A 115,343-nucleotide genomic window follows, 5' to 3' on the forward strand; every position below is an offset into this window, starting at 1 on the left:
CGATATCGTATTGTTTTTCCTTTGTCTGCTGCTGCTCGTACCATATTTTCATACTTTGTCATCATGGGGGTGTTAACGGGGTTTTGATAAATGGTAACTAAATTTTTATACTCATCACCACTTCCACCTAATTGACGCCCAATGATATGCCCACGTGAATGATTGTATGGATCTAAACCAGAAATAAAACCTGGTGGTCGCACATCTGGATTTGCTTTAGTCCCTGTATTGATCATTTTTGGAGTAATAAGAGCATCAGCCCCAGTTGGACGATCATATTGGTCTACTGAATGATACTCAATCCATCCTTTTGAACTGTTCTTTAACTCATCAGCTGTAAAAGTTGCGTTGCCATTTTCGATAATTCCAGGGTTTTGACCTTCTTTTGGAATAGGTGCCTCTTTTTTTGATGAGTTATTATTTTTTGGACGATATTTTTGACTTTGCTTTGGCTGATCGACTTCAAAGATGTCTTTTACAAAATCTGGTGTTTGAACACCGAATGCACCTAAGATTAGAATAACAACCGTCCCAATTGCTATAATAGTTGGACTTAACTTAGGTGTATTGTTTCTTTTTTTTGCCATGCTATCCCTCTTTTCTATCAATGGTATTATACGCAATTTTTAGGAATAACTCAAAGAGTATTTCATGAGAAATATCGATAGTAATCAGTTATAATAAAACTTATTAAGTTGTTTTTATAATAGGTTCTTTAAAAACAACGCCAAAAGGAGTGAATCATGTGAGTTACGTAGAGATATCAAATGTTTACAAACGTTATGAAATGGGAGAAACAACGATTGTCGCTAATAATGATATTAATTTTTCAATTGATAAAGGTGAATTTGTCGTCATCTTAGGTCCCAGCGGTGCCGGAAAATCTACTGTTTTAAATATTTTAGGTGGGATGGATAGTTGTGATGAGGGAAATATACTAGTTGATGGCGTGGATATTGCTAAATTTAATGAACGGAAACTAACGACTTATCGTCGGATTGATGTGGGGTTTGTTTTTCAATTTTATAATTTAGTCCCAAATTTAACAGCTAAAGAAAATGTTGAGTTAGCGTCACAAGTCTCACCTAAGGCTCTAGATGTGGATGCCGTGTTAGAGCAAGTAGGTCTTGTTAATAGAAAAAGTAATTTTCCTGCTCAACTTTCAGGAGGAGAGCAACAAAGAGTGGCGATTGCACGTGCCTTGGCTAAAAATCCCAAGTTATTACTATGTGATGAACCAACAGGTGCGCTTGATTATGAAACAGGTAAACAAATTTTAAAGTTACTTCAAGATAGTTGTCGCAAGACCGGAACGACTGTCATTGTTATCACCCATAACTCTGCTATTTCCCCAATGGCAGATCGGGTGATTAGAATTAATGATGCTAAAGTTCGAAGTATTGAAGTGAACGAAAATCCAACACCTGTTGAAAAGATTGAATGGTAGGGGAAAATGATGAAGAAAACATCATTATATAAATCAATTTGGCGTGAAATATTTGCTTCTAAAGCACGCTTCTTTTCAATCATGGGGATTATTTTATTAGGGGTCTGTTTTTATGCAGGCATTAAAGCCACAGGACCCAATATGCTTAAAAGTGCTGATCACTATTTTTCAGAAAAAAAATTAATGGATCAACAAGTAATCTCAACAATGGGAATAACGGATGAAGATGTCACTCTTTTGGAACAGGCAAATTTTATTAAAGAAGTAGTCCCAGGGTATAGTGTTGATTTAAATATGTCTGAGACAAATCGTGTGGTTCGTTTTTTCTCACTTCCTCAGCTGCAGTCAGATGACTTAAACCAGTATGAAGTTGTGTCAGGTAGATTGCCTAACAAGCCTAATGAAATTGCTTTAGATAATTTGGCTTTCTTATTAGGGGAGTATAAATTAGGTGAATCATTTGAAATAAATAAAAAATCGGACACGAAAGAAATTTTTGAAGTAGGACAGTATAAAGTTGTAGGCTTTGTAAACTCACCACTTTATGTGGAAAATATGTCTCGAGGCAATACCCAAGTAGGCAAAGGTTCCATCGATTATTTTGCAGTTTTACCAGAAACTGAATTTAACATAGAGACTTATACAAGTGTATCTATGAGATTTAAAGAAACAGATAAGGCAACAGCTTATTCGAAACAATATGATCACGCTTTAACAAACTCTACAAAGGAAGTGGAGAAACTATTTAGTAAGCGTGGAAAAGAACGATTAGCTAGTATTAAGGAAGAGGCTAAAAAACCGCTAGATAAAGCGAAGTTAGAGCTAACTGATGGTCAAATTAAATTAGCAAAAGCGAAAAAAGAGCTAAGGGAAGGTGAAAAAGCTTTAGGTGTGGCTGAAAAACAAGGAATACCTGACGTTGCTTTAACCGAGATGACTAAAAAGATAGCGATAGGTAAAAGTCAAATTGAAAAAGAAGAGAGGACGTTACGAACAGCTGAGGTCAGTTTATCTGAAAAAGAACAAGAATTAACCAAGCTAAAAGCGCCAAAGTATTTTTATTTAACTCGGGATGATAATCCAGGCTATACGGAGTATCAAGAAAATGCGAAAAGGATTTCTTCAATAGCCACTGTTTTTCCAGTATTTTTCTTTATGATTGCTGCTTTAGTTAGTCTAACAACCATGACACGTATGGTTGAAGAAAAAAGAAGTGAAATCGGGACACTAAAAGCGCTAGGATATCGCAACTGGGAGATTTCACTAAAATACATTATCTATGCGACGATGGCTAGCTTATTAGGTGCTATTTTAGGTTTAGTCATTGGCTTCAATGTGTTTCCTAAAGTTATTATCGATGCTTATGGGGCTTTGTACAATCTGCCACAGATAGGAACTATTTATTATTGGAATTACTCAATGCAGTCAGTAAGTGTTGCTTTGATGTGTACGTTATTATCTGCTTTGGTGGTATTACGTTATGATTTATTTAGCACCCCAGCTAGTTTGATGCGCCCTAAAGCACCTAAGGCCGGAAAGCGTATTTTATTAGAGCGAGTCACTTTTATATGGCGCCGTTTTGATTTTAATCAGAAAGTCACAGCGCGTAACTTATTCAGGTATAAGCAAAGAATGTTTATGACAATTTTTGGTATTGCCGGTTGTATGGCACTGATTATTACTGGTTTTGGTTTACGTGATTCTATTTCAGATGTTGTTGAACTTCAGTTTAATAAATTATGGCACTATCAAGGAGTGGTCACTTATAATGAAAACTCTTCTAAAACTGAAGAAGATGAGTACCAAAAATTAGTAAAGACGATACCTGAAATTAAGCAACGTTTAATCTTATCGCAACAAGCAATGGAAGTGAAGAAAGAAAATGTTGCCACACAAAAAGTCACGGTCAATGTTCCTAATGATACGAGTAAGTTACCTGATTTTATGTTATTTAATAACCGACAGACAGGTGAGGTTTATCAGTTAGATGAGACAGGTGCCATCGTGAATGAAAAGTTAGCCAAACTATTTAAAGTTAAAGCAGGGGATTATTTACAAGTGAGTGGTAGTGATAATCAACTTTATGACATAAAAATTGCTCATGTTGTTGAAAACTATGCCATGCATTTTATATATATGACACCAGCTTATTATCAAAAAGTGATGAAAGAAGCGCCAACATTTAATTCTGAATTGTTATTATTGAAAGAACAACCAACACAAAAACGTGAAGATGATTTATCAGAAAAATTAATGGCAGCAGGTAAAATAGCTAATGTTACTTTTTTAAGCCAAACAAGCAGTGCGATGGATGATACGATTTCAAGTTTGAATGTGGTAGTCTGGGTACTGATAACCTCAGCTGCAGCTCTAGCCTTTATTGTGTTGTATAATTTAACAAATATTAACATATCAGAAAGAATACGCGAGTTATCAACGATTAAGGTTTTGGGATTTTATAATAAAGAAGTCACGATGTATGTTTATCGAGAGAACAATATTCTAACAGTTCTTGGTATTTTAGTAGGGTGTGGCGTAGGGAAGTTATTACATGGTTTTGTTTTAGAAACGGCAGAAGTTGATATGTTGATGTTCTCACCTACCATACATGGAGTGAGCTATCTTTATTCAGCATTATTAACTGCCTTATTTTCATTATTAGTCATGATAGCCATGCATCAAAAATTAAAAAAAGTTGATATGATTGAAGCTTTAAAATCAAATGAATAAGAAAATAGCCAATAGTGATATTGGCTGTTTTTTTTTATTACTTGCTATTAAATTAAAAAAAGACTAGTATACGATTAAGAAGCTTTTAATTATATGATAGGTTTAAATCAGTTAGAAATAGGAGGTGTCGTTTATGAGTAGCGCTGTTGAGATGACAACAATTTACTTTTATGTCTTAATAGTCTGTGCAAGCTTGTCCGTTTTATTAGTTTTTTTCGGTGATATATTGGAAGTTGACGGCCCTATTGCCCCAATTTTAGTGATCCCGTGGCTAGCTTTTTCTTCGTTAGGCGGTTATTTAGGAGAGCACTTTAGTGGCTTGAATAGCTTTTTAATTTTATTTATATCCGCTTTAATAGCGACAGTGATAGTATTTTTTCTAAACTTTTATGTGATTGTTCCCATAAAAAATGCTGATGCCACACTATCGTCGTCTGAAAAAGACTGGGAAGGTCGAATTGGGCAAGTAGTCACACCGATACCTCAAAAGGGTATGGGAGAAATTTTGTTAAAAAATGTGACAGGAGCAACGACGCGTCCTGCCAAGTGGTATGAAGTCCCACAAAAAAATGTCAGTAAACAAGGTGAAAAAGTCCTAATCATTGAGATAAAAGATCGAGTTTGTTATGTAATCCCTTATGATGAGACTGTTAATTTTAATTAAACAAAAAATTGGAGGTAATTAAATGATTATTGTAATAGGTTTATTTATTTTTATAGTGGTAATGTTAGCTGTGGTATTTGTAGCAAAATATCAAACGGCTAAGCCAGATGAGGCTTTAATTATTAGTGGTAGTTACTTAGGAAGTAAAAATGTTCATAGTGATGAAGCGGGGAATAAAATAAAAATAGTACGTGGTGGTGGGACGTTTGTTTTGCCAGTCTTTCAGAGAGCCAATCGTTTGAGTTTACTCTCAAGTAAATTGGATGTGTCAACACCTGAGGTTTATACAGAACAAGGTGTTCCTGTTATGGCAGATGGGACATCGATTATTAAGATTGGGTCATCAGTAGAAGAGATTGCTACAGCCGCTGAACAATTTCTTAGTAAGACAAGTGATGAACTAGAAAATGAAGCACGAGAGGTATTAGAAGGTCATTTACGTTCAATCTTAGGTTCTATGACTGTAGAAGAAATTTATCAAAATAGAGATAAGTTTAGTCAAAGTGTCCAAGAGGTAGCCAGTGTTGATTTAGCCAAAATGGGGTTAATTATTGTCTCATTTACTATTAAAGAAGTAAAAGATAAAAATGGTTATTTAGATTCACTAGGAAAACCAAGAATTGCTCAAGTTAAACGAGATGCCAATATTGCAGAAGCAGAGGCTGACAAAGAGACAAGAATTAAACGTGCCCAAGCTGAAAAAGAGTCACAAAAATCAGAATTAGAAAGACAAACAGAAATTGCAGAGGCTTCGAAAGAAAAAGAATTGAAATTAGCAATGTATAAAGAAGAACAGGATATTGCTAAGGCCAAGGCCGATCAAGCTTATAATCTTCAAAGTGCTAGGGCTCAACAAGAAGTTATTGCCCAAGAGATGGAAGTTAAAGTCATCGAACGTCAAAAACAAATTGAATTAGAAGAAAAAGAAATCATTCGTCGTGAGAAACAATATGATTCAGAAGTCAAGAAAAAAGCGGATGCTGATCGGTATGCTAAAGAACAAGAAGCTTTATCTGTTAAGGCTTTAGAAGTAGCTACAGCCGAGGCAGAAAAATTCAGAGTTGAAGCGATGGCTGAAGCCAACGCTTCACAGCTTCGTTTGGAAGGGGAAGCGATGGCGCAAGCGACGCTTGCTAAGGGGCGTGCTGAGGCAGAAGCGAAAGAAAAACTAGCTATAGCCTTTAAAGAGTACGGTGAGGCAGCTGTCTTGAGCATGGTTATTGAAATGCTTCCAAGTCTTGTGAAGGAAGCGGCTCAGCCACTAGGAAATATTGAAAAAATTTCAGTAGTAGATACAGGTCAAGGGGGAGAGCAAAGTGGAGCCAATCGTGTGACCAATTATGCGACTAATTTATTGGCGAGTTCTCAAGAAACCTTAAAGGAAACGACAGGCTTAGATTTAAAAGAGATGCTAAATAACTTAACTCAATCTAAACAAGCAGATTATTCTTCGAAAGAAGATTAAAAAAGAAGTAGCAGATTAATCTCTGCTACTTCTTTTTTTTATCTAGTTTAGTTTGTCTAATTAAGTTAGCTTCCTTGATAATAAAAAGAGGTCTTTTTTTTGTTTCTAAAAACATTTTGCCAATATATTGTCCGATGACTCCCATACAAAATAATTGGATGCCACCTAAAAATAGAATAATACTGACCAGTGAGGGCCAACCAGCTACTGGATCTCCGAAGATAAGGGCGCGTATTATAATTATAATTAAGAAAGTAATAGCGCTTAAAAAGGTGACAATCCCTAAAAATGAAGCAATTAGTAAGGGCATCGTTGAAAAGGATAGGATGCCTTCAATTGAATACTTAAAAAGTCTCCAAAAAGACCAAGATGTTTCTCCAGCACTACGTTCTTTGTTCTCAAATTCTATATAATAAGTATCAAAGCCTACCCAACTAAAAATCCCTTTCGAAAAACGATTGTACTCTTCCAAAGAAAGGATAGCATTGACCATTTGACGTGTCATTAAACGAAAATCTCTAACACCATCGACGAATTCAGTATCTGAAATTTTATTGATAAGTGAATAAAAACGTCGGGCGAAAAATGACCTTATAGGTGGTTCATCTTTGCGGTCCACTCGTCTTGCTCCAATACAATCGTAGTTAGTCGTTTCTAAAAGTTTGGTCATTTCAATTAATAATTCAGGTGGATCTTGCAGGTCGACATCCATAACGGCAACATAATCACCTATGGCATGTTGTAGTCCAGCTGCCATTGCTGCTTCTTTTCCAAAATTACGAGAAAAGGAAAGGTAACTAACTGTTTCCGGATGGTTTGTAGCAAGTTCCTTTAAAATCGCTAGTGTAGTGTCCGTTGACCCATCGTTGATAAAAAGATACTCCCAGTCGTAGTGATTAAGTTTTTGTTCAATCGTTTGGATGGCGTCATGAAACAACATGATAGTTTCTTCTTCATTATAACAAGGGACTATCAAGCTGATTTTTTTCTTTAACAAATTACTTCTTCCTTTCTAATACTAACAATCATCTTGCCGACTTAACTAGTTCTTAAGTTCTTTTTCTTTATAATAGGCGACTTCTTTTTTTAGTGCTAATAGTTGCTGTTCTTGTTTACGAGAAGTTTCTTCTAACAGTTTGAGTTGTTGCGCTAAATCAGGCTGTGGTGGGAGACTATCTTTCGATTTAGGTGGTGCAATGAGCCGGTTGATTAGTAAGGCCACAACTGTTCCAATAGTCGTATCCATAATTCGAGCTAGAGCGTATAAAAAAGTTTCAGTTTCTGGAACAGTTAAAACAATGATAAATAAAGTAGCACAAGCTCCAATAATTCCTGCATTTAAATTTAGCCTATCAGATAACATAATAATAAAAGTGACCAGTAATGGCAGAATTAAAAGTTCTACCCAAAAAGCATGGTTGAAAAACAAATAGATGTAAAAATAAACCAAAGCTAAGGCGCCACCCAGCAAGTTACTCAAAATCCGATGCAAGCCAAATGACACTGTTGAAGGCATATCTTCACGCATAGAGAAGACCGATGCCAAACAGGCAATCATAGGAGATGAGGGGCGGTCAAAGAGATGAAATAATAAAATACAAGTCATCACTGCTAAGGCAGTTTTAATTGTTCTAAATCCTAATTTAAATGGGCCAATTGTCATGGGTGTTTCGCCTTACTTTTAACCGCTTCTTTTTCAAATTGTTTTAGAAGACTTTGAGAATAGCTAATATTAGCTTGTGCCTCTTGACAAACCAAGTCTAGTGCACCGTATGTTTGTTCAATAATAAAAAGCTGTTCTTCGAGATCATCTTTTGGAAAGTCTTTGTAAAAAGCTTTTTCTTGCTTTTCAATAGTCTCCTGATAAATTCCAAGAGAATCAAAATTACTCATAACAATATCTAAACTATTACTTAATCGTTTTAGTTGTTTATTATCAACATCAGCAGCGTTCCGTTTGATGATAGTATTGAGAGCCCGCTGTTTCTTTTTTATTTCTGCTTGTTCCGTTGTCATTTTAGGTTTTAATTCTTGTCGCAAGGTGACGTTTCGATAGACCGCCCCCTCTTGGTTAGTCAAGAGATTTTCTTCCGTTATGTTCTTTAAATCATTATCAAATTCGGTAGGTAGTAGTTCAATTAATTGCGATAAGGTTTGATAATGGTTTTTTTGATTTTCAAGATTAGTATTTAATGCTTGAACCTCATTTTTTGCTTGTTCTAGTTCCTCAGTTAACCCACAACTAGTTAAAAGTAATAAGCTAAAGAGGAAGAAAAGTAGTTTGAGTCCTTTCTTCATAAGGGGTCCTCCTATCTTGATATAGTTTCTATCATATCATAAAACGGTGCAATTAGTTGTGTTAGTCTAGCTAAAAATAGTCGGTTTTTTGATTGTTTCATGTTATTCTTAATAAGAATGGGAGTGAGTGGAAAATGAAAGTCACAATAGGTATGAGAACAATAAAAACAGCGGTTTGTGCAGCTGTGGCAATATTAATTGCTCAGTATTTCCATTTGGAAAACCCCACTGCAGCAGGGATTATTGCTCTTTTGAGCGTGACCAATACAAAACGATCATCTTTTGAAACAGCTTTTTTTCGAATCGCATCTTTGATTTTAGCCACACTAATCGCTTATGGGTGTTTTAATTTGCTGGGGTATCATGCCATCGCTTTTGGCTGTTACTTATTATTATTTATTCCATTAGCAGTTAGAGGGAAGATGACGGATGGCATTCCTGTCAGCTCAGTCTTAGTGACGCATTATTTAGTAGCCGGTGACTTATCATTTGCGCTGGTAAAAAATGCTTTTTTACTATTATTTATTGGCGCGGGAGTGGCTTTAATCGCAAATCTTTTTATGCCTGATTTCACTAAAAAATTACAAAAAAAACAGTCATTAGTAGATGAAACAATTAAACAGTTGTTATTAGGAATGAGTTTATATTTAGGGGGAAAAGGTGATGGGAGACAGTGTGATCGTTTGCTAGATAATGTTGTCTTGTCTTTGAAAAATGCTGAGATTGCTGCACGCCAACAAGATGAGAATCGTTTATTTTCAGAAGAGTCTTATTATTTAGATTATTTTACAATGCGTCGTCTTCAAGTTGATATTTTAAAAAAAATGAATCAATTAGTCAAAGAAACACATGACAAAGAAAATCGTGTAGTAGTTACAGATATTGAAGAACTTTTACAGCTATCTTCTTTAAGTTTCTCAGAACATAACGATGGATTAGCTTTGCAAGATGCTTTTGCTAAGGTGATGAAAGATTATCGGCTAGCAGCACTTCCACAAACCCGTGAAGAGTTTGAACAACGAGCAAAACTGTATCAACTAATTAGTGAGTTTGATCATTTTATAACATTGAAAATTGAATTTCATAAAAAATATCAAGCAAATGTTGGTAAAAAAAAGCCTGAATAAGGGCTTTTTTTACCATTGTTTTCTCATAGCATCTAAAATAGTCATAACATCATAGGATAGAGCTAATGTTTGATTTTTTTTAGTTTGATTGACATAATGGGTCATATTTTCGACTTCATAATTTAGAGCTAATTCTGTTTTACCAATCGTTAAATGTTCCGTATGTCCATCTAAATAAGTGATAGTGGCGGTACTGGCTCGTGGATAGTCAGTGACTGTAATAAAAGCTTTCTCTAAGGCAATGACACATTGCTTAGGCATCTTAGCTTGAAAGGTTAGGGTGACAGTTGCGAGTTCATTTTGGCTATTTTGAAGGATAGTCACAGATTGTTCATCAACCTTAGTTGAAAAAGGAGACATAAGTGATTTGATTTCTGTCGGTTGACTTGATAAAAAATAGCGGACAAATGATACAGCATAAGTACCAATATCAAGTAAAGCCCCACCAGCTAAGTCAGGATTAAAGAAGCGATTACTAGGATCATTTTCTTTAAAGCTACCAAACGAAGCTTGAATCGTTTTTAAGGTACCAAATTCTTGAGCCTCAATTCGTTTTTTGAGTTCTTGAAAGAGTGGCATGTGATAGATTGTCATAGCTTCTGCTAAAATAAGTTTTTTCTCTTCAGCAAGTTCGATCATCTCGGTAAGTTCTTTGGCATTAAGTGTAATAGCTTTTTCACACAAGACATGTTTATTATTGGTTAAAGCAGACTTGATGGATGCGTAATGATGGTTGTGCGGTGTGGCAATATAAATAATATCTACCTCAGGATCTGCAAATAAATCTTGATAAGAACCATGAGCCTTAGGGATAGCGTATGTCTCACAAAAAGTCGTCGCTTTATCTAAAGAACGAGAGGCAGCTGCTACCAGTGTTCCTAAAGTGGGATCAAAATGTTTTGCAAATTCTGTAGCCATTCCTCCTAAACCTAAAATAGCCCAACGGTATGTTGTCATAATAGTCTCCTTTCATTAAAAAAAAGTAATTTTTATGTCACTAAATTTAATTTACTAAGTCTAGTTTACTATATTACTTAAATAAATTCAGAAAATATGTTTTATTAGATGATTTTTTAGAACATCCGTTGTAAAATGGTAAGAAAGAGGTGAATAAAAATGCATCAAGCAATGGTAAAAATTATTATGGATCGAGTATTAAGCCAGTTTGGGACAGAGACAAATTTTTGTCAGGTGTATTTAGGTATATCTCAAGAAGAGTGGGTAAATTGGAAAAAAGGCACCCAAGTATTAGAAAGCGAAATTATGCAGAAAATCAAAGGATTATTTTCAGATTATGAATGGATGCTTTTGCAAAAAATTATCCGTCAAACTGTACTATTCCCTGAAAAACGGCATTATGTGGTTGAAGAATACAAACGTGTAAAATCAGTGATTGCTAAACAGTGGTTACATACAGGTGAGGCAGTTGTCGAATTGATTAGTCAAAAAGAATCATATGCAACACAATCAGCTAGAGAGATAGGTAAAGAAGTAATTAATTTAAAAGTGTCAATGAATTATGGTATTTGGGGATATGATGATATTTTAGAATTTTGTTTGCCGGCTAAAATTCAGCAACAAATTGAAGATGCCCCTGTGGACTTATTAGAATGGGTTAATGAAAATTTGACAGATACTTACATTGGTAACTAAGAATAGGAATGAGCGAGAATAATATGCACAACTTTAATGAAAAAATCAAAGAATTATTTAACAACATGCTTCATAAAAGAACGTTTAAACGGAATCTAATTGGCGTATCCTCAGTCATTTTTGTTGGGTTTATGATTTCATCATTTATTTTTTTCCCAATGGATTCAGAAGGAAATAATAGAAAATATACCCAAGATGAAAAAGTAGAAAAAAAAGCGAATGATAAAAAAGATGAGTCGCAAAAGAAGAAAAAAACCGAGTCTTTGCCGGATATTAAAGCAGATGATTGGAAGCTCGTTCTAGTTAATGCTACTCACGCCATTGATCATGAAAACGAGCAATTGGAAGTGATGCCAAACGGTTTTGAATTAGATGAACGCATTACTAAAGAGTATCTAGAGATGGAAAAAGCTGCTGCTGCAGATGGGATTAATCTAAAAGTTGTGTCGAGTTATCGATCAATTGCACAACAAGAAGAAGTTTTTGCTACTAATTTAAATCAACATATTGCTGAGGGAGATACACCAGAAGTTGCAGAAAGTAAGACGCGTGCCTATATTACTGAACCTGGAACAAGTGAACATCATACTGGTTTAGCAATTGATGTGGTAGAACAAAGTTGGTTTGATCAAGGTTTAGGTTTAGAAGAAAGTTTCTATGATACTGAAGCGGGAAAATGGTTAGAAAAGAATGTCCCAAATTATGGTTTTGTGATTCGTTATCCCAAAGGAAAAGAAGAGATAACCAATATTAATTATGAACCTTGGCATTTGCGCTATGTGGGCAAAGAAAGTGCTAAGTATATGACAAAAAATAAATTAGTATTAGAAGAATATCTTAAGAAACTAGAAAAAGCAGAAAATCCTAAAGTAAAAGAAAAAAAGGCAGAGTAAGAAAGGATAATATTTAAAGGCATGACATGGCAAAAGTTAATAACAACTATTTAAGGTCTAAGCTGAATTTAATATTATTGTTACTGATAGGAGTCATCCTAGTAGGCGGAGTTTTTATAGCTAGCCTTAAACTGTTAAGCATATCAGAAAAAGGATCCAGCGATGAAGATATTGAGTATTTTGTGACTAGTTTGGTTCCCCAAGCGCAAAAAATTTACCAGGAAAAAGGGATTTTACCTAGTATTATTATTGCTCAAGCAGCTTTGGAGTCTGATTGGGGACGGAGTGAACTTAGCCAAACTTATTATAATTTATATGGCATAAAGGCCTCTCAAGCAGATCGCGATCATGTGCGTCTTAACACCGATGAATTCTTGGTAGGCAGTTGGTCAAAATCGAAAGAAAGATTTAAAGTTTATGATAGTTGGACGAGTTCAATGGAAGATTACGCGGGTTTACTGACCTTAGGAACGGTGAACAATCCGACTTTATATCACGCTGTTCTTCAAGCTACAAATTACCAGGAAGCTGCTGAGGCTTTACAACTAGCGGGGTATGCAACAGATCCAAAATACTCGGAGAAGTTAATCAATCTAATCGAAGCCAATCAATTATTTATTTATGATAATTAAAGAAAAAGAGATTTCTCTAGTGGAGAGGAGTCTCTTTTTGCTTTATTTTGAGAATGTTTTCTGAAAACAAAGAGAAATTGATAGATATTCGCTTGAAATTGTTGGAAATATGATGGATAATGAATGCACTTATAGAACATAGTTTGTATATAATCATAATAGGATGATTGTCTCTACCTGATACCGCAAATATCGGACTACAAGCAACTGTTAAACTTTTATTGTGTCGGTAACAGTCCCTTGTTACCTAATATTCAAAGTATTTTCTATAGAGAATTATTATTCTTGAGGGGGATTATTGTGAAAGCATTAGAAAATAGAATTGAGACAGATGGTACTGTCTTACAAGAAGGCGTCTTAAAGGTTGATAAATTTTTAACCCACCAAGTTGATCCAGTATTGATGGAACAAGTTGGGGCAGAGTTTGCAAAATTATTCGAAAAAGAAAAAATAACTAAGGTTGTTACAATTGAAGCATCAGGTATTGCACCGGCTATTTTTACCGGTTTACATTTAAATGTACCTGTTATTTTTGCACGTAAAAGTAAAAGTTTAACTATGAATGAAGAGTTACTAACAGCTGAGGTTTATTCTTTTACAAAACAAATTACTAGCACAATTTCTATTTCACGGAAATTTTTAAGTGAAGAAGATAATGTCTTAGTGATTGATGATTTCTTAGCTAATGGTCAGGCAGCATTAGGTTTAGTCGATCTATGTCGTCAAGCTGGCGCAAAAGTTGAAGGAATTGGAATCGTGATTGAAAAATCATTCCAAACAGGTCGTGAGTTATTGATTGAAAAAGGGTTACGTGTTGAATCACTAGCGCGCATTGGTTCTTTAGAAAATCAAACTGTCACGTTTTTAGAGGCAGATGCTTAACAAAAAAAGACAACCTTTTTAAAGGGGGTCTTTTTTTGTTAAGTAAAAGGGACGTAATTAGGTGATTTTTTAAGAAATTAAAAGTTAAAAAAAGGCTAAAATTTAATTGATTATTGATAAAAAATTTTGACACAAGGCATTGTGATTGTTAAACTAAATTAGATAGTGTAAAAATGAATTCTGTATATAGAGTAAGGACATAACAGAGTGAGAAAGAAGGGGTATTTTTGTCGGATTTGTTTATACCAGGGCAAACGATTGGAATTATAGGCGGGGGACATCAGGCACGTCTTTTAACGTTATCAGCGAAGTCAATGGGCTTTCATGTAGGAATACTAGACCCAGATGAATGGTGCTCAGCATCCGAGATAGCTGACTGGCACATCGTAGCAGACACAAACCGCCAATCAGCGTTAATGAATATGGCAGCTAAATGTGATTTATTGACATTTTCGAACGAAAATATTAATACAGAGTTTATTAGTAACATTTCAGATTTCGTCACAATCTCTCAAAGTTTAGAGTTAATTGAAATTTCACAAAATCGGGTGTTTGCACGCTCATTTTTAGAAAATAGTAATATTAATATTGCACCTTATGTATTGATATCAGAGTTTGGAGATATTGAAGATTCAGTAGACGCCATTGGTTTTCCATGTGTATTAAAATCATCCCGTTATATGTGGGAGGGGAGTGCACAACAGTATGTCTTAAACAATATGTCGGATATTCGTAATTGTTTACCACTACTACAGGAAGATACTTGTATCCTTGAAGCGCAAATAACTGATAAAATCGATATTTCAGTTACGATTGTTGGTAATGGGAACGGTGATTATGTCAAATTCCCAGTAGTTGAAACAGTTTATAAAGATGATGGCTCATTTGTAAGAGCGACGGTTCCTGCAAGTATTCCTTCAGAAGTAAGTGAAGAAGCACAGAGAATTGCTGAAGAGTTGGCGATGATTTTAAGTGTTCAAGGGTTACTAACGGTTAATTTGTTTGTTACTTCAAATGGATTGATCTATGTTAACTCGATCTCTAGTGGTCCTCATTGTTCAGGTTATTATTCAATGGAGGCAAGTAACTTATCACAATTTGATGCGCATATTCGGGGCATTGCTGGCTGGAAGCTACCAGATATTTCTTTATACACACCAGCTATTACATTAAATATTGCTGGAAATCAGTCAACTGAAACAATTAGTTGTATTCCTTTTAATAGTAATTGGTATCATCATTATTATGGTAATACAGCAAAAGAACAAGCAGACTCTGTTGGACACGTCACTGTGTTAACTGAGGATGTAGGTGAAGAATTACAAAAAATTAAAAAAACAAGAATATGGGATGACTCATTTTAAAAGGAGAAATTTAAATGATAGAACGTTATACACGACCAGAGATGCAAGCGATTTGGACAGATGACAATCGTTATGATGCTTGGTTAGAAGTTGAAATTTTAGCATCGGAAGCTTGGGCTGAAATGGGGGAAATCCCAGTAGAAGATGTTAAAAAAATTCGTCAAAATGCTTCTTTTGATGTAGCAAGAATTTTAGAGATTGAACAAGAAACACGTCACGATGTTGTCGCTTTTACACGAACTGTCTCAGAGTCATTGGGGAATGAAAGTAAATGGATTCATTATGGTTTAACAAGTACGGATGTTGTTGATACAGCTTACGGTTACTTATTAAAACAAGCAAATGATATTTTACGCAAAGATTTACAACGGTTTACAGATATTATTGGTCAAAAAGCCAAAGAACATAAAAATACAGTTATGATGGGACGAACTCACGGAGTTCATGCAGAGCCAACAACGTTTGGTTTAAAATTAGCTTTGTGGTATTCTGAAATGACACGTAATATTGAGCGTTTTGAACATGCTGCTAAAGGTGTTGAAGCTGGTAAAATTAGTGGCGCAGTTGGAACATTTGCTAATACGCCACCAACAGTGGAGGCTTATGTGTGTGACAAATTAGGAATTCGTGCACAAGATATTTCGACACAAGTTTTACCACGTGATTTACATGCTGAGTATATTTCCGCAATGGCCATTATTGCGACAAGTATTGAAAAATTTGCAACAGAAATTCGCGGGTTACAAAAATCAGAGACACGTGAAGTAGAAGAATTTTTTGCCAAAGGTCAAAAAGGATCATCGGCAATGCCACACAAACGTAATCCGATTGGCTCTGAAAATATGACTGGGTTAGCACGTGTTATTCGCGGTCATGTCTTGACCGCTATGGACAATATGGTACTTTGGCATGAACGTGATATTTCACATTCATCAGCAGAACGAATTATTATTCCAGATACGACTATCTTATTAAATTATATGTTAAATCGTTTTGGCAATCTTATTAAAAACTTAACGGTTTTCCCTGATAACATGAAGCGTAATATGGATGCAACATATGGCTTGATCTATAGCCAACGTGTGTTGTTAAAATTAATTGATAAAGGTATGACAAGAGAAGAAGCTTATGATTTAGTCCAACCTAAGACAGCCTATGCTTGGGATAATCAGACACAATTTCGTCCTCTTCTGGAAGCAGATGAGTCTATTAAAGCTGTCCTAACAGAAGCTGATTTAGATGAAGCTTTTGATTATAATTGGCATATGAAAAATGTTGATACGTTATTTGAACGTGTTGGTTTAGCTTAATTAAAAAGCATCGTTTTCGATGCTTTTTTTCTATAGTTGAATCTGGTGATGATAAAACTCAAGGGGGAGAGTATCAGGATGAAACAAAAAAAAATTGAGAATAGCGTGTATGAGTATTTAAAAAAACAATTAGTAGAAAGACAATTACCAGCACAGTCAAGAGTATTAGAAGAAAAAATCGCTCATGATTTATCTGTGAGCCGTTCGCCTGTTAGAGGAGCTTTTCAGCGTCTAATTGAAGAAGGGTATTTGAAAAAAGAAGCCAATCGAGGAGTCGTTGTCCAACCTATTCCAATGACTAGAAAAGAGTATGTTGATCAGTTAGCTGTTTTTGAATTGTTATTAACGCATTACTTTTTTCAAATGGAAAAAGTGAAACCAAATTTGCCATGGAAAAGTTTAGATAAACATTTAAAAGAGTTAAAAAAAGTCTTGTCTTTAAATCAAACAGATAAAGGATTATTATTAAGTGAAATTATATTTAGAGAATTCTTAGCTGAGCAGACCAATACTTATTATCAAAAAATATTATTAGATATTTTAAATCAAATTATGTTACCAGGTTGTAAAGAAGCTATCACAACAGATTTCAATCCGTTGTCTGTTTTTAAACAATCATTTACTAAAGTTTATGAGTATTTATTGACTGAGGATTACCCGAAAGCACGTCGAGAAATTAGAATATTTGTGAACAGTGTGATGTTAAATGTTGTAGACAAACAAGAGTTATTTGGACTTAAAAAGTATGAAAGTGAGTAGATTAAGTTTATAATAAACCAGTAAGATTAAATAAAGGAGGAATACAAATGAATTATCTTGATTTAGGTGGCAATGATGAATTAAAAGTATCACAAATTGCCTTAGGTTGTATGCGTATGACTAGTTTGTCGGTACCAGAAGCTGCCTCTTTATTAGAAACAGCAGTAATGGAAGGGATTAATTTCTTTGATCATGCGGATATCTATGGAGCTGGAGAATGCGAAAGGATTTTTGGTGAAGCCTTAGTTGAAAGTGGTTTGAAGCGTCAAGATATTTTTATCCAGAGTAAGTGTGGTATTCGTGATGGTTCATTTGATTTTTCTAAAGAACATATTATAGCTTCTGTTGATGGAAGTTTAAAACGTCTAGGAGTTGATTATTTAGATGTTCTAGCTCTGCATCGACCGGATACTCTAGTTGAGCCAGAAGAAGTAGCTGAAGCTTTTGATTTATTAGAGCAAACCGGTAAAGTCCGTCATTTTGGTGTTAGTAATCAAAAACCAATGCAAATTGAGTTATTACAACGCTCTGTCTCACAAAAATTATTAGTTAATCAATTACAATTTGGGGTTATGGCAAGCGGCTTAGTCGATCAGGGGTTTCATGTCAATATGAAAGATACAGCTAGTATCGAACATGACGGCAGTGTCTTAGATTATTCTCGTTTGAATAATATGACAATCCAAGCATGGTCACCGTATCAATATGGTTTCTTTGATGGCGTATTTTTAGGAAATGAAAAATTTCCAGAATTAAATAAAGTAATTGATAGAATTGCTGACAAGTATCAAGTTACGAATACTGGGATTGCCACAGCTTGGATTTCAAGACATCCAGCTAAAATGCAAACGATTTTAGGTACAATGAAAGAAAGTCGCATCAAAGAAGTTAGCCAGGCTTCCGATATTGTCTTAACTCGTGAAGAATGGTATGAAATATACCGTGCAGCAGGTAATATTTTACCGTAGAGTGCTACTGATTTTATTTAATATTTGATTAAAGCTTGACCTGATACGGGTTCCACACTCTATACTAGATAAAAAGCATTAGGGGTGAGTATCATGGAAGGCATAATCTACAGAAATGAGCCCTGGTCAGAAGTGACTGGGGCTTATCGTGTTTTGGTGATTGAACTTGACAATAAAGTGTTGTTATATCATATATTAGATTATGAGTTCATGGTAAGTGTAGCTCTGGAATCATTAAGTCAAGTAGCGTATACCACAAAGTTTATTCAATTCCATTATCAGGGGTATATCTATAGTTTGAGTAGTGAGGATAATGTTTTATTTGATATTTTCTATCACTATCTGAATAGGAATAGAAGTAAGTAAAGGGAGGAAATGTTTGGTGAATATTCGTGATATTGCAAAGTTGACAGGTTGTTCTGTTTCGACAGTTTCAAGAGTGTTGAATAAACATCCTTATGTCTCACCAGAAAAACGTGAAAAAATTTTAAATGTGATTAACGAAGTCAATTATATTCCAAATAGAACAGCTCGAAATTTGAGTTATGGTAAATCCTTAAATATCGGTGTGTTGTTGCCCCAACCGAACAATGATTGTGCTGATGCAATTATTAAAGGTGTGATTAAGGAGGCGTCAAAGGTTGGTTATTTAGTTACTATTTTACCAACTAATTTTGAAAAAGAACAAGAGCAATTTTATTTAGAAGAATTGCTTGCTAAAAATTATGATGGTCTAATTGTTACCTCTAGGGTGCTACCACTTGATTATTTTGAGGAAGTAGCTAAACAAGCTCCCCTTGTTTGTTGTGAAAATACGGGGACGTATGATATTTCGTGTGTTTTTACAGAACGCGAAAAAAGTTATCTAGACTTATTTTCTGAGGCAAAAAAAAAGCAACTATGGCCAATTGGTTTAATATTAAGTCGTGATGAAAAAAGAAGCCCTAGTATGAAAACGGTTTTAAAAGCTTACGTTTCTGTGTTTGGAGAACTTGATGAGGCTTATCTCTATCGTGATGCAGTAACTTATGAAGATGGGCGGTTAGCAGCTACCAAATTTATGACAGCATCTGACCAACCTAAATTAATTTTAGCCAATGACGATACAGTTGCAGCAGGCAGCTATGAGGTCTTTCGAGAGAAACAAAAAGCTATCACAATTGTAGGTCAAGGAAATGAATTAATTAGTAAAGTATTAAACTTTTCAACGATTGATCATTCCTATAAAAAAATAGGACAAGAAGCTTTTAAACACTTATTTCAAGAAGGTCGAAAACAAATAATGTTGGGAAGTAAGTTTATTGAAAGATGAAAAATCATCGGGAGATGATTTTTTTATTTAGGGTAAGTGACCGATACACTAGGGTAACTCAGCCTGAAATCAACTTAAAATCAAGTTTTTTAAGGTATAATATAAAAGAGTGAGGAAGTGGGTAAGGAGGAAGTTTGATGGCAATGATCAATTTATTTATCATGATGATGGAAAGAGTAGGGCTAATTATTTTACTAGCTTTTCTTTTGGTCAATGTTAATTATTTTAAAAAAGTTTTGTTGAGTCGAAATGAATTGAATTCACGTTTACAATTAATTGGTGTTTTTGGTTTGTTTGCAGTTATCTCTAATTTAACGGGGATTGAAATTACAGACAATGAAGTAATATCGACTAGTTTTTTGACAGTTCTATCAGCAGATGCGTCTGTTGCTAACACCAGAACGTTAGCGATTGGTGTTTCAGGTTTGACTGGAGGTCCTTTGGTAGGTCTTGGTGTAGGATTGATTGGCGGACTCCATCGATCGATTCAAGGTGGAACAAGTGGTAGTTTTTATATAATCTCCTCTGTTTTAGTAGGTTACTTATCAGGGTTAGTAGGTGCAAAATTTTCCAAAAAAGCTAGTTTTCCCTCTCCTTTTGAAGCCGCCGGTGTTGGGGCATTGATGGAAGCAACTCAAATGTTATTTGTCTTGTTATTTACAGGTAATGGAATTGAGGAAGGTTGGCGTTTGGTTCAATTTATTTCTTTCCCTATGATTTTACTAAATAGTATTGGAACGTTTATCTTTTTATCTATTATTACAACTACTCTTCAAAGAGAAGAGCAAACTAAGGCAGTACAAACCCATGATGTTTTAGAACTAGCAGCAAAAACATTACCTTATTTTAGAGCAGGCCTTAATGAAGCATCATGCCGTGAGGTGGCGGTGATTATTAAGCGATATACAAAAGTTGCTGCTATTAGTATGACGGATACACATCAAATATTGGCTCATGTTGGTGCGGGTAGTGATCATCATATCCCAGAATTAGAAGTCATTACAGAATTATCAAAAGAAGTGTTAAAAACAGGAAAGTTAAAAATTGCCAGATCCCAAAAGGAGATTGGCTGTAATAATCCTAGTTGTAGTTTGCGTGCAGCGATTGTCATTCCTTTAATGTCCCATGATAAGATGGCGGGGACTTTAAAGATGTATTTTACAGATGCTAATAAACTAACGCACGTTGAAGAACAATTAGCTGAAGGTCTAGGGAATATTTTTTCGAGTCAATTAGAATTAGGTGAAGCTGAGCAACAATCAAGTTTATTAAAAGATGCTGAAATCAAGTCACTACAAGCGCAAGTCAATCCTCACTTTTTCTTTAATGCGATTAATACTATCTCAGCTTTGATGCGTTTAGATGTCGATAAAGCACGAGAATTACTAATCCAACTGAGTACATATTTTAGATCTAATCTACAAGGTGCGAGACACGTTGTCATTACTTTAGAAAAAGAGTTAGAGCACGTTGCGGCATATTTATCTTTAGAGCAAGCTAGATTCCCAGATAAATATGAGGTAGAGTTAGTTATGGTTGAGCCTTTAGAAGAAGCAATGTTGCCACCGTTTGCTTTGCAAATATTGGTAGAAAATGCTATTAAACATGCTTTTGGTTCTCGAAAAACCGCAAACAAAATCATTATGAGTGTTTCTACGCAATTGGATATGTTAGTCATTCAAGTGGCGGATAATGGCCAAGGGATCTCTGAAGAATTATTAGCAAAAGTAGGAAAGGAGTCTGTTATTTCTAAAAAAGGAACGGGTACGGCGTTGGAAAATTTGAATCGTCGTATTCTAAATTTATATGGAAGTAAAGGCTCACTTATTTTTAAAAACAATAGCTCAGGTGGGGCAACCATTACAATTAAAATCCCATTAAGTTTTGACGAAGGAGTAAGGTAAATGAAAGTATTAGTAGTCGATGATGAACCGTTAGCGAGAGCTGAACTTATTTATTTATTAGAAAAGATTGACAGTGTCAGTCAGATACAAGAGGCAGACTCCGTTATTGACGCCATGGAGCGTATTATGGATGATAAACCAGATATTGTCTTTTTAGATATTCACTTAACAGATGAGAGTGGCTTTGATCTAGCTGAAAAATTTACTCAAATGAAAAAACCACCGAAAGTTATCTTTGCCACAGCGTATGATGATTATGCACTTAAGGCTTTTGAAGTCAATGCAGTAGACTATGTCTTAAAGCCGTTTGAAGAAAAAAGAATTAAGCAAGCGCTGGCTAAAATATCTGAAGATCCAGAGTCTGAGAAAGAAGAGTCCAAGATGAAAGGGGAAGGTCTTTCAGTAGCGAGTTTAGCCTTACAAGTGAATGATCGAATTGTTGTGATTAATCCAAAAGAAATTTTATATGCAAGCGTTGATAACGGTGAGTTGACGATTGTTTTAAATAATCAATGTTATGAAATAACGGAAACCCTAAGTTGGTTAGAAAAAAAATTAGCAAGTAATCTATTTTTTAAAACTCATCGTAGCTATTTAGTTAATCTTTTAGCGATAAAAGAAGTGCAACCTTGGTTCAATCACACTTATCAGATTACCTTGCTAAATGGACAGAAAATTCCAGTTAGTCGTTCCTATGTGAAAGAATTGAAGGAGCGTATTGGTCTATAAAGAAGGCAGTCACTTTAAAAAAAGTGACTGCCTTTTTTTGAAGGTATTTCGGCATAGTAAAAGGGCAACTTAGCTGAAATTTTCAACCACTGGAAGAGAAAAGACTCACAACTGAGCGTATCAGACCTATAATAGGTTTATCAAATAACAACACATAAAAAGGAGAGAGTTAACATGTCTAAACAAAAATATTATTCATTTTTAGAGCAAGCATTTGTCTTTGCGGCTATCATGCTATTATCAAATATCATAATCAAATTCTTACCATTTCCAATGCCAGCTTCGGTTATGGGACTTATCTTGTTGTTCATCGCTTTATGTACGAAAGTTGTTAAATTAGAGCAAGTTGAAGGCTTGGGAACAAGTTTAACTGGCTTAATTAGTTTCTTGTTTGTACCATCTGGTATCTCAGTTATTAATTCTCTTGGAATTATGGGTGAGTATGGTGTTCAAATCGTCGCTATCATTATTATTGCAACCGTAATCTTATTAGCTGTTACTGGTTGGAGTGCTAGTGCATTACTTAAATTACGTGACAAACATAGTGGTTCATTAAATAATGTTAAAGAAGCTGTTAAAACATCGACTGTGATGCCTAATAAACAATTAGAAGAGGTGAAATAACATGACTCCATATTTCGGTATTATGATTTCTTTAGTAGCATTTGGAATAGGTTCATTTTTATTCAAAAAGAGTAAAGGGTTCTTCTTATTCACACCTTTGTTTGTGGCAATGGTTTTAGGCGTTGCCTTCTTGAAAGTTGGTAATTTTTCATATGAGGATTATAGTAGTGGTGGAAAAATAATTAGTTTTTTCTTGGAACCAGCAACGATAGCCTTTGCGATTCCTTTATATAAACAACGTGATGTATTGAAAAAATATTGGTTAGAGGTTTTATTAGCAATTGGTGTTGGCTCAGTTGGGTCTGTTGTAGTAGTTTATGGCTTAGCTAAAGTATTTGGTGTTGATCAAGCAATTATGGCTTCACTTTTACCAGAAGCCTCAACTACAGCGATTGCTTTACCTTTATCAGAATCAATTGGTGGTATAACTGCTATTACATCATTTGCTGTTATCTTTAATGCGGTGATTGTTTATGCGCTAGGAAAATTTTTAGTCGAGAAATTCAGAATCAATCATCCAATTGCTAGAGGGTTAGCACTTGGTACCAGCGGACATGCCCTTGGTGTTTCAGTAAGCATTGAAATGGGTGAAGTCGAAGCAGCTATGGCAAGTATTGCGGTTGTAGTTGTGGGTGTCATCACTGTCGTGGTTGTCCCAATTTTTGCAACATTTGTTGGTTTATAAAAGTCGGTAACAGGTTTACTAGTCAACTCCGTATTGAGTTGGCTAGTTTTTTTCTCAGCAATGACAGAAAAAGAGCCACCCTTAGGGGTTGGCTCTTTTATTGATAATCATGAATGGATGAAAAAGAAACGATGAGACGTTTATTTAACTCAGCCACACGTTCACTATCGATAGTTTCGGTCTGGGTTACACTTATTAATGCAGAAGAATCATATGTTTTTTCAACAGTTCCTTGAAAGGGAGCTTGTAAAAGAGGGCTCGAGCATTCATAAGTTTCACCTATTGAGATTAAATCAGCTTTCATTTGATCACACCTACTATTTCTTTTATGACATATTATTTCCTTTTGTATATTTTATAGTCTCATCTTACGCTATTTGTGGGATAATTTCAATCTGATTTTTTAATAAAGTAACATTAAAAGGACAAAAAAAGCAAAAATGGCATTTTTTGACGCCGTTTTCACAAAAAAACGTTCGCGTTTTGGTTATGATACAAAAAAATAATTAATTGAACTTAAAATCCTTTTGAGTCTATTTTTATGGTTAAAAGTCAAACGTTTTATAATAAAAGCTATTAATTGATAGTTGTTCTAAAGAAGGAACTAAAATAAAATTATGAGAATATTACTTAAGACTTGATTTATCTACTCAAAAGAGGTAAATTAGTTCTGTAAGCAAACAAAAAACTTTAAAATCGCTTTTAATGTTCGTGTTTTAGCGTGAAGGAGACTTATTTTGAAAATTTTTGATTATGAAGACATCCAATTAATACCAAACAAGTGTATTGTATCAAGTCGTTCAGAGTGTGATACTAGAGTAACTCTGGGAAATCATCAGTTTAAAATGCCTGTAGTACCAGCAAATATGCAAACAATCGTTGATGAGAAACTTGCTATCTGGTTAGCAGAACAAGGTTACTTTTATATCATGCATCGTTTTGAACCGAATAGACGCGCAACTTTTATTAAAGAGATGAGTGACAAGAATTTAATATCATCGATCAGTGTCGGTGTCAAAAAAGAAGAATATTGCTTTGTAACGGAGTTGGCTGCAAATGATTTGGTGCCAGATTATGTCACGATTGATATTGCTCATGGGCACGCCAATTCTGTTATTGAAATGATTCAACATATCAAAAAAGAACTACCGACAACTTTTGTCATTGCAGGAAACGTCGGGACACCAGAAGCGGTACGAGAGTTAGAAAATGCTGGTGCAGATGCTACAAAGGTTGGAATAGGCCCGGGTAAAGTTTGTATTACCAAATTGAAGACTGGTTTTGGAACAGGCGGTTGGCAATTAGCAGCAGTTCATCATTGTAGTAAAGCAGCTCGTAAACCGTTGATTGCAGATGGCGGTATTAGAACACATGGCGATATTGCCAAATCATTACGATTTGGTGCAACGATGGTAATGATAGGCTCATTATTTGCAGGACATGATGAATCGCCAGGTGAGTTGATTGAAGAAGATGGCGTGAAAATGAAAGAATATTTTGGAAGTGCTTCAGAGTATCAAAAAGGCGAACGTAAAAATGTTGAAGGTAAGAAGATGTTGTTACCTTATAAAGGTTCTTTAGCCGATACTTTAAAAGAAATGGAGCAAGATTTACAATCTGCTATTTCATACGCCGGCGGTACAGACATTGAAGCCATACGAAAAGTTGACTATGTCATTGTCAAAAATTCTATTTTTAATGGTGACCGTATATAGCAAAAAGCCTCCATTTGGAGGCTTTTTAATTTGGTTTGTGGTAGAAATTATGAACCAATTTTTTCAAGGGATAGTAGGCTAAGCTTACGATAATAATCGTTGAAATAACATTGACTACTGTAGCCGGTAAAGACATGATCGCACTTGGAATAGCTAGTTTAAAATCTGTTCCAAGAAACAGTAGTTGAACGGTATTTTTTAAGAAAGTCATGACAAGTTTAGTGATACCAGCAGCAAGGGCCACAATAATTATTTTATAGGAATGATCGTCTTTTTTATTAAATAAACTAAAAGTTATACTAGCGATGCCTCCAACGATAAAACTTTCTAAAATAAAATAAGGAGCTTCAATAGCAAAACCATTCAGTATGTCAAAAATGGCAAAGCCCATACCGCCAGCCAAGGCGCCCTTTTTAAAGCCAATTAAGAGGACAGCTAAAAGTAACATAGCATTGCCTAAATGAATAAAAGGAGCACCTAAAGGACTTGGTACAGGTATTCGAATCATGGTTCCAATGAAAGTCATGGTTGCAAAAAGAGCTGTGATGATAATATCAGCAGTCGTTAGTTTTTTTTGGGACATAAGGACCTCTTTCTACTAAACTAAAGGCATGCGTTTATCAGCTTGGTTATAAGCACCATGCCAAACATGCCCTAAATAAGGATTTATTTCTAAACCATGCTTAATGCTAGCAGCTACAAATTTTTTCGCTAAGATTACGGCATCTTTAACAGAGTAACCTTTTGCTAAACCAGCTGTAATAGCAGCAGCGAAAGTGCATCCAGCTCCATGGTTAAAATCAGTATCGTATTTTTCATTGTTCAAGTAGGTAAATGCTTGTCCGTCATAAAATAAATCAAGAGCATCTTGACCAGCTAAGCGTTTGCCTCCTTTGATGACAACATTTTTAACTCCTAAGTTCATGATTTTTTTAGCGGCTGCTTCCATATCAGAGACCGACTTTAATTCTCCAAGACCAGATAGGATGCCGGCTTCTATTAAGTTTGGTGTAGTGATAGTAGCAACTGGTAAAAGTAATTCTGTCATTAAGGCGACATTTTCAGGTTGTAATAAATCGCTCGTTCCTTTGCAGGCCATTACTGGGTCGATGACGACATTTTGTTGCTTGAATGCTTCAATATAGCGACGGGTAAGACGAATTGTTTCTAACTCACCAAGCATCCCGGTTTTTAGAGCAGCTAAAGGTGCTCCGGCGTAAATTGTTTTTAATTCAGCTTCGACAATGTCAGCCTGAAGAGAAGTGACCGTGTGTGACCAACCTTCATCTGGATTCATTGTTACTAAACTCGTGATGGCAGAAAAACCAAAGACGCCATATTCTTGAAATGTTTTTAGATCAGCTTGGATGCCAGCCCCACCGCTAGAATCTGAACCTGCAATTGTTATTACTTTTGGAATCATGTAAATCCCCTCCAGTTATTAGTTTTGTTAAGACTATCATACATGCTAGTTATTTTGACAAAAAGAGCCAATTGGGTTATTTTTAACTCATCCAATTTACAGAAAGGGCAAAGTGATATGTGGCAATTACCGAAAAGCAAAACAAAACCGATTTATCAAGAAATTGTGAATTTGATTTTAAGTGAAATTGAAAAAGGGAACTTATCGCCAGGTGATCGGCTCCCTGCTGAAAGAAGATTAGCAGAATTATTAAAAGTAAATCGTTCAACTGTCGTTCATGCCCTTGATGAACTAGTCGCAATGGGGATGGTCATTAGAAAAAGAGGAAGCGGCACGATTATCAATGACGGAAAATGGGGGATTTACATGGGTGGACCAACTAACTGGCGTAGTTACTTATCTGGTAGCCCATTTGAAAAAGAAGATTCATATGTCACTTTAGTGCGAGAAAAATTAGTGAAACAAGAAGAAGTCATCAATGCTTATAGTGGAGAATTGCCTTTATCCTTGGTTCCAGATTTAGATTTACCTATGACTTCTTGGAATGACTTTTTAATTCAAGATAGACAGCAAGATAGTTTGGGATACATTCCTTTACGCCAGAGGATTTGTCAGCAGTTGGCAGAAGAACATCATCTTATTATTTCTTCAGATGAACTGCTTTTAACTTCAGGAGCACAACAAGCTTTATTTTTATTAATCCAAGTTCTGTTACAATCAGGCGATGCGATTGCGATAGAAATGCCTTCAACGTTTTATTCATTATCGATATTTCAAGCCGCTGGTGTGAGATTATATGGTGTCCCCATGGATAAAGAAGGCTTGAGAGTTGATTTATTAGAGGAAGTTATTTTAAAGCATAAAATTAAAATGATAGTGGTCAATCCTAATTTTCAAAATCCTACAGGAACGACCTTATCAGAAAAGCGAAGGCGTCAATTAGTTGTTCTTGCCCGACGTTATCAATTACCGATTGTAGAAGATGATGTGTTTGGAGAGCTTTATTTTTCGGAAGATAAGCAAGTGCCCTTATTAAAAGAATTAGATCCAGATAATGTTATTTATATAGGATCGCTTTCTAAAATATTGGGTTCTACGACTAAGATTGGCTGGTTGAGTGCACCTAAAAAAGTGTTAGAAAATATTGTAACAGTTCGTCAAGAATTAGATTTAAGCTTGAGTATTTTCCCGCAAGTCTTAGCTAGTTACGCCATAGATAATCCAGACTATTCCAACCATTTAACTGAGCTAAGAAAGACTTTGAAAAAACGTTGTGAAGCATTGATGTTCTATATCGATCAAGAGTTAAAAGATTCAGTAAGTTATTATACACCGAGTGGGGGATACTATTTATGGTTAACTTGTCAGACTAAGCCGCTTACAAGAAGAGATTTTTTACTATTGTTAGAACAAGATGTTATTGTCACACCAGGCTTTATACTAGGAACAGAAGGGACGAGTATGCGGATTAATTTTGCCAGATTAACGCCACAAGAATCTGAAAAATTAGTAGCTAAGTTAAAGGGGATTATGTTATTAAATTAACACCGCTTAGGGATTCTGTTTGACAGGAAGTGGCTTAAGGTTTACAATGGGTTCGAATCAAAAACAATAAATACCAATCTGTTAGGTGAGGCTCCTATATTGGAAATACGCTGCTGCTCAAAAATGTCGAGAGACGCCAATGAGTCAACTGGAATTGTCGAAGAAGGCTTTTCCTAATGTAGCTGACAAATTTTTTGTCTAAGCCATATAGTGCTAAAACTCGACGATGAGATTAAGTATGATGCTATCAAAAAAGTCAACGTTTAGACGTTTATTTGTGTGCACTTCTCATAGTCGAGAAGTGCTTTTTTGTTACCTGAAGGTAGATAAGTATGACGTGATTGTTTAGTCTGATGAGTAGAAAGGGTGAGGAAGATGGAAATTAGTAAGGTAAATGAAAAAAGCGAACCAGGAAGTAGTCGACAGCGAAGAATCATCGCCAACCTATTTCACGTACCCTCACAGTTACTCCTATTAGATGTAAAGATTGTTCATTAGGATTGGTTGTTCTGGTTGAGGTGTTTCTTCGCAACTAAGAAAAGCGAGGAGAATTTGATGATGAAACAAACTAAAAAAACACTTAATACTACTATGAGTCGGCAAGAAATAAAAGACTCTGAATTAAAAAAATTAGCAGCCTTATCAGAAAGAGAGTTGATGAGTGAATTTAGAACATCACCCCAAGGGCTGTCTAAACGAGATGCCGCGGAACGTTTAGAGGAGTATGGGCCAAATGAGATTGCGGCAGAAAGTCCAATACCAGCGTGGCGGTTATTATTAAAAGCATTTCAAGATCCTTTTGTCTATGTTTTGACCCTTTTATTGATTGTCTCAGCCATTACTGGGGATTATGAAGCAGCAATTATTATGGGAATTATGATTTTATGTAGTGCACTTATTCAATTTATTCAAAGTTATCGGTCGCAAAAAGCTAGCTTTGCTTTAAAAGAAATGATAGAAAATACCTGTGCTATCATGCGTGATGGAGTTACCGAAGAACTGCCAATGGATGAAGTTGTACCAGGGGATATCGTCTCACTCTCAACAGGAGACATGATACCAGCTGATGCTGTTTTGATTTGGACAAATGATTTATTTGTAAACCAATCTTCTTTGACTGGAGAATCTATGCCAGTTGAAAAATTTATTGATGCAGGAATTGATCAAAAGCAAGCAAAGAGCGACAATATTACAGCTCTTGATATGGAAGACTTAGTCTTTATGGGGACGGATGTTTTAAGCGGTCAAGGAAAAGCGATTATTTTAAGAACTGGAGAAGCGACCTTTTTCGGTGATATAGCTAAAAAAGCGACCACTCAAAGGGGAGATACGGCTTTTGAAATAGGTATGACGAAGGTAAGTAAATTACTACTTAGAATGGTCGCTATTTTGTTCCCTGTCGTATTATTATTGAATGGCTTTACTAAAGGCGATTGGAGTCAAGCGTTCTTTTTTGCAATTGCTGTAGCTGTGGGGTTAACCCCTGAAATGTTACCGATGATTGTGACAAGTAACTTGGCTAAAGGTGCACTGGCGCTTTCAAAGAAAAAAGTGATTGTCAAAGAACTAGGCGCTATCCAGAATCTAGGAAGTATGGATATTCTATGTACGGATAAAACAGGGACTATTACGGAAGATGAAGTGGTATTAGTCGAACACGTCAACCCACTAGGGATTAAGGATGATTTGGTTCTTAATATGGCCTACTTGAATTCTAAATATCAAACTGGTTGGAAGAATTTAATTGATCATGCGGTTATTAATTATTATAACGAAACACAAGGAAACGCGGAACAAGTGATTAACAAAATTGATGAAATTCCTTTTGATTTTACACGACGTCGTTTAACGGTAGCGGTTGAAGTTGATCAACATCATTTAATGGTAACAAAAGGTGCGGTTGAAGAAATGGCTGATATTTGCACGCATGCTGAAATTGCAGGTGAGATAGTCGCTTTGACACCTGACTTACAAGCTAAAATGGCGCAAGTTAACCGTAAAATGAATGAAGACGGTATGCGAGTAATCGCTGTTGCTTATCGCCGAGATGTTTATACGGAACCTGTTTATAGTATTGAAGACGAAAAAGAAATGATTTTAATAGGGTTTGTTGGATTTTTAGATCCGGCAAAAGTGTCGGCTATTCCAGCAATTGCTTCCTTACATGAACACGGGGTTAATGTTAAAGTGCTAACAGGTGATAATGAGATTGTTGCTAAAAAAGTTTGTCAAGATGTTGGTATTACAGTAGCTGATATTTTGGTAGGACATGAGATTGAAAAGATGACAGACGAGATGTTAAGAAAGCAAGTGTTATCTGTTAATTTATTTGCTAAATTATCTCCAATTCAAAAATCACGAATCATCAGTTTATTACAAATGGAGGGTCATACTGTTGGTTTTATGGGAGATGGAATTAATGATGCGCCAGCTTTAAGAAAAGCGGATGTGGGTATTTCTGTTGACACAGCAGCTGATATTACAAAAGATGCCAGTTCGATTATTTTATTAGAAAAAAGTTTAACTGTATTAGAGGACGGTATAATAGAAGGAAGAAAAGTTTTTTGTAATATGATGAAGTACATAAAAATTACTATCAGTTCTAATTTTGGGAATGTTTTTTCAGTATTAGTCGCAAGTGCCTTCCTACCATTTTTACCAATGTTATCCTTGCAACTTTTAGTTCAAAATCTAGTTTATGATATTTCTCAACTTACGACACCTTGGGATAATGTCGATGAAGAAGATATTGAAAAACCAGTTAAATGGGGGACAGAGGGGCTTTTGAAGTTTACTTTATGTATTGGACCTGTCAGTAGTATTTTTGATATTTTAACGTATTGTCTAATGTGGTTTGTTTTTGGTGCCAATACAGTAGCTGATCAAGGTATTTTCCAAGCAGGGTGGTTCTTAGTAGGATTAACAACACAAACATTAGTTGTTCATATTGTAAGAACTAAAAAAATACCGTTTATCCAAAGTCAAGCAAGTGTGGCTTTAACATTATCGAGTATTGTTGTTGTTTTGATTGGACTTGGAATTATTTTAACGCCAGCACGGAATGTTTTTGGCTTTGAAAGCTTGCCTAATGCTTATTGGCCATGGTTTGTAGTCATCATTGTTAGTTATATGGTAGCAACTCAATTGGCAAAAAGAATATATATCAAAATAAACAAAGAATGGATATAAAAAAAATTTTTTTTAAGCAAGTCTTAAGTAAAAAATTCACTAATTAATACAGTGTTTTTAATATATCTGATAAAAAGAACCGCTTCCTTTTGTTAAAATAAAGGGAAGTGGTTCTTTTTTTTTTTGAGAATAACCTATCAATAGCAATATTTATCTCATGATTAGCTGCTAAAAAGTTGCTAAAAAGCGGTTTAGTCCTCTATAATAAAAGTGTTATATAACACTTTTTTGTATTAAGTATGACAGAGTAGGACAGGGAGCGTAAGAGGATAAAAGTTTAAAAAGTAACCGTTTAACCATTAGTGATTTTATTCACTATCTATAACAGAAAAGCAATCTGTAACAGTTTCTGTTCTGTCAAAAGAGTAAGCCTATTACTTGCAATAGTCTTAATAGCATGGTAAATTAAGAATGTAAACACAGACAAAACTAATACAGTTTTTCAGTTCTGTTTAAAACAAAACATTAATCAATGTAAAAGAGAGGATTGTGTAACAATGGCGACTAAAAAAAATAGCGCAGTTGATTTTGAAGCATTTTTAGAAAACATTCATGCTGACTTTCCAACGTATCAAGTTTTAGATGAGGATGGAAATGTTACAAACCCAGATTTAATGCCTGATTTATCTGATGAGGAATTAGTTGAACTTATGAGTAATATGGTTTGGGCTCGTGTCCTAGATCAACGTTCAACAGCATTAAACCGTCAAGGACGTTTAGGTTTCTATGCGCCAACTGCTGGACAAGAAGCTAGTCAATTAGGTTCACAATTTGCAATGGATAAAGAAGATTACTTATTACCAGGTTACCGTGATGTGCCTCAATTAATTAAACAAGGTTTGCCATTAAAAGAAGCTTTCTTATGGTCACGTGGTCACGTAGCTGGTAACTACTACCCAGATACATTAAACGCTCTTCCACCACAAATTATTATCGGAGCACAATATGTTCAAGCTGCCGGTGTATCATTAGGCCTTAAAAAACGTGGAAAAGACAATGTTGTCTTCACTTATACTGGTGATGGTGGTTCTTCACAAGGAGATTTCTATGAAGGTATTAACTTTGCAGGAGCTTACAAAGGAAACGCTGTATTCTTCATTCAAAATAATGGTTTCGCGATTTCTACACCACGTGAAAAACAAACAGCTGCTACTACATTAGCTCAAAAAGCTGTTGCTGCCGGAATTCCAGGTATTCAAGTAGATGGTATGGATGCTTTAGCTGTTTATGCTATTACTAAAAAAGCAAGAGAATGGTCAATTGCAGGAAATGGTCCTGTTTTAATTGAAACATTAACTTACCGTTATGGTCCACATACATTATCAGGTGATGATCCAACTCGTTACCGTTCTAAAGAAGAAGATACTATTTGGGAAAAACGTGATCCATTAAAACGTTTACGTATCTACTTAACAAACAAAGGGTTATGGTCAGAAGAAAAAGAAGAGGCTGTAATCGAAGCAACTAAAGAAGAAATCAAAACAGCTATTAAAGAAGCTGATGCAGCTCCTAAACAAAAAGTTTCTGATTTCTTGAAAAATATGTTTGAAGTTTCTCCACAAAGCATTAAAGAACAAATCGAAATCTATGAAGCAAAGGAGTCTAAATAATCATGGCACAAAAAACAATGATCCAAGCCATTACAGATGCGCTTGCTGTTGAATTAGAAAAAGATCCTAATGTCCTAATCTTTGGTGAAGATGTTGGTAATAATGGTGGGGTATTCCGTGCAACTGAAGGCTTACAAGCTAAGTTCGGTGAAGACCGTGTAATGGATGCACCGCTTGCTGAATCAGGTATCGGTGGTATGGCTTTCGGTTTAGCTTTAGAAGGTTACCGTCCTGTTCCTGAAATCCAATTCTTCGGATTTATCTTCGAAGTAATGGATGAAGTTGTAGCTCAAATGGCTCGTACTCGTTACCGTATGGGTGGCACTCGTCATATGCCAATTACAATTCGCGCACCTTTCGGTGGTGGTGTTCATACACCAGAATTACATGCTGATAACTTGGAAGGACTTATTGCTCAATCACCAGGTATTCGTGTAGTTATTCCATCAAACCCATATGATGCTAAAGGGTTACTAATTTCTGCTATTCGTGACAACGATCCAGTTGTTTTCTTAGAACACATGAAATTATACCGTTCATTCCGTGAAGAAGTTCCAGAAGGTGAATACACTGTTCCTTTAGATAAAGCGGCAGTTACGCGCGAAGGTAAAGACGTTTCAGTGATTACTTATGGTGCTATGGTTCGTGAAGCAATCAAAGCAGCTGAAAAATTAGAAGCTGAAGGAATCTCAGTTGAAATTATCGACTTACGTACAGTAGCGCCTCTAGATGTTGAAACAATTATCGCTTCAGTTGAAAAAACTGGTCGCGTTGTGGTTGTTCAAGAAGCTCAAAGACAAGCTGGTGTTGCAGCACAAGTCGTTTCAGAAATTTCAGAACGTGCAGTTCTTTCATTAGAAGCTCCTATCGGACGTGTATCTGCTCCAGATACTATTTTCCCATTCGGTCAAGCTGAAAACGTTTGGTTACCAAATGCGTCAGATATCGAAGCTAAAGTTAAAGAAGTATACGAATTCTAAGACATCCTTAGATCAAGCATAGCAAGACATTAGGGAGTGGACTTTCGAGTTTACTCCCTTAACATTAAAAATTATGGGTAAAAAGAAGGGAAGAGTGCGATCATGGCATTTAAATTTAAATTACCAGATATCGGTGAAGGTATCGCAGAAGGCGAAATCGTAAAATGGTTTGTAGCAGTAGGCGATACGATTAACGAAGATGATACATTATTAGAAGTACAAAATGATAAATCAGTGGAGGAAATTCCATCTCCAGTAACAGGTAAAGTTTTAAACATCGTTGTTTCAGAAGGAACAGTAGCAAATGTTGGTGACGTCTTAATCGAGATTGATGCGCCGGGACATGAAGATACTGATGCACCAGCTGAAGCGGCAGCACCTGCACCAGCAGCGACTCCAGCAGCAGCACCAGCAGGCGGTGTTTTCCAATTTAAATTACCAGATATCGGTGAAGGTATTGCAGAAGGCGAAATCGTAAAATGGTTTGTAGCGGCAGGCGATACAATTAATGAAGATGATACTTTATTAGAAGTACAAAATGATAAATCTGTTGAAGAGATCCCATCTCCAGTAACAGGTAAAGTTGTCAACATTGTGGTTTCAGAAGGAACAGTAGCAAATGTTGGGGATGTTTTAATCGAGATCGATGCACCAGGACATAATGATGCACCAGCATCAGCTCCAGCAGCGGCATCAGCATCTACTGAAACGGCATCAGCTCCAGCAGCAGTCGTTCCAGTAGCAGCAGACCCATCAAAACGTGTTTTAGCAATGCCTTCAGTCCGTCAATATGCACGTGAAAAAGGAATTGATATTACAACTGTACCTGCAACAGGTAAAGGTGGACGTGTTCTTAAATCTGATATTGATGCAGTAGCAGCAGGTGGCGCTCCAGTGGTTGCTTCAGCTCCAGCGGCAACAACAGAAGCTCCAGTTTCAGCTCCTAAAGCGGCAGCTACACCAGTAGCAGCACCAATTGCTCCAGCAGCAAACGGCGAAGCTCAAACTCGTGAAAAACTTACACCAATGCGTAAAGCAATTTCTAAAGCGATGGTTAACAGCAAACATACAGCACCTCATGTTACATTATTTGATGATGTTGAAGTTTCTAAAATGTGGGATCACCGTAAGAAATTTAAAGATACAGCAGCTAAGCAAGATGTTAAATTAACATTCTTACCTTATGTTGTTAAAGCGTTAGTTGCGACAATGCGCGACTTCCCAATCTTAAATGCTTCTATTGATGACACAACAGAAGAAATTGTTTACAAAAACTACTATAATATCGGTATTGCTACAGATACTCCAAACGGATTATTTGTACCAAACATTAAAAATGCTGATTCAAAAGGTATGTTTGCGATTGCTAGCGAAATTACATCTAATGCTCAAAAAGCAATGGAAGGTAAATTAGCAGCAACTGAAATGCGTGATGGTACTGTTACAATTAGTAACATTGGTTCAGCTCGTGGTGGCTGGTTCACACCAGTTATTAACTACCCTGAAGTAGCTATCTTAGGTGTAGGTACTATCGATCAACAACCAATCGTAAACGAAGATGGCGAATTAGCTGTTGGACGCGTTATGAAATTATCATTAAGCTTCGACCACCGTATTGTTGATGGCGCGACAGCTCAAAATGCTATGAACAACATTAAACGTTTATTAGCAGATCCAGAATTATTATTAATGGAAGGGTAAGGTGACTGACACATGGTAGTAGGAGATTTCGCTTTAGAATTAGATACAGTAGTAATCGGAGCTGGCCCTGGTGGGTATGTAGCAGCAATCCGTGCAGCACAAATGGGACAAAAAGTAGCAATTATTGAGCGTGAATACATTGGCGGCGTTTGTTTAAACGTCGGCTGTATCCCTTCAAAAGCCCTAATTAGTGCGGGTCATAAATATCAAGAAGCATTAGATTCAGAAATATTTGGTGTTAAAACATCAGGTGTTGAATTAGATTTTGCTAAAACTCAAGATTGGAAAGATAACCAAGTTGTTAATAAATTAACATCAGGTGTTGAATTCCTTCTTAAGAAAAATAAAGTTGAAGTTATCACAGGCGAAGCTTTCTTTGTAGATGAGCACACTTTACGTGTTATCAATGATGAATCAGCTCAAACTTATGAATTCAACAATGCGATTGTGGCAACTGGTAGTCGCCCAATCGAAATCCCAGGATTCAAATTCGCAGGTCGCGTTTTAGATTCAACTGGTGGTTTAAACTTAAAAGAAGTTCCTAAGAAAATGGTTATTGTTGGGGGCGGAGTTATCGGTGCTGAATTAGGTGGCGCTTATGCCAACCTTGGTGCTGAAGTAACAATTCTTGAAGGATCACCACAAATTTTACCAACCTTTGAAAAAGATATGGTTAAATTAGTTGAAAAATCATTCAAAGATAAAGGAATCAAAGTTGTCACTAAAGCAATGGCGAAAGAAGCTGTTGACAATGGTGATAGCGTAACAGTTAAATATGAAGTTGACGGTAAAGCAGAAGAAGTAACAGCTGACTACGTAATGGTAACAGTTGGACGTCGTCCAAATACTGATGAATTAGGTTTAGAAGTAGCGGGTGTTGAAATGACTGAACGTGGTTTAGTTAAAGTAGATAACCAAGGACGTACAAATGTATCTTCAATCTTTGCGATTGGTGATATCACTCCTGGTGCTGCACTTGCTCATAAAGCAAGTTACGAAGCTAAAATCGCTGCAGAAGCTATCTCAGGTAAAGCAGTTGCAATTGACTACTCAGCAATGCCTGCAGTAGCCTTTACTGACCCTGAATTAGCGACTGTTGGTTTAACTGAAAAAGAAGCTAAGGAACAAGGGTTAGATGTTAAAGCCTCTAAATTCTCATTAGGTGGAAATGGTCGTGCTATTTCACTTAACCAAATGGAAGGTTTCGTTCGTTTAGTAACAACTAAAGAAGATAACGTAATCGTTGGGGCACAAGTTGCTGGTGTATCTGCAAGTGACGTGATTGCCGAATTAGGTTTAGCAATCGAAGCTGGCATGAATGCTGAAGACATTGCTTTAACAATCCATTCTCATCCATCATTAGCGGAAGCTGTTATGGATACGGCAGAACTTGCTTTAGGTATGCCAATTCATATGTAAGCAAAACAAATTACTACTAGACATTATGTTTAGTAGTAATTTTTTTATTTTTCTGAAAGTCTAAAAATTGTCACCTAAAGGATTGGTGAATATGGTATAGTATTTATAGTGGATTTATTGTTCTATTAAATATTTTTTTAACAGAGTAAAAAATTTTAGTTAGTGGATTACTAGACCTATATTAGTGTGCTATAATTTTTTCGGGAGGAATGACAAGTATGAATATTCAAAGACAACCAGAGTTTGTAGAGGCATTTCATTATGATGCTCGCAATAAAGAACAAGAAATTGAGACAGAGATTAGAGTAGAGATTAGTCCGGTAGATATGAGTGAGTTACCAGATTTTCCTCACGGGAAAAGCTCAGTTTTAGGCTTGCGTATTGCCTATCAAATCGTTTTTGAAGAGTTTGTTTTAACAGGAGCCGTTAAACAAATGGTAACTTTATTGGACCGTTTTGTTGAAACTGCAGAAGAGTTATCACAGCCTGAATTAGACGAATTAATGCGCCCCTTATTCTCAATGATTGAGCGTATGACGTATGAAGTGACGGAGATCGCTCTAGATCGCCCAGGTGTTCAGTTGAATTTTACGAACAATAATTAATCTAGACAAGAAGTTAGGTTGGTCTGAGACAGTCTGTCTCAGGCTTATTTTTATAAAACTATTTGTGTGAAGTAATTGAATGGATAGGAGCGGTAAGTAGATGGAAATGATTAGAGAAAAAGAGACATTAAACCTAGTGCAACAAGAGTTAAATGAGTTTACGCCAAAACAAATTAAAATGGTCTTGTCGTTATTAAATGATGGCAATACAGTTCCTTTTATTGCAAGATATCGTAAAGAAATGACCGGTAGTTTAGATGAAGTTCAAATTAGAAAGATATTTGAACGTTATACTTATATTGAAAATTTAGAAAAGCGTAAAGCAGAAGTGTTAAGAGTTATTCAAGAACAAGAGCAACTGACTCCTGAATTAGAATACAAGCTGAAAAAAGCTGAGAAAATGCAGCAAGTGGAAGATTTATATCGTCCGTATAAACAAAAAAGAAGAACTAAAGCAACCATTGCCAAAGAAAAAGGATTAGAACCTTTTGCCAATTATTTGCTATCTCTCCCTTTGTCAGGTGATATAACAATGGAAGCTAAGACATATCTCTGTGCTGAAAAAGAGGTACTAAGTGTCGAAGAAGTGTTCGAAGGCGCACATGAAATTATGGCAGAAAAAATTGGCGAGGAAGCTAAATTTAGAGCATGGACACGTGAATTTTTTGAACAAACAGGTTCATTGGTAAGTGAAGTTAAAGCAGCTGATAAAGATGAAAAAAGTGTGTATGAAATGTACTATGATTATTCCGAACCTTTAAAAAAAATCGTATCTCATCGTATCTTAGCAGCCAATCGTGGTGAAAAAGAAGGAATTTTAAAAGTAACTATCCAATGTGAAGAGCGAGCGATTTATGATTACTTTGACAGTCAATTAATTGGAAACGACCAACACGCTCTGACGGTTCAATTTGTTAGAGAAGCTTATGAAGATGCTTATAAACGTTTTATAGCTCCAGCGATAACGCGTGAAGTAAGAAATCAATTGACTGAAAAAGCGGATGAACAAGCAATTTCAATCTTTGGTGAAAATTTACATAATTTATTATTACAATCACCACTTAAAGGTAAAGTAGTATTAGGGTTTGACCCAGCGTACCGAACAGGGTGCAAAATGGCTGTAGTAGATGCGACGGGTAAAGTTTTAGCAATCAAAGTAATTTATCCACATAAACCAGCGAACGAGGTTAAACGTCAAGCCGCTAAAGTAGAATTTTTAAACCTCGTGGAGCAATATCAAGTTGAGATGGTTGCTATCGGTAATGGGACGGCAAGTCGTGAATCCGAGCTTTTTGTTTCGGAACAATTAAAAGAATTAAAACGTGACGTTTTTTATGTAATTGTCAATGAGGCAGGGGCATCAGTTTACTCTGCAAGTGATGTTGCGCGTCAAGAGTTTCCTGATTTGCCAGTTGAGGAACGTAGTGCAATTAGTATTGCAAGACGCTTGCAAGACCCTCTCGCTGAATTGGTTAAAATTGATCCGCAAGCAGTTGGGGTAGGTCAGTATCAGCACGATGTTTCGCAAAAAATGCTAGTAGGTCAGTTGGACTTTGTAGTAGAAACAGCGGTGAACCAAGTTGGGGTAACTGTTAATACCGCCAGTCCTCAACTTTTACAACATGTATCGGGTCTAACGAAAACAACGGCACATAATATTGTCACTTATCGAGAGGAAAATGGTGCCTTTACGAGTCGACCTCAATTGAAAAAAGTACCACGTTTAGGACCTAAAGCTTATGAACAAGCTGTGGGCTTCTTAAGGATTCCTGAGGCTAAAAATATTTTAGATAATACAGGTATCCATCCAGAAAGTTATGGGATTGCTAAAGAACTTTTAAGTCGAGCAGGGGTAGTTTCTCAAGAGTTAGGTACTAAGGAAGCAAAAGAAAAGTTACTAACGTTAAAAACAAGTAGGTTATCAGAAGAATTAGGGATTGGTATGGAAACCTTAACTGATATTATTGAGGGGTTAGGGCAACCCGGCCGTGATCTACGTGATGAAATGGCAGCTCCTTTATTAAGGCAAGATGTTTTGTCAATGGACGATTTAAAAGCTGGAATGGAGTTGCAAGGGACGGTGCGCAATGTTGTTGATTTTGGCGCTTTTGTGGATATTGGAGTTAAACAAGATGGTATGGTTCACATTTCAAAATTAAGTCGAAAATTTGTGAAGCATCCAACCGATATTGTAGCAGTAGGTGATGTGGTAACTGTTTGGGTAGATGAGGTTGATCTGAAAAAAGGTCGAGTCGCTTTAACTATGTTAGCTCCTAATGTGTAAGACGGAAAAATTAAAACAAAATGCTCTAAAACTTCAGCGGTTATATGATGATTTATCAAAAAGTAATGATATAACCAATAAGGACCTGCAGCGGTTAGTCGAACTGCTTTCTGTTCAGCATTTTGGAGAGAGTTTCAAGCATTATGCTTACTTTAACCCACGACTGAAAACAACAGGTGGACGCTATCATTTAAATTCTCATGACCTAGACTTTAATAAACTTATTTTTGAATGTCATGGTTTGGAAGAGTTTAAAAAAGTTATTTTACATGAATTATGTCACTATCACTTGCATATTAAAGGAGCCGGTTATCGTCATTGCGATAATGACTTTAAGGTATTATTGAAGCAAACAGGGGGAAGTCGTTTCGCTCCGACTTTACCTTTGAAAAAAGAGGTAAGACTTAAACTCTATACTTGTCAACAATGCGGTCAACTTTATAAGCGGCAACGATACTTAAATGTTAAAAAATTTGGCTGTCAGTGTGGGGGTCGCTTGGACTTGCAGAATTAAGCTAAAAACATGAAGGTTGCGAAAATATATTTTTTTCGTTATTCTATAGATTGTGATGAACTTTTAATGGTATTTTATGAGACGAGTAAATTTCCAATGGTGGATAAGGTTAAATTTGATTTAGAAAATAACTTTTATTCGGGAAAAAGTCCTGAATTATCCTAGTGATAATAGCAGTTACACATTTTTTTCACAAAGTATTAGGTGATAGAGTGGCAGTTATAGGGCTCTTAAACTTAGTCCCATAAAAAATTTGAAAGTAAGGTAAAAATCGGCTATAATTAATAAGGTCGAAAAGAACGATGAACTTAAGTATGGAGGGTGTTTTATGGCTCAGAAAGAATTTTCTGAAAAAAAAATGGCGAATGTTATTAGTCAAGCCAATGAATGGTTTGCAGCATTCCAAGAGAGTAGTTTATATACAAAATTAAATACGTCAGCTCAAGCGAATAGCGAATTAGTTATTATTTCATTTTCAGAATTGATGTATAAAGAAGAATTACGTTCGGGTAAAGAATGGACAGCAACAACTTTAGAAAATATTTTAGTTAATATTTTCCCTAAAGAAGTATCAGAATATGGCAATATTTCTAGCGATATTATTGCTATTTTAACGGCTTATTTTGAATTCTTAAAAGAAGATGGAAAAATTAGCAATGCAGATACTTTAAGCCGTAAATTGGCTAAATTATCATTTGGTGAGGCGACAGAAGTTCCGACACCAACCGTTGAAAAAACTGTTACTAAAAAAGTAGCGCCAGCTACTAAGAAAGCAACAAAAACAACTTATAGTGAAGAAGATGTGCAACGTTTCAATCGTTTTGCGATGGGAAATTCAATTAATACAGGCTCAGTTGCAGCAACACCAAAAGTAGCAACAACTTCTACTAAAACAGTTGGCCGTAATGAACCATGTCCTTGTGGTAGTGGTAAAAAATTCAAAAAATGTCACGGTAAATAAAAAAAAGACTATCGAAAATTCGATAGTCTTTTTTATTAGGAATTTATTCTCATTTAGATCAATGGATTCTCAATTAAAGTCAGTTTGACTAGCAATATAATAACGGGAAAAAATCTTTTTTTGAGTACTATAAATAAAAAAATCAAGTATTTATCCTTATAAATAAAGACTTTATCTTTGTTCTTGTTAGATAATAATATTCTTTGACTAATAAGTTTTTATTTGTTATTATGATAAAGTGATATAAATAACTAAGAGAAAAAGGGGACTATTAATTATGAGTAACTTAATTAACACTAAATTATTTGATTTTGAAGCAGATGCTTATCGCCAAGGAGAGTTTATTAAAGTCAAAACAGAAGATATTTTAGGAAAATGGAGTATTTTCTTCTTCTATCCAGCGGATTTTTCATTTGTATGTCCAACCGAATTAGGTGACTTACAAGATTATTATAAAGAGTTACAAGCAGCGGGTTGTGAAGTTTATTCAGTTTCTACAGATAGTCACTTTGTACATAAAGCATGGGCAGATGCAACTGATACAATTGGTAAATTAGAATATACAATGCTAGCTGATTCAAATGGCCAAATCTCTCGTTTCTTCGAAGTGATGGATGAAGAAGCTGGACAAGCTTTCCGTGGGTCATTTGTAGTAAACCCTCGTGGTGAAATCAAAGCGTATGAAATCCATGATATGGGCATTGGTCGTAATGCTGAGGAATTAGTTCGTAAAGTTGAAGCAGCAATGTTTGTTGAAGAACATGGTGATCAAGTATGTCCAGCTAACTGGAAACCAGGGGCTGATACGATCGCACCAAGTTTAGATTTAGTAGGTAAAATCTAACTATTATCTCGATAAAAAATAGAAAAGGCTCTACCTTACTAAAGGCTAGGGTCTTTTTTTACTAAGACTAAGGGAGTGTAAGTTAAAATGACTAAACATATTTATGATTTAATCGTAGTAGGTGGTGGCTCTGCTGCACTATCAGCAGGTATTTATGCGGGACGTTCAATGATGGACACCTTGATTATTGAAAAAGACAAAATTGGTGGACAGGCAACGACGACATCTAGTGTGGTAAACTATCCGGGTATTCGTAATGGGCAAGGACCTGCCATGATGAACGAAATGCGTTTGCAAGCGGAAGAGTTTGGGACTGAGTTTAAGACAGACGAAATTATCTCAGCAGATGTTAAAGGCGACGTAAAAGAACTAACTGGCAAAAGTGGGGTAGTTTATCAAGCTCGTTCTATCATGATAGCAACAGGGGCTTCACCAAATAAAATTGGATTCCCAGGTGAACAAGAGTTTACAGGACGTGGTATTGGTTATTGTTCGACTTGTGATGGTGAGTTCTTTACAGGATTAGATATTTTTGTTCTAGGCGGGGGGTATGCTGCAGCAGAGGAAGCAGTTTTCTTAACTCGTTTTGGTAAAAAAGTTCATATGATTATTCGCGAACCTGATTTTACCTGTGCTGAGATGACGGCTAATTTAGCCAAGAATCACCCGAAAATTGATATTGTTTACAATACTGAAGTGAAAGAAATTAGTGGCGAGGGGTTGTTGCAAAAAGCAATTTTTGTTAATAATCAAACTGGGGAGGAAACTGTCTTTGAGGCAGATCCAGAAGATGGCTCATTTGGAATGTTTGTTTTTGCAGGAAGTAAACCAAATACAGAAATTTTCAAAGACCAAGTAGAGATGGATCCTCGTGGTTTTATTCCAACAAATGATTTGATGGAAACTAACGTATCAGGTGTTTATGCAATTGGTGATTTACGCGTGAAAGAATTGCGTCAAATCGTCACAGCCGTAGCAGATGGTGCGATTGCAGCGACTAAGGCTGAAAGCTATGTTAAAGAACAAAAAACACGTTTAGGTATCTCAATAGAACCTAAAGAAATTAAAAAAACAAAAGTGACGGAAGAAAAAGCAACCCCAGTGGCAAGTTCAGCAACAGAAACTGTCAAAACGGGTACTTGGTTCCCTCAAGACATGCAAACACAGTTAAAAGGAATTTTTAGTAAATTAACAAAAACAGTGACAATTAAAACAATTTTAGATGCTAGCAATCCTAAAACAATGGAGTTGTCTAGTTTCTTAGATGAATTTGGGGGATTGAGCGATAAAATTATCGTAAAAAATATTTCTCGTGGAGATGATTCAGAGCTAGAAGGGTCAATTAATTTGGAACATTTACCTTCAGCAGTTTTATTTGATGAAACTGATACTTATACAGGTATTAAATTTAGTGGGATTCCAAGTGGTCATGAACTTAACTCTCTTGTTTTAGCGGTTTATAATACAGGAAGTGAAGGACAAGCGATTGAGGCAGCACAATTAGATAAAATCAAAACTTTACCAAAAGCCAAGATTCAAATTTGTGTGTCATTATCATGCCACTATTGTCCAGATGTTGTGGCAGCGTGTCAACGAATTGCATCATTAAATCCTGGTATTGAGGCTGAGATGATTGATACGGCTTTATTCCCAGAACTTAAAAAAGAGAAGAAAATCATGAGTGTTCCAGCTATGATTATTAATGATCAAGAGGTTATTTTTGGTGCTAAATCAATGGATGATATTATTTCAGAGTTAGCAAAATAGTAAAAAAGAGTATCTCAATTAATTGAGATACTCTTTTTTAAACTCTAAACTTTCTCAATCATAAAATCATCAAGTTCTTGTTTACTTAGATTTGCATTTAGGGCGACTAATAGCTTAATCCGGGCTTTTTGACTGTTTAAACCGTTGCAGAATAAGACACCTTTTTTCTCAAGTTGTGCCCCCCCACCTTCATAGCCGTACACACCTTCAGCCACACCATTGAAACAGCGTGAAACTAGTACCACAGGGATATTATTGGCAATTAAATTATCAATAGCAGGTAAGGTTTGTGGAGGTAAATTACCTGCACCTAAGGCCTCGATTACTAAGCCGTCGATTTTACTAGTAGTCAAGAGATCTAAAATGTCTGACCCCATACCAGCATAGGCAGTCACAATAGGTATTTGACCATTAATGCTAGTGACATCGATAGTATGATTAGTAATTAGTTGTTGATAAAAACTAACAATATGTTTATTGACCAAACCGATTGGGCCAAAGGTAGGTGTTCTAAAAGTAGCAACATTTGTTGTATGGGTTTTGGTAACATAACGAGCCGTATGAATTTCATCATTCATCACAACAAGAGCACCTTTATCAACAGATTCTTCATTAGCTGCAACACGAATGGCTGTTAAGAAATTATATAAACCATCTGAACCAATTTCGTTACTTGAACGCATCGCACCAGTTACGACAATTGGTAAAAGATGACCGACAGTAATATCTAAGAAATAAGCTGTTTCTTCTAAGGTATCAGTCCCATGTGTGATCACGACACCATCAATGCCTTCCAAAACACCTTCTTGAATTCTTTTTTTTAAAGCTAACATATGTCCCGGTGTAATATGAGGCGATGGAACATAAAAAAAGTCTTCCACAATTAACTCGATATCCTGCTCGAAGTTGTTAACAACATCTAATAGTGGATTGCTCTGTTTAGTTGACACCGCTCCAGTCTCGCTATCTTCTGCCATAGCGATAGTCCCGCCTGTGTGTAAAACAAGTATTTTTTTCATATCAGCCCAACTTTCTATATAATTAATTCTTGGCAAAAAGCCACTCTTTGTAGTATAGCAAAAAAATCTGATTTCTTGCTGAATTTTGCGAAAATTATTAAGATTGTGTAAAATATACATGAGAGGTGAGTATGTGATAAAAATAGGTTTAACAGGTTGGTCAGAACATGTGGATTTATTAAATAAAAATAACATAAGTTTAGGTGAGTACTCCTCAGTATTACCAATTGTGGAGATTGATACTTTCTTCTACGGTATTCCTAGGGTTAGTACGGTGGCAGAATGGGTAAAAATAACACCACCGACTTTTAAATGTGTAATTAAAGCTCACCAGAGTATGACAACCCATCGACCATGGCAAGATTTTTATGACTCTGAAAAGGAGTTATATCAAAAATATCTCGAATCAATTCAGCCTTTAGTTTCCAGTGACAAACTCTCAGCTATTCTATGTCAATTTCCAGCGTCTTTTCATTGCACAACTGAAAATATTCTTTATTTAAAACGTTTAAGAAAGATTTTTTCGACCTTGCCTTTGGCAATTGAATTTCGCCATATTAGTTGGTATCTACCTGAAAATAAACAAGGAATGGTTGAGTTTATGATGCAGGAGCAACTAAGTTTACTAGTGGTTGATGAACCGCAAGTCCTAGGAAAATCAATTCCATTTGAGCCAATTCTAACAACTTCGCCATTAATTTTCCGCTTACACGGTCGCAATTTAGAAGGGTGGAAGACCCAAGGAGATGATTGGCGGAAAAAACGAACTCTGTATTGTTACAATCGGGATGAATTAAATGAGCTAGCCTTAATAGTCAAAGCTCAGTTGCAACAAACAACTGATATTATCGTTATATTTAATAACAATTCAGGTGGCGATGCAGCGGCTAATGCTTTAACTTTTAAGAGCCTGTTAAATTTGGAGTATAAGGGCTTAAATCCGCAACAGTTAAATTTATTTTAAGAGGAAAATAAATGACTATTTCTGCAGTGTTTTTTGATATAGATGGTACGCTAATTGACTCAAAAGGTAAGGTGTTAGACTCAACTAAGCATGCCGTTAAAGCTATGAAAGAAGCCGGTATAATTTGTGGAATAGCTACAGGTCGAGGTCCGCTGGCTATTTTACCTGAAATTAGAGCGTTAGGATTTGATGTTTATGTAACCTACAACGGTCAATTTGTCTATACAGAAGAAGAAATCCTAAGAGCAGAGTCAATTACTGATGAGATGTTACGCAAGTTAGCTCGTGTAGGTGAGAAACAACAAAGACAGTTATTATTTTGTAGTGATAATATGGTTATGGGACATTGGTTATTAGAACTGGGTCAAAAATCATGGGTTCAAAATTTACGGCGTGTGTTACCTAAATCTTGGCATTTGAAAAGATCAAACTTCGAGAAAAAGATTCATCAACAGGTGAGGCAGCCTAATTTAGTACCTGTACACTATACGAAGTTACGGATTTTAGAAAAACCAATCTATCAATGTCTGTTAGCTAGTCCAGAATCGGAACAAAAAAAATTAATCCAACTTTTTCCGGAGTGTACAATTACGCGTTCCAATCCTTATATGGTAGATATTATTGCTAAAGGGGGATCAAAATGGGAAGGTATCCAATCAGCAGCTAGTTATTTTTCCTTTGATTTATCTCAAACAATGGCTTTTGGTGATAGTTTTAACGATCAAGAGATGTTGGAGTCAGTCGGAGTTGGTATAGCCATGGGAAATGCTGAAAGTCTGATTAAAGATATTGCTGATGAGGTAACCCTTGATCATAATGAAGATGGCATTTTAGAAAGTTTGCAAAAATATGGTGTGCTAGCGAAAGAAAAGGAGCAGTAAGTCGATGACACAGTTTGAAGAGGTTAAAGCATTTCATAAAAAGTTTGATGATCGTCAGCCTGAAGCTCCCACAGCCTTAAGTCAGGAAGAGGCACTGAGGCGAGCTAATTTTATTATGGAAGAAGTAGTGGAGTTATTGCATGCCAGTAGTCATAACAAGCCGACTTGTTTTTATGAATTAGTGGAGCAATTAAAAAAAGGAATGGACGAAACGGTTGTCAAGATAGAGAATCAGGCTAAAAAAATTGATAATCCTTTAGTCTCTCAGGCGGACGCACTAATTGATACACTTTATTTTACTTATGGAACATTTGTATTAATGGGAGTCCAACCGGCTCCTTTGTTTTCGATTGTCCACCAAGCTAATATGGGAAAATTATTTCCGGATGGACAACCACATTACCATCCTCTTACTGGAAAAGTACTAAAGCCCCAAAATTGGGAACATGATTTTGCCCCAGAAAAGAAGTTAGAACAAGAAATGACACGTCAGAGTCAAGTAGGAAAAACCTTAAAATAATATCTATTTTATAAAGGATAATACAAGGAGATATGTCTAAAAAAAGTTTGGTTCTCATTAGAATTAGTTAGTGATAGAAAGAACTAGCTATGTTATACTTGTAAGGAGATACTAAAATTGGCGACCTACAGTGCGTCGTTTAGCGTTGATAAAATAAAATAGCTTAGTTTATTCAATAAGCATGCAGATAATTGAATAGAAACTGGAGGTACTTTCATGAAATTAAGTCCAATTATATGGGGATTAATAGCAGTACTATTTTTAGTGGTAGGGTTATATCTGATCGCTTTGTTTACTAAAGGTAAAAATAAAGAGCAATTAGATGAACTGGAGACACGAAAGAAGGTATTGTTTGATTTATCAATTGGCTCAAAAGTTGAACGGATTAAAAAAATGACTTTGGCAGGTCAAAGTCAGGCTGCCTTCCAAGCCTTAGAAAAACGTTGGATAGCCATTTCTACTAATGATTATGCCACATTAGAACGTCAACTTTTTGAAGCAGAAAGCTTAAATAGTAAATTTAAATTTGGGAAAGTTAAAGTCTTACTAGCAGCAGCAACTAGTAAGATTAGCCAAATGGAAACTGAAGCAGCAAGTGTCAATGAAGGGTTAAAAGACTTAAGTGAAAGTGAAGATCGTAATAGTATCGACATTCAAGCAGCTTTGGATAAGTTCGAAGAATCAAAAGCAACACTGACTAAAAAGTCAGAACTGTTTGGTCCAGCAGCTGAGCCTTTGACGAAGCAAGTTGAGGCATTAGATGAACTTTTTAATCGATTTAAAGCATTAAACACTTCTGGTGACCCGATTGAAGCGGCAGTTGTTTTAGAAAAGGCCGAAAAAGATACTTGGGAATTAGTTACCTTAATGTCTGAAATTAAGCCACTCTTTAAAACATTATCTGAAGATTTTCCAGAACAGATCGATGATTTAGAACAAGGGTATAAAAAATTAGTCACTGAAAAATATAACTTTCCAAATATTGATATCCGTACTGAATTAACAAAAGTTAAATCAAAATTAGAAGCCACTACTGCTGAGTTGGAGAAATGTGAAACTAAAGTAATTGAAGAAAGTTGCGAGGGCATTACCAATCATATTGATCGATTATATCAGATAATGGAGAAAGAAATTGAGGCCAAAGCCTTTGTTGCTAAAAATCTTGTACCGATGCAAGAATTAATAGAACATTCTTTTCAAAATAATCATCAATTAGTGATTGAGGTAGATCATGTTGGGCAAAGCTATAGCCTAAATAATGATGAGATGGGTCGGGCACACGGCTTACAAGCTCATCTAGAAGAGATTAGAAAAGATTATGATCGTATTATTACTAATGCTAATAGCGAAAATGTAGTTTATAGCCAAATTCAAGAAGCAATCGAAGTTAATAATCGTATGTTAGATGTTATTCAAGATCAACAAGTATCACTAAATCAAGCCTTAATTACCTTACGAGATGGCGAGAAACTTGCTCAAGTTAAAATTGAAGAATTTGAATTTCGTTTAAGAAATACCAAGAGACGTGTTGATAAGCAACGTTTGCCTGGGATTCCTGATGGCTATATTGAGTTATTTCATGTGGTAACTGATCGGATTGAAGAGTTATCGCAAGAGTTAGAAGAGTTAATTATTGATATGGATGAAATCAATGAATTAGTTCAGCGCTGTGAAGCTGATTTAAAAATATTAGATGAAAAAACAGATGAATTAGTTGACAGTGCGGCTTTAACTGAGCAAATGCTACAATATGCTAATCGTTATCGCCTAACTCATACTGAGATAAGTGAAGCCTCTGAAAAAAGCTTATATCTGTTCAATCGTGAGTTTCGTTATAAGGAAGCTTTGGATGAAATTGGTGTCGCGTTGGAAAGCGTTGAGCCAGGGGCCTTCAAACGAATTGAATCTTTCTACTATAATGAAAAAAAATAAAGGTCTATTAAATCAAAGTTACTTGAGTAACTTTGGTTTTTTTGTTATGTAAACAAAGTAAGCTTGGTTGATATTCAGGTTAATAAAGACTATAATGTAAAGGATTCTTTAAAGATGACTGACTGATATAAGCTAGTTAAACTAAGATAAAGAAAAGGTGAATGAGATGATTTATTTTGATAATAGTGCAACAACAGCAATTCATCCAAGTGTGTTAGATACATATGTGAAAACGAGTCAACGTATTTTGGGTAACCCATCAAGCCTACATCAATTAGGAAGTCAGGCGACCCGTTTGATTACGCAATCACGCCAACAAATTGCTGAAAATCTGGGTGTAGACGCAGAAGAAATTTATTTTACAAGTGGCGGGACAGAAGGTGATAATTGGGTAATCAAAGGAACTGCTATGGAGAAAAAAGAATTTGGTAACCATATTATCATTTCAGCTATTGAGCATTCAGCTGTCTCTAAAGCAGCTGAGCAACTAACTAAATTTGGATTTGCTGTTAGTATTTTACCAGTTGATAAAAAAGGTCATGCTAAAGTGTCTGAATTAAAAAAATTAATTCGTAAAGAGACAATTTTAGTTTCAGTGATGGCTGTAAACAATGAAATTGGCTCAGTTCAACCAATTAAAGAAATAGGTGACGTTTTAAAGAACTATCCAACTATTCATTTTCATGTTGATGCAGTTCAAGCTCTAGGCAAAATTCCAACAGAGATGTATGTAACAGATCGGGTTGATTTTGCTACGTTTTCTTCACATAAATTTCATGGTCCTAAAGGGACAGGGTTTATTTATTGGCGCAAAGGGCGTCGCTTAGCACCCTTGTTAAATGGTGGGGGTCAAGAGGGAAATAAGCGTAGTGGCACAGAAAATGTCCCTGGTATTGTCGCGATGGCTAAAGCTGTTCGCTTACACGTGACTGACCAAGAGTTAAAAAATCGTCGTGAAGCGAATATTAAACAATATTTGATTGATTCATTAAGTCAGTATGATAAAGTGACCCTTTTCTCTGAGGATTCTGATGTATTTGCTCCACATATTTTATGTTTTGGTTTAAAAGGTATTAAGGGTGAAGTGTTAGTCCATGCTTTTGAGAAAAAAGACATTATCATTTCTACAACAAGTGCATGTTCGAGTAAAAGTAAAGTTGCTGGTGGAACTCTTCATGGGATGGGAATACCAGATGATATTGCGATTACTGCTGTGAGAGTAAGTTTAACAGCCGAATCTTCAATGGTTGAAGCGGAACAATTTATGATTGTTTTCAAACAATTACAAGAACAATTTTCAAAAATTAACGATTAGTCAGGAAGGTAACCGAATGAATTATACTGAAATTATGGTTCGCTATGGCGAACTGTCAACTAAGGGTAAAAACAAACGTATTTTTATCAGTTTATTAGCAACAAATATCAAAAAAGCTTTGCATGATTTTCCGAAAGTCAAGGTTCACGCCGACCGAGACCGTACTCATCTTATTTTAAATGGTGAAGATAGTAGTGGTGTGTTAGAAGCTTTAAAGCCAATTTTTGGTATTCAAAATTTTTCGCCTACTATCCGTGTCGAAAAAAATATGGATGTTATTTACAAAACAGCTGTTGAAATGGTTAAAAAAAACTATGCCGAAGGCAAAAGTTTTAAAGTCAATGCTCGTCGTTCAGATCATGAGTTTGAGATGGATACAAACGAATTGAATAGAGAAATTGGGTATCATGTGATTCAAGCTATCCCTGAGATTGAAGTGAAAATGAAACAACCTGATATTGCCTTACGTGTTGAAATACGAAAAGATGCTGCTTATTTATCATGCGAAACTATCTTAGGAGCCGGGGGACTACCAGTTGGCTCTAGTGGACGTGGGATGTTGATGTTGTCTGGTGGGATTGATTCACCTGTTGCTGGTTATCTGGCAATGAAACGTGGTGTGGAAATAGAAGCAGTTCATTTTCATAGTCCACCATATACAAGTCAACATGCTTTAGATAAAGCAAAAGATTTAACAGTTAAATTAGTTCCTTATGTTGGTAGTATTCAGTTTATTGAGGTGCCCTTTACAGAGATTCAAGAAGAAATTAAAAAAAATGTAGACGAGGGTTATCTTATGACGATTACCCGTCGTTTCATGATGCGTATTACAGATGAAATTCGTGAACAACGCAAAGGCTTAGCGATTATTAATGGGGAGTCATTAGGTCAAGTTGCCTCACAAACCTTGCATAGTATGATTGCGATTAATGATGTGACGGCGACACCTGTTATTCGCCCAGTTGTGGCAATGGATAAAAATGAAATCATTGAAGTAGCGGAAAGAATTGATACTTTTGAGTTGGCGATTCAACCGTTTGAAGATTGTTGTACCATTTTTGCGCCACCAAAACCAAAAACTAAGCCACGCTTAGATCGTGCTCAAGCACTGGAAGCTAAGTTAGATGTGGAAGGTTTAGTGGCTAGAGCTGTAGCAGGAATTACAATTACAGAAATCCAATCAGGTCAAACTTATCTTGAAGGAAAATCAGACGAATTTGATGATTTGTTATAAAAAGTTAGTAGAAAGTCCAGGTTTTATATACTTGGGCTTTTTATTTTGCGGTTAATTTCACAATCACATTGTTATTCTCGGCGTCCAGTGGTAGAATCAAAGTGTGAAGCTTTTAACAAGGAGTGAGATAAATGGAAAAGACAACAGACTGTAAAATCCCTAATGCAACTGCTAAACGCATTCCGTTGTATTATAGATATTTGAAGATGCTGGAAGAATCAAAAGTTGAACGCATTAAATCAAAAGATTTTAGCCAGTTAATTCAAGTACCTTCAGCAACGATACGCCGTGATTTTTCACATTTTGGTGAATTAGGGCGTAGTGGTTATGGCTATGATGTTAGTTATTTGATTGAAGTATTTAGTCATATTTTAAATACACAGGTCGAAAAGAGAATTGCCTTGATTGGTGCAGGAAACTTAGGGAAAGCTTTGGGTAAAAATAATTTTAGACGCAATGAAAACTTAACGATTGTCGCTGCTTTTGATAGTGATCCTGAGTTGATTGGAACAAAGATTAATAATGTTGAAATCTACAGTATGGATGACTTGGCTAGTATAGTAGCAAAAGAAGGTATTACTACGGCTATTTCAACTGTTCCAAGTAAACATTCACAAGGGGCAGTTGATAAGATGGTGGAAGCAGGCATCACAGCGATTCTAAACTTTTCACCTGGCCGTGTGAAAGTTCCTAAAAATGTCAAAATTCAATACATTGATTTGACAACAGAGTTACAAACTTTAATATATTTTGATGAAAATTTTTCATCTAATCAACAATTTAACTTTGCTAATAGTTAACAAGCGCGATTTTTGTTTTCTAATCTACTATTGCGTATACTGAGTTTGTAAGTACAAATAGAGAGGGGACATGAATTATGATGGAAGTAACATTAAAAGGTGACGTTGTTCAAGTAGAAGGAACTCAACCAGAGGTTGGGCAAGTCGCACCTGATTTTTCTTTGGTCAACTTAAGTAAAAAAATTGTTCAATTATCAGATTTAAAAGGACAACCAGTTGTTGTCAGTGTTGTACCTGATATTAATACAAGTGTTTGTCAATTACAGACAAAACGTTTTAATCAAGAAATGGCTAAACTGCCAGAGGTTCAATTTTTGACAATTTCTAATAACACTAAAGAAGAACAAGAGAATTGGTGTGCCGCCGAAGGTGTTGGTATGGAAATGTTACATGATACCGAATTAAAATTCGGGAAATTATATGGCCTACATATTCCGGCAATTGATAAATTAGCTCGTGCCATCTTTGTACTAGATGCTCAAGGAAAGATTATTTATCGTGAAATCACACCAGAAATTTCACAAGAACCTGACTATGATAAAGTGTTAGAAATTTTAAAATAGTACGAGTTGGAATTGACGTAGCTGGTGATACCGTGTAAAATATTGGCAAGACAGTGAATAAGAGGAGTAGCTTTATTAGACCATCTTTAGAGAAAAAATCCTAGGCTGAAAGATTTTGATGGAAATTAAAGTGAAGGTAGCTTATGAGTTGAATGGCTGAATGTAACAGTAAGTTATTCCGAGTCGTGATCGTTATATCACGTTTGAGAGGTAGTTAGTGAGCTAACTATAAATTAGGTGGTACCGCGTTTAGTCGCCCTAAAACACATTTCTGTGTTTTAGGGCTTTTTATTTTCACAAAAATATGTGGCAGTAGAGAAAGAGGGATGTTTATGTCAGAGGAAAAAAATTTAGCAACAAAATATCACCCCCAAGAAGTTGAAGCAGGGCGCTATGACAAATGGGTAAAAGAAAAACGTTTTGAGCCATCAGGAGATCCAGAAGCAACACCGTATTCAATAGTGATTCCGCCACCAAACGTAACAGGAAAACTACATTTAGGTCATGCGTGGGACACGACGCTACAAGATATCATTATTCGTCATAAACGTATGCAAGGGTATGACACGCTTTGGTTACCTGGTATGGATCATGCTGGTATTGCAACGCAAGCTAAGGTTGAAGAGAAATTGGCACAAGATGGAATTAGCCGCTATGACTTAGGACGAGAAAAATTCTTAGATAAAACATGGGAATGGAAAGAAGAATATGCTGGACATATTCGTGAGCAGTGGGGAAAAATTGGAATTTCAGTTGATTATGACCGTGAACGATTCACTCTTGATGAGGGTTTATCAGATGCTGTTCGTAAAGTCTTTGTGAAATTATATGAAAAGGATCTGATTTATCGCGGTGAGTATATTATTAACTGGGACCCTAAAGCGAAAACAGCTTTATCAGATATTGAAGTTATTCATAAGGATGTCGAAGGTGCTTTTTATCACATGAGCTACTTATTAGCTGATGGTAGTGGCAAGAGTGTTGAGATTGCTACAACACGTCCAGAAACAATGCTAGGTGATACGGCTGTAGCTGTTCATCCGGACGATGAACGTTATCAAGATTTAATTGGTAAAAACGTTATTCTACCATTAGTAAATAAAGAAATTCCTGTGGTAGCGGATGAGTACGTAGAAATGGACTTTGGAACAGGTGTTGTTAAAATAACGCCAGCCCATGACCCTAATGACTTTGAGGTTGGAAATCGTCATGATTTACCACGTGTCAATGTGATGAATGAAGATGGTACGATTAATAATCTTGGTGGTAAATATGAAGGAATGGATCGTTTTGCTGCACGTAAGGCAATTATTAGTGACTTGGACAAAGTGGGACGTTTAGTTAAAATCGAAAAAATGACGCATAGTGTAGGGCATTCTGAGCGTAGTGGAGTAGTTGTAGAACCGCGTTTGTCAACACAATGGTTTGTGAAGATGGATCCACTTGCCAAAAAAGCAATGGACAATCAAGCGACAGAGGATAAAGTTGAATTTTATCCGCCACGTTTTGAAAATACCTTTACTTCTTGGATGGAAAATGTCCACGATTGGTGTATTTCACGTCAATTATGGTGGGGACACCGTATTCCAGCTTGGTATCATAAAGAGACAGGTGAGATGTATGTAGGCGAAGAAGCACCAACAGACAGTGAAAATTGGAACCAAGATGAAGATGTTTTAGATACTTGGTTTAGCTCAGCCCTTTTCCCATTTTCAGGAATGGGTTGGCCGGACGAAGAAAATCCAGATTTTAAACGTTACTTCCCTAACTCAACTTTAGTTACTGGTTATGATATTATTTTCTTCTGGGTAAGTCGCATGATTTTCCAAAGTTTAGAATTCACTGATAAAGCTCCTTTTAAAAATGTCTTAATTCATGGCTTGATTCGTGCAGAAGACGGCCGTAAGATGAGTAAATCTTTAGGTAACGGGATTGACCCAATGGAAGTGGTTGAGAAATACGGAGCCGATGCTCTTCGTTGGTTCTTATCTACTGGTTCTACTCCAGGTCAAGATATGCGCTTTAGCTATGATAAGATGGATGCGGCTTGGAATTTTATCAACAAAATTTGGAATGCTAGTCGTTTTGTTCTGATGAATACTGAGGACTTTACTTATGAAGATATTAACTTAAATGGCCATAAAACAGTAGCCGATCGTTGGATTTTAACTCGTTTAAATGAAACAATCGAACGTGTGACTACCCAATTTGAAAAATTTGAATTTGGTGAAGCGGGTCGTCATTTATACAATTTCATCTGGGATGATTTCTGTGATTGGTATATTGAAATGAGTAAAGAAGTATTGTATGGTGAAAATGAAGCACAAAAACAAATGACTCGTAGCATTCTAGTTCATGTTTTAGATAACATTATGCGTCTGGTTCATCCAATTATGCCGTTTGTATCTGAAGCTATTTGGGAAAAAATCCCACATCAAGGGGATTCAATTGTCGTTGCACCGTACCCAACAGTCAATGCCGATTTTACTGATAAAAAAGCAGCGGAAGGCATGGAAATTTTAAAAGAGTTAATTCGTTCAGTTCGTAATAGTCGTTCTGAGGTAAACACACCGATGTCAAAAACAATTACTTTACTAATTAAAACAAATGATGTTGCAGCAGAAGAGTTCTTGAAAGAAAATATCAATTATATTGAACGTTTCTGTAACCCAGAAGAATTAGTGATTTCACCAACGATTGAAGCGCCAGAACTGGCTATGAGTGCAGTCATTACTGGAGCTGAACTGTATCTGCCATTAGCTGATTTGATTAACATTGAGGAAGAAATCATGCGCCTTGAAAAAGAGTTAGATAAATGGACGAAAGAAGTGAAGATGGTTCAAGGTAAATTATCAAATGAACGTTTTGTTTCCAATGCTCCAGAAGCAGTAGTTGCTGGTGAACGAGAAAAAGAAAAAGATTATCTTGAAAAACAAGCTGCTGTTAAGGAACGTATCGCCACGTTAAAAAAATAAGTGATATTAAAGGAGTAATGTCATGAATTATGAGCAAGCGATTGCCTGGATTCATGGCCGCCTACCTTTTGGTTTGCGTCCTGGATTGGCTAGAATAGAGGCGTTGCTTGAACTTGTCGGCAATCCTCAAGATAAATTAAAATTGGTTCATATTGGTGGGACCAATGGTAAAGGATCAACGGTTGCCTGTCTTAGACAGTTGTTAGAAGCGGAAGGGTTACGTGTCGGTACGTTTACGTCGCCCTTTATTGAAAGATTTAATGAGCGCTTATCAATTAATCACCAACCGATTAGTGATCAAGATTTAATCAACTTAGTTGAAAAATATCAGCCTTTAGTTGCTAAATTAGATCAAGATCCACTGCTACAAGGGATCACCGAGTTTGAAGTAATTACAGCAATGATGTTTGATTATTTCGTTGAGCAACAAGTTGAGATTGGAATCATTGAGGTTGGCTTAGGGGGATTATTAGACAGCACCAATGTTTTAACTCCTTTAGTTTCAGCAATTACGACATTGGGTCTTGATCATATGGATATTTTAGGTGACAGTTTGGAAGAAATCGCCGAGCAAAAAGCGGGGATTATAAAGACAGAGACCGAGGTCGTACTTGGTAATATTCCTAGTAAGGCTCTAGAAGTTATGATGAATCGCGCTCAGGAATTAGGCAGTCAAGTTTATTTATTTGGGCGAGATTTTACTGGTCTAGCTAACCAATCATTAGGGTTAATGGGGGAAAATTTTTGTTATGTTAGCGAAAAATTACGAAATATCGAACTAGTAATACCTCTTGTCGGGCAGCATCAGATTGAAAATGCCAGTTTAGCTATCAAAATCTATGAGTTATTAGCTCCTCATTTAAATTACCCTGTAAAAGCTGAGAAGATCGAAGCCTCTTTAAGGCAAGTTACCTGGCCTGGCCGAATGGAAGTCTTGAGTGAATCACCTTTAATTATGCTGGATGGTGCTCATAACGAACCTGCTTTGGTGCGGTTAGTTGCCAATCTTAAAGAATTGTTTCCGACGCAACAGGTGACGTTGTTATTTGCAGCGTTGACAACTAAAGATGTCAAAAAAATGTTAGAGATGTTAGCAACTGTTTCTAACAGTCAACTTGCCTTGACCACCTTTTCTTATCCAAAAGCCTACCAATTGGAAAATTATGTTAACGTAGTGCCGTCAAAAAAAGCAGTGATGGTCTCGGATTGGCAAGAATTTGTCAGTAACTTTAGAAAATCAGCACAAGAAAATGAGGTTTTAATTATTACTGGATCGCTATACTTTATCTCAGAAGTAAGAGCGTTTTTGTTAAAAGGAGAAGTGGAATAAATGGCATTAAAAGGTTTGATTTTTGACATGGATGGCTTATTATTAGATACAGAGAAACTGTATTGTAAGGCCAATTTAACTATTGCGCCTAAGTACGGTATCACAACTTATGATGAATCTTACTACATGAAATATGTTGGTACCTCAGATGAAGAATTGTATGAAGCCTATTATCAAGATTTTGCAGAATTTGGGCGTGAAAATATTGAGGGATTTATCAAGGAAGCCCACGAAGAAGTTAAGGCGTTGTTTTTGGCGGGTAAAGCGGAACTAAAGCCAGGCGCTATCGAGTTATTGGATTATTTGAAAGAACAAGAAATTCCTTGCGTTGTCGCTTCAAGTAATTTACGTAGTTTTATCACTATTCTATTAGATAAGGCAGGAATTACTTCTTATTTTTCGGGTGTCATCTCGGGCGAGGATGTCAAACGAGCCAAGCCGGACCCAGAAATTGTCGAAAAGGCAGCTTCTATGCTTCAGCTTGCACCTAAAGATTGCTTAATGTTAGAAGATTCTTTCAATGGTGTGATAGCTTCTAGTGAGGCAGGTGTTCCTGTTATCATGATTCCTGATTTATTACAACCAACTCCTGAAATTAAGGAGCGAACACTGGAAGTTTTCCCAAGTCTTTATGATGTGAAAAACTATTTAGCTGAATAATAAAAAAATAAAACTCCTTTTGCGTATCTTTTTAGTAAGAACGGTGAAAGGAGTTTTTTTGTGAAGGAAAAAGATAAGGAACTAACTAATTTAGTTCAAGTAGATCGACCAAGAGAGCGTTTAGTTAGTTCTGGTACAGCAGCTTTATCAGTGCAAGAACTATTGGCGATTGTTTTACGTAGTGGAACCAAGGAAGATAGTGTGATGCAATTGGCTAAAAAACTATTGGGCTGTTTTGATAGTCTCTATGATTTTAAACTGGCGAGTTTAGAGGAGTTACAGCAAACCAAAGGGATTGGTTTAGTGAAGGCGGTGGAGCTACAGGCTGTATTGGAGTTGGGGAGGAGACTAGCAAAGGAAAATCAGCAAAAATATGGAGAGGTTATTTCAAGTCGTAGTGTAGGATTATTATTGATAGAGGAGTTAAAGGATTTACGTCAGGAACATTTAGTAGCGCTTTATCTAAACAATAAGAATGAGATTATTAAACAAGAAACGCTCTTTATTGGTGGGTTGAATCAGGCGGTTGTACATCCAAGAGAAATTTTTAGTTACGCAGTTAAGTGCTGTGCCGCCAAGTTTATTATTGCTCATAATCACCGTGAGAAACGTTCGTGATTGAAAAGATTGCGCACGCTTCTTAGGGGGATAACAACTAACGTAGCGTGAACTCTTAAACTCACAGTTGAAATGAAAGGGTAACGCCTTGAAGCGACTGCTCTAATACTCCGACATGCTTTGGTTGTAAGTGTAGACGATTGAGGTGTGAATCTCGGTGAAGTCGGCTGAAAGGTATCGTCTGATAGGTAGTTTTTATCAACGAAATGGCTCTGTGATTAGAGTCTGTATCTGATAGGTCGGGAGTCGTAAAAAACTTAATAAGGTGAGAATGTGCCAGCGCACTGACAAACTATCGAATGAACTATCTGTAAGTGAGTAATGCTCAGAAATGAGTTAAAACTGACTGTTTGTCAGTTACGTTCTGTGGGCGAGTAGCTAGGGTGGTTCCGAAAGCACCATACACAGTTAGAGGCTGTGTGAAGGACGTCAGATAAAAGATAGCACCTAAGTTAAGAAGTGATAGGTTTATGGGAACGTTGAAAGCTATCAACATGGAGAGGACACTCTCTAAGAAGTGTTGTGGGGGAAAGTCATCAGATATAACACCACTTAATGATAGTGAGAGTAGAGGGATGAGCGGAGAAGTTTCTGTAATGGAGATGGAGCAATAGCCTCAAGTCGTTGAATCGTGATGTGTTTAACTCAGTTAGTAGCAGCTATTTTTATTTAAAGTTTAGCGAGACAGTGGGGGAGTTTCTTATTAAACTTGGGAAGTCAGTTGCTAAAGCGATATGCAAACAGGAAAATATGTCAAGATAACTGAGAAAAACTAGTGATTGAACGATGGAACGCCGTGTACGGTGAAAGCTGTACGCACGGTGTGGAGCGGGGGAAAAATTGGCGATAACGTCAAAAATTTACCTATCGCTATCATCAGGAAATATTGAACCATCAGCCAACGATATTGCTTTTACTAAACGTTTAGCAAGTTGTGGTCAATTGATGGGGATCGAATTATTAGATCATTTGGTGATTGGTGAGGATTATTATTGTAGCTTAAAAGAACGGAACCTTTTTTAGCAATCGTTTTACTTGCTTTTAATTCCGTCATGGGGTATTATGATATTGTAATACTAATTGGTAGTAACGTAGATGCTGTTCACATTTTGTAATGCAACACCTCTATCGTGACCATGCTAAGTTTTACAAATTTAAGTGCATTAAAAAAGCACGAGGAGGAAACACATTATGGAACAAGGTACAGTAAAATGGTTTAACGCAGAAAAAGGCTTCGGTTTCTTAGAACGCGCAGACAATGGTGGCGATGTATTCGTACATTTCTCAGCTATCCAAGGTGAAGGATTCAAATCTTTAGAAGAAGGTCAATCAGTTTCATTCGATATCGAAGAATCAGATCGTGGACCACAAGCTACTAACGTAGTTAAAAACTAATTATAACTATTAACCATACCCTTCCTTTAGAGGAAGGGTATTTTTGTTTATAAAAAATAAAAAACAGTCAAGCGTAAACTTGGCTGTTTTATCATTATTAATTAGCGGGCGCGGCTTTTGCGCATTGCTTTACGACGGTTATCATTTACCATATTTTCTTTTTCTTCCATTGGTTCAATGACAGTCTTTTTAACACCATACATCAGACCAGCTAAAGTTGCAACAGTAATAGTAGTACCAGTTACAAATCCAGATACAAATTTTTTCATCAACGTCACCTTCTCTTTAAGATTTATTTATACCCTCATTATCTAATAAAAGCTAAAAAAAAGCTAGCAAAAAGAAACTATCGCTTTCCTATAACTTTTCTTAATAAAATGCTAAAATAATAATGAATTGGAGGGATTTAGTATGACTAAAATTATTGCCCATCGTGGTAGCAAAGGAACACACCCAGAAAATACCTTGATTGCTTTTAGAGAAGCCATTGAGTGTGGCGCTGATGGCATTGAGTTAGATGTTCAGTTTACAAAAGATGGAGAACTGGTTGTGATTCATGATAATCAGGTCGATCGGACAACTAACGGGACTGGTGAAATAATAAGCTTTACGTTAAGAGAGTTAAAAATGTTAGATGCTGGGAGTTGGTTTAGTCCTGAGTTTAAAGATGAGCGTATTCCGACATTTTCCGAAGTTCTAGAGGTTCTTTTTCAGGACAATTTCAAAGGACTATTAAATATAGAATTAAAAACAGATGAAAAAGACTATCCAGGGATTGAAGAAGCTGTCTCAGACCTCTTGCACAAGCGAAATTGGCCCTTTACTTACATGTATTCTAGTTTTAACTTTGACTCCGTTGAACGTATGCATCAGTTAGAACCAACGATACCTCTGGCTTATATTATGGGAGATCAGCCTAGAAAAATTCGAAAAGCTGAAAAAATATCGTATTTAGAAGGGCTTCATCCTAAAGTTACTTGGGTGTTAAAAGAGCAAGATAATGTAAAAAAATCTTCTAAAAAACTACGACCTTGGACAGTCAATTCTGAGGATGATTTGGCTGTATGTTTTGAATTAGGTATTGAAGCCGTTCATACAGATTATCCTCGTAGAGCTTTGGCTTTACGAGCTAAAAATAAACAATTAACTAATGAGGAGTAAGCGAGTGAAGAAAGAAAAAGTATTGGTGATAGTTGGACCAACAGCGGTTGGGAAGACTGCACTAAGTATTGAGTTAGCAAAAAAGTATCAAGGCGAAATTATCAGTGGGGATTCACTACAAGTGTACCGTGGATTAGATATCGGAACTGCTAAGGCTACTCTAGAAGAACGCCAAGGTATTCCCCACCATTTACTAGATGTTTGCGATCTGGGGGACACTTATTCCGTTTCCGACTTCCAAGTAGCAGGACGTCAAAAAATTCAAGAAATTACAACTAGAGGAAAGCTGCCAATTGTTGTAGGGGGGACAGGTTTGTACATTCAAGCCTTACTCTTTGATTTTGAATTAGGTGGTAAAGAAGAAACAGCTTCTAATGAGACGTTAAGAAAAGAGTTGGCAGAGTATGGTGATAGATATGGACACTTACAGTTGTGGGAACGTCTCAATGAGCAAGATAGCGCCGCTGCGGCAGTTATTCATCCTAACAACGTGAAACGTGTAATGCGTGCCATCGAGGTATTTGAATTGACTGGCCAAAGTATTATGCAACAGAAACAGGTTGATTTCAAAGATTTAACTCAAGCTCTTTATGACGTTAAGTTAATTGCCCTTACGACTGAACGTGATAGGTTGTATCAACGGATCAATCAACGGGTTGATCTAATGGTAGAATGTGGCGTTTTGGAAGAAGCGAAAAAAGTCTATGAGTTTGGGAAATGTCAAGCGGAACAAGGGATTGGTTATAAAGAGTTTTATCCCTATTTTGAAGGGGAACAGCCTTTAGAGGCTGCCAGTGAACTTGTTAAGCAACAGTCTCGTCGTTATGCCAAAAGACAGTTAACGTGGTTTAGAAATCGAATGACAGCTTCTTGGTGGGACTTGGTTCAAGATCCCTCAAGTCAAAAAAGCTTAGAAGAGGAAGTCGAAGAGTGGCTATAAAAAAGGAGGCGTTTAGATGCTAAAAAAAGAAAGAGTGATCTTAGTTGGGGTTGAAACTGCAGATAACTATCAATATTTTAGTGAATCGATGGCAGAGTTAAAAAATTTAACCGAAACAGCCCAAGGAGAGGTTGTTTTTCAGTTATTACAAAAAAGACAAAATGTTGATCGTCAAACGATTATTGGGAAGGGAAAATTAGAAGAATTGGTTCAACTAGTTGATGCTCATGAAGCAGACATTGTTATTTTTAATCAAGAGCTAACTCCGAGACAAGGGACATTGATTACTGAAGCTGTAGGAGTTCGGGTGATTGATAGGGTGCAATTGATTTTAGATATTTTTGCTATGCGTGCTCAATCCAAGGCAGGTAAGTTACAAGTAGAGTTAGCTCAGCTAAACTATCTATTGCCACGTTTAGTTGGTCAAGGGTTAGTCTTATCACGTTTAGGTGGTGGGATTGGGACTCGTGGACCAGGTGAGACTAAACTTGAGACCGATCGTCGTCATATTCGTAATAAAATAACAAATATCAAAAGAGAATTAAAAGAAGTCACAGCTAGTCGTGAACGAAACCGTCAACAACGTCAAGAGTCAAATGTTTTTCAAATCGGATTGATTGGTTATACTAATGCTGGCAAGTCAACATTGTTAAACATGTTAACAGAGGCAAAAACTTATTCTGAGGATCAATTGTTTGCGACTTTAGACCCGTTAACTAAACAGTGGCAATTAACAGAAGGGTTTAAGGCAACCTTAACTGATACCGTTGGGTTTATTCAAGATTTGCCAACCCAATTGATTGAAGCCTTCCAATCAACCCTTGAAGAAAGTCGAACAATGGATTTATTACTACATGTTGTTGATGCTAGTTCAGAAGATCGTGACTTGCAGGAAAAAACAGTTTTAGGGCTAATAGAAGAGTTGGGTATGTCAGGTATTCCTGTTTTAACAGTCTATAATAAGATGGATCAAGTCTCAGAAGCTAGCTTTATACCAACTCTGTTTCCTAATATTCAGTTATCAGCTAAGAATCCAACAGATAAAGAAGAGCTAGAAGCTGGTATTCGCCAGATGTTGATGGAAATGTTTGAGCCATATGAAAAAACATTATCAGCAGATATGGGCTATCTTTTGATAAAATTGACGACTGACACACTGGTTGTTTCGCAAGAGTTTGTTGAAGAAACAGAGGAATACATTGTAAAAGGTTTCGCTCCAAAAAGTTCCCGTTGGCTAGAAGCAGAGGAAATAGCTGAATTTTAAATGGGAATAATGCAAGTGGTCGAGTTAGTATTTTTAGCATAGTTATCGTACTAAGTGTATTCGGATATTGATGGAAATTTCATTTCGGTAAGATAAAATGAGTGAGTTGATTGTTAATTAAAGGAGAGTGAAGGTTTCGATTTTTACGAGCTAGAAGATGATGGTTAAGTCTGACTGTCTCGATTTTTATGGTATTACATAAAATAATAAATTGGTAAACCTTTGGTATATATAGGTTTTGCAAGGTGAGGTATCAAAATAAAAAGTCTTGAATAAATTTCAAGATTTTTTATTTTTTTGTCTTTTTGATGTTAGGTTTCCTAACATCAGATGTTGACAGCCTTTTTTGAGATTGTTATTCTTAAACATGTCAATGGCGAGGAGAGATATTATGAGTGAGAAAGAGTTACGTAAATCTATGTCGGTTTTTCCAATTGGTACAGTTATAAAATTAACGGATTTAAGTGCTAGACAGATTAGATATTATGAAGCCCAAAAGTTGGTTACACCCAAAAGAACAGATGGGAATCAACGAACTTATTCATTAAATGATGTCGATCGCTTATTGGAGGTTAAAGATTGGTTAAAGGCTGGTTATGACATGGCGGGTATTCGTAGTATTTATCAAGAGAAGTCCGCTACAACTACTATTCAGTGGGAAGAGCATCGTTTGACTGATAACGATGTGAGACGCCTATTTTATGATGATATTTTGTCAGAAAGCCGTCTAGGAGCAACAACTCCTTTTAAGAGGAGCTAACAAATTTCAATTAAATGACAGAACGAGAGGGACGATAGGTATGGAAGAGATGTTAGATTTAGAAAGAATTGCTGAAATTAAAGAAATTGCTAAAAAAGAAAATGTCAGATTTTTACGTTTAATGTTCACTGATGTAATGGGGACAATTAAAAATGTTGAGGTTCCAGTTAGTCAGTTGGATAAGGTTTTGAGTAATAAAATGATGTTTGATGGTTCTTCAATTGAAGGCTTCGTTCGAATTGAAGAAAGTGATATGTATCTCTATCCAGATCTATCAACTTGGTTGATTTTCCCTTGGGAAAATGGGGAAGGATTAGTAGCACGTTTGATTTGTGATATTTATACTCCGGAAGGAAAACCCTTTGCAGGAGACCCTCGTGGTAACCTAAAGCGAGTAGTCGCTGAAATGAAAGAGTTAGGTTTTACTTCTTTCAATCTTGGACCAGAACCAGAGTTCTTTTTGTTCAAATTAGATGAGCAAGGTAAGCCGACGACGGAGTTAAATGATGCAGGTGGGTATTTTGATTTTTCCCCACAAGATTTAGGTGAAGATTGTCGTCGTGATATTGTGTTAGAATTAGAGAATTTAGGCTTTGAAGTAGAGGCATCCCATCATGAATGTGCCCCAGGTCAGCATGAAATTGATTTTAAATATGCTGATGTTATGGAAGCTTGTGATAATATTCAGACCTTTAAATTAGTTGTCAAGACAATTGCGAGACGTCACGGTTTACACGCGACTTTCATGCCAAAACCATTACATGGGATAGCTGGTTCAGGTATGCACTGTAATATGTCGTTGTTTAATGAAGATGGTAATGCTTTTTATGATGTCGAAGGTGAACGCGAGTTGAGCCAAACTGCCTACTATTTTCTAGGGGGCCTTTTAGAACATGCTCGGGCTTATACCGCGATTTGTAATCCTACGGTCAATTCATATAAACGATTGGTACCTGGCTTCGAGGCACCTGTCTATGTGGCTTGGAGTGGTCAAAATCGTTCTCCATTGGTACGTGTTCCAGCTTCAAGAGGTTTATCAACTCGTTTAGAGCTACGCTCAGTAGATCCGTCAGCCAATCCTTATTTAGCAATGGCTGTTTTGTTAGAAGCTGGTTTAGATGGTATTCGTAAACAAACAACACCACCTCAAGAAGTTAATCGTAATATATATGTAATGAATGAAGCCGAGCGTGAGGCAGCTCAAATTACCGATCTACCATCAACGCTACATAATGCTATTAAGGCAATGCGTCATGATGAAGTGATTAAAGGAGCCCTAGGTGAGCATATTCATGCTAATTTTGTTGAAGCCAAACGTTTAGAGTGGCATGCTTTCCGTCAGCAAGTTTCGGAGTGGGAAAGAGAACACTACCTAGAATTATTCTAATTAGCATAACGTATCATTAGTCCCCTTATAAGATGACCTTTGTTTAAAAGTAGTCATCTTATAAGGGGTTTTTAGGTAATGGCAAAGGGGTAAGGTCAGCTTAATAGGATGATGCGATAAGTCTGATTTAGTGTTGTTTGGTATTAATCAGCACTCTATTAAAAAATTCTGTTACCAAGACGACAAGTAAAGCTAATATACTTATGACCAAGGTGGAACTCTCAATAATTAAAACTTTTTCTTTTTGTGACTATTCGGATAAGTTTTCTTGATAATTGCCATAAAATTTTCGCTATGTCTTTAATTAGTTACTCTAATTCATCTTGATACGCCCTTAGTAACTCAGACTATCCTGAATAAAAAACGGTCTAAGACTATTTACAATCGGTGTTAGGTTAGTGTGTCCATTTATTGACATCCTCATACAGTACGGTTGACAAGCACGTAAACTATTTAAGTTGTGAGGGTTCTAGTTGTTATTTTCGCCACTAACTTGTTGCTACTTTACTAACTCTATCTCAATAGGAATCGTATGAATCAGTCTTATTAGAACTAGCGTAAGTAGGTATTTTTTAGCCTTAACAGTGATAAAAATAATAGGTTAGATTCTGACTTAATGGTATAATTTGAACCAAGCCTTAACTACTAACAGTGAGTTACTAGATGGTATTAAACTATTTTTAAACCAATGAGCATACGCGAAGGAGCTTTAAATGATGTGGAATGAAATCTATCGAGAGTGGTGCCAAGTGGAAGGGTTAGCTGAGGAAGTTGTAAAAGATTTGGCTTACTTGAAAACACAGCCGGATCAATTAAAAGAGGCTTTTTATGCACCTTTAGAATTTGGAACAGCTGGGATTAGAGGAAGATTAGGTGCAGGGATTAATCGTATCAATCGTTATACTATTAGACAAGTAAGTGAAGGGCTCGCAAGATATATTGACAGTTTTGGGGAAGGTTATAAAGCCCAAGGTGTGATTATAGCTTATGATTCCCGTTATTACTCAAAAGAGTTTGGATTAGAAACGGCAAAAGTTTTAGCTAGACATCAAATTAAAGCTTATTTATTTGATGAGATGCGACCCACTCCAGAGCTATCTTTTGCTGTTAGAGAGTTGGGTTGTTTTGCTGGTGTTATGATTACAGCCAGCCATAATCCTGTGGCTTATAATGGTTATAAAATATATGGTCCAGATGGGGGGCAGTTGCCTCCCAAGCAAGCTAATCAGTTAACAAAATTTGTGAGACAAGTTAAGAATCCCCTTGAAGTAAAGGTGGCCGAACATAGTGAGACTAGCCCCCACCAGTTGATTGAAATAGTTGGCCCAGAGATTGATGAATGTTACCTTCAAAAGGTTACTTCAGTGATCATGTCGCCACAATTAATTGCAGCATATGGTCAAGAGTTGAAGATTGTTTATACACCTCTACATGGAGTCGGTAAAAAAATAGTGACAAATGCTCTTGCACGAAGTGGTTTTGAGGCTGTTATAGTAGAGCCTCATCAAGCCGAGGGGGATCCAGCTTTCCCAACTGTTGTCTCACCGAATCCAGAAGAACTTACAGCTTTTGAGTTAGCTATAGCCTTAGCTAAAAAAGAAGAAGCTGAGATCGTTGTTGCCACCGATCCTGATGCTGATCGATTAGGTGTAGCAGTTCGTAATGGTAGAGAGTATCAATTACTTTCAGGTAATCAGATAGCCGCCTTATTAGTTCATTATTTATTAATCAACAAAAAGGAAAAAGGGACCTTGCATCCTAAGGAAACTGTCATTAAATCTATTGTCTCAACAAATCTAGTCAATGAAATCTGTAAAGAATTTGATAGCCAGGTTATTGAAGTTCTAACAGGGTTTAAATTTATTGGTGAAAAAATTGCGGAGTTAGAACTAAAGGATGAGACTGCTTTTTTATTTGGTTTTGAAGAAAGTTATGGTTATTTGATTAAACCCTTTGTTCGTGATAAAGATGCGATCCAAGCTTTTATTTTATTAGCAGAAGTCACTGCTTATTACAAATCAAGGCAAGAAACCTTACTGCAAGGATTGGAAAAGTTATCGCAAAATTATGGCTATTTTAAGGAAGAAACACTATCCTTAACTTATGAAGGAATTGCAGGCAAAGAGCATATTCAGACATTGATGTCTTTTTTTAGAACGTCATCTATGAAGACAATAGGTGGTGTTGAAGTTGTTGGTGTCTCAGACTATCAAAGCGGATTAAAAATAGACCGACGTTCTGGTACTAGTTCTTCACTAGATAGCACGCACTCAGATGTGTTAAAATATTATTTAGTTGATGACAGTTGGCTAGCTATTCGTCCGTCTGGAACAGAACCTAAGATTAAATTTTATTTTGGTGTTACTGGTAGTTCGGAGAAAGAGGCGTCAAATAAATTAATTAAGCTGTTGAAAGCTATTGAAACCTTGATTGCCTGTGTACCAAAGAGTAATAAGTGAATTTATTAGGGGATAGTTGGAGAGAATAAAGTAAGGAGTGATAGGTATGCCAAAGTTAGAGGCATCAAATGATATAATTGAAAAAGTTAGTCAATTATATAAGGCTTTAGGGGATCCGACTAGATTAAAGATTTTAACCTTACTCAGTCAATCCGAGATGAATGTGAGTGCGATTGTGACAGAAATTGGTTTAGAACAATCAGCAGTTTCCCATCAATTGAAATTGTTGCGAAATAATCATGTGGTCAAATCAAGAAAAGAAGGTAAAATTGTTTACTATTCCCTAGATGATCAACATGTTGTTGATATATTAGGTCAAACCTTTCAACATATTCGTCATATCGACAAATAAAAAAGAAGCGCCTCAAGACAGTTGTTCAAAAGAAAATTTGAACAGGAAAGTTGAGGCGCTTTTTTTAGTTTAGCCAAAGAAGCTGAAATCTTGTAAGTCTAATTCGTCAATAATAATTGAGGCAGTTTCCTCGATAGATAAATCAGCAACGTTAATAACGACACACCCAATTTTTTTATATAAATCTGCAGCGAATTTAAGTTCTTCGTTAATGCAATCAATATTAGAATAGGCCGTGTCAGGGTTAAGGCCATAAGCTCTCATACGTTCTTGTCTAATCTTATTTAGAATGTCAGGATTATTAGTTAAGCCGACAATTTTTTTAGGGTCAACATCCCAGAGTTGAGAAGGGATATGGGCTTGAGGCATAAGAGGCAGGTTAGCAACTTTTAGGTTTTTATTGGCTAAAAATAAACTTAAAGGTGTTTTAGAAGTACGCGAAACACCTAGTAATACAATGTCAGCCTCTAAGAAACCCTTTGGATCCTTACCGTCATCATATTTAACTGCAAACTCCATTGCGCTAATACGATTAAAGTAATCTTGGTTAAGAGAGTGAACAGCTCCAGCTATGCGATTAGGTTCGATAGTTGACCGTTTCGAGATTTCGTTTACCAAAGGAGACAGTAAATCCATACAAAAAATATCATGTTCGGCACAAAAAGCATTGGCGACTTGAATAAACTCTTTAGAAATCATAGTATGGATAATAATAGCTTCATCAGCCAAGGCACCTTCTAAAGCTTCCATCAATTCAGCGGTTTCACTCACAAATGTTTTGCGAATAAAGGTGATATCCAGTTCTTCATATTGAGCAACTGAAGCTTGGGCTAATTTGGAAGCTGTTTCTCCTGCGGAGTCAGAAATAATGTAAATATAGATTGATTTTTTCGACATGCTAAATTTCCTTTCTTGCATTTCTGTTTTTAATATTATAGCATAGTTTTGACAGAGAAAGGCAGTTGATGAGAAGCATGCATTTAGAAGAAGCGCTGAAAGTAATGAAAACCCAAGGGTTTAAGTACACAAAAAAACGCGAAGCAATGTTGCAATTTCTAATTGAAGAAGATAAATATACGAGTGCCAAAGAAGTCTATGATTTTATGTCAGATGATTACGCCGGAATCAGTTATGACACTATTTACCGAAACTTACATGATTTTTCTAAAATTGATTTATTAGAAGTGACAGAACTAAATGGTGAAAAGAAGTTTAGATTTCATTGCAGTCATCAACATATAGGACATCACCATCATTTTATTTGTACGGAATGTGGGGCAACTAGAGAGATTAGGATGTGTCCGATGGATTATTTTAAGGAGCAACTTTCAGGCTGTGAGATTGAAAGCCATCGTTTTGAAATTTTCGGAAAATGCGAAAAGTGTTTAAGTAAAAAATAGGATATAAAAAATATCTAAAAGAAGAGTGTTTACGTAAAAAATAGGATATAAAAAATATCTAAAAAAAATTCAAAAGATAGTTGACGTAAAAAAATACTTTCGTTATAATGTAAAAGGACAGTTTTTTTGACGTTTAAGCAACATAACATATAAAAAACGGTTACTTTTTAAGCACGGGGGGAGGGAATTTGTATGTCAAAAACAGTTGTTAAGAAAAATGAATCTCTTGATGATGCTCTTCGTCGCTTCAAACGTTCCGTTTCAAAAACTGGTACTTTGCAAGAATACCGCAAACGTGAGTATTACGAAAAACCAAGTGTGAAGCGTAAGAAAAAATCTGAAGCAGCGAGAAAACGCAAGAAATTCTAGTTTTCAAAGATTGGAGCTGATTGTATGTCGCTTCTTACAACGTTGAACGAAGATATTAAAACAGCGATGAAAGCTAAAGATAAACCAACTTTAGATGTTCTTCGTTTACTAAAATCATCTGTTCAAAACGAACAAATCTCAAAAGGCGCAGACTTAACTTCGGAAGAGGAAGTGACAGTTCTAGCCCGTGAAATGAAGCAACGTCGTGATTCACTAGTTGAATTCGAAAATGCTGATCGTCCAGATTTGGTTGAAACAGTAAAAGCGGGAATTACTATAGTTGAAAAATACTTACCTAAACAATTAGACGAATCTGAGGTTCGTGAGATTGTAGCTGAAGCCATTGAAAAAACTGGAGCAACTTCTGGAAAAGAATTTGGTAAAGTAATGGGTGCAGTGATGCCTAAAGTTAAAGGTAAAGCTGATGGTAATTTGGTGAATTCAGTAGTGAAAGAGCTACTAAATTAAGCAAACATAAAAGTTAACAGAGACTCTCTGTTAACTTTTTTTGTATCCTTAAAATCAAGTCATTCAGCAGTTTTGAGATTTGTAAAGTAAAATGAGGAATTCTTTTTTTGATTAAAAGACAATTATAATCCTAGAGGGAAGTTTCTTTTTTCGATATTAAAAGTATGGTATATTTAAAGGGGTAAAATAGATTAATTAGTGAAGGAGATGTTCTTTTTTTGTTAGACTCAATCAAAGAATCTTTAGAAATCTTGGTTAAAAATCAAGATGAAGTTCATCAATTATTAGGAAACAATGATCAACATTTAAAATTGATTGAAGAGAATCAGCATGTAGACATTCATAGTCGCGGTGAAGTGATTAAGATTACGGGTGAAAAAGAAGCAGTACAGCAGGTTTTTAATATCTTGAAAAAGCTTCAAATTTTAATTTTACGTGGGATTCCAATTAGTACCCCTGATGTTGTGACAGCCTTAAAAATGGCAAACAAAGGGACTTTGGACTATTTTACAGACATGTATGAGGCGGAGATTTTAAAGGATAAAAATGGTCGGCCAATCCGTGTCAAAACTTACGGACAAAAAGAATATGTTGAAACAATTAAGAAAAAAGACGTAACGTTTGGTGTGGGACCAGCTGGAACAGGGAAAACTTATCTAGCAGTTGTCATGGCTATTTCGGCCTTGAAGAAAGGTGAGGTTCAAAAAATAATCTTGACTCGCCCAGCAGTTGAGGCAGGAGAAAGTTTGGGCTTTTTACCAGGAGACTTAAAAGAAAAAGTTGATCCTTATTTAAGACCCGTGTACGATGCTCTTTATGCCATATTTGGTATGGACCATACCAATCGTTTAATGGAGAGAGGGATTATTGAGATTGCACCACTTGCCTATATGCGTGGGCGAACATTAGAAGATGCCTTTGTAATTTTAGACGAAGCCCAAAATACGACCATTGCCCAAATGAAAATGTTTTTAACACGTCTTGGGTTCAATTCTAAAATGATTGTAAATGGTGATGTGTCACAAATTGATTTACCAAGAGGGGTGATGAGTGGCTTGGTTCACGCTCAAAAAACGCTAAGCACGATCAATAAGATTGGTTTCGTCACATTTAATTCGAGTGACGTGGTAAGACATCCTGTGGTAGCTGAGATTATTGAGGCATATAAAGAACAAGGAACAGTAAAGTCATCACAACAGGATATTGATCGAGAGTAAGGTTGTTTTTGACAAGACCTTTGGTCGAGTTAAGTGAGGAGTTTTGATATGAAATTAAAAGATGTCAGAGTTGGTAAGTATAAGTTTGGTAAAAGGTACATGCTTTTATTAGGACTAGGATTTGCCATTATTTGTTTTTTATTGGTATATGGAAATGTGAGACAAAAAGAAGTTTCGATTACAGAAGGCCAGTTGGCTGAGGAAACGATTCGTGCCAACAAAACAATAGAAAATAGATATGAAACAGAAGAAAAAAGAGTATTAGCTGCCGAAGCAGTCAGTCCAGAATATACTTACAGTAAAGATATTGGACGCAAACAGACAGAATTAATTGAACAACTTTTCAAATTGATTACAGAAGTAAGTCAAGAAGCTAAGAAGGAATATGAGAGTGAGCGGGCTAACACTAAAGATAAAGACAGTGTTCAAAAAGTAACCAAAGAAGAAAAAGTTGTATTATTAAAGAAAAAATTTGAAAGTATTAATCAGGATGATATTAGTTTTTATCAAGGTTTTCCCAATGTTTTTTATGAAGGTATTTTTGAATTATCAGAAAGTGATGTTGAAACAGTTAAGAAAGAAAGTATCACACTTGTTGAAACTAAGATGGCTGAACCAATTAGAAGTAGCAATCTAGAATCAGTTCGTCAGAAGGTCAATGATGAAATTCAATATTTAAATATCAATCGTGATTTGCAACAATTAATTAAATATGTTGCAGATCGAGCAATTGTTATTAATGAAGCGGCTAATGATAAGAAAACAGAAGAGTTACGTGATCAGGCTAAGAACAATGTGAAGCCTGTTATGATTTATCAAGGTGAAGTGATTGTACGTGAAGGAGTTCAAATTGATAAAAGAGCGATTCAAAAGCTTGAGATTTTAGGTTTAACCAATCGAGAACCATCGCTGTTTCCTTTAGTTGCCTTGGGACTATTGATTATTTTACAAATGGCAGTACTAGGTTACCTTGTGATGACGACCAAAGGTCAAGAGAAGCAAATAAGATTTATGACGTTTTATGTCGTCATGATGCTAGTCGGTATTATTGTGATGAAAGCACTATTAATTTTTGAAGCTGAAAATATGTCGGCGCTGCCGATGACTTTCCCAGCAGCCTTTACGCCTCTTGTTTTAAATTTATTTATCAACCGCAGAGCAAGTATTATGGGTGCGTTATTTCAGGTAGCTTTTTCAATCTTCGTTTTTTATGAGTTATTAGGAACGAGTACGATGTTATTGATTGCTGTGACTTATGCCTTTACCGGGATGATGGCAGCTTTAATTCCTCGTGAAAGGATTGGGCGTCAGCTAGGAGCAGCTGCTATCTGGTTGATTATCTTCCCTCTAGTTTTTGTCCTACTAATGGCCATCTATCAAGGGATGGAGTTTCAAGATTCTAAAACATTAACGCTATTAGTTTGTGCTTTGGTGGGGAATGTCTTTACGTATCTAATGTCTGTAGGGCTACATCCCTATATTGAATTATTACTAAATGATGATAGTGTCCTGGTCTTAAATGAATTAAGTAATCCTAATCATCCGTTATTAAAGCAATTGTTAGAAGAAGCACCTGGGACTTATCATCATAGTATGATGGTAGCGAGTCTTAGTGCCAATGCGGTAGCGGATATTGGCGGGAAATCACTCTTAACTCGTGTAGGTTGTTATTATCATGATATAGGTAAAATTAAACATGCTAACTTTTTCGTAGAAAATTTACCTGATGGGGCAGAAAATCCTCATAATTTCCTTTTACCAGAAGATAGTAAAGAGATTATATTTAGTCATGTTAGCGAAGGCGTCAAGATTTTAGAAAAGGAAAAAATGCCACAAATGGTAATTGATATTTGTCGTCAACACCATGGGACAACGCTGATGAGCTTCTTCTATTCGAAAGCGAAAGAACGAAATTCTGAAGTGACTGAGGAAGAGTTTAGGTATCCAGGACCACGTCCACAGTCCAAAGAAGCTGGCGTTGTAAGTTTAGCAGATACGTGTGAGGCAGCAGTTCGGGCGATGGATCATCCTTCTAATGATAAAATTAGAGAATTTGTCCACAAATTGATTGATGGACGTATCAAAGATGGTCAGTTGGATGATACAGGTTTGACCTTAAAAGAGATTCGAATTATTGAAAACTCACTGGTTAATGGTTTATGTAGTACCTTCCATTCACGCATTAAATATCCAAAAATGCAGTCAGAAGCCGAAAAGATGAAAAAAGAACAGGAAGAGAGATCTTAAATTATGGAAATAACTTTAATGGATGAAACAAATCAAGTTAGCCAAGTTCAGCTTGATGAAATTGAAAAGATTTTAACCTTTGCTGGTGAGCAGTTGGATTTAGAAATTGAAACAGAAATGTCTGTAACCTTTATGGATAATGCTAGAATTCAAGAAATTAATCGTGACTATCGTGAAAAAGATATGCCAACGGATGTGATTAGTTTTGCTTTAGAAGAGCTTGGTGAAGATGAAATGCCAATTATCTTTGATGAGGAATTTGAAACGATGCCACGCAATATTGGAGATATTATGATTTCGATTGAGCGAGCTGAAGAACAAGCCAAAGAATATGGTCATTCATATGAACGTGAGCTTGGATTTTTAGCAATCCATGGCTTTTTACACTTAAATGGTTATGATCATATGACGCCAGAAGATGAAAAAGAAATGTTTGACTTGCAAAGAAAGATCTTAGAAGCATATGGACTTGAGAGATAAGAAAGTCAGTAAAAATAAAAACCTTTTAACTGCTGCAAAACATGCGTGTGACGGTTTGCTTCAGGCCCTTCAAGAAGAACGAAATTTAAAAATCCACGTGGGAATGGCGGTTGTCATCAGCTTTTTAGGTGTAGCTTTTCAACTGTCATTAACTGAGTGGCGTTGGCTAATGTTAATTATCTTTTTAGTTATCTTAATGGAAATGCTAAATACGATTACAGAAAATTTAGTAGATTTGATAACAGGTGGTAAGTATCATCCCTTAGCTAAAAAAGTTAAAGATATGGCAGCAGGTGTGGTATTATTAAGTGCAGTACTTGCATTAGCAGTTGGTAGTTTGATATTTATTCCCAAGATTATCAATTGGTTATACATGTAATAAAATTTTGCAACTGAGACAAACAATATATTTTGAAGCTAAGTTGCTAGTTATAGAAAGAGGAAACTAGATGAATTCAAAGGAACATAAATCAGGATTTGTGGCGATTATTGGTCGCCCAAACGTTGGTAAATCAACATTATTAAATCGTATAGTAAAACAAAAAATTGCGATTATGAGTGATAAAGCTCAAACAACACGTAATAAAATTCAAGGGGTTTATACAACTCCAGATGCTCAAATAGTCTTCATTGACACACCTGGTATTCATAAACCGAAACATCGCTTAGGTGATTTTATGGTTGAAACAGCTTATAGTGCCTTACGTGAAGTGGATGCTACTTTATTTATGGTAAGTGCAGAGCAGCCACGTGGACGTGGAGATGATTTTATTATCGAACGTTTGAAAAAAAGTGAAACGCCTGTCTATTTAATTATCAATAAGATTGATACGATTCATCCAGATAAATTATTTGGGATTATTGAAGATTACCAATCGCAAATGGACTTTGCTGAAATTGTTCCAATCTCAGCAACTGAAGGAAATAATGTTGATAAGTTATTAACTATTTTAGAAAGCAAGATGCCTGAAGGTCCTCAATACTATCCAGAAGACCAAGTAACAGATCACCCAGAATACTTCATCGTATCAGAATTAGTACGTGAAAAAGTATTATTATTAACGCGTGAGGAAGTGCCACATTCAGTAGCAGTTGTGGTTGAGGATATGCGTCGTGATGAGTATGATAAAGTTCATGTTCAAGCAACAATTATTGTTGAGCGTTCAAGCCAAAAAGGAATCATTATTGGTAAGGGCGGTAAGATGTTAAAAGATATTGGGATTAAAGCCCGTAAAGATATTGAAAACTTGTTAGGTAATAAAGTTTATTTAGAGCTTTGGGTCAAAGTTCAGAAAAACTGGCGTGATAAACAAAAACATTTACAAGACTATGGCTATCGCGATATGGATTATTAAACAAGTAGGGGTGATTCGTGTAATCATCCCTCTTTTTATTTGAAATTGAAAAAGGAGGGGCAGTAATGGGGCTTCGAACAGAAACCAAAGGACTAGTATTATATACGCGAAATCATAGAGAAAAAGATAAGTTAGTCAAATTATTCACAGAAAAATATGGTAAGCTGATGTTTTTTGTAAGAAATGGTAACCGACGGAATAATAGTCTTTCGGCAGCCATTCTGCCTTTTACCGAAGCTAATTATTTAGCAGAAATTAAGGTAGAAGGACTGTCCTTTTTAAATGATGCCAAAGATATCACCAGTCATACCGCGATTCAACAAGATATTTTTATCAGTGCTTATGGCACTTATATATTGAATTTGGTCGATGCCGCGATTGAAGACCAAGTGTATGACCCAGCCTTATTCGGTTTTACTAGACAAGCTCTTGACTATCTCAATGAAGGAATTGATCCAGAAATCATTACTAATATATTTGAAATCCAACTTTTAAATCGTTTTGGTTTAGAATTTAATTGGACAAGCTGTGCGATTTGTGGAGAAACTCATGGAAAGTTTGATTTTTCTTCTTTGTACTCAGGGATTTTGTGTGAGAAACATTTTGAGCGAGATCATAGACGTCAACATGCTGATGCACGGGCTATTCATTTTATCAGGTTATTTTCATCCATTAGCCTAGATCAAATTCAGTCGATAAATTTAAAACAGGAGACAAAAAATAATATTCGCAAAACGATAGATGAGTTGTATGAAGAGTTTACGGGTCTTAATTTAAAGTCTAAAAAATTCATTGATGAAATGAAATCATGGGAGACACTGATAAAGCCTTTGGAACCACGTCAAGGAACTCGTGAAGATGAAATGCCAGACAGTTAGTTATAACTCTTAAATAAGGTTATCTATTAGCTGATAAATAGAGAGAGAACTGAAAAAGCAGTTGACAACAGGTTAAATTAAGGGCTATTATAAAACTAATTAAATAGTTACGATGAAAGAGAAAAAGTAAATGGTCTTGTTTTACTAAGCGAGGTTGGGAGAGTGTGAGCCGACTTAAACTGAACATTGAAAAGGCGCTCTAGAGTAACGATAACGAAGCTGCTGATTAATACAATCAGAAGTAGGGTGGAACCGCGATTAGTCGTCCCTATGTTTGACATATTTTATGTTGAGCATAGGGCTTTTTGTTTGTTGTCTAAAGGCTGCTCAACTAAAAGTGAATACGCAAAGGAGAGAGAAAGAATGAAAAAGAAACTGACAGTACAAGAAATGATTTTAACATTACAAAAATTCTGGTCGGAACAAGGTTGTATGTTAATGCAAGCTTATGATACAGAAAAAGGAGCAGGTACGATGAGTCCTTACACCTTCTTACGTGCTATTGGGCCAGAGCCATGGAATGCTGCTTATGTAGAACCGTCACGTCGACCAGATGATGGTCGTTATGGTGAAAATCCTAACCGTTTATTCCAGCATCACCAGTTCCAAGTTGTGATGAAGCCCTCACCGAACAATATTCAAGAATTATACTTACAAAGTTTAGAGCTTATTGGGATTAACCCATTAGAGCATGATATTCGCTTTGTTGAAGATAACTGGGAAAATCCTTCAATGGGTTGTGCAGGCTTAGGTTGGGAAGTTTGGCTAGACGGAATGGAAATCACCCAGTTTACCTATTTCCAACAAGTTGGTGGCTTAGAATGTAGCCCTGTTACAAGTGAGATTACATTTGGGATTGAAAGACTTGCCTCTTACGTTCAAGAAGTTGAAAGTGTTTATGATTTAGAATGGACAGATGGTGTTAAATATGGTGAAATCTTTATTCAACCAGAGTATGAACATTCAAAATACGCTTTTGAAGTGAGTAATCAAGAGATGTTATTTGATTTATTTGAAAAATATCAAGCAGAAGCAGAAAAATGTATCGCTGAAGGGTTAGTTCATCCCGCCTATGATTATGTTTTAAAATGCAGCCATGCCTTTAACTTATTAGATGCTCGTGGAGCAGTTTCAGTAACAGAGCGTGCAGGCTTTTTATCACGTATTCGTAAAATGGCGCGTGAACTTGCCAAAACATTTGTAGCAGAACGTGAAAAATTAGGATTCCCACTATTAAATAAAGACACTACTAAGGAGGCTAAATAAGATGGCACATAACTTTTTATTAGAAATTGGCTTAGAAGAGATGCCCGCTCATGTTGTGACACCAAGTGTTATCCAGCTGAAGGAAAAAACCGAAAAATTTTTAAAGGAAAATCGTCTAACTTTTGACTCAATCGAAATGTTCTCAACGCCTCGTCGTTTAGCTATCCGCATCAACGAGTTGGCTGATAAGCAAGAAGATATTGAAGAGGAAGCGAAAGGACCAGCAAAAAAAATTGCTTTGGATGATGAAGGCAATTGGTCAAAGGCAGCTCAAGGGTTTGTTCGTGGTCAAGGACTGACACCTGATGACATTTTCTTTAAAGAAATCAAAGGGGTCGAATATGTTCATGTCAATAAATTTGTTAAAGGCGAGACGGCTAAAACAATTTTAGCAGGGATGGTTGATGTAATTAAGAGTATTAGTTTCCCCGTTAGTATGCATTGGGCAAGTTATGATTTTAGATATATTCGTCCGATTCATTGGTTAGTTGCTTTATTAGATGACGAGGTAGTCCCTTTTGAGTTATTAGATAGCAAAACAGGACGTTGTTCTCGTGGTCATCGTTTCTTAGGACAAGAAGCTACTATCAAGAGTGCTACAACTTATGAGTCCGACTTAAAAGAACAATTTGTTTTAGTTGATGCAAATGAGCGTCAAGAGCTAATTGTTAAACAAATTGTTGCCTTAGAAGCGAAACAAAACTTCAAGGTAACACTTGATGCCGAATTAATGGAGGAAGTTAACAATTTAGTAGAGTATCCCACTGCTTTTGTTGGAAATTTTGAGGCAAAGTATCTTGATATTCCGGAAGAAGTTTTAATAACGTCAATGAAAGAACATCAACGTTATTTCTATGTGACTGATAATGATGGTAAACTGCTACCTCATTTTGTCTCAGTACGTAATGGTAATGCTGAACATATTGACAATGTCATTAAAGGAAATGAAAAAGTATTAACGGCACGATTAGAGGATGCGGAATTTTTCTATCGTGATGATAAAGAACTAAGCATTGCTGAGTGTGTCGAAAAATTAAAACAAGTAACATTCCACGAAAAAATTGGTTCAATTTATGAAAAAATGCAACGTACAGGTGCTGTTGCCCAGTTACTAGGTCAAAAATTAGGGTTAACGGTTGCTGAGCTTGCTTTATTACAAAGAGCTTCTGATATTTATAAATTTGATTTGATGACGAATATGGTCGGTGAGTTCCCAGAGTTACAGGGAATTATGGGAGAGAAGTATGCCTTGATGCAAGGTGAAAATCCAGCAGTAGCTAAAGCTATTCGTGAGCACTATTTACCAGTCTCAAGTGAAGGCGATTTACCAGTTTCAATGTTAGGTGCTATCCTGGCTGTGTCTGATAAAATTGATTCTGTTATGAGTTTCTTTAATGCTGGCATGATACCAAGTGGATCAAATGATCCTTATGGGTTACGTCGTCAAACCTATGGCATTGTAAGAATTGTGGCTAAAATGGGTTGGGATTTCCCACTATCTGAAATCCAAGAAGAGATTGCAACACTTATTAATAGTGATACGACTCGCTTTGGTATTGAAGTGACTGTTGCCCCAACTCAAGTAATCGATTTTATGAAAGCACGCATGAAACAATATCTTTCAACTAAAAAAGTCCGTCATGATATTATTGAAGCGGTTATTAATGCTGACTCAAGTAACTTGACAACCATGGTAGAAGCAGCAACTATTTTAAAAGCACGTCATCAAGAAGAGGATTTCAAACCATCAATTGAAGCCTTAACGCGGACAATTAATTTAGCTGCTAAGGGGTATGACTTATTAGCTGCTGATATTGAAGTAGCTGTCGAGCCAAGTTTATTCGAAAATGATGCTGAAAAAGCCTTGTATGATGCTGTGACTAAAGTGGAGGCTTCCATTAAAACTGAGTCATTAGCGGATAATTACGATGCTTTAAAAGAGTTGTATCCCTTAATTGAAGCTTATTTCGAGGAAACAATGGTAATGGTCGAAGACGAAAAAGTTAAAAATAATCGTTTACGTCAGCTATATCGTATTGCACGTATGGTTCGTTCATTTGCTAGCTTAGATTTGTTAGTTGTAAAATAACCTATAGTTTTCAGTAAACTGACAACCGCTAGGTGAAAAATAAAAAAAGGTGAGACATTAATTGTTATTAAATGTCTCACCTTTTTTGAGTGTAACGACGAGTCAAGCTAAAATAGCTTTAAGTTTAACAACTAGATGACGATTATTTTCCTTGAGTATTAAAGGGTCGTGATGATAAAAACTTGTTAGTAAGTTAAGGATTATTATCGAGTGGTGAGCTTACTATGACTAGTTAAAGTTTGAAGAGTGAGTCACTTTAAATAAAATCATTAGATTATTTTTTAGGGGAAGAGCAAGTATTTTTACTCAAACGTAGTAATTGAAAAACCTCATAATTGTGCTATAATAGATTATGAATATTTGTGGACGTTTACTAAAGGTCGTGCTAAACATTATGGGTTTAGGGCGACCTTTGATAACTAACACACCAGAAGCGTGAGGTGAGACAAATGTCACAGTATATCCCCCAAGAGCTAATTGAGGATATTAGGCGTCAATCAAATATTGTAGATATTGTCGGGCAATATGTTCAATTAAAAAAATCGGGAAAAAATTATTTCGGTTTATGTCCGTTTCATGAGGAACGCTCTCCTTCTTTTTCAGTTGCTGAAGACAAGCAGATTTTTCATTGCTTTGGTTGTGGTAAGGGGGGAAATGTTTTCAAGTTTTTACAAGAACTTGAGGGCTTATCTTTTCCAGAGGCGGTAAAAAAAACAGCTGAGGTCAGTCAAGTCTCAGTTGATTTTGATTTTCAGACGCCTGCAACACAAGAATTAAGCGCAGGACAAAAACAGCAGCAGGTATTAATTGAGCTCCATGAAAAGGCAGCTGATCTTTATCATCATGTCTTGATGAATACAGAGTCTGGTGCAAAAGCGTTAGCTTATTTGAAAAAACGGGGCCTAACGGAAGACTTAATTAAAGAATTCCAAATCGGTTTTGCACCAGCTGAACGGATTTTATTACAAAAAGTATTTGAACAAGAGCAAGTCTCGGCGGCATTTTTAGCTGATTCAGGTTTAATGACAGAACGAGAAAGTCAGTATTTGGATCGCTTCTATCAACGAATCATGTTCCCAATAAAAAATGCTCAAGGAAGAGTCATTGCCTTTTCGGGACGCTTACTTGAGATGGAGAATATTGACTCTAAAAAAATGCCTAAGTATTTAAATTCTCCAGAAACACCTATTTTTAATAAGCGTCAAGTTCTTTTTAATTTTGACAAAGCAAAAGGTATTGCTAGAAAAGAACAAGAACTTATTTTATTTGAAGGATTTATGGATGTGATTGCGGCTTATCGAGCTGGTATTAAGCATGGGGTTGCTTCAATGGGAACAAGCTTAACCAATGAGCAGATTAAGATGTTTCAACGAACGACACCAAAGGTGGTCATTTGTTATGATGGTGATAACGCAGGAGTAGAGGCAACCAGTCGAGCCGTTGAGTTATTGTCTAAACAAACCAACCTAGAATTAGGGATTGTCAGTCTGCCTCAAGGGCTAGATCCAGATGACTATATTCAAGCTAATAGTGAAGCAGATTTTCGTGAGTTAGTGACCCATCATCAAGAAACTGAATTTAGTTTTAAAATGACTTTCTACAAGCGTGGTAAAAACTTAACTAATGAGCAAGAACGAATTGCCTACATTCAGAAGATGGTGGATGAGTTGGTCAAGATTCCATCAGTCATTGAAAGAGAAGTGTATATTTCTCAACTTTCTCAAGACTTTGGTTTATCAACCGATGCTATCATGGCTGAGATTCGTGAGCGTCAAAAAGAAACAAATCAAAAAGAGCGACAAGAAAGACAATCAAAACGTCAAGTCAATGCTACTACCCATCCTCAACACGAGTATGCAGATGATCCAAGTTTGTTTGGTTATGAAGAACCTCCAGAGATGTTAGAAAATGCTCAAATAGAGTTGGCACCTAACAGTAGTGTTTTACCAAAAGTATTTCAACAACGAAAATTGTCTGTAGGTGAAAAAGCCGAACAACTGTTACTGTGTCGTGCTATGGCCGAACGAGGAGTTGCCTCTAAGATTAATCAACTACCCGATTTTTCTTTCATTCATGATGAGTATCAGGAGCTTTACCAACATTTTACAGATTATATGTTAACGCAAGGGACGTTTGTTTTAGCAGATTTTTTAAATTATGTAAAAGAGGATCATTTAAAATCTTTAGTCACACAACTCTCTTTAAAAGAGTTGTCAGAGGAAAGTTCTATTCGCGAGATTGATGATTATTTATTGGCGATTCATAAGGAACGATTAGAATTAAAAAAACAAGAAAAATTGGCGCAACAAAAAGAAGCCAACCGTACAGGTAATAAACAGTTGGAACAAGAGCTGACTGTTGAAATTATAATGATTCAAAGAGAGTTAAAAAGTGTTAGATAATATAAAAGGGGGCTTTCTTCCATGGCACAAGAGATAGAAGTAAACAAAGCAAATTATGACAAAGCAGTATCGGCATTTATCAAAGAACATAAACTTAAAGGTGAAGTCTTGTATGATGAATTGACGAATAAAATTGCCACACCATTTGATTTAGATTCTGAAGGAATGGATAGTTTGATTCAAAAAGTTGAGGATCAAGGCGTTAGTGTTGTAGATGAGTCAGGTGAACCGGCTGCACGTAGTTTGAAAAAAGAAGAAAAAGTGAATAAAAAAGAATTAGAAGATTTATCTGCCCCCGCAGGTGTTAAAATCAATGACCCTGTGCGCATGTACTTAAAAGAAATTGGACGTGTGTCATTGTTAACGGCGGAAGAAGAAGTTGAACTTGCCTTACGTATTGAACAAGGTGATCAAGAAGCGAAACAAAAATTAGCTGAAGCTAACTTACGTTTAGTTGTAAGTATTGCCAAACGTTATGTTGGGCGCGGTATGCAGTTTTTAGATTTAATTCAAGAAGGTAATATGGGCTTGATGAAAGCTGTTGAAAAATTTGACCATACTAAAGGATTTAAATTCTCAACTTATGCCACTTGGTGGATTCGTCAAGCGATTACGCGTGCGATTGCTGACCAAGCACGTACGATTCGTATCCCAGTTCATATGGTAGAAACAATCAATAAATTAATCAGAATTCAACGTCAATTATTACAAGATTTAGGACGAGAACCAACACCAGAAGAAATCGGGGCAGAGATGGATCTACCAACTGAAAAGGTTCGTGAAATTTTAAAAATTGCTCAAGAACCTGTCTCATTAGAAACACCAATCGGTGAAGAAGATGACTCACACCTTGGGGATTTTATTGAAGACCAAGATGCGACAAGTCCTGCAGAACATGCAGCTTATGAGTTGCTAAAAGAGCAATTAGAAAGTGTTTTAGACACCTTAACAGACCGTGAAGAAAATGTATTACGTTTACGTTTTGGTTTAGACGATGGTCGTACACGTACTTTAGAAGAAGTTGGGAAGGTATTTGGCGTGACACGTGAACGTATTCGTCAGATTGAAGCAAAAGCTTTAAGAAAATTACGCCATCCATCACGTTCAAAACAATTGAAAGATTTCTTAGAATAAATATTAGTAAAAACTCTACTAGCAGGTTCACTTCCTAGTAGAGTTTTTTTTCTATTAAACCTAAAGATTTTAGGTATAATAGAATAAGAAATAAGTTAAATTGTAAAAGAAAAGGAATGACTAGATATGCTAAAAAGAAAAGGAATTATCTTAGCCTTAGGACTTGTTTGTTTGAGTTTAGTAGGCTGTACACCAGAAAAAATGACAAATAAAACTAGTGAAAAACAGACGGAGATTAGTCAAGAGATGGTCGATAAAAATGATAAAGAGGTTAATCAAAAAAATGATAAAGCAACTCTTTTAAAAGCCGTTTTAAAAGAGGATGCAAGCATAGAAGGAGACAGTGTTCGTCTGACTTTAGTTTCGGTTGAAGGAATTAAAGATCCAGAAGAGCTTGCTATGGGATTTGGTGAAGAAGGGGTAGTCTTAAATGCGAGTCAAAAACAATTACTTGACCAGCTGACACCTGACAAATTACTTAAAGGAACACAAGTTGAAGTAGCTTTAGAAGAACATGCTGTGACGACCAGATCATTACCACCTCAAATTCCTGGAAATTCAATTATTTCAATTAAAAAAATAGTGGAATAATGCCGTTTTGAAAGTGAAAATGCTATAATAGTGAGTAAATAAATTAAAGGTGTTGTGATTAAAAGATGAATGAACAAAAATTATCAAAACGTTTGGCTCACGTAGCGAGTTATGTAGAACCAGGTGCACGTGTTGCTGATATTGGGTCAGATCATGCCTACTTACCAGCCTGGTTATATCTAAATGGTAAAATAGAAGCTGCTGTGGCCGGAGAAGTGGTTCAAGGTCCGTTTGAATCTGCTAAAAAATTAGTAGAAACACGTGGATTATCCGAACATATTACGGTTCGTTTAGCGAATGGCTTAGAGGCGGTAGAAAAAAATGATCAGATTGATACTGTGACGATTGCTGGAATGGGTGGCTCATTAATTAGTGATATTTTAGATCGTGGTGTTAACAAGGGGATATTAACGGGAAAAGAGCGTTTAATATTACAACCTAATATTGGTGAGAAACGCTTGCGCAAGTGGTTGGTTAAATATAAATACCAGTTGATTGCTGAAGAGATTTTAGAAGAAGACGGAAAACGTTATGAAATTCTAGTTGCTGAAAAAGCGGTAGAAGCACCGAGTTATTCCGATCAAGAGTTATTGTTTGGCCCGTTCTTATTGGAAGAGAAATCACCAATTTTTTTAGAAAAGTGGGCGAGCGAATTGGTACAAAAACAACGTATCTTAGCCCAGTTAGAGACAACTAATAACGATCATCAAGCCAAAATAAGTGAGTTAAAACAAGTGGTTAAATGGATTGAGGAGCTGAGAGCATGAGTCTTCTAGTACGTGATTTTATTAAACGTTTTGAAAGTTATTGTCCGCAAGAACTAGCAGAACAGGGAGATCCGGTTGGTCTACATTTTGGTTCACTAGATCAGGAAATCTCTAACGTGATGCTAACACTTGATGTTCGACCAGAGACAGTGGCCGAAGCAATTGAAAAAAAAGTTGATTTGATTGTTGCCAAACACCCACCCATTTTTAGACCAATCAAACGTTTAACTATGGATGACCCACAAAATCAAATGTATGCTGAGTTAATTAAACATGATATCGCAGTGTATGCTGCACATACTAATTTAGACATTATAGAGAATGGTTTAAATGATTGGTTTTGTGATGTATTAGGAATCAATGAGACCACTTATTTAGCACCGACTCATCATATTCCATACTATCAATTAAAGCTAACTGCAGCTAAGTCAACTATTGAACAGGTTTTAGCTGGAATTAGTGTTATTAAAGGAATGGAAATGGTTACAAAAACTGTAACCGAACGACCAAAAACATTACAATTAACAAATAATCAGCTGGATTTTAAGCTAGATAAGTTTAGTTGTGATAAAATAGAACTACAACTATTAGTATTAGAGACTGATAAGGCAAAAATGACACACTTACTTCAGACTCTTAGCAAAACAGAAGATATCATCTATGATTGGCAAGAAGCGGTGGATCAAGTTAAGACTTATGGAATTGGTCGTGTCGGTAACTTATCAGAACCACTTAGCTTAGAAACGTTTGTTAGACAAATCAAAGAGACCTTTGATTTAGATGGTTTGCGTTTGATTAGTGATAATCCGACAGAGTTGATTCAAAGAGTGGCGATTTGTGGCGGAAGTGGTGAGAAATTTTATCGCGATGCCTTAAAAAAACAGGCAGATGTTTATATTACAGGCGATGTTTATTACCATACAGCTCATGATATGTTAGCAGATGGCTTGTCGGTTATTGATCCAGGTCATCATATTGAAGTGCTTTGCCAGTCACGCTTAGCTGGTATTTGTAACACATGGAAAGAAGCTTATAATTGGGACGTTGTATTTCTTCAGTCTGAAGCAGATACAAACCCTTTTAAATATTATTAACCAATAAAGGAGAATGTTATTATGTATGAAAATCTAGTACCTCGTTTTTTATCTTATGTCAAAACCGAAACTCGTTCAAATCCTGAAAGCACAATGACCCCTTCAACGCCCACACAGGTTGAATTTGCCAAAGTGTTAATGAAAGAATTGACAGAAATTGGTATGTCAGAGGTTTCTTACAATGAAGCCAATGGTTTCGTAACAGCCACTTTACCAGCCAATACAGATAAAGAAGGCGTGCGTAGTATGGGATTTATTGCTCATATGGACACAGCTGATTTTAATGCGGTGAATGTAAATCCGCAAATTATTGAAAACTACGACGGTAAATCAGATATTCCTTTAGATAAAGAAGGAAAGTATGTCTTAGCACCAAAAGATTTTCCAAATATGACTAACTATGAAGGCCATACTTTAATTACAACAGATGGTTCAACTTTATTAGGTTCAGATGATAAATCTGGAATTGCTGAAATTATGACAGCAATGGAAATCTTAATTAAAGACGATTCAATCAAACATGGTAAAATCCGTGTCGCCTTTGGACCTGATGAAGAAATCGGAACAGGTGCTGATAAATTTGATGCTGAAGGTTTTGGTGTCGATTTTGCCTATACAATGGACGGTGGTCCAGAAGGCGAATTACATTTTGAAACATTTAGTGCGGCTCAAGCTAACATTACCATTCATGGTAAAAATGTTCACCCAGGATCTGCTAAAGATAAAATGATTAATGCGCTCCAAGTTGCTATCAAATTCCATAATGAATTACCCGCAGATGAGTGTCCTGAAAAAACAGAAGGCTATGAAGGGTTCTATCATTTAATGGCTCTAGAAGGTAACGAAGAAGAAGCAAAAATGTCATACATTATTCGAGACCATGATCGTGAAAAATTTGAAGCACGTAAAGCCGTTATTACAGATATTCAAACTAAATTAAATGCTAATTTTGATCAAGAACGTATTGTTATTGATATGTATGATCAATATTACAATATGCGTGACGTGATTGAAAAAGATATGAGTATCATCGAATTGGCTAAAGACGCGATGAATGCGATTGGTGTGACACCAAAAGTGGAACCTGTTCGTGGGGGGACTGATGGTTCTAAGATTTCAATGATGGGTATCCCAACACCAAATATTTTTGCTGGTGCTGAAAATATGCACGGTCGTTTTGAATTTGTTTCTGTTCAAACAATGGAAAAAGCGACACAAGTTATTGTTGAGATTGCGCGTTTAAACGCTGAACAAGCTTAATTAGTTAAGAAAACTTCTTCTTCGGGAGAAGTTTTCTTTTTTTAGATAGGTTTTTCCTATTTTCTATGGCATAATAAAAGAAAGATTAGAACGAGGTGAATGGATTGTTATCCTTTGAAGAAAAGAAAGCATTGTTTGATAGTGTTTCCGAATTAAAAGTACAAGAAGTGTCAATGAACCGACTTAACTACCATTTTGAAGAAAGTGCTGTACCAAAAACAACGGTTGTAAAATATTTACATCCAAAAAGTGCAAATGCTTTTGTTTTTGCTGGTTATTTACCAAAAGAAGAAACAAAAGATGGCTATATTTCAGTCATTGACGCAACAAAAGAAGAGATTGAAGTATTAGTGGCTAAAGCCATCGAAGAATTACGTAAAACAGAAGATGGTTATGAAGATGGCTATCAAGAAGAGTGGTATGACGAACGTGGTGACATGTTAACGTTACGTTACTCTAACTATATGTGGGTTGTGTTAATGTCGACTGGTTCGGTTGAAGCGGTTTTTAAATCAAGAGAACAAGCTGCTGGTTATTTAATGGATGAAGGCTTCGAATAGATGAATTCTATTAACTAAAATTATAAGTTTACGCCAAAAAGCGCTGAATTATCAGGGCTTTTTTTGTTATCTAGTCAAGTAGGGTTGACATATAGTCTAATTAGACTATAATTTATATTTAAGTTAGATAAGAGAAAGAGTGATCGAAATGCCTCAAATAATCAAACCACATGATTTTAACTACATCAAAGAACAAACCTATCATTTAATTAATGCCTATCAATCAGTCAATGATCCTAGGACAATTGCTACTTTTGAAGGGCTGATTGAAGAAAAAATTAACCGGCGGTTAAAAGAAAAATATGAAAAAGTTGACTTATTTTTAGAGCAAGTTATGACCCCAAGTATGACTAAAACACGAGCAGATAGTTATTTAAGTCAACTTCAAACTGAGGTATTGCCGTTAGAGCAACCATCTGATAAACAAATTCAAAAATGTTTTAGAAAAGTCAAAAAATTAAAAATACCAGATATTTCTAAGTGGGAGCTGACACGCTATTCCTATCTTAGTTGGACAGATAGTGGTAGCCAAAAGAAATACATGATGGCGCCTATCAATCAACAATTTGTTGGGCTTTATGGTCATTTTGAACCTAGTATTAAGAAAGGAATCTGTGCTGTATGTCAACATGAAGCGAACGTTTCTTTATTTTTAACAACGACCAAGGCAGGCGCAGATGGATCGTATACTAAAAAAGGTAATTATATCTGTGTAGACAGTGACCAGTGTAATTATCAATTAACGTCTTTAAAAGGCATAACGGAATTTTTTGCACGTTATCAAGGTAAGTAAGATAATTTTGAAAAGGAGAAAGACAGAAATGAAATCATTTTTAATGTTAGGTCAATCTAATATGGCTGGACGTGGCTTTATTAACGAGGTGCCACGTATTTGCAATGAAAAAATTAAAATGTTACGAAATGGTCGTTGGCAATTGATGGCAGAACCGATTAACTACGATCGAGAAGTGGCTGGTGTCGGGTTAGCTTCTTCTTTTGCCTTATCGTGGGTAAGTGACCATCCAACCGAAGAGATTGGTTTAATTCCCTGTGCCGAAGGTGGTAGTTCTTTGGATGAGTGGGCAGTAGAAGGGCCTCTTTATCAACATGCTTTGTGTCAAGCAAAACTAGCTTTAGCAGAAAGTGACTTAGCGGGTATCTTATGGCACCAAGGTGAAAGTGACAGTTATCATGGCCTATGGGAAACATATTATCAAAAATTATTAACTATTATAACAGCGTTAAGAGCTGATCTAAATGTGCCAGAGATTCCGGTGATAATAGGTGGCCTAGGCGATTATTTAGGCAAAGTTGGCTTTGGTCAGCATTGTCTTGAGTTTAAAAACGTATCAAAGGAACTGAAACGTTTTGCTGAAGAACAAGACAACTGTTATTTTGTCAGCGCAGTTAAGCTGACTGCTAATCCTGATGGAATTCACTTAGATGCTATATCTCAAAGGAAATTTGGTCTGCGTTATTATGAAGCGTTCAAAAGGAGTGAGCATATTTTGTCACCTTTAGAATCTGAAAAAAACAGTTTGGTCCTCGATGAAGATCGCCCTAAAACAATAAATGAGCGGCTTTATTTAGCGAGTTATGAGTTGGCTATGGGACAGATAACCTATCTTGATTTTGAACAGACCTTGGCGCAAGTTCAAAAACCAAAAGAAAGGGAAGCGAAATGATCCCTTTATTGATACTTGGAATGCTCAAAGAAAATCCTGGGGCTCATGGTTATGAGTTACTACGCCTGATGACAGAGCGTCATTATCATTATGTGGTCAATTTTACCAAAGGCTCTTTTTATTATAATTTGCAACAGTTAGAAGAAAAAAGCTGGCTTGAACGTCTAGAGCCATCCTCACCGCCTCTCAATAAAAATAAAGAAGCCTACCACTATCAGCTGACGGAAGCAGGAGACAAACAATTTAAAAAATTAATGGTCAAATATGGTTCTAAAACCGATTATGTGACGCTCTCCTTTTATGCTCCCTTATTATTTGCAGAAAATTATGAGCCAGAAGAATTTAAGCAATTGATTAAACAACAGCTTGCTCAAACTGAAGAGAAGATAAGGAAGACTCAAAAGGCACTAGAAACACCTGAAAGTTTAGTCCCTGCCTTTGCAAAAATGTTAGAAAATTCAATCGCCCATCATCAAGTGAATTTGAAATGGTATCAGGAGTTATTGAATGAGCAAGAAAAAGAACCTAAGTAATTAGGTTCTTTTTTACGTCTTAGGACGGATGACAGTTAGTAAATAAATCTCGTATGATAGTCGTAGCATTGACTAAAAAGTAGTGGATGATAAGTAGACATAGCTACTTTAAAGAGAAAAATTAAGTTGAAAAATAGGTGAGTATATTGTTTGACCTATTTTGACCTTAGTAGTATACTTAGTTATGTAATCAAGGAGGCGAAGGTATATGAATATTGAAAAAATGACAACAACGTTACAAGAAGCAATTGCAGCAGCCCAACAAGTGGCGGTGACGAGAAAGCATCAAGAAATTGATATTGCTCATCTCTGGAAGATTTTTTTACAGCCAGATCATTTTGCTTATAATTTTTATTCTGATGCAGGGGTACCGATGGATGCCTTTGTAGCTGAAGTCGATTCAGCCCTTGATAAATTACCTGTTATTGAAGGAAATGTTCAGTACGGTCAAGGACTAAGTCAAAATTTATTTAACTTATTACAAGAAGCAGATAAAATCCGTGCCAATTTTGAAGATGATTATTTGGCAACAGAAGTGGTCGTGTTAGCCTTAATGGCTTTACCAAATCATCCGTTAGCTAAATTTTTAACACAACATGGCATGACTCAAAAAGGGTTACGCCAAGCTATCGAAACTATGCGAGGAGGCGATCGTGTGACGTCACAAAATCAAGAAGAACAATACCAAGCGTTAGAAAAATACGCAATAGATTTAAACAAAGCTGTTAAAAGTGGGAAACAAGATCCGATTATTGGGCGTGACGAAGAAATTCGTGACGTTGTCAGAATCTTGTCTCGTAAAACGAAAAACAACCCAGTCCTAATTGGGGAACCAGGGGTTGGTAAAACAGCCATTATTGAAGGATTAGCTCAACGGATTGTCAGAAAAGATGTCCCAGAAAACTTAAAAGGCAAAGTAATTTTCTCATTAGATATGGGTGCTTTAATTGCCGGTGCTAAATTCCGTGGCGAATTTGAAGAACGATTAAAAGCAGTTTTAAAAGAAGTTAAGAAAAGCGATGGGCAAATCATCCTATTTATTGATGAAATCCATAACATTGTTGGAGCTGGTAAAACAGAAGGTAGCATGGATGCTGGCAACTTATTAAAACCAATGTTAGCTCGTGGTGAGCTACATTGTATTGGTGCCACAACCTTAGATGAGTACCGTGAATATATGGAAAAAGATAAAGCATTGGAACGTCGTTTCCAACGAGTCTTAGTAAAAGAACCTACCGTTGAAGATACCATCAGTATCTTACGTGGGTTGAAAGAACGTTTTGAAATCCATCATGGAGTCAATATCCATGATAACGCCCTAGTGGCAGCGGCTACTTTATCTAATCGTTATATCACAGACCGCTATTTACCAGATAAGGCGATTGATTTAGTTGATGAGGCATGTGCGACTATTCGGGTGGAAATGAACTCAATGCCAACCGAACTAGACCAAGTGACACGTCGGTTGATGCAGCTAGAAATCGAAGAAGCGGCACTAAAAAAAGAACAAGATGATGCAAGTAAAAAACGTTTAGATACCTTACAAGAAGAGTTAGCCGATCTTCGTGAAGAAGCTAATAGTATGAAAATGCGTTGGGAAACTGAAAAAGCAGAAGTCAACCAACTTAGTACGAAACGTGAAGAGTTAGATAAAGCACGTCACCAACTGGAAGAAGCTGAGAGTAACTATGATTTAGAAGAAGCGGCAGTCTTACGTCACGGGACGATTCCAAAATTAGAACAAGAACTAAAAGCCCTAGAAGCTGGCAATGAACAAGCCGAAGGACGTTTAGTTCAAGAAGCCGTAACAGATAATGAAATCTCATTAGTTGTAGGGCGCTTAACAGGTATCCCAGTGACGAAGTTAGTTGAAGGGGAACGAGAAAAAATCTTACGTCTGAATGAGACCCTACATAAACGGGTCATTGGCCAAGATGAAGCAGTAGATGCCGTGTCAGATGCTGTTATCCGTTCGCGTGCTGGCTTACAAGACCCAAATCGACCACTAGGCTCATTCTTATTCTTAGGACCAACTGGGGTTGGTAAAACAGAATTGGCTAAAGCTTTAGCTGAGGACTTATTTGACTCAGAAGAGCACATGGTCAGAATTGATATGAGTGAGTATATGGAAAAACACTCAGTTTCTCGTCTAGTCGGAGCTCCTCCAGGTTATGTGGGGTATGAAGAAGGCGGTCAATTAACGGAAGCGGTTCGTCGTAGTCCGTATACGATTGTCTTATTGGACGAAATTGAAAAAGCACACCCAGATGTCTTCAACCTATTACTCCAAGTGTTAGATGATGGTCGTTTAACAGATTCTAAAGGTCGAATCGTTGACTTTAAAAATACAGTCTTAATTATGACAAGTAATGTAGGCTCACAAACATTATTAGATGGTGTGACGGCAGAAGGAACCCTACCACAAGAAACAAAAGAGTCAGTGATGGGACAATTACAGTTGCAGTTTAAACCAGAATTCTTAAACAGAATAGATGATACCATTTTATTCACACCATTAACTTTAGCTAATATGAAACGGATTATTGATAAGATGACCAGTCAGTTAAGTCGTCGTTTAGAAGATCAAGACATTCAGTTAGAGATGTCAGATGCTGCGAAAGATTGGGTGGCCGAATCAGCCTATGACCCAACCTACGGGGCACGTCCACTTAAACGTTTCTTAACTAAAGAAATTGAAACCCCACTTGCTAGAGAAATTATTGCCGGAAACGTTGGTCCCGAAAGTCGTGTGACAGTTGATTTGCGTGATGGTCAATTAGTTTTTGATAGCCAAGTGATAGCAGAACCTTAAAAATAACTAAAAGTTAATAAAAAAGGCTCCTCGAATTGAGGAGTCTTTTTTTTATGCCAATAGTTCGGCTAAAGTTAGCGCATAGATTTCCATATTCTTCATTAAATCACTAACAGCCATATACTCATTTTTATTATGAGCAATCCCTTTTTGACCAGGAAAAGAAGGGCCGAAAGCGAGAATATTTGGCATACTCCGCGCATAGGTTGCCCCAGTGGTTGTGACAGGTGTCCCATCTTCGCCTGTACAGTCTTTATAAACTCTCTGCATTGTTTTAAGCATTGGATGATGGCGATCAAAGACTGTCGATTTCATCCGACGCGTGACTATCAAGTCACTATTTGGAACTAGATGTTCAGTCATTGCTGATAGAACTTTCTCTTCTGTGACGGAGATAGGGTAGCGGATTGATAAAGATAGTCTTGCTTGATCCTTAGTAATTTCCAACTCGTAAGGTGTTAATTGTAGGGTACCTGACTCTTGATCGGAAAAAGCTACCCCGATCCCACTACCATCATGCTTATTATGGAAAGACGCACTTAGCCATGATAAATAAGTAGCTAACTCGCCATTGAAACGTGCTGATACCGTCGCTTGTTTGGCAAATAAGGTAATGGTATTAAGTCCCATTTCTGGGGCATTACTAGGCGAACGCTTTCCTTTGATTTCTAAGTGCTCGCCTGTTTTTAAGGTAATATTTAACGTATCTGGTACACTGCTACGGTCAAAATTACCAATAAAACTTTCAATTTGAGTAGCTGAATTATCTGAAAAACGTGTCACAATATCTATGCCAACCACGCCTCGCTCACCGTAAACAGCTGGATACTTGCAGTCAGGCGTATAGCCATAGACTGGGGCAGGTTCTACTGCAAGATACATGGGTATATCAGCTGAACCACTTTCTTCATCGCTACCAAAGACAATCCGAACGGTTTTGTTGGGGACAAATCCTAGTTCTTTTAAAACCGAAAGGGCATAGAGATTACTCATGATAGGTCCTTTATTGTCAAGTACTCCGCGTCCGTATAAAATCCCGTTATCTTCCGTTAAATCAAAAGGGTCATAATCCCAACCTGTCCCTTCAGGTACGACATCTAAGTGCCCAATAACTCCTAGATAATCTCGGGTCTCAGGGCCCCATTCAGCATAACCCATAGCATTATTGATTAACTGGGTTTTAAAGCCTAGCGACTCTGCCAGCTCAAGGGCTTTTAAAATGGCTTGTTTAGGCCCAGCGCCAAAAGGGGCGTCTATTTCTGGTTTACCTTTCACGCTATTTATCTGCATAACCTCTTTTAAACCTTTGAAAAAATCGGCTTGTCTAGCAGAAACAGCTTGTCTAATCACATTACAATCTAAGTTTGTCATTGTTATCGCTCCTTTTTAATGGTGACGCTTAAGTATTGTTTTAAATGATTTGGTCTTAAAATGAATTTTGCTACTATTGCCTAGGTATTTTTGGAGGTTGACAGACCTTGTTGTTAATAGTATATACTTTTTAAGAGTTTTGAACAATGTTTAAATAAGAGGTACAGGGTATTTTTGATTATTTTTTCAAAAAAAACAATCAAAAAAACAAAAAAGTATATATAATGTTTGGTAGATGTTGTAAGATACATTTATAAAAAGAAAACGATTTCTTGGTAAAGCTGTTGTATAAAATACTTTTAAATGACATTGTCAGATTATACCTAAAGTATTTAATATAGGCTTAATTACTTCAGAAGAAAGAGAGTGTAAAAATTTATGTGGGGAATTATTGCAACATGGCGTATGGCGCATGATGGTATTATCGCAGCGTCAGAACAGTTAAAGCAAAATGGTAAAGCAGGGGATGCCGCTGAGACGTGTATTAAAATGGTAGAGGATTATCCCTATTATAAATCTGTTGGTTATGGTGGTTTGCCTAACGAAGAAGGAATTTTAGAGATGGATGCAGCTTATATGGATGGCGATACTTTCAAAATTGGAGGGGTTGCTGGCATTGTGGATGTAGCTAATCCAGTTTCTGTCGCTCGTTCTTTAAGTGAGCATAAGTTTAATAGTTTTCGTGTCGGAAATGGGGCGACTAAGTTTGCTCAATTAGAAGGTTTTGAAAGAAAGAATATGATAACAGAACGCTCAAAAAAAATGTATGAACTGCGCTTAGAAGAAATGAAAGAAAAAGGGTTAAGTGCTTATGATGGCCACGATACCATTGGGGCAGTTAGTTTGGACCAATCAGGTAGTATGGTAGCGGCAACTTCTAGTTCAGGTCTTTTCATGAAAAAAGCCGGTCGTGTGGGAGATTCACCACTTTCAGGTTCCGGTTTTTATGTGGATAGTGAAATCGGTGGGGCAGCTGCGACTGGCTTAGGTGAAGATTTGATGAAAGGGTGCTTAAGTTATGAGATTGTCCGTTTGATGGGTGAAGGTTTGCACCCACAAGCTGCTGCAGATAAAGCGATGTATAGCTTCCATCATAAACTAACAAAACGTTATGGTAAGGCAGGTGCTTTTTCACTTGTTGCAATGAATTCTAAAGGTGAGTGGGGCGTTGCAACTAACGTTGAATTTACCTTCTCAGTAGCCAATGAACAAGAGGATCCGGCAATTTATATTGCGCAAATGGGTGAAGATGATCAAACAATTATCGAACCAATCACCCAAGCTTGGTTAGATGCTTATGAAAAACGCATCAAAACCCCGATTGATCAGTTAGGGAAGTAATCAGTGCTATTAAAAAGGAAAAAGGAATGATGGGTGTGTCTAAATATAAACTCGTAATAGATATCGGTGGAACAAGTGTGAAAGGCGCAATCTTTAATGGAGCTAGCTTAAGTGAGCGCCGTAGCTTTTACTCGCCTAAAAGCTGGCCAGAGATGGCTGATAACTTAGATAGTATGATTAAAGGTTATTTAATAGAACATAATATTGAGGCTATTTCATTTAGTGTACCTGGAATAGCAAACCACCAGACAGGTCAAATTGATGGAGCAAGTTCTCTTCATTATCTACATGATTTCCCATTTTTACAGCACTTTGAAGACAGTTATCAGTTACCGATATATTTTGAAAATGATGCTAACTGTGCTTGTCATGCTGAAGTAGTAGCAGGTGCAGCAAAAGGTGGACGAAATGTTATTTTTATTATTGTAGGAACGGGGATTGGTGGTTCAATTGTTATGAATGGTGAATTTGTCGCAGGTGCTAATAATTTTGCTGGTGAATTTGGCATGATGTTGATGGATGATGCTAACGAAGAGTGGAGTAAGACAGGGTCGGCAGTCCATATGGCGCGTGCTTATTCAAAAGCAGTCGGACAAGAACTAAGTGGCAAGGAAGTTTTCGACCGTGCGGAATCAGGGGAGGAACTAGCCTTGACTTATGTTGATAATTTGTATCTGAATTTAGCTAAAGGACTTTACAATTTACAATACATACTGGACCCAGAATATATTGTAGTAGGTGGAGGTATTTCAAATAAGTCCAATTTACTAACTAAACTTGAAGAAAAGTTAGAGGTAGTGATGGGATACGGTCAAAGATGTCCGATTAAACCAACAATTGTTACCTCTCACTATAAAAATGATGCCAACTTAATAGGGGCTGGTCTTTTAGTTGATAAAATGTAATTGAAAATATAGTTACGTGTATAGAAGAAAATATGATTATGTGTCATTAGAAGATAATGAAATTCCAGAGATACATGAAGATGTAGAATCTGATGTGGATTATAATTCTGTCGATGGTTTTAAAACTTCACCAAATGGCTTATATGAAACAGCTGGAACCACCAATAGTTTTTGTGAGTGAATTAACTTGTTAAAAGTAAGTAATATCATTTGCTAATCGTTCGTTAATGGGTGTATATTTAAATTGTGAAATAACTGATACAGCTACAAGTTTTATTTGTAACTCGCATGAGCTATTGATTAATAAAGATTGAGGAGTGAGTAACATGGCAGATTTAACAGGTAGAATAGCAGAAGTCTTATTTGAAACAGGTTATCATTTTAAATTAGAATATTTAGACGCGAATCAAATGCGCTATACTTCTTTACGGGAAGAAGATCAAGGAAAGACAGAAGTAGTTAAAATTGAATTACAAGATCAAAAAAGCGGAATGATAAGTGTGAGTTGGGTTGAAGCTACTGGGACAACTGTCACACATATCATTAACTTAAATCATGGGCAGGTGTATGCATTTATGACATGGCCAGATAGTGTTGAATATGGTGATCGGGCAACAATGGCTCATAAAGGAACCTTTAAATTGATAGATGACAAGGTCGATGTCATCACCAATAAAGAGTTAGTTTTAACTTTTTGGCAAGAATTTTTTAATGGTAAAGATATTTCAGCTGTTGATCGTTATATTTCAGAAGATGAGTATATTCAACATAATCCAGGTGTATTAGATGGTCGTGAGATTTTTAAAGAAGTCTTTGGCGGATTATTCCAAGGCGACTTGAAAAATGCTGAATTTAAAGTAGTACATGTTGTGGCGGAAGATGATCTAGTTGGAATTCATAACTTGGTAACAGTTAGTGATGAAGACCCTGGCACAGTCGGATTTGATTTATTTAGAGTCAAAGAGGGTAAAATAGTTGAGCATTGGGATGTATTACAACCAATGCCAACAGACGCTCCTAATCCTAAAGCAATGTTTTAGTAAGTGACAAAATTATTTAATGGTGCAACAGAAGTTCGTACTGTCATGGTTGACCTTCAAACCTCAGTTATATCATGAATAATGGAGTGTTTTATGTGTTTATAGGTGTTAAGATGTAGTTGGATTAAGTCCACTGCATATTAATTTGTCGCAACAGATTAAGATGCTTTTAGAAAGCGAAAAAAGACCAGCCGTTCACCCATAACGGTTGGTCTTTTTTATTATAAGGATAAATTGTCAGATCTGGAATAAGATCTATGGGAACATTCAACATTTCAAAATAAAGTGATCAGTTTAATAGCTTTATTCACGGGTTCGAGTGGTCTTTCCAACGATTCTAGCCAAAACGTCCACTCTAACACCTTTTTTGACGCGTAAAAAAATTCTGCTCTTTCGGTAACTTCAATTTGAGAGGAATCAAAAGTGCCGTTTTATCTCAAATTTTCAGTTACTTAGAGCAGAACAAATTTTTTTATACCTTACTTACGGGCTTTTTCTGACTGATTTTCGGTGATTTCAACACTTAATTTAATCGAAAGTACCGATTAAGTTAAGTATCTCCAATTACTCAAATCAAAGCGTCAGCAAAAGCACCTTTAGAAGTAGTCACTGAAGTAGGCACTTTGGTTAGGGATGATGCGTTCTAGTGAGCGGAGTGTTTTCCGATCAGTTGTGAGTCTGTCGATTTGAGCTAGATAGGTTGGACGTTTATAGCTCATCATCATGGTTGAGAGTGTTTGGATATCTAGGACGACGGGCTCACCAATAGCTTCACGTGTGACAGTTACTTCTTCGTCATCGTTCCAACTTAGGCTAAAGGTACCGTTGTTCCATTCGGCAATCGGGTCTTCTACAACAAAATGAAAGGGTGCAACTGAGCTGTCAAAGGGATAATGTTGTAGAAATTCTTTGACGTCAACGATTCGTGCCATGAAGAAAGGCGTAATAGTTTCTTTGATATCACTATCTTCAAATAAAAAGGCAAGAGGTTCGTTTTTATAGGTTGACCCTTGGACGTAGTTGATCATTGAGAAATGGGCGGAAATGAAGTTCCAAAGCCCAGTTCGAGCTTCTTGATTCAGATAGATCATTTCCTTAATGTGGAAAACTTCTTCAGCAATCCAGTAGAAACAGAAACCAGTCGGTTCATTTTTTTCATTGTAGTAAACGGCAGCTGTCCGTTCTCCTTCATTTTCCCAACGCCAATATTCATCCCAGTTAAGGTCGCTTCTAACCATAGCACCATGGGTTTGATTGGCAAATTTATCATAAACAGCAATAACATCTGGGTGGTCAAATTCTAAACGCTCGACTGAGCCAGTTGTTGTTTGTGGTTTAGGTAGTTGAGTATCTTTGATTTTAAAGGTCATGTGATCAGACATGATTTCCCAGCCTTTGCGACGATAGTAGGGGATATTGTATGGATATAAGTATGAAATCCATTGCCCTTTTTCACGCATTCCTGTTAAGGCAAGTTTGATTAAGTCTTTCATCAATCCAAGACTAGCATACTCAGGGTAAGTTCCGACACCTGTCACGCCACCCATATCATAAATCGTATTATGAATGTTGACTTGACAAGGATAGACGGCAATTTGTGAAATTAATTTGTCATCATTAAACCAGCCAAGGACGTCAGCTGATTTTAAAACAGGTCGTTTAGCTTTTGTTATTTCTCCTTCGTCCTCATAACCGCCTTCTTCAATATCTGAATCTGTTACTTGGAAAACATAGCGCAAAAGCTCGTTAAATTGTTTTAAATGTTTTAATTCGACGGGTTTAATTTCTAAATTTTCCCGAATTTGTTCACGGTTCATGTTATTACCTCTCTTCATTAGTGGTTATATTATACCAAATTTCCTAGGAATTATGAAAAAAATGCTTACCAAATTAAAAAGAACAGAACGAATGATTCGATAAACTCTGCCTTTACTCTTTTCAAGTCCCTAGAAGCTTGCTATAATTAACAGTGCTGATTGAATAGAAAGTAGGTAAATACCATGAATATAGAAGAAATGAAACAGAGGCAAGAGAAAATTCGTAATTTCTCAATTATTGCCCATATCGATCACGGTAAGTCGACCTTAGCTGACCGTATTTTACAACATACTGAAACAGTAAGTGATCGTGAAATGCAAAATCAATTGTTGGACTCAATGGACTTAGAGCGTGAACGTGGCATCACAATCAAATTAAATGCAGTAGAGTTGACTTATACTGCTAAAGATGGCGAAGATTATATCTTCCATTTGATTGACACACCAGGACACGTGGATTTTACTTATGAAGTATCACGAAGCTTAGCTGCCTGTGAAGGGGCTATTTTAGTTGTTGATGCGGCGCAAGGGATTGAAGCTCAAACTTTGGCAAATGTTTATTTAGCCTTAGACAATGATTTGGAAATCTTACCTGTTATCAATAAAATTGATTTGCCGGCCGCTGATCCAGAGCGTGTACGTGGAGAAATCGAAGATGTTGTAGGGATTGATGCCAGTGAAGCAGTCTTAGCTAGTGCTAAAGCTGGTATCGGGATTGAAGATATCTTAGAACAAATCGTGGAGTATGTTCCAGCGCCAACAGGTGACTTAAACGCGCCACTTAAAGCCCTGATCTTTGACTCCGTTTACGATAGTTACCGTGGGGTTATCCTGAATGTCCGTATTACGGATGGGATGGTTAAACCTGGTGACGAAATTATGCTGATGCAAAATGGTAAAAAGTTTGAAGTAATTGATGTCGGTATCTTTTCACCAAAACCAATTAGCCGTGATTTCTTAATGGTTGGGGATGTTGGTTATATTACGGCCGGTATCAAGACTGTTAAAGATACACAAGTTGGGGATACGATTACTCTAGCAAATAATCCAGCGGAAGAAGCTCTGGCTGGATACCGTAAGATGACACCGATGGTTTACTGTGGGCTTTATCCAATTGACACAGCCCGTTATAATGATTTACGTGAAGCACTAGAAAAATTACAATTAAACGATTCAGCCCTTGATTTTGAACCTGAAACATCACAAGCTCTAGGCTTTGGTTTCCGTTGTGGTTTCCTAGGGTTATTACATATGGATGTTGTTCAAGAACGTCTTGAACGTGAGTTTAACTTAGAATTAATCACCACAGCACCCTCAGTAATTTATCATGTCAACCAAACAGATGGCTCTAAAATTACAGTTGATAATCCTTCAGACTTTCCAGAACCAGTCAAAATTGCGTCCGTGGAAGAACCATATGTTAAAGCGTCAATTATGGTGCCGAATGAATACGTTGGAGCTGTCATGGAGTTATCACAACGTAAACGTGGTGATTTCTTAACAATGGATTACTTAGATGATTATCGTGTCAATGTGGTCTATGAATTACCATTATCAGAGATTGTCTTTGATTTCTTCGATAAATTAAAATCAAGTACAAAAGGCTATGCCTCTCTTGATTATGAGATTATTGGCTATAAAACAAGCCGCCTAGTGAAGATGGATATCTTATTAAATGGCGAAAATGTCGATGCGTTAAGCTTCATCGTTCATAGAGACTTCGCTTTTGAACGTGGTAAAGCGATCGTTGAGAAACTGAAAAAACTAATTCCTCGTCAACAATTTGAAGTGCCAATCCAAGCAGCGATTGGTCAAAAAATTGTAGCACGTAGTGACATTAAAGCCTTACGTAAAAACGTATTGGCAAAATGTTATGGTGGGGATGTTTCACGTAAACGTAAATTGCTTGAGAAACAAAAAGATGGTAAAAAACGTATGAAACAAATCGGATCAGTTGAAGTGCCACAAGACGCCTTTATGGCCGTTCTTAAAATGGATGAAGACGAACCGAAAAAATAAGCGTTTATAATCCTTTTTTTAAAATAAAAGTAAGCTGAAATTAGCTTAATGTCCACATTTTGCCTACGCTTGAAAAAGTTGTGGGCATTTTTTAATTTGTTTACAAAAGTGCTTCAGGGCTAGTTATATTTTCGACTACAGTTTTTCAGTAAGCAACAGTTTTTTTATGTCGAATTAAAATGATTGGAACAGTTGAAATCATTATTTATAGAGGTAGAGAATAAAAAGAAACCCTTACTTTGATTAGTGAGGGCATTTCTTTTTTTTACTAGATAAAAATATTATTGAGTTTATAATAATCATGCCTATAAAAACAATGCTGCTTCCGAATATCACGCCACCGATTGTATCTTCTAAAGTATTAAGATTATTGTTTTTAACTAAAAGATAAGTATAAATAATCCATAGAAAATTTGAAAATGCACATAACGTAATACTGATAACGGATATCAATATTTTTTTAGGTGCTTTCTTTTTAGAAACCAAAGCTATCAAAGGTAATATTAAAGATAAAAAACTTATAACTATAGTACTCAAAATAAGTATATCCGTCATTCCCACCTCCAGAAATTTATATTATTCATGGTGTCTTTTATAAAATAAAAACATTTTTTGTCTACATAATGTTAACTTAAACCAAGTGACCTCCTGAAAAGTTTTAATACCAGTTTTTTTCAGGATTATTCTAATATATTTTAAAACGCACAAGCAAGGTGTGTACTTGAATAGCCATTTGAAAAGACCTAGTTCTAGGCTCTTTTACTTGTGAAATCTTGTAAATTTTTAGTAGAGTTCTTAAATAGTATCAGTTATATTTCTATGGTGCAAAACCATAATATATAATAATAAAAGCATACCCTAACAGATAGGCAACACTAGCAAATAAAATAATAAAAAATGAACTTGCAACAGCTCTAGTTATATTGTCGATGGTGTTTTTTTTGAAAAAGGTAAGAGTTCGGACACTTATTGCACCGAAAATGGGGGCGACAAGTAAAAAGTAAGAGTATTCAACAACGCTTAATAACTGCATGTACAAGGGCATGTTTTCTCCCCCGCTGACGCCCTGTAATTTTGATCTTGTGAAAAGCCAATAGGCTAGGAATAAACTTTGCATTACAATCCCATAAATTATAAATGGCTTAAACATCTTTGTTCCAAAAGTAGTGACACAAATAAATAGAAGATAAACGCAAGCTAATATATAGGGTAACCAAATTGAATTGCCTATCATAATCATTCCTCCTCATTCTCCAACTAATTATTCGCCAAGTATAGCATATTAAAGAAAAAGAGAGTCCTATTTAAAAGATTTCTCTTTTTCTTGGTATTCAAATTTATTGAGGTCGGCTTATAAAAAATAATTTATTTCACCATATTTTTTCGGATAGCTTTTTTTACCTCGTTATCATTTAGTGAAGCAATATCAAGATTAGAGACGTATTGATGATCTGAATGAATTAGATTGGCAGAGGTCATAACAGTATAGAAGATGGTTTCATAGTAGTCATGTCGTTTAATAGTTCATTTGTTGTTAACACGTTTGCAAATTCATTATGGAGGGTTGCAAGAGAAATGTTATGAATAATGTGAGCATCGATAAGATTATTTTTTTCATCATAGAGATCGAATGCAGCGGTTGCATCTGATATTAAACAAGTGTTATATCCCAAATTACCACTCATACGGGTCGCTGTTGAGACACAGTGAGGTGTTGTAAGTCCAATAATCACTAGTGAGGTTATCTTTTTTGCTTGTAAATAAACTTCTAACTCAGTCCCAATAAATGCATTATTTACTTTTTTTTGAAAAATAGGTTCGTCGGGTAGGGGAGTGGTTTCTTTTTTAAATAAGACAGTATTTCCTTTATTATAAAATAGTGATGTTGAATCATCAGAGACGTGTTGAATATGAATAATCGGCCAGTTTTTTTGTCTGGCTTTATTTAAAATAGTTTCCATGTTGCGTTCAGCATTAAGGTTATTTCGGTTCCCAAATGACTTGTCATTAAATGCCTTTTGCACATCGATGATCAGTAGTGCATGATTCCCCATAACTAACAGCTCCTTCTCATATATCTGATTAAAGTATTAGATGTAGTGTACATGGTAGGCGTAGATATGTACACTGTTAAGTTTTTAAATTAACAAAATAAGTAATAGCATTTATAGGACAGAAGTGAAGTTCATATTAGTTTATTACTTTCTTTTCCCATATAGTTTTCGTTTGAGCTAACAGCTCTTAAAAATTTAAAATAAGTATTTTTTGTGAGCGCTTGCCAAAAGTATGTTAGTTTGCTATTATTTACTTATAAAGTAAATCTAATAGGATTGTTACTGATTCGATCAGGCATAACCTACAAAAACAAACCACAATTGTGTCTTGTTTTTGTAGGTTTTTTTCTTAGGGAGGTGGTAAAACTGGAGTTTATTAAAAAAATAAATAATAATGTTGCTTTTGCAAAAGATGATACTGGCACAGAGTATGTTGTACTAGGTAAAGGAATTGGCTTCTCTTCTTCAGCAGGTGATAGTTTAAACGAAGATGATCTTGATCGTCGTTATATTTTAAAAAATGATTTGAGTTCTAATCAAGATATTAAAGTATTGTCTGAAATGCGGTCACAAGTGGTCGAACTAACAACAAAAGTCAGTCAATTAGCAAAAGATGAATTAGAGATTGAGTTTGATAACGCGCACTATCTTATTTTGGCAGATCACATTGATTATGCTATTAAACGTCATGAAGAAGGCATTGATTATCCCGTTTTAAATTATTGGGAGTTGCGTAAAATTCATCCGAAAGAATTTGCTTTAGCAACAAAATCTTTAAAACTTATTAACGATAGTTTAGATTTTGAGCTTGATGAGTCAGAGAAGGAATTTTTAACGAATCACTTTGTTAATGCTTCTAATAAAAATAGTAGTATCGGAGACACTGTTCAAGCTATCAAATTAATTAAACAAATTGTAAAGTTAGTAGAATATCAGTTTCAAATGTCTTTGGATCCTAATTTGTTTGCTCATGGTAAGTTTGTCAATCATCTAAGGTATTTTATGCTTCGTAAGCTTGATAATCAAAGCTATACAGATGAAATGGATGATGACCTAGTCAAAATGTATCAAATGAAATACCCAGAAGAATATCAAATGGCTGAAAAAATAGCCGATTTTTTAAAAATTAAAGAAGACTGGTGGCTATCAGAAGAAGAAAAAATCTATCTCACGGTTCATTTAAAACGTATTAAACAAATATAAGCTTATTATTTGGCTTGTTACTGATTCGATCAGGCATTACTGAATAATGAAATTCACAGACAGACTCTTTGAGTCTATTCTGTATTTCATTATTCTTTTTTTATATATAAAAATCAATTAAGAATTTGAAGGAGTGAAAAAGTTGTCAAATTATAAGGAAACTGCGACTCAGGTAGTAGAAGCAATCGGTGGGAAGGAAAATATCAATAATGCGTGGCACTGTGTCACACGTTTACGTTTTAATTTAAAGGATAAAAATAATATTCCAATTGATAAAATTAAAAAAATACCAGGTGTCATGGGTGCACAATTTTCAGGTGACCAATTTCAAGTGATTATTGGGAATACGGTGGCAGATGTTTTTGAAGAGGTAGATTTAATTGTAGGAGATTCTGATCAAGGAGACATAACTAACAGCGATGAAGGTTTTTTATCGAAATTATTTGATATTATTTCAGCAATATTTACCCCAATTGTTCCAGCTTTAGCAGGGACAGGTTTATTAAAAGGATTTTTAGCACTGGCAGTGATTTTTGGTTGGACTACTGCTGAAAGTTCATCCTATCAAGTGATTTATGGACTGGCTGATTCAGTTCTTTATTTCTTACCATTCTTATTGGCAGTCTCAACAGCACGTAAGTTTAGAACAAGTGAATATCTATCTCTAGCATTAGCAGGTGCGATGATGTATCCAACGTATTTAACAGCAGCACAAAATGCGATGCAAGCTAGTTTTACTGGAGGTGAAGCACCGGCTCCATGGCATATGTTTGGTGTGATCCCTTTACCCTTAGTAAGCTATGCAAGCTCAGTTTTACCAATTATTTTTTCAGTAGTCGTTTTAAAGTATGTGGTTAATTGGGTAAAAAAATGGATGCCAGATAGCCTAACTTTAATGTTTACTCCGATGGTCGCCTTACTGATTACCTTCCCGATTGCCATGGTTATTATTGGTCCAATTGGAACCTATGCAGGTAATTTTGTAGGTGATGGGATTGCTTGGTTATTTGAAGTGGGTGGTCCATTTGCTGGACTGGTTTTAGGAGCGACCTATCCATTATTAGTCATTACTGGGATGCATTACTCGCTTGCTCCTATTTCATTAACAAGCTATGCTAAAAATGGGTTTGAAAATGTCGTCACACCAATAAATTCAGTCACTAATTTAGCTCAATCGGGTTCAGCTTTTGCAGTTGTATTAAGAACTAAAAATTCATCTATGCGCCAAATTGCTATTTCATCAGGTATTTCTGCTTCAATTGGTATCACGGAACCTGCTATGTATGGTGTTACGTTAAAACTAAAAAGACCCTTTTACGCTGCTTTAGCTGGTGGTGGTATTGCAGGTGGATTTTCAACATTTATGAATTTAAAAGCTTATGGCGGTGGTGGAATGCCAGGTTTATTTTCAATCCCTGCTTTTATTCACGATAAAGATACGATGAATGTCGTGTGGTTTATTGTTGCGCTGGCTTTAAGTTGGTTACTTTCTTTCATTTTCACTTTAGTATTAGGCTTTAAGGAAGAAGTGGAAGAGGAAATACTTGTTGAAGAAAAACCAGAAATAGTTGTTGATCCAGTTGAAAAAAATCGTATTTTTTCACCGTTAAATGGTAAAATCATGTTACTTAAAAACGTAGCAGATGAAACATTTGCTCAAGAGCTCGTTGGTAAAGGTATTGCAATTGTTCCAACTGAAAAAGAGGTTTATGCCCCGATTTCTGGTGAAATTAAACTTTTTCCAGAATCTAAACATGCTATCGGAATCTTAGGTGATAATGGTGTTGAAGTACTCGTGCATATTGGAATTGATACTGTTGAATTAGGTGGCGAGGGCTTTAATCTAGAGCTAGTCGTCGGGAGTCATGTTGAAAAAGGGCAATTATTAGGTACAGTTGATTTTGAAGGATTGTTAGCTAAAGGTGTTGATATTACTACCATGGTGATTGTAACAAATACTTTAAATTATACAGATGTGTCACCAGCTCAAGAGGAAGGAATTATTTTTAAAGAAGAAGAATTAGTTCACATTATTTAAATAATGATAATTATGAGGAGGAAAAAATAAATGACAGTAAAAACAACATTTCCAAAAGGTTTCTTATGGGGAGGTGCAACAGCCGCTAACCAGTGTGAGGGTGCTTATGATGTAGATGGTAAAGGATTAACAATTGCTGATGTCTCACCAGGAGGAAAAGAGCGTTTAGGTTTATTAATGTCAGGCGAATTCCCGCTTGAAATTGATAGAGATAATTATACTTATCCAAACCACAAAGGGATTGATTTTTACAATCGTTATAAAGAAGATATTGCAATGTTTGCTGAGATGGGGTTTAAAACATTCCGTATGTCGATCTCTTGGGCACGTATCTTCCCAAATGGGGATGATGCTGAACCAAATGAAGCAGGGTTACGCCACTATGAAAATGTGATTGATGAGCTATTAAAATATGGCATTGAACCAACGATTACAATGTCTCATTATGAAACACCACTAAATCTTGTTAAAGAATATGGTGGTTGGAAAAATCGTGAATTAATTGCATTATTTGAACGTTATGCCAAAGTTATTTTAGAGCGTTTCCACACAAAAGTTAAGTATTGGATGACGTTTAATGAAATTAATACAGGAGTCTTTGGCTCATTCTTTAGTACAGCTATGAGGGAAGCAGTTCCTCAAGATAATTTCCAAGCGTTACATAACCAATTTGTAGCAAGTTCTTTGGCTACTAAAATGGCTCATGAATTAAATCCAAATATAATGATGGGCTGTATGAGTATCTATGCGACTATGTATACGATGGATTCAAATCCATTAACTGCTATTAAGCGTGAAGAAGAAAATCGTCTGCTTAACTACTACTGCAATGACCTACAAGTTCGTGGTGAATACCCAAGTTATGCCTTGAAATATTTTAAAAAAAATGGCATTGAGATAGAAATTGCTGAGGGTGAATTAGCATTAATTAAAGAACATACAGTTGATTATTTATCATTCAGTTACTATATGTCTTCAACTGTAAGTACAGAAGTTGGCGAAGAAGCTCGTGGTAATTTCTTTGGTGGTACTAAAAACCCCTTCCTTAAAGCAAGTGAATGGGGCTGGGAAATTGATCCTGTTGGGTTACGTATAGCTCTTTGTGATTTATATGGTCGTTATGGCGTACCACTATACATTTCTGAAAATGGCTTAGGTGCTAGTGATAACGTAGAAAAAGATGGTTCTATCAATGATGATTACCGTATTGATTATTTAAAATTACACATTGAAGAAATGGCTAAAGCTATTAACATTGATGGTGTTGACCTAATGGCTTACACTCCTTGGGGGTGTATTGATTTAGTCAGTGCTTCAACTGGTGAAATGTCCAAACGATATGGTTTCATCTATGTAGATCTTGATGATGAAGGTCATGGAACGATGAAACGTTCGAAGAAAAAATCATTTAATTGGTATAAAGAAGTCATTACAAATAATGGCTTATAAAAAAGAGGCTCTTTTGAGCCTCTTTTTTATCGGTATGAGTTGCAGATTAGTATTGAGCGCGATTGATTTAATGTTAACCTATGAAAAAGAAAGGCAAAATTAGACAGTTATTTTGAAAGTATATTTGGGTTATTTATAAAGAAAGCGCTTTCTTTATTCTTGACTATTTGCCTTAAGTATTTGTACAATGATGCTAGATAGGAATACATTAGATAAAAAGGCACTCATTAGCTAGACGGGAATCCAGTTAATGAGCCTTGAAGTTGACATCATCAGTGTCTAATCAAGTTGCCATAGTATATGCTACCATTATCTCTAAGAATTGTAAATATTTCTAAGAAGCTTTTTATAAAGTTTCCTGGTTTATTTTGTGGGATGACAGTGCTTTATTTAGCTATGTCAAAGAGGTTGGACAAAAATGTCCATCCTCTTTTTTGGTGTGTTGAAGTAGATGAGCAAGCATGATTTATTTCTATCACTTTTAAATAACTTAAGGAAGTGATGAATGGCAAAAAATAGTATATGGCCCCGACCAATATCATCTGTGATCATTTTTTTCTTATTAATACTTTCAAATAAGCAAAACATAAGCGTTATTAGGATCACTTTTTTATCGAAAGATTCTAGTGTTTGTCATGAGTGCAATCAAAAATTTATTTTGTGAGGTTAAAAATAGTGAAGGAGGTAAGAAAGATGGAAGAAGAGAAAAAGTATTCATTTTTACAACAAGCTTTCGTATTTACTGTCATCATGTTACTGTCAAATGTTGTGTCTAAGTTTTTATTTATTCCGATACCTGCATCTGTATTGGGATTAGTATTTTTATTTTTTGCATTAGTATTTAAGATAATCAAGTTAGAACATGTAGAATCATTAGGAGGATTGTTAACAGGCTTAGTTAGTTTTTTATTTGTTCCCTCAGGCATTTCTGTAGTTAAGTCACTTGGTATTATGAAAGATTCGGGTATTCAAATAGTACTTACTATTTTTATTGCGACTGTTTTATTATTAGCAGTTACAGGTTGGTCAACAATACTGCTATTAAGGATAAGGAAAGTGATTGGTTTGTCAAATAAAAATTAAAAGGAGATGATATCAATGGAAATGACACCCCATTTAGGTATTATGATTTCATTAGTATCGTTTGGAATCGGTAGTTTTTTATTTAAAAAGAGCAAAGGATTTTTCTTATTTACCCCACTATTTGTTGCTATGGTGTTAGGTATTGTTTGTTTGAAGGTGGCTCATATTTCTTATGATGAATATAATCAAGGCGGTAAAATCATAAACTTTTTCTTAGAACCAGCCACTATTGCTTTTGCTATTCCGTTATACAAACAAGTAGACGTATTGAAAAAAAATCTTGTAGAAATATTATTAGCGATTGTTATTGGATCTATTTGTTCTTTAGGCATTGTTTTTATTATAACAAAACAATTAAATGTCTCTAAAGAAGTGATGTTATCACTTTTACCTCAAGCCGCTACAACTGCTATCGCACTGCCAGCATCGGAATCAATTGGTGGCATACCAGCTATTACATCTTTTGCGGTTATTTTTAATGCAGTGATAGTCTACGCTATGGGGAAAATGATACTAAAATTATTTAATATCAAAAATTCAATAGCAAGAGGACTAGCCTTAGGGACTAGTGGACATGCTCTTGGTGTGGCAATAAGTATTGAAATGGGAGAGGTTGAAGCAGCAATGGCAAGTATTGCTGTAGTAGTAGTAGGTGTTGTAACCGTTCTGATAATCCCGCTATTCATTACTATTGTTGGCATATAAAAATTATGCAAAGGAGTGAGTGTGATGTTTGATGATTATTTGAAAGTAGACCCACTTTTATTAGTTGAAGCTTTGCGTGATATTTCAACTATACTAGGAGATAGTGATGATACGCCTATTTCAGGTGCTTTATTTTGTATCAAACATAATTGGGAATTTGATGTTAGAAATAAAATTTGGTCTGCTTTAGACAGATTAATACTGGTCGAACCAGTAGCCAATTTACATTTTTCAACTGTTGATGATTTTTTAAGATCCGAAGTGCCATTGCTTGAAGACCTCACACAAACTGAAATGAAAGTATTGATAAAATCATTTGCTAAAACTGTGAATCTAGAGCTTTATGAATTTAGTCAGTCGATATAGCTGAGACTCATAACTTACTTAATTGTTTAAATTAGTCACTACTTTTTTTATAATAATTTTTAGCTGTTATTCGGTATTGGAAAGGGTGGTTTAGGTTAATTTTAAAAACTCGATGGTAGATTACATGGTTATTTTGAAAATATATTTGAGTTATTTAAAAAGAAAGAAATTTATTTAACCTTGACTATTTGTCTTATTTATTTGTACAATGGCGTCAGATAGAAATAAATCAAATGAAAAAGGCGCTCATTAGCTAGACGGGAATCTAGTTAATAAGCTTTGACTTTGACATCATCAGTGTCTAATCAAGTTGCCATAGTTTATGCTACCACCATCTCTAAGACTTGTAACTATTTCTAAGAGTCTTTTTCTAAAGTTTTTGCAGAGATGACAGTGTTTTATTTAGCTATGTCAAAGAGGTTGGACGAAAGTGTCCAACCTCTTTTTTTATGTGTTTAATCGCATAAGTAAGCTGGATTTATTTCTATCATTATTGTTAGAAGAATGCCAATTACTGTGTATGATGTCAACTGTCTGTTATCTTGTGAAAAGGAAATAAGGAGGAAAAGTTATGACACAACCTATTAATGTTTTTTCAGAAATAGGGAAATTAAAAACAGTTTTATTGCATCGTCCAGGAAAAGAGTTAGAAAACTTAATGCCAGATTATCTTGATGATTTATTGTTTGATGATATTCCTTACCTACCACAGGCACAAAAAGAGCATGATGCTTTTGCCGATTTATTGAGGAAAAAAGGGGTCGAAGTTGTATATTTAGAAGACTTAGCAGCAGAAGCTATTTCTGAACCTGACGTCAGGTCGTCCTTTATTAAAGATTATTTAGAGGAAGCAAATATAAAGGGCACGGGCTTAACACGTATGATTCAAGCTAAATTAGATGCAATTAGAACCAATCGAGAATTGATTGATGTGACAATGGCGGGTATTCCAAAATCTGATTTGGAAGAGTTAAAATCTAAAAGCCTAACGGATATGATTGAATCAGACTATCCTTTTGCAATTGACCCAATGCCGAATCTCTACTTTACTAGAGATCCCTTTGCTACCCTTGGTACAGGTGTGTCTATCAATAAAATGTATTCGGTTACTCGTAGACGAGAGACACTCTACGCTAAATATATTTTTACTTATCATCCAAGATTTAAAGATAGTAATATTCCGATGTTATATGATCGTCATGACTCAACTAGAATTGAAGGCGGAGATGAATTAGTACTATCAAAAGATTTGTTAGCCTTAGGAATGTCACAAAGGACAGATGTAGCATCTATTGAAAAGTTAGCTAAAAATATTTTTGAACAAAAAATTGGCTTTAAACGCTTATTAGCTTTTGATATTGGAAGTAAGCGTAAATTCATGCATTTAGATACTGTTTTCACTATGCTAGATTATGATAAATTTTCAATTCATCCAGAAATAGAAGGAGATTTGACCGTTTATTCTATTTCAGAAACAGTGGACGGGAAAATAGAGATTATCAAAGAATGTGATAGCCTGGAAGCGATTCTCAATAAATATTTAGAAATTGATACAGTTAAGCTAATTCGTTGTGGAGGTAATGATCCTATGGCAGCTGCAAGGGAGCAGTGGAATGATGGTTCAAATACCTTAGCTATTGCGCCAGGGGAAGTCATTGTTTATGATCGGAATCCGGTAACGAATAAAGCTTTAGAAGAAGCTGGTGTTACACTTAATTACATTGCCGGAAGTGAGCTCGTTCGAGGTCGCGGCGGTCCTCGTTGTATGAGTATGCCATTAGTTCGTGAAGACATCTAATAAAGGGGAGACTAACATGACAAGTGTTTTTCAAGATCGGAGTATTTTATCAGAACAGGAATTAACAGCTGAAGAACTAATCTATTTGATTGATTTTTCAATCCATTTAAAAAAATTGAAACAAAAAGGGATTCCTCATCATTATTTAGAAGGCAAAAATATAGCCCTATTATTTGAAAAAAACTCGACTCGTACAAGAGCAGCTTTTACAACAGCTGCGATTGATTTAGGTGCTCACCCAGAATTTTTAGGAAAAAATGATATTCAATTAGGAAAAAAAGAATCGGTTGAAGATACTGCCAAAGTGTTAGGAAGTATGTTTGACGGAATTGAATTTAGAGGGTTTAGTCAAAAAGTAGTAGAGGGGTTAGCGACACATTCAGGTGTACCTGTTTGGAATGGTCTCACAGATGATTGGCATCCAACTCAAATGATAGCTGATTTTATGACTATCAAAGAGCAGTTTGGTTATTTAAAAGGATTGAAATTAGTTTATGTCGGTGATGGACGTAATAATGTGGCAAATAGTTTATTGGTAACCTCAGCGATTTTAGGAGTCAATGTGACCATTTGTTCTCCTGAGTCATTGTTGCCCAAACAGGATATTGTTACAATTGCTCAAGAAAAAGCTAAATTATCAGGTAGCGAGATTTGTTTGACAAGTGATGTTTCAGAAGGAGTCGAAAAAGCAAATATCTTGTATACCGATGTTTGGGTATCGATGGGGGAAGAAGATAAATTTGAAGAACGAGTAGCTTTATTAGCACCTTATCAAATCAACTGTGAGATGATAAATAAAACAAAACAAGCTAAGGGTAATTTGATTATTTTACATTGTTTGCCTGCCTTTCATGATAGTGAGACCGAATATGGCAAGATGGTCCTTGAACAATTTGGTATACAGGAGATGGAGATTACAGATGAAGCTTTCAGAAGCGATTACGGTAGGCAATTTGATGAAGCTGAAAATAGAATGCACTCAATCAAAGCAATCATGGCGGCTACGCTAGGCCACTTATTTATTCCAAAAGTTTAGTAAGAATCACTATAGACGGGGAGGAACAAGTATGACTCAAACAGTGGTGATTGCTTTAGGTGGCAATGCGATTTTGACTGATGACCCTACAGCAGAAGCTCAACAATTAGCATTAAAAAAAACGGTTAAACATCTGATACCATTAGTAAAAAAAGGTTACCGTTTAGTTATTAGTCATGGAAATGGTCCTCAAGTAGGCAATTTGATTTTACAACAAAACGAGGCTGATAGTCCTAGTAATCCAGCGTTACCTTTAGATAGTTGCGTAGCGATGACACAAGGAAGTATCGGTTATTGGTTAGAGCAAGCCTTAAGAAATGAATTACAGAATCAGGGGTTAGAAAATCAGGTTGCAACCATTATGACTCAAGTAGTAGTTGATCAAAAAGATCCAGCATTTCATCATCCTAGTAAACCAATCGGCCCTTTTTATACAGAATCAGAAGCGTGTATATTGAAAGATAAAAAAGTAGGTAGCTACATTGAGGATGCGGGAAGAGGTTGGCGAAAAGTAGTCCCAAGCCCGCGACCAATTGAAATTATTGGTCACCAGATAATTACTTACCTCCTTGAGAAGCAAGTGATTACTATTTCCGCCGGTGGAGGTGGTATTCCTGTTGTTAGGGAACCTTTATTAAGAGGGATTGAAGCAGTCATTGACAAAGACTTCGCCTCTGAAAAACTAGCAGAATTAGTGGGAGCAGATGCTTTAATTATTTTAACAGGCGTAGATTATGTTGCACTTGACTACGGTACTGATAAGCAAAGAGACTTAACAAAAGTCTCTATTTCTGAATTAGAGACATATAAAGAAGCTGGCCAATTTGCCCCAGGTAGTATGTTACCGAAAGTTGAAGCGGTCATAACATTTGTCAAGTCAGGAGCTAATAAAAAAGCGATGATTACATCATTAGAAAAATTAGCACAGTTTGAGTTGGCAGGTGTGGGCACAACAGTCATAAGTGACGGTTAGCCAAGATTACTTGGCGGAAAGTGAGGGAGGAATGTGGTAGCAAAAAAGAAAAAAGATAAAAAGGCGCTATCGTCATTTAGTATCCTTTTTATTATTATTTTTGTACTAGCAATTATTACTTGGGTAGTTGCTGGCAATACTTTTGCTCCAACTGTTCCACCAGGTGGTACAGAAACAGTTGATCATGTAATTGGCGCAAGAATTTCTGATATTATTATGTCACCTTTTAATGGTTTTAGAGATGCCATTGATATTTGTGTCTTTATATTAGTTTTAGGCGGTTTTCTAAATATTGTGACAGAAACAGGCGCCTTAGAGGCAGGAATTCAACATGTTGTAAAAAAATTAAAAGGGAATGAATTAATTATTATTCCTATTTTAATGTTACTATTTTCGATTGGTGGCTCAACCTATGGGGATGGCAGAGGAAACAATTCCTTTTTATATTTTAATTACGGCCACCTTAGTCGCCTCAGGATTTGACACAATTGTAGCAGTCGGAACGATTTTATTAGGAACTAGTGCCGGAATCATTGGCTCAACGGTCAATCCTTTTTCAACAGGCGTCGCGATGGATGCGTTGAAGGGGATAGATATAGATGTAAATACAGGTTTAACGTTACTGATAGGAGCGGTGATTTGGGCAACTACAACGTTATTTAGTATTATGTACATGATGAGTTATGCTAAGAAGGTAAAAGCAGACAAAGGTTCGACGATCTTATCACTTCAAGAACAAGACATCATGATGTCAGAATTTGGTGAAGAAACGAAGGAAGAAGTAGTCTTTACTAAAAAACATAAATTGGTTTTAAGTGTGTTTGCCTTATGTTTTATTGTGATGATTCTTTAATACCATGGAACACCTTTGGTGTTACACTTTTTGAAGGATGGACATCAGTCATTACAGGTGAAAATTTTGGCGATTGGTATTTTGGAGATCTTTCAATGTGGTTTTTCCTTATGGGGATTATTATTGCTGTTATTAATCGCTTTTCTGAGTCTG

At 36.1% G+C, this 115,343-nt stretch carries 103 protein-coding genes, 3 pseudogenes, 2 riboswitches and 1 other annotated feature (2 of these 109 only partly in view); of the genes and pseudogenes, 90 read left to right on the plus strand and 16 right to left on the minus strand.

Annotation, left to right across the window (positions count from 1 at the left end; translation table 11 throughout):
* Positions 1-587, minus strand: the 5' portion of a protein-coding gene (locus OL234_RS02905) for a DNA/RNA non-specific endonuclease (protein ID WP_275469676.1). The gene continues 118 nt to the left of window position 1, outside the view; the window shows 587 of its 705 coding nt (coding positions 1-587); it begins with the start codon at positions 585-587; its stop codon lies off the left edge, out of view.
* Positions 588-745: 158 nt separating this feature from the next.
* Here OL234_RS02905 and OL234_RS02910 point away from each other — a divergent pair, with 158 nt between their 5' ends.
* The 4 genes from OL234_RS02910 to floT all read left to right on the plus strand — a co-directional run bounded on the left by OL234_RS02910 (position 746) and on the right by floT (position 6,306).
* A complete protein-coding gene (locus tag OL234_RS02910; protein ID WP_275469677.1) occupies positions 746-1,447 on the plus strand; it encodes an ABC transporter ATP-binding protein in 702 nt (233 codons plus the stop codon).
* A 9-nt stretch (positions 1,448-1,456) separates the two neighbouring features.
* Positions 1,457-4,177: an FtsX-like permease family protein gene (locus OL234_RS02915; protein WP_275469678.1), complete on the plus strand. Its 2,721-nt coding sequence runs from the start codon at positions 1,457-1,459 to the stop codon at positions 4,175-4,177.
* Positions 4,178-4,310: 133 nt separating this feature from the next.
* Positions 4,311-4,841, plus strand: a complete 531-nt coding sequence (locus tag OL234_RS02920) for an NfeD family membrane protein (protein ID WP_275469679.1) — start codon at positions 4,311-4,313, stop codon at positions 4,839-4,841.
* Between the two features lie 22 nt (positions 4,842-4,863).
* Positions 4,864-6,306: a flotillin lipid rafts scaffold protein FloT gene (gene floT, locus OL234_RS02925; RefSeq protein WP_275469680.1), complete on the plus strand. Its 1,443-nt coding sequence runs from the start codon at positions 4,864-4,866 to the stop codon at positions 6,304-6,306.
* 25 nt (positions 6,307-6,331) lie between these two features.
* On the opposite strand, the gene OL234_RS02930 is transcribed toward floT, so the two are convergent.
* Genes OL234_RS02930 through OL234_RS02940 form a run of 3 tightly spaced genes read right to left on the minus strand, consistent with a single transcriptional unit; the run spans position 6,332 to position 8,604 of the window.
* Entirely contained in the window at positions 6,332-7,303 is a 972-nt protein-coding gene (locus tag OL234_RS02930; protein WP_275469681.1) for a glycosyltransferase family 2 protein, read from the minus strand.
* A 45-nt stretch (positions 7,304-7,348) separates the two neighbouring features.
* A complete protein-coding gene (locus OL234_RS02935) occupies positions 7,349-7,969 on the minus strand; it encodes an FUSC family protein (protein ID WP_275469682.1) in 621 nt (206 codons plus the stop codon).
* Positions 7,966-8,604 carry a hypothetical protein gene (locus tag OL234_RS02940; RefSeq protein WP_275469683.1) on the minus strand — a complete coding sequence of 213 codons (639 nt, stop codon included), beginning with the start codon at positions 8,602-8,604 and terminating at the stop codon, positions 7,966-7,968. Before OL234_RS02940 ends, OL234_RS02935 begins: the two co-directional genes overlap by 4 nt.
* A gap of 152 nt (positions 8,605-8,756) precedes the next feature.
* On the opposite strand from OL234_RS02940, the gene OL234_RS02945 reads away from it, so the two are divergent.
* Entirely contained in the window at positions 8,757-9,731 is a 975-nt protein-coding gene (locus OL234_RS02945) for an aromatic acid exporter family protein (protein WP_275469684.1), read from the plus strand.
* A 9-nt stretch (positions 9,732-9,740) separates the two neighbouring features.
* Here the strand turns inward: OL234_RS02945 and OL234_RS02950 are convergent, their stop codons facing one another.
* Positions 9,741-10,688 carry a Gfo/Idh/MocA family protein gene (locus OL234_RS02950; RefSeq protein ID WP_275469685.1) on the minus strand — a complete coding sequence of 316 codons (948 nt, stop codon included), beginning with the start codon at positions 10,686-10,688 and terminating at the stop codon, positions 9,741-9,743.
* 159 nt (positions 10,689-10,847) lie between these two features.
* On the opposite strand from OL234_RS02950, the gene OL234_RS02955 reads away from it, so the two are divergent.
* The 13 genes from OL234_RS02955 (at position 10,848) to lrgB (OL234_RS03015) (ending at position 23,446) form a co-directional block, all read left to right on the plus strand.
* The gene (locus OL234_RS02955) at positions 10,848-11,384 is read left to right on the plus strand and encodes a hypothetical protein (protein ID WP_275469686.1); all 537 of its coding nucleotides are present in this window, start codon (positions 10,848-10,850) and stop codon (positions 11,382-11,384) included.
* Between the two features lie 8 nt (positions 11,385-11,392).
* Positions 11,393-12,277 (plus strand): M15 family metallopeptidase, encoded by an 885-nt coding sequence (locus tag OL234_RS02960; RefSeq protein ID WP_275469687.1) that lies wholly within the window; start codon positions 11,393-11,395, stop codon positions 12,275-12,277.
* Between the two features lie 26 nt (positions 12,278-12,303).
* Entirely contained in the window at positions 12,304-12,909 is a 606-nt protein-coding gene (locus OL234_RS02965) for a glycoside hydrolase family 73 protein (protein ID WP_275469688.1), read from the plus strand.
* 123 nt (positions 12,910-13,032) lie between these two features.
* Positions 13,033-13,129, plus strand: a riboswitch (purine riboswitch).
* 80 nt (positions 13,130-13,209) lie between these two features.
* Complete coding sequence (locus OL234_RS02970) at positions 13,210-13,791, plus strand: xanthine phosphoribosyltransferase (protein ID WP_275469689.1); 582 nt, start codon at positions 13,210-13,212, stop codon at positions 13,789-13,791.
* Between the two features lie 227 nt (positions 13,792-14,018).
* On the plus strand, positions 14,019-15,155 hold the full coding sequence (locus OL234_RS02975; protein WP_275469690.1) for an ATP-grasp domain-containing protein: 1,137 nt from the start codon (positions 14,019-14,021) through the stop codon (positions 15,153-15,155).
* A gap of 14 nt (positions 15,156-15,169) precedes the next feature.
* Complete coding sequence (gene purB, locus OL234_RS02980) at positions 15,170-16,465, plus strand: adenylosuccinate lyase (protein ID WP_275469691.1); 1,296 nt, start codon at positions 15,170-15,172, stop codon at positions 16,463-16,465.
* 78 nt (positions 16,466-16,543) lie between these two features.
* Complete coding sequence (locus OL234_RS02985; protein ID WP_275469692.1) at positions 16,544-17,224, plus strand: GntR family transcriptional regulator; 681 nt, start codon at positions 16,544-16,546, stop codon at positions 17,222-17,224.
* A 47-nt stretch (positions 17,225-17,271) separates the two neighbouring features.
* A complete protein-coding gene (locus OL234_RS02990; protein ID WP_275469693.1) occupies positions 17,272-18,192 on the plus strand; it encodes an aldo/keto reductase in 921 nt (306 codons plus the stop codon).
* A gap of 382 nt (positions 18,193-18,574) precedes the next feature.
* Positions 18,575-19,504 carry a LacI family DNA-binding transcriptional regulator gene (locus OL234_RS02995; RefSeq protein ID WP_275469694.1) on the plus strand — a complete coding sequence of 310 codons (930 nt, stop codon included), beginning with the start codon at positions 18,575-18,577 and terminating at the stop codon, positions 19,502-19,504.
* Between the two features lie 143 nt (positions 19,505-19,647).
* Positions 19,648-21,408 carry a sensor histidine kinase gene (locus OL234_RS03000; RefSeq protein WP_275470103.1) on the plus strand — a complete coding sequence of 587 codons (1,761 nt, stop codon included), beginning with the start codon at positions 19,648-19,650 and terminating at the stop codon, positions 21,406-21,408.
* Positions 21,409-22,137, plus strand: coding sequence for a LytTR family transcriptional regulator DNA-binding domain-containing protein (locus OL234_RS03005; RefSeq protein WP_275469695.1), 729 nt, complete (start codon positions 21,409-21,411; stop codon positions 22,135-22,137).
* A 174-nt stretch (positions 22,138-22,311) separates the two neighbouring features.
* Entirely contained in the window at positions 22,312-22,761 is a 450-nt protein-coding gene (gene lrgA, locus OL234_RS03010; RefSeq protein WP_275469696.1) for an antiholin-like murein hydrolase modulator LrgA, read from the plus strand.
* 1 nt (position 22,762) lies between these two features.
* Positions 22,763-23,446, plus strand: a complete 684-nt coding sequence (lrgB, locus tag OL234_RS03015) for an antiholin-like protein LrgB (RefSeq protein WP_275469697.1) — start codon at positions 22,763-22,765, stop codon at positions 23,444-23,446.
* A gap of 97 nt (positions 23,447-23,543) precedes the next feature.
* Here the strand turns inward: lrgB (OL234_RS03015) and OL234_RS03020 are convergent, their stop codons facing one another.
* Positions 23,544-23,750 carry a hypothetical protein gene (locus OL234_RS03020; RefSeq protein ID WP_275469698.1) on the minus strand — a complete coding sequence of 69 codons (207 nt, stop codon included), beginning with the start codon at positions 23,748-23,750 and terminating at the stop codon, positions 23,544-23,546.
* A gap of 433 nt (positions 23,751-24,183) precedes the next feature.
* Here OL234_RS03020 and guaC point away from each other — a divergent pair, with 433 nt between their 5' ends.
* On the plus strand, positions 24,184-25,161 hold the full coding sequence (gene guaC / locus OL234_RS03025; protein WP_275469699.1) for a GMP reductase: 978 nt from the start codon (positions 24,184-24,186) through the stop codon (positions 25,159-25,161).
* Between the two features lie 25 nt (positions 25,162-25,186).
* Here guaC and OL234_RS03030 read toward each other — a convergent pair whose 3' ends face one another.
* Together OL234_RS03030 and thiD are read right to left on the minus strand one after the other, a co-directional pair.
* Complete coding sequence (locus OL234_RS03030) at positions 25,187-25,744, minus strand: ECF transporter S component (protein WP_275469700.1); 558 nt, start codon at positions 25,742-25,744, stop codon at positions 25,187-25,189.
* Positions 25,745-25,759: 15 nt separating this feature from the next.
* A complete protein-coding gene (thiD, locus tag OL234_RS03035) occupies positions 25,760-26,584 on the minus strand; it encodes a bifunctional hydroxymethylpyrimidine kinase/phosphomethylpyrimidine kinase (RefSeq protein WP_275469701.1) in 825 nt (274 codons plus the stop codon).
* Between the two features lie 117 nt (positions 26,585-26,701).
* Here thiD and OL234_RS03040 point away from each other — a divergent pair, with 117 nt between their 5' ends.
* The 12 genes and pseudogenes from OL234_RS03040 (at position 26,702) to OL234_RS03095 (ending at position 44,003) form a co-directional block, all read left to right on the plus strand.
* Positions 26,702-28,129 (plus strand): aminotransferase-like domain-containing protein, encoded by a 1,428-nt coding sequence (locus tag OL234_RS03040; RefSeq protein ID WP_275469702.1) that lies wholly within the window; start codon positions 26,702-26,704, stop codon positions 28,127-28,129.
* Positions 28,130-28,199: 70 nt separating this feature from the next.
* A riboswitch (M-box (ykoK) riboswitch) is annotated at positions 28,200-28,368 on the plus strand.
* A 319-nt stretch (positions 28,369-28,687) separates the two neighbouring features.
* The gene (gene mgtA / locus OL234_RS03045; RefSeq protein WP_275469703.1) at positions 28,688-31,318 is read left to right on the plus strand and encodes a magnesium-translocating P-type ATPase; all 2,631 of its coding nucleotides are present in this window, start codon (positions 28,688-28,690) and stop codon (positions 31,316-31,318) included.
* A 497-nt stretch (positions 31,319-31,815) separates the two neighbouring features.
* Entirely contained in the window at positions 31,816-32,928 is a 1,113-nt protein-coding gene (gene pdhA, locus OL234_RS03050; RefSeq protein WP_275469704.1) for a pyruvate dehydrogenase (acetyl-transferring) E1 component subunit alpha, read from the plus strand.
* Positions 32,929-32,930: 2 nt separating this feature from the next.
* A complete protein-coding gene (locus OL234_RS03055; RefSeq protein WP_275469705.1) occupies positions 32,931-33,908 on the plus strand; it encodes an alpha-ketoacid dehydrogenase subunit beta in 978 nt (325 codons plus the stop codon).
* Positions 33,909-34,010: 102 nt separating this feature from the next.
* On the plus strand, positions 34,011-35,609 hold the full coding sequence (locus tag OL234_RS03060; RefSeq protein ID WP_275469706.1) for a dihydrolipoyllysine-residue acetyltransferase: 1,599 nt from the start codon (positions 34,011-34,013) through the stop codon (positions 35,607-35,609).
* A gap of 12 nt (positions 35,610-35,621) precedes the next feature.
* Positions 35,622-37,028, plus strand: a complete 1,407-nt coding sequence (lpdA, locus tag OL234_RS03065; RefSeq protein WP_275469707.1) for a dihydrolipoyl dehydrogenase — start codon at positions 35,622-35,624, stop codon at positions 37,026-37,028.
* Positions 37,029-37,246: 218 nt separating this feature from the next.
* Entirely contained in the window at positions 37,247-37,633 is a 387-nt protein-coding gene (locus OL234_RS03070; RefSeq protein ID WP_275469708.1) for a DUF1149 family protein, read from the plus strand.
* Between the two features lie 106 nt (positions 37,634-37,739).
* The gene (locus OL234_RS03075; protein WP_437184434.1) at positions 37,740-39,917 is read left to right on the plus strand and encodes a Tex family protein; all 2,178 of its coding nucleotides are present in this window, start codon (positions 37,740-37,742) and stop codon (positions 39,915-39,917) included.
* Between the two features lie 70 nt (positions 39,918-39,987).
* Entirely contained in the window at positions 39,988-40,431 is a 444-nt protein-coding gene (locus OL234_RS03080) for a SprT family protein (RefSeq protein ID WP_275470104.1), read from the plus strand.
* A gap of 883 nt (positions 40,432-41,314) precedes the next feature.
* Positions 41,315-41,392, plus strand: a pseudogene (locus tag OL234_RS11030) (SEC-C metal-binding domain-containing protein); the annotation flags it as partial.
* 277 nt (positions 41,393-41,669) lie between these two features.
* Positions 41,670-42,236 carry an alkyl hydroperoxide reductase subunit C gene (gene ahpC, locus OL234_RS03090; RefSeq protein ID WP_275469711.1) on the plus strand — a complete coding sequence of 189 codons (567 nt, stop codon included), beginning with the start codon at positions 41,670-41,672 and terminating at the stop codon, positions 42,234-42,236.
* Between the two features lie 87 nt (positions 42,237-42,323).
* Positions 42,324-44,003, plus strand: coding sequence for an FAD-dependent oxidoreductase (locus OL234_RS03095; RefSeq protein ID WP_275469712.1), 1,680 nt, complete (start codon positions 42,324-42,326; stop codon positions 44,001-44,003).
* 44 nt (positions 44,004-44,047) lie between these two features.
* Here the strand turns inward: OL234_RS03095 and OL234_RS03100 are convergent, their stop codons facing one another.
* Positions 44,048-45,022, minus strand: a complete 975-nt coding sequence (locus OL234_RS03100) for an asparaginase (RefSeq protein WP_275469713.1) — start codon at positions 45,020-45,022, stop codon at positions 44,048-44,050.
* Positions 45,023-45,155: 133 nt separating this feature from the next.
* Here OL234_RS03100 and OL234_RS03105 point away from each other — a divergent pair, with 133 nt between their 5' ends.
* The 15 genes from OL234_RS03105 to OL234_RS03175 all read left to right on the plus strand — a co-directional run bounded on the left by OL234_RS03105 (position 45,156) and on the right by OL234_RS03175 (position 60,209).
* Complete coding sequence (locus OL234_RS03105; protein WP_275469714.1) at positions 45,156-45,986, plus strand: DUF72 domain-containing protein; 831 nt, start codon at positions 45,156-45,158, stop codon at positions 45,984-45,986.
* 11 nt (positions 45,987-45,997) lie between these two features.
* The gene (locus OL234_RS03110; protein ID WP_275469715.1) at positions 45,998-46,867 is read left to right on the plus strand and encodes a Cof-type HAD-IIB family hydrolase; all 870 of its coding nucleotides are present in this window, start codon (positions 45,998-46,000) and stop codon (positions 46,865-46,867) included.
* A gap of 4 nt (positions 46,868-46,871) precedes the next feature.
* Positions 46,872-47,387 (plus strand): pyrophosphohydrolase domain-containing protein, encoded by a 516-nt coding sequence (locus OL234_RS03115; protein WP_275469716.1) that lies wholly within the window; start codon positions 46,872-46,874, stop codon positions 47,385-47,387.
* 216 nt (positions 47,388-47,603) lie between these two features.
* Entirely contained in the window at positions 47,604-49,319 is a 1,716-nt protein-coding gene (locus tag OL234_RS03120; protein ID WP_275469717.1) for a septation ring formation regulator EzrA, read from the plus strand.
* Between the two features lie 166 nt (positions 49,320-49,485).
* A complete protein-coding gene (locus OL234_RS03125; RefSeq protein WP_275469718.1) occupies positions 49,486-50,634 on the plus strand; it encodes a cysteine desulfurase family protein in 1,149 nt (382 codons plus the stop codon).
* A gap of 16 nt (positions 50,635-50,650) precedes the next feature.
* Positions 50,651-51,868, plus strand: a complete 1,218-nt coding sequence (gene thiI, locus OL234_RS03130) for a tRNA uracil 4-sulfurtransferase ThiI (protein ID WP_275469719.1) — start codon at positions 50,651-50,653, stop codon at positions 51,866-51,868.
* Positions 51,869-51,999: 131 nt separating this feature from the next.
* A complete protein-coding gene (locus OL234_RS03135; protein ID WP_275469720.1) occupies positions 52,000-52,668 on the plus strand; it encodes a redox-sensing transcriptional repressor Rex in 669 nt (222 codons plus the stop codon).
* 80 nt (positions 52,669-52,748) lie between these two features.
* Positions 52,749-53,231, plus strand: coding sequence for a thiol peroxidase (gene tpx, locus OL234_RS03140; RefSeq protein WP_275470105.1), 483 nt, complete (start codon positions 52,749-52,751; stop codon positions 53,229-53,231).
* 44 nt (positions 53,232-53,275) lie between these two features.
* Positions 53,276-53,495: a binding site (T-box leader), on the plus strand.
* 68 nt (positions 53,496-53,563) lie between these two features.
* Positions 53,564-56,206 carry a valine--tRNA ligase gene (locus OL234_RS03145; RefSeq protein WP_275469721.1) on the plus strand — a complete coding sequence of 881 codons (2,643 nt, stop codon included), beginning with the start codon at positions 53,564-53,566 and terminating at the stop codon, positions 56,204-56,206.
* 22 nt (positions 56,207-56,228) lie between these two features.
* A complete protein-coding gene (locus OL234_RS03150) occupies positions 56,229-57,536 on the plus strand; it encodes a bifunctional folylpolyglutamate synthase/dihydrofolate synthase (protein WP_275469722.1) in 1,308 nt (435 codons plus the stop codon).
* A complete protein-coding gene (locus OL234_RS03155; protein WP_275469723.1) occupies positions 57,537-58,196 on the plus strand; it encodes an HAD family hydrolase in 660 nt (219 codons plus the stop codon). It abuts the gene before it with no gap.
* 60 nt (positions 58,197-58,256) lie between these two features.
* Positions 58,257-58,814, plus strand: coding sequence for a RadC family protein (gene radC, locus OL234_RS03160; RefSeq protein WP_275469724.1), 558 nt, complete (start codon positions 58,257-58,259; stop codon positions 58,812-58,814).
* Positions 58,815-59,284: 470 nt separating this feature from the next.
* Positions 59,285-59,428: a hypothetical protein gene (locus OL234_RS03165; protein WP_275469725.1), complete on the plus strand. Its 144-nt coding sequence runs from the start codon at positions 59,285-59,287 to the stop codon at positions 59,426-59,428.
* 226 nt (positions 59,429-59,654) lie between these two features.
* Complete coding sequence (locus OL234_RS03170) at positions 59,655-59,837, plus strand: JAB domain-containing protein (RefSeq protein ID WP_275469726.1); 183 nt, start codon at positions 59,655-59,657, stop codon at positions 59,835-59,837.
* 168 nt (positions 59,838-60,005) lie between these two features.
* Positions 60,006-60,209: a cold-shock protein gene (locus tag OL234_RS03175; protein ID WP_275469727.1), complete on the plus strand. Its 204-nt coding sequence runs from the start codon at positions 60,006-60,008 to the stop codon at positions 60,207-60,209.
* Positions 60,210-60,310: 101 nt separating this feature from the next.
* Here the strand turns inward: OL234_RS03175 and OL234_RS03180 are convergent, their stop codons facing one another.
* Positions 60,311-60,478, minus strand: a complete 168-nt coding sequence (locus tag OL234_RS03180; protein ID WP_275469728.1) for a DUF3042 family protein — start codon at positions 60,476-60,478, stop codon at positions 60,311-60,313.
* A 142-nt stretch (positions 60,479-60,620) separates the two neighbouring features.
* On the opposite strand from OL234_RS03180, the gene OL234_RS03185 reads away from it, so the two are divergent.
* The 7 genes from OL234_RS03185 (at position 60,621) to OL234_RS03215 (ending at position 68,532) form a co-directional block, all read left to right on the plus strand.
* Complete coding sequence (locus OL234_RS03185; RefSeq protein WP_275469729.1) at positions 60,621-61,370, plus strand: glycerophosphodiester phosphodiesterase; 750 nt, start codon at positions 60,621-60,623, stop codon at positions 61,368-61,370.
* Positions 61,360-62,310, plus strand: coding sequence for a tRNA (adenosine(37)-N6)-dimethylallyltransferase MiaA (gene miaA, locus OL234_RS03190; RefSeq protein ID WP_275469730.1), 951 nt, complete (start codon positions 61,360-61,362; stop codon positions 62,308-62,310). Before OL234_RS03185 ends, miaA begins: the two co-directional genes overlap by 11 nt.
* A 16-nt stretch (positions 62,311-62,326) precedes the next feature.
* Positions 62,327-63,574, plus strand: coding sequence for a GTPase HflX (gene hflX, locus OL234_RS03195; protein ID WP_275469731.1), 1,248 nt, complete (start codon positions 62,327-62,329; stop codon positions 63,572-63,574).
* Positions 63,575-63,965: 391 nt separating this feature from the next.
* Positions 63,966-64,334 carry a MerR family transcriptional regulator gene (locus OL234_RS03200; protein WP_275469732.1) on the plus strand — a complete coding sequence of 123 codons (369 nt, stop codon included), beginning with the start codon at positions 63,966-63,968 and terminating at the stop codon, positions 64,332-64,334.
* Between the two features lie 49 nt (positions 64,335-64,383).
* Positions 64,384-65,721, plus strand: a complete 1,338-nt coding sequence (gene glnA, locus OL234_RS03205) for a type I glutamate--ammonia ligase (protein ID WP_275470106.1) — start codon at positions 64,384-64,386, stop codon at positions 65,719-65,721.
* 713 nt (positions 65,722-66,434) lie between these two features.
* Positions 66,435-68,180, plus strand: coding sequence for a phospho-sugar mutase (locus tag OL234_RS03210; RefSeq protein WP_275469733.1), 1,746 nt, complete (start codon positions 66,435-66,437; stop codon positions 68,178-68,180).
* A 46-nt stretch (positions 68,181-68,226) separates the two neighbouring features.
* On the plus strand, positions 68,227-68,532 hold the full coding sequence (locus OL234_RS03215; RefSeq protein ID WP_275469734.1) for an ArsR/SmtB family transcription factor: 306 nt from the start codon (positions 68,227-68,229) through the stop codon (positions 68,530-68,532).
* Between the two features lie 69 nt (positions 68,533-68,601).
* Here the strand turns inward: OL234_RS03215 and OL234_RS03220 are convergent, their stop codons facing one another.
* The gene (locus OL234_RS03220; RefSeq protein WP_275469735.1) at positions 68,602-69,429 is read right to left on the minus strand and encodes a pyruvate, water dikinase regulatory protein; all 828 of its coding nucleotides are present in this window, start codon (positions 69,427-69,429) and stop codon (positions 68,602-68,604) included.
* A 68-nt stretch (positions 69,430-69,497) separates the two neighbouring features.
* Here OL234_RS03220 and OL234_RS03225 point away from each other — a divergent pair, with 68 nt between their 5' ends.
* From OL234_RS03225 to clpB, 22 genes are all read left to right on the plus strand, one after another.
* Positions 69,498-69,932 (plus strand): Fur family transcriptional regulator, encoded by a 435-nt coding sequence (locus OL234_RS03225; RefSeq protein ID WP_275469736.1) that lies wholly within the window; start codon positions 69,498-69,500, stop codon positions 69,930-69,932.
* A gap of 192 nt (positions 69,933-70,124) precedes the next feature.
* Entirely contained in the window at positions 70,125-70,301 is a 177-nt protein-coding gene (rpsU, locus tag OL234_RS03230) for a 30S ribosomal protein S21 (protein ID WP_023605663.1), read from the plus strand.
* Positions 70,302-70,325: 24 nt separating this feature from the next.
* Positions 70,326-70,769 carry a GatB/YqeY domain-containing protein gene (locus tag OL234_RS03235; RefSeq protein WP_275469737.1) on the plus strand — a complete coding sequence of 148 codons (444 nt, stop codon included), beginning with the start codon at positions 70,326-70,328 and terminating at the stop codon, positions 70,767-70,769.
* 218 nt (positions 70,770-70,987) lie between these two features.
* Positions 70,988-71,986 (plus strand): PhoH family protein, encoded by a 999-nt coding sequence (locus tag OL234_RS03240; protein WP_275469738.1) that lies wholly within the window; start codon positions 70,988-70,990, stop codon positions 71,984-71,986.
* Positions 71,987-72,034: 48 nt separating this feature from the next.
* Positions 72,035-74,233, plus strand: coding sequence for an HD family phosphohydrolase (locus OL234_RS03245; RefSeq protein ID WP_275469739.1), 2,199 nt, complete (start codon positions 72,035-72,037; stop codon positions 74,231-74,233).
* Between the two features lie 3 nt (positions 74,234-74,236).
* The gene (gene ybeY, locus OL234_RS03250; RefSeq protein ID WP_275469740.1) at positions 74,237-74,713 is read left to right on the plus strand and encodes an rRNA maturation RNase YbeY; all 477 of its coding nucleotides are present in this window, start codon (positions 74,237-74,239) and stop codon (positions 74,711-74,713) included.
* Positions 74,697-75,092: a diacylglycerol kinase family protein gene (locus OL234_RS03255; RefSeq protein WP_275469741.1), complete on the plus strand. Its 396-nt coding sequence runs from the start codon at positions 74,697-74,699 to the stop codon at positions 75,090-75,092. Before ybeY ends, OL234_RS03255 begins: the two co-directional genes overlap by 17 nt.
* Before the next feature lie 70 nt (positions 75,093-75,162).
* Entirely contained in the window at positions 75,163-76,068 is a 906-nt protein-coding gene (era, locus tag OL234_RS03260) for a GTPase Era (protein ID WP_275469742.1), read from the plus strand.
* A 65-nt stretch (positions 76,069-76,133) separates the two neighbouring features.
* Positions 76,134-76,946, plus strand: coding sequence for a DNA repair protein RecO (gene recO / locus OL234_RS03265; protein WP_275469743.1), 813 nt, complete (start codon positions 76,134-76,136; stop codon positions 76,944-76,946).
* Positions 76,947-77,309: 363 nt separating this feature from the next.
* Complete coding sequence (gene glyQ / locus OL234_RS03270; RefSeq protein WP_275469744.1) at positions 77,310-78,212, plus strand: glycine--tRNA ligase subunit alpha; 903 nt, start codon at positions 77,310-77,312, stop codon at positions 78,210-78,212.
* A gap of 1 nt (position 78,213) precedes the next feature.
* Positions 78,214-80,301, plus strand: a complete 2,088-nt coding sequence (gene glyS, locus OL234_RS03275) for a glycine--tRNA ligase subunit beta (protein ID WP_275469745.1) — start codon at positions 78,214-78,216, stop codon at positions 80,299-80,301.
* A gap of 449 nt (positions 80,302-80,750) precedes the next feature.
* Positions 80,751-82,703 carry a DNA primase gene (dnaG, locus tag OL234_RS03280; protein ID WP_275469746.1) on the plus strand — a complete coding sequence of 651 codons (1,953 nt, stop codon included), beginning with the start codon at positions 80,751-80,753 and terminating at the stop codon, positions 82,701-82,703.
* Positions 82,704-82,724: 21 nt separating this feature from the next.
* A complete protein-coding gene (gene rpoD / locus OL234_RS03285) occupies positions 82,725-83,837 on the plus strand; it encodes an RNA polymerase sigma factor RpoD (protein WP_275469747.1) in 1,113 nt (370 codons plus the stop codon).
* A gap of 126 nt (positions 83,838-83,963) precedes the next feature.
* Positions 83,964-84,428 (plus strand): hypothetical protein, encoded by a 465-nt coding sequence (locus OL234_RS03290; protein ID WP_275469748.1) that lies wholly within the window; start codon positions 83,964-83,966, stop codon positions 84,426-84,428.
* 65 nt (positions 84,429-84,493) lie between these two features.
* Positions 84,494-85,195 carry a tRNA (adenine(22)-N(1))-methyltransferase gene (locus OL234_RS03295; protein ID WP_275469749.1) on the plus strand — a complete coding sequence of 234 codons (702 nt, stop codon included), beginning with the start codon at positions 84,494-84,496 and terminating at the stop codon, positions 85,193-85,195.
* Positions 85,192-86,289: a Nif3-like dinuclear metal center hexameric protein gene (locus OL234_RS03300; RefSeq protein ID WP_275469750.1), complete on the plus strand. Its 1,098-nt coding sequence runs from the start codon at positions 85,192-85,194 to the stop codon at positions 86,287-86,289. The genes OL234_RS03295 and OL234_RS03300 overlap by 4 nt, the downstream gene beginning before the upstream one ends.
* Before the next feature lie 21 nt (positions 86,290-86,310).
* Entirely contained in the window at positions 86,311-87,549 is a 1,239-nt protein-coding gene (pepT, locus tag OL234_RS03305) for a peptidase T (RefSeq protein WP_275469751.1), read from the plus strand.
* Between the two features lie 95 nt (positions 87,550-87,644).
* On the plus strand, positions 87,645-88,109 hold the full coding sequence (locus tag OL234_RS03310) for a hypothetical protein (RefSeq protein WP_275469752.1): 465 nt from the start codon (positions 87,645-87,647) through the stop codon (positions 88,107-88,109).
* A 148-nt stretch (positions 88,110-88,257) separates the two neighbouring features.
* Positions 88,258-88,902, plus strand: coding sequence for a FusB/FusC family EF-G-binding protein (locus OL234_RS03315; protein ID WP_275469753.1), 645 nt, complete (start codon positions 88,258-88,260; stop codon positions 88,900-88,902).
* A 28-nt stretch (positions 88,903-88,930) separates the two neighbouring features.
* Positions 88,931-89,794: a sialate O-acetylesterase gene (locus OL234_RS03320; RefSeq protein WP_275469754.1), complete on the plus strand. Its 864-nt coding sequence runs from the start codon at positions 88,931-88,933 to the stop codon at positions 89,792-89,794.
* Positions 89,795-89,814: 20 nt separating this feature from the next.
* Complete coding sequence (locus OL234_RS03325) at positions 89,815-90,327, plus strand: PadR family transcriptional regulator (protein WP_275469755.1); 513 nt, start codon at positions 89,815-89,817, stop codon at positions 90,325-90,327.
* Between the two features lie 208 nt (positions 90,328-90,535).
* Positions 90,536-93,139: an ATP-dependent chaperone ClpB gene (gene clpB / locus OL234_RS03330; protein WP_275469756.1), complete on the plus strand. Its 2,604-nt coding sequence runs from the start codon at positions 90,536-90,538 to the stop codon at positions 93,137-93,139.
* A gap of 51 nt (positions 93,140-93,190) precedes the next feature.
* Here the strand turns inward: clpB and OL234_RS03335 are convergent, their stop codons facing one another.
* The gene (locus tag OL234_RS03335; protein WP_275469757.1) at positions 93,191-94,510 is read right to left on the minus strand and encodes a Sapep family Mn(2+)-dependent dipeptidase; all 1,320 of its coding nucleotides are present in this window, start codon (positions 94,508-94,510) and stop codon (positions 93,191-93,193) included.
* A gap of 378 nt (positions 94,511-94,888) precedes the next feature.
* On the opposite strand from OL234_RS03335, the gene OL234_RS03340 reads away from it, so the two are divergent.
* The 4 genes and pseudogenes from OL234_RS03340 to OL234_RS03355 all read left to right on the plus strand — a co-directional run bounded on the left by OL234_RS03340 (position 94,889) and on the right by OL234_RS03355 (position 97,796).
* Positions 94,889-95,851, plus strand: a complete 963-nt coding sequence (locus tag OL234_RS03340) for a glycosylasparaginase (protein WP_275469758.1) — start codon at positions 94,889-94,891, stop codon at positions 95,849-95,851.
* Between the two features lie 35 nt (positions 95,852-95,886).
* Positions 95,887-96,756, plus strand: a complete 870-nt coding sequence (locus OL234_RS03345; RefSeq protein ID WP_275469759.1) for an ROK family protein — start codon at positions 95,887-95,889, stop codon at positions 96,754-96,756.
* Positions 96,757-96,784: 28 nt separating this feature from the next.
* A pseudogene (locus tag OL234_RS03350) lies at positions 96,785-96,922 on the plus strand (alpha-L-fucosidase); the annotation flags it as partial.
* A gap of 160 nt (positions 96,923-97,082) precedes the next feature.
* Positions 97,083-97,796 carry a nuclear transport factor 2 family protein gene (locus tag OL234_RS03355; protein ID WP_275469760.1) on the plus strand — a complete coding sequence of 238 codons (714 nt, stop codon included), beginning with the start codon at positions 97,083-97,085 and terminating at the stop codon, positions 97,794-97,796.
* A 596-nt stretch (positions 97,797-98,392) separates the two neighbouring features.
* Here OL234_RS03355 and OL234_RS03360 read toward each other — a convergent pair.
* Positions 98,393-99,613 carry a GNAT family N-acetyltransferase gene (locus OL234_RS03360; RefSeq protein ID WP_275469761.1) on the minus strand — a complete coding sequence of 407 codons (1,221 nt, stop codon included), beginning with the start codon at positions 99,611-99,613 and terminating at the stop codon, positions 98,393-98,395.
* Positions 99,614-99,796: 183 nt separating this feature from the next.
* Here OL234_RS03360 and lepA point away from each other — a divergent pair, with 183 nt between their 5' ends.
* The gene (lepA, locus tag OL234_RS03365) at positions 99,797-101,632 is read left to right on the plus strand and encodes a translation elongation factor 4 (RefSeq protein WP_275469762.1); all 1,836 of its coding nucleotides are present in this window, start codon (positions 99,797-99,799) and stop codon (positions 101,630-101,632) included.
* Positions 101,633-101,875: 243 nt separating this feature from the next.
* On the opposite strand, the gene OL234_RS03370 is transcribed toward lepA, so the two are convergent.
* From OL234_RS03370 to OL234_RS03380, 3 genes are all read right to left on the minus strand, one after another.
* Positions 101,876-102,187 carry a hypothetical protein gene (locus OL234_RS03370; protein ID WP_275469763.1) on the minus strand — a complete coding sequence of 104 codons (312 nt, stop codon included), beginning with the start codon at positions 102,185-102,187 and terminating at the stop codon, positions 101,876-101,878.
* Between the two features lie 262 nt (positions 102,188-102,449).
* The gene (locus tag OL234_RS03375) at positions 102,450-102,866 is read right to left on the minus strand and encodes a hypothetical protein (RefSeq protein ID WP_275469764.1); all 417 of its coding nucleotides are present in this window, start codon (positions 102,864-102,866) and stop codon (positions 102,450-102,452) included.
* A gap of 241 nt (positions 102,867-103,107) precedes the next feature.
* Complete coding sequence (locus OL234_RS03380) at positions 103,108-103,686, minus strand: cysteine hydrolase family protein (protein ID WP_275469765.1); 579 nt, start codon at positions 103,684-103,686, stop codon at positions 103,108-103,110.
* Between the two features lie 357 nt (positions 103,687-104,043).
* Here OL234_RS03380 and OL234_RS03385 point away from each other — a divergent pair, with 357 nt between their 5' ends.
* The 10 genes and pseudogenes from OL234_RS03385 to OL234_RS03430 all read left to right on the plus strand — a co-directional run.
* Positions 104,044-104,889 (plus strand): PRD domain-containing protein, encoded by an 846-nt coding sequence (locus OL234_RS03385; protein ID WP_275469766.1) that lies wholly within the window; start codon positions 104,044-104,046, stop codon positions 104,887-104,889.
* Positions 104,890-105,031: 142 nt separating this feature from the next.
* Positions 105,032-106,927, plus strand: coding sequence for a beta-glucoside-specific PTS transporter subunit IIABC (locus OL234_RS03390; protein WP_275469767.1), 1,896 nt, complete (start codon positions 105,032-105,034; stop codon positions 106,925-106,927).
* A gap of 30 nt (positions 106,928-106,957) precedes the next feature.
* Positions 106,958-108,376, plus strand: a complete 1,419-nt coding sequence (locus tag OL234_RS03395; protein ID WP_275469768.1) for a glycoside hydrolase family 1 protein — start codon at positions 106,958-106,960, stop codon at positions 108,374-108,376.
* A 693-nt stretch (positions 108,377-109,069) separates the two neighbouring features.
* Positions 109,070-109,459 carry an antiholin-like murein hydrolase modulator LrgA gene (gene lrgA, locus OL234_RS03400; RefSeq protein WP_275469769.1) on the plus strand — a complete coding sequence of 130 codons (390 nt, stop codon included), beginning with the start codon at positions 109,070-109,072 and terminating at the stop codon, positions 109,457-109,459.
* A 21-nt stretch (positions 109,460-109,480) separates the two neighbouring features.
* Positions 109,481-110,164, plus strand: a complete 684-nt coding sequence (gene lrgB / locus OL234_RS03405) for an antiholin-like protein LrgB (RefSeq protein ID WP_275470107.1) — start codon at positions 109,481-109,483, stop codon at positions 110,162-110,164.
* Positions 110,165-110,188: 24 nt separating this feature from the next.
* Positions 110,189-110,530, plus strand: a complete 342-nt coding sequence (locus OL234_RS03410; RefSeq protein ID WP_275469770.1) for a hypothetical protein — start codon at positions 110,189-110,191, stop codon at positions 110,528-110,530.
* Between the two features lie 571 nt (positions 110,531-111,101).
* Positions 111,102-112,328: an arginine deiminase gene (gene arcA / locus OL234_RS03415; RefSeq protein WP_275469771.1), complete on the plus strand. Its 1,227-nt coding sequence runs from the start codon at positions 111,102-111,104 to the stop codon at positions 112,326-112,328.
* 16 nt (positions 112,329-112,344) lie between these two features.
* Positions 112,345-113,364: an ornithine carbamoyltransferase gene (gene argF / locus OL234_RS03420; protein ID WP_275469772.1), complete on the plus strand. Its 1,020-nt coding sequence runs from the start codon at positions 112,345-112,347 to the stop codon at positions 113,362-113,364.
* 31 nt (positions 113,365-113,395) lie between these two features.
* The gene (gene arcC / locus OL234_RS03425) at positions 113,396-114,337 is read left to right on the plus strand and encodes a carbamate kinase (protein ID WP_275469773.1); all 942 of its coding nucleotides are present in this window, start codon (positions 113,396-113,398) and stop codon (positions 114,335-114,337) included.
* A 33-nt stretch (positions 114,338-114,370) separates the two neighbouring features.
* Positions 114,371-115,343 (plus strand): annotated as a pseudogene (locus OL234_RS03430) (YfcC family protein) (it continues 482 nt past the right edge of the window).

The sequence above is a fragment of the Vagococcus intermedius genome, from assembly GCF_029144185.1.
GTDB lineage: Bacteria > Bacillota > Bacilli > Lactobacillales > Vagococcaceae > Vagococcus_D > Vagococcus_D intermedius.

Excerpts from the sequence above, each read along its gene's own strand:
- OL234_RS03070 (WP_275469708.1), top strand. The coding sequence starts at position 37,247 with ATGAATATTCAAAGACAACCAGAGTTTGTAGAGGCATTTCATTATGAT.
- rpoD (WP_275469747.1), top strand. The coding sequence starts at position 82,725 with ATGGCACAAGAGATAGAAGTAAACAAAGCAAATTATGACAAAGCAGTA.
- OL234_RS02990 (WP_275469693.1), top strand. The coding sequence starts at position 17,272 with ATGAATTATCTTGATTTAGGTGGCAATGATGAATTAAAAGTATCACAA.
- OL234_RS03060 (WP_275469706.1), top strand. The coding sequence starts at position 34,011 with ATGGCATTTAAATTTAAATTACCAGATATCGGTGAAGGTATCGCAGAA.
- ybeY (WP_275469740.1), top strand. The coding sequence starts at position 74,237 with ATGGAAATAACTTTAATGGATGAAACAAATCAAGTTAGCCAAGTTCAG.
- ahpC (WP_275469711.1), top strand. The coding sequence starts at position 41,670 with ATGAGTAACTTAATTAACACTAAATTATTTGATTTTGAAGCAGATGCT.
- lepA (WP_275469762.1), top strand. The coding sequence starts at position 99,797 with ATGAATATAGAAGAAATGAAACAGAGGCAAGAGAAAATTCGTAATTTC.
- OL234_RS03200 (WP_275469732.1), top strand. The coding sequence starts at position 63,966 with ATGAGTGAGAAAGAGTTACGTAAATCTATGTCGGTTTTTCCAATTGGT.
- thiI (WP_275469719.1), top strand. The coding sequence starts at position 50,651 with ATGAATTATACTGAAATTATGGTTCGCTATGGCGAACTGTCAACTAAG.
- OL234_RS03215 (WP_275469734.1), top strand. The coding sequence starts at position 68,227 with ATGCCAAAGTTAGAGGCATCAAATGATATAATTGAAAAAGTTAGTCAA.
- OL234_RS03040 (WP_275469702.1), top strand. The coding sequence starts at position 26,702 with ATGTGGCAATTACCGAAAAGCAAAACAAAACCGATTTATCAAGAAATT.
- lrgB (WP_275470107.1), top strand. The coding sequence starts at position 109,481 with ATGACACCCCATTTAGGTATTATGATTTCATTAGTATCGTTTGGAATC.
- tpx (WP_275470105.1), top strand. The coding sequence starts at position 52,749 with ATGGAAGTAACATTAAAAGGTGACGTTGTTCAAGTAGAAGGAACTCAA.
- OL234_RS03360 (WP_275469761.1), bottom strand. The coding sequence starts at position 99,613 with ATGAACCGTGAACAAATTCGGGAAAATTTAGAAATTAAACCCGTCGAA.
- rpsU (WP_023605663.1), top strand. The coding sequence starts at position 70,125 with ATGTCAAAAACAGTTGTTAAGAAAAATGAATCTCTTGATGATGCTCTT.
- OL234_RS03165 (WP_275469725.1), top strand. The coding sequence starts at position 59,285 with ATGGGAACGTTGAAAGCTATCAACATGGAGAGGACACTCTCTAAGAAG.
- OL234_RS02935 (WP_275469682.1), bottom strand. The coding sequence starts at position 7,969 with ATGACAATTGGCCCATTTAAATTAGGATTTAGAACAATTAAAACTGCC.
- OL234_RS02950 (WP_275469685.1), bottom strand. The coding sequence starts at position 10,688 with ATGACAACATACCGTTGGGCTATTTTAGGTTTAGGAGGAATGGCTACA.
- OL234_RS03225 (WP_275469736.1), top strand. The coding sequence starts at position 69,498 with ATGAGAAGCATGCATTTAGAAGAAGCGCTGAAAGTAATGAAAACCCAA.
- OL234_RS03175 (WP_275469727.1), top strand. The coding sequence starts at position 60,006 with ATGGAACAAGGTACAGTAAAATGGTTTAACGCAGAAAAAGGCTTCGGT.
- OL234_RS03100 (WP_275469713.1), bottom strand. The coding sequence starts at position 45,022 with ATGAAAAAAATACTTGTTTTACACACAGGCGGGACTATCGCTATGGCA.
- thiD (WP_275469701.1), bottom strand. The coding sequence starts at position 26,584 with ATGATTCCAAAAGTAATAACAATTGCAGGTTCAGATTCTAGCGGTGGG.
- dnaG (WP_275469746.1), top strand. The coding sequence starts at position 80,751 with ATGTCACAGTATATCCCCCAAGAGCTAATTGAGGATATTAGGCGTCAA.
- OL234_RS03320 (WP_275469754.1), top strand. The coding sequence starts at position 88,931 with ATGAAATCATTTTTAATGTTAGGTCAATCTAATATGGCTGGACGTGGC.
- OL234_RS03055 (WP_275469705.1), top strand. The coding sequence starts at position 32,931 with ATGGCACAAAAAACAATGATCCAAGCCATTACAGATGCGCTTGCTGTT.
- OL234_RS03300 (WP_275469750.1), top strand. The coding sequence starts at position 85,192 with ATGAGTCTTCTAGTACGTGATTTTATTAAACGTTTTGAAAGTTATTGT.
- glyS (WP_275469745.1), top strand. The coding sequence starts at position 78,214 with ATGGCACATAACTTTTTATTAGAAATTGGCTTAGAAGAGATGCCCGCT.
- pepT (WP_275469751.1), top strand. The coding sequence starts at position 86,311 with ATGTATGAAAATCTAGTACCTCGTTTTTTATCTTATGTCAAAACCGAA.
- mgtA (WP_275469703.1), top strand. The coding sequence starts at position 28,688 with ATGAAACAAACTAAAAAAACACTTAATACTACTATGAGTCGGCAAGAA.
- OL234_RS03000 (WP_275470103.1), top strand. The coding sequence starts at position 19,648 with ATGATCAATTTATTTATCATGATGATGGAAAGAGTAGGGCTAATTATT.
- OL234_RS03145 (WP_275469721.1), top strand. The coding sequence starts at position 53,564 with ATGTCAGAGGAAAAAAATTTAGCAACAAAATATCACCCCCAAGAAGTT.
- glnA (WP_275470106.1), top strand. The coding sequence starts at position 64,384 with ATGTTAGATTTAGAAAGAATTGCTGAAATTAAAGAAATTGCTAAAAAA.
- OL234_RS03120 (WP_275469717.1), top strand. The coding sequence starts at position 47,604 with ATGAAATTAAGTCCAATTATATGGGGATTAATAGCAGTACTATTTTTA.
- OL234_RS03355 (WP_275469760.1), top strand. The coding sequence starts at position 97,083 with ATGGCAGATTTAACAGGTAGAATAGCAGAAGTCTTATTTGAAACAGGT.
- OL234_RS02920 (WP_275469679.1), top strand. The coding sequence starts at position 4,311 with ATGAGTAGCGCTGTTGAGATGACAACAATTTACTTTTATGTCTTAATA.
- lrgA (WP_275469696.1), top strand. The coding sequence starts at position 22,312 with ATGTCTAAACAAAAATATTATTCATTTTTAGAGCAAGCATTTGTCTTT.
- OL234_RS03325 (WP_275469755.1), top strand. The coding sequence starts at position 89,815 with ATGCTCAAAGAAAATCCTGGGGCTCATGGTTATGAGTTACTACGCCTG.
- OL234_RS03315 (WP_275469753.1), top strand. The coding sequence starts at position 88,258 with ATGCCTCAAATAATCAAACCACATGATTTTAACTACATCAAAGAACAA.
- OL234_RS02940 (WP_275469683.1), bottom strand. The coding sequence starts at position 8,604 with ATGAAGAAAGGACTCAAACTACTTTTCTTCCTCTTTAGCTTATTACTT.
- OL234_RS03410 (WP_275469770.1), top strand. The coding sequence starts at position 110,189 with ATGTTTGATGATTATTTGAAAGTAGACCCACTTTTATTAGTTGAAGCT.
- glyQ (WP_275469744.1), top strand. The coding sequence starts at position 77,310 with ATGAAAAAGAAACTGACAGTACAAGAAATGATTTTAACATTACAAAAA.
- lrgB (WP_275469697.1), top strand. The coding sequence starts at position 22,763 with ATGACTCCATATTTCGGTATTATGATTTCTTTAGTAGCATTTGGAATA.
- OL234_RS02955 (WP_275469686.1), top strand. The coding sequence starts at position 10,848 with ATGCATCAAGCAATGGTAAAAATTATTATGGATCGAGTATTAAGCCAG.
- OL234_RS03235 (WP_275469737.1), top strand. The coding sequence starts at position 70,326 with ATGTCGCTTCTTACAACGTTGAACGAAGATATTAAAACAGCGATGAAA.
- OL234_RS02945 (WP_275469684.1), top strand. The coding sequence starts at position 8,757 with ATGAGAACAATAAAAACAGCGGTTTGTGCAGCTGTGGCAATATTAATT.
- arcC (WP_275469773.1), top strand. The coding sequence starts at position 113,396 with ATGACTCAAACAGTGGTGATTGCTTTAGGTGGCAATGCGATTTTGACT.
- OL234_RS03245 (WP_275469739.1), top strand. The coding sequence starts at position 72,035 with ATGAAATTAAAAGATGTCAGAGTTGGTAAGTATAAGTTTGGTAAAAGG.
- era (WP_275469742.1), top strand. The coding sequence starts at position 75,163 with ATGAATTCAAAGGAACATAAATCAGGATTTGTGGCGATTATTGGTCGC.
- OL234_RS02965 (WP_275469688.1), top strand. The coding sequence starts at position 12,304 with ATGGCAAAAGTTAATAACAACTATTTAAGGTCTAAGCTGAATTTAATA.
- lpdA (WP_275469707.1), top strand. The coding sequence starts at position 35,622 with ATGGTAGTAGGAGATTTCGCTTTAGAATTAGATACAGTAGTAATCGGA.
- OL234_RS03380 (WP_275469765.1), bottom strand. The coding sequence starts at position 103,686 with ATGGGGAATCATGCACTACTGATCATCGATGTGCAAAAGGCATTTAAT.
- OL234_RS03220 (WP_275469735.1), bottom strand. The coding sequence starts at position 69,429 with ATGTCGAAAAAATCAATCTATATTTACATTATTTCTGACTCCGCAGGA.
- purB (WP_275469691.1), top strand. The coding sequence starts at position 15,170 with ATGATAGAACGTTATACACGACCAGAGATGCAAGCGATTTGGACAGAT.
- argF (WP_275469772.1), top strand. The coding sequence starts at position 112,345 with ATGACAAGTGTTTTTCAAGATCGGAGTATTTTATCAGAACAGGAATTA.
- OL234_RS03340 (WP_275469758.1), top strand. The coding sequence starts at position 94,889 with ATGTGGGGAATTATTGCAACATGGCGTATGGCGCATGATGGTATTATC.
- clpB (WP_275469756.1), top strand. The coding sequence starts at position 90,536 with ATGAATATTGAAAAAATGACAACAACGTTACAAGAAGCAATTGCAGCA.
- OL234_RS03075 (WP_437184434.1), top strand. The coding sequence starts at position 37,740 with ATGATTAGAGAAAAAGAGACATTAAACCTAGTGCAACAAGAGTTAAAT.
- OL234_RS03180 (WP_275469728.1), bottom strand. The coding sequence starts at position 60,478 with ATGAAAAAATTTGTATCTGGATTTGTAACTGGTACTACTATTACTGTT.
- OL234_RS03375 (WP_275469764.1), bottom strand. The coding sequence starts at position 102,866 with ATGATAGGCAATTCAATTTGGTTACCCTATATATTAGCTTGCGTTTAT.
- OL234_RS03295 (WP_275469749.1), top strand. The coding sequence starts at position 84,494 with ATGAATGAACAAAAATTATCAAAACGTTTGGCTCACGTAGCGAGTTAT.
- OL234_RS03210 (WP_275469733.1), top strand. The coding sequence starts at position 66,435 with ATGATGTGGAATGAAATCTATCGAGAGTGGTGCCAAGTGGAAGGGTTA.
- OL234_RS02960 (WP_275469687.1), top strand. The coding sequence starts at position 11,393 with ATGAGCGAGAATAATATGCACAACTTTAATGAAAAAATCAAAGAATTA.
- pdhA (WP_275469704.1), top strand. The coding sequence starts at position 31,816 with ATGGCGACTAAAAAAAATAGCGCAGTTGATTTTGAAGCATTTTTAGAA.
- OL234_RS03110 (WP_275469715.1), top strand. The coding sequence starts at position 45,998 with ATGACTATTTCTGCAGTGTTTTTTGATATAGATGGTACGCTAATTGAC.
- OL234_RS03095 (WP_275469712.1), top strand. The coding sequence starts at position 42,324 with ATGACTAAACATATTTATGATTTAATCGTAGTAGGTGGTGGCTCTGCT.
- floT (WP_275469680.1), top strand. The coding sequence starts at position 4,864 with ATGATTATTGTAATAGGTTTATTTATTTTTATAGTGGTAATGTTAGCT.
- OL234_RS03185 (WP_275469729.1), top strand. The coding sequence starts at position 60,621 with ATGACTAAAATTATTGCCCATCGTGGTAGCAAAGGAACACACCCAGAA.
- OL234_RS03255 (WP_275469741.1), top strand. The coding sequence starts at position 74,697 with ATGGACTTGAGAGATAAGAAAGTCAGTAAAAATAAAAACCTTTTAACT.
- OL234_RS03135 (WP_275469720.1), top strand. The coding sequence starts at position 52,000 with ATGGAAAAGACAACAGACTGTAAAATCCCTAATGCAACTGCTAAACGC.
- OL234_RS03020 (WP_275469698.1), bottom strand. The coding sequence starts at position 23,750 with ATGAAAGCTGATTTAATCTCAATAGGTGAAACTTATGAATGCTCGAGC.
- OL234_RS03290 (WP_275469748.1), top strand. The coding sequence starts at position 83,964 with ATGCTAAAAAGAAAAGGAATTATCTTAGCCTTAGGACTTGTTTGTTTG.
- OL234_RS03335 (WP_275469757.1), bottom strand. The coding sequence starts at position 94,510 with ATGACAAACTTAGATTGTAATGTGATTAGACAAGCTGTTTCTGCTAGA.
- arcA (WP_275469771.1), top strand. The coding sequence starts at position 111,102 with ATGACACAACCTATTAATGTTTTTTCAGAAATAGGGAAATTAAAAACA.
- recO (WP_275469743.1), top strand. The coding sequence starts at position 76,134 with ATGGGGCTTCGAACAGAAACCAAAGGACTAGTATTATATACGCGAAAT.
- OL234_RS03150 (WP_275469722.1), top strand. The coding sequence starts at position 56,229 with ATGAATTATGAGCAAGCGATTGCCTGGATTCATGGCCGCCTACCTTTT.
- OL234_RS03030 (WP_275469700.1), bottom strand. The coding sequence starts at position 25,744 with ATGTCCCAAAAAAAACTAACGACTGCTGATATTATCATCACAGCTCTT.
- OL234_RS03155 (WP_275469723.1), top strand. The coding sequence starts at position 57,537 with ATGGCATTAAAAGGTTTGATTTTTGACATGGATGGCTTATTATTAGAT.
- OL234_RS03370 (WP_275469763.1), bottom strand. The coding sequence starts at position 102,187 with ATGACGGATATACTTATTTTGAGTACTATAGTTATAAGTTTTTTATCT.
- hflX (WP_275469731.1), top strand. The coding sequence starts at position 62,327 with ATGCTAAAAAAAGAAAGAGTGATCTTAGTTGGGGTTGAAACTGCAGAT.
- miaA (WP_275469730.1), top strand. The coding sequence starts at position 61,360 with ATGAGGAGTAAGCGAGTGAAGAAAGAAAAAGTATTGGTGATAGTTGGA.
- OL234_RS03125 (WP_275469718.1), top strand. The coding sequence starts at position 49,486 with ATGATTTATTTTGATAATAGTGCAACAACAGCAATTCATCCAAGTGTG.
- OL234_RS02915 (WP_275469678.1), top strand. The coding sequence starts at position 1,457 with ATGAAGAAAACATCATTATATAAATCAATTTGGCGTGAAATATTTGCT.
- OL234_RS03005 (WP_275469695.1), top strand. The coding sequence starts at position 21,409 with ATGAAAGTATTAGTAGTCGATGATGAACCGTTAGCGAGAGCTGAACTT.
- OL234_RS02985 (WP_275469692.1), top strand. The coding sequence starts at position 16,544 with ATGAAACAAAAAAAAATTGAGAATAGCGTGTATGAGTATTTAAAAAAA.
- OL234_RS03395 (WP_275469768.1), top strand. The coding sequence starts at position 106,958 with ATGACAGTAAAAACAACATTTCCAAAAGGTTTCTTATGGGGAGGTGCA.
- OL234_RS03115 (WP_275469716.1), top strand. The coding sequence starts at position 46,872 with ATGACACAGTTTGAAGAGGTTAAAGCATTTCATAAAAAGTTTGATGAT.
- lrgA (WP_275469769.1), top strand. The coding sequence starts at position 109,070 with ATGGAAGAAGAGAAAAAGTATTCATTTTTACAACAAGCTTTCGTATTT.